The sequence below is a fragment of the Flavivirga spongiicola genome (genome assembly GCF_030540825.1).
Lineage (GTDB): Bacteria > Bacteroidota > Bacteroidia > Flavobacteriales > Flavobacteriaceae > Flavivirga > Flavivirga spongiicola.
Genome location: NZ_JAUOEO010000001.1, coordinates 900071 through 1015413, shown reverse-complemented (window position 1 = coordinate 1015413; position 115343 = coordinate 900071). Strand labels below are relative to the sequence as shown.

Genomic DNA, 115343 nt, shown 5'->3' with positions numbered 1-115343 from the left:
TCATTACTAGCTATCCAAGATGCTCCTACAGAACCAAAAGTTCCCCATTTATTATTTACGAAACGAGATGAGCCGTCACGACGCACAGAACCTGATAAGAAATAAGTATCCTTGTAATTATAATTCACTTGAGAAAAATATGATTCAATAGAGGCTCCTTCTATGAATCCTGTAGGAGAACCTTGAGGAACAACAAAATTGGTTAAGTCAAGTATTCCAGGAATTGCTGCCTCACGTTTTGACACCGTATTTCTTTCTCGTTCATAATCATTACTTTCATGAGCTACTAAGAAGTTAACATTGTGTTCACCAAAACTTCTAGTGTATCGTAATAATTGTAAAAAGTTTTTTGTAATATCTCGGTTGTCACGTTGGAATAATGTTCCACCAGAACTTGTTTCCGATCCATAAAAAGGATTGCTGTAACTCTTTTGTCGGTCTTGTGAATATTGAAGACCGAATTTAGTTTCGAAACTTAAACTTTCACTAAATATAATTTCTGCAGAGAAATTACCAATAATATCATGACGTTTACTTCCTAAGAAGTCATAAATCGCAGACCCTACTGGGTTTAATAAGTTTGCACTTGTTCGTGGTCTTCCTAAAGGCGAAGCAGAACCATAGTCATATTGGAAACCACCAAATATTGGTTCAGGAACAAGGTTCCCATTATCATCTCTCAAAAATACTGGGAATATAGGTGGGTTTTTGTCAGCAAATTCGAAAAGGTTTTCAGAACCAACAGTTTGACCATTGTTTTGGCTTTCAGAGAATGAGTAACTCATATTTGATCCCACTTTTAACCATTTCTTTACTTCAGACGTTACATTTAAACGTGTATTTTGTCTTTTGAATCCTGTATTTAAAGCATAACCTTTATCATCCAAGTAACCAGCAGATGCGAAGTATTTAGTTTTTTCGTTTCCTCCACTCATACGTAGATTAGCTTCTGATCTAAAAGCTGCTTGAAAACTTAAATCTCTAAAACTTTGCGGTGAGTAGCGTCTTGCTACACCAGGTCTTACAGTACGGGTTGCGGGATCTATCAGTTCTCCTACATTAGCCACATCCCACATATTATAGGCTGCATTGATGTAACTTGATGTAAATAAGTTTGCATTTGCATAGGCAGCAGGGTCAGCTTCTCCCTCTCCTATACCTCTGTTGAATATACCTTCCCAAGCATATCCAATATACTCTTCCGGAGATGTAACGACATCATATCTAGGGATTAACTGTGTAGTAATACCAGTTTTAAAATCTACTTCTATTGATGACTCTCCTGATCTACCTTTCTTGGTAGTTATTAAAATCACCCCGTTGGCTCCACGAGAACCATAAATTGCAGTTGCCGCTGCATCTTTCAGAACAGTAGTACTCTCTATATCTTGTGGGTTAATAGAGTTTAACGGACTTATAGTGTTGTTAAAATCAGCTTCTAGGTTGTCATCATTTACAGCACTATTTCTTAAACGTGGTACCGTTAATGGTACACCATCTACTACATAAAGAGGCTCTCTGTTACCATTAACCGAACCATATCCACGAATACGAACTGTAGATACATTACCAGGTTGACCAGAAGTATTTACAACAGTAATACCTGCAGCTTCACCAGTAAGCATTTGTGATACATTAGGAAACGTTTTTGCTTCTAGATTTTCAGAGCTAATAGTTGCTGCAGTTCCTGTAAATGACTTCTTTGTAGAAGTACCATAACCAACTACCACAACTTCTTCTAAAGCTTCTGCATCTTCTTGTAAAGTGACATTAATTGTATTGGAAGCTCCTACTGGGACCTCTATAGTTGTATACCCTACGAAACTAAAAACAATTGTTGCTCCTTGATTTGCTCTAATTGAATATTTACCATCGAAATCTGAAGATGTACCAGAACTAGTACCTTTAACTAAGACGGTCGCTCCAGGTAATGGTAAGCCAGAATCATCTGAAACTGTACCTGAAATTGTCTTTTCTTGTGCAAACGTAAGCTGCACTGCAAACGCTAGCAATAGCGTTAGCATTCCACTAAACTTTGTTTTCATTTTATAATTATTTGAATTAGTCAATGCCAAAAATCATAATAAAAAGTTAATAAAACAATAAATAATGGTTAAAATTTGCCTTTTAGCGAGAAATTTTAAGAAAAAGGATAGAAAAATAATAAGCTTTGATATGGGGTTTTTGATTTATTTTAAAAGTAAAATGTACTTTTTTGAATATAAAAGCGGTTGTTTAAGAGGTGTTTAGGTGATTTTTTATTTTTAAGATTTTTTTATTTTTCATAAAAGGATTTATATTCTAGTTATTTGGAACTTAAAAACATAATATGGGTTTGTTTTATTGGACTAAACTCACTTTTTTAAGATTATGGCTCATTATAACAATTCTTATTTTGGTTTCTACTTTATTAATACTTCCTCATAATAAAGTGTTTGAAGTTCAAAAAATCATTATAATTGGTGGTAAACAATTTCATTGACCTTGACGACCACTTAATAACTCTTTCTCCAAAATAATAACTAATAATACCAAACAAAAAAGGCTGCCCTAAAGGACAGCCAAAAATTAATTAAATCCCTTAACCATCTGTATCGGCTATATAAGAAGATACATACCTTAAAATTTATCCCAGAATAATTTTGTTTCTGCTAAATCTCCTCCAATTGCTGAAGCTGCTGCATTATAATTTGTCGCATTAATAGTTTGTTCTACAATAGGATACGTGTATCTGTTTGGAAACCCCGAAACAGCTTCTGTAGGAGTTGCTAAGATTGGAAAGTCAAAAACTCTGATTGAAGTCCAGGCTTCTGGGCCTCTATTAAATAAAGAAATCCATTTTTGTGTTCCTATAACCTGTCTCCAGGGTTGAGTTCCGATTAACGTAGCGTAATCAACAGATGGTTGTGCTAAATAAGTGGCAGCATCTGCTGCACTTCCTCCCCATTCATCAATAGAAGCAGTAATTGCGGCATTATAATGATTAGCGGCAGTATCACCTGTTGCATACCCTCTTTCAGCGCCTTCAGCTAATAAAAATTGCATTTCAGAATAAGAAAATATGACACCTGGGGCCGTAGCAGCGACAACCTGTTCAGACATAGGTGAATGGCTAGAGTAAGTTGATGGTGAGCCAATTTCACCACCTATATAGTCACCGCCCACAGTTTGAAACCATAAAGGTCTTCTAGGGTCATTTAACGTATTCATTAAATCAATAAGTGTGGCACCAGCAACAAAATCATCACGACCACTTAATATTGCTTCTGTATGAACTGGGTGCGTGTTAGGAGCCGATGATCCATATTGCATATTTGTATTTTCTGCGCTACTTGTTATAATACCTCCGGCAATAGCAGATTCAACGGTAGTTTTTGCATAGGTATCATCTGCGTCAGCTAATAACATGCCCATTCTTAATTTTAAAGAATTTGCAAATTTTATCCAGCTAGCGACATCTCCTTTATAAATATTGTCATTAGACCCAAAGCTATCTTTGCTATCATCTAAATTACTGATAGCAGTCGTTAATCTGGAAATTAAATCTTTATAAATGGTTATGCCATCATCATATTTTGGACTTAAAATTTCAATATTTAGAGACTCACTATAGGGTACATCACCAAAAGTTTCAGCCAAGTGACTGTATGCATAAACTTTTAAAATCTCAATAATATTTAACTTATTAGGTTTTAATGCATTTATTTCATCCGTTAAATACGTTGTTTCAGTAATAATTTTCCCTGCTTCATCTAAGTCCTTTAAAGCATCTCTATACATGGCACTCCAAAGGTTTTCAGGAATGGTTCTGGTAACTTGATCGTAATTACTTTCGTCAGTGTATGTCGTTTCTTGTAAAAACTGAGACCATAACTTCGTATTGTTCTCATTAACATTAATGTGGACAACTTGATCAACTAAAGCTTTTTGAGCTCCTGTAAATAAGGATTCTCCAGATACAGCAGCAGGATCCTTGGTGTTTCTATTCAAGTCTTCTAAATTACTTGAACATGATGCAATACAGATTGCAGTCATTATTAAAAATATTTTTTTCATAGTCAAAATTTTAAAATTGTAATTTAACATTAAAGCCAAAATCTCTTGTAGAAGGTAATGAGCCTACTGAATAACCTTGAATATTACCTGCGCCTAATCCAGATTCCGGATCGGCATGGGGAAGGTTTTTGTCCATCCATAAGTTAGAGCCTATAGCGCTGAAAGAAGCTCCGGTAAGGAACGTGCTCTCAAGAAGCTTTTCTGGTACATTGTAAGTAAGTGCTACTTCTCTTAATTTAATATAACCGGCGTCATAAGAAAATGCTTTATCAGGTAAACCTCTTCTGTATCCGAAAGCACCAAATCTATCAGCTCTAATGCGCGTTGTATTTGTAGATCCATCTGGATTAACACCTACATTGATAAATCCACCACCATCGGCAATAGTGTTTCTTACAGGGTTTCCTAAGTCATTTAAAAAGACTGTTTCAGCAGGTAAACCTGTCGCAAGGCCATAATATTGATCTAATGACCAAATACTGCCGCCTTCTTGAATGTCTATTAAAAAACTAAAGGTGAAATCTTTATAGCTAAAATGGTTGCTGATACCCATCTGCCAATCAGGGTTGGAATCACCAATAATATTATCTGATGTCGATGTTTTCATATACTCACCAGAGGTTGCATCAATTAACCTTGTCTCAGGTGTTGGATTTAATGGATCCAAGTATGTATAGTCTGATCCATAAATAACACCGTAAGGTGCTCCTACTTGAGCATTTATTGTTATACCACCTTGGAAACTACCTAACTGTAATGTTTGTAGTCCCTCCGGCAAAGACAATACTTTGTTTCTGTTTCTAGTCCAGTTTACATTGACATTCCAACTAAAATCATCAGTTTTTATTGGTGAACCAGATAAAGAAAGTTCCACGCCTTTATTTTCAATTTCACCTGCGTTTACACGTTTATATAAATAACCAGTTGCTTCAGATACTCTTACGCCAACAATTTGATCTATAGAGTTTGATTGGTAATATGCAACTTCTATACCTAAACGATTCTTTAAGAATTTCGTCTCAAGACCAAACTCGTAACTTTTTGTTCTTTCTGGCTTTAAATTTGGATTGTTTTTTGTGTTTCCAACCGAGGTGCTAGCTGATCCAAATGGTGTGTTAACATCATAAAAATCTTCCAATTGATTCGCTCCTGCAGCACCATTGCCTACTTCTGCATAGTTAACACTAAACTTACCAAAAGATAACCAATCTATATCAACCGATTTACTAAAGATGAAACTACCTGAAATACCGGGGTAGTAAAATGTACTGTTGTCTTTAGGAAGTGTAGAAACATGATCTCTACGAAGTGTAGCATCTAAATAAAAAGTATCATTATAGCCTAAGGAAAGACTGCCATAAATACCATCTGTTCCATTTTTCCATACAGTTTCAACTGGTAAAGCTAATGGGTCTCTACTATTTTTTAATGTATAAAGCCCAGGAACACTAATACCTCCTTGCGTAGCCGAGGTTAATCTGCTAAACTCCCTTCTATTAATGTTTACCCCAAGAATGGCTTTTAAGTTAAGAGACTCACTTAAATCTTTATCTACATTAAACATTAAATCGTAATTCGTTTCAGTAGCTGTAATATCTCTTCTCATATAACCAGAATCAACAGTGTTTCTATTAATACTTCCGTCTGCGCCAGTCCCGATTCCAAAATCAGTAGGGACACTTCCAACTTGTCTTCGTTCTTCTTGTAATTCGTTATAAGTATCAGTAGCTACTCTACCAGTCACAGTTAACCAATTCTTTAAATCGTAAGTTAAAGAGACATTACCAATAAATCTGTTTCTCTCATCCGTTTGATAGTTTTCATAACGGGTCCAATATGGATTATCCCAATATATAGGAGTTAAATCACCTGTAAGATAACCTGACCCTGGGTTCCAAGTGACATTTCTTCTGGTTTTGAAATAAATATCTTTTTGTTGTTGAATGTCAACATTAGTTTGCCACCATTGTTTAAACCCTGCAACAATATTATCGCCATACCCAGTAGTGTTTCTTCCAAGTCCATTGGTTTTAAGGTAGTTGGCAAATCCGGAAGCGTGAAGTTTTTCATTAAGATCGAATCTTCCACTCATTGAAAAATTATGCTTTCTTATGGAACTGTTAGGCATTAATCCACTTTGATCAAAATTTGTATAGTTAATTCTGAAAGAGCCATCATCAAAACCTTTATCCAAAGATACAGAGTTTGTCAATGTTACTGGTGTTTCAAAAAATGTTATGGGGCCATTTTTAGCATTAACCCATGGCGTTGGCGATCCAAAATTGGGATTATCTGGGTCTAAGGAATCCCATTGATATACTAATAGGTTAGGATCAAATCTAGCACCATAGGATGCGTCTTCCCCATAAGGTACGGAGATGTCAGGTGATCCATCTCCATTAATATCAATATGATTATTTAAGTATAAACATTCGCAATCACCATAATAAGGGCCGTAACCTCCTCCATATTCTTTTTGATACTTAATAAAAGTGCTTTTGTCAATAGAACCAAAAGTAACGCCTGAATTTACAGTAACACCAAATCCTTTAGATTTTTTGCCTTTTTTTGTAGTAATCATAATAACACCATTGGCAGCTCTGGATCCGTAAAGAGCAGATGCGGCTGCACCTTTTAAAATATTTACAGATTCGATGTCATCAGGATTTATATCAGAAGCGGCATTACCATAATCATAGTGACCACCATTAGCTTGCTCTTGACCTCTTGTATTTGTATTTCTATTACTAACTGGCACACCATCAATAACAAATAATGCTTGATTGTTTCCTGTAAGAGACGTATTACCTCTAATTAATACATTAGTAGAGCCTCCTAAGTTGGTCGTTTTAGTAATTTTAATACCAGATGCTTTACCAGAAAGAGCATTCACAAAATTGCCACTTTTTACAGCAGTAAGTTCGTCTCCCTGAACTTCTTGGGTTGCATACCCTAAAGATCTTTTGTCTCTGGAAATACCAAGTGCTGTAATAACCACCTCATCTAAAGCAGAAGTATCTTCTTGTAGTAATACATTTAAAGTGCTAGATGATCCAACGATAACTTCTTGAGTGGTGTATCCTATAAAAGTGAATACAAGGGTTTGTCCTTGAGAAACTTCAATAGAATATTTACCATCAAAATTAGATGAGGTACCGGAAGATGTACCTTTAATCAAGACAGATGTTCCGGGAAGTGGTAAGCCAGATTCGTCTGAAACCGTTCCTGAAATTGTCTTTTTTTGCGCAAATGCTAATTGCACAGCTAACGCCAATAATAGCGTCAGCATTACACTAAACTTTGTTTTCATTTTGTAATAATTTAGAATTAGTCGATGGTAAAAATCGGGGACAAAACTTACTCTAAAAGGATAATAACTTGTCTGTGAAGGATTTAGTTGAAGCTGGTTTGGAATAATAGTTTGAAAACCAGGTAAATTAATTTAAGGTAGCTCAAAAATGATATAAATAGGCTTAAGTAAATTAAGTTGAATTATTTTAGCTTAAAAAGAAAAATAGAGTTCAGTTTATGCTTGTTTAGAATTTCAACTTTAAAACATAATAACTATGCTGTTAGATTAGGTGAAAACTAGAAATTGGCTATCAGACTTAGGTGTATTTTAGAATTGGAGAGTTTGAATTTTTGGTTTTCATTTTTACCATTAGCATAGTTAAATCTAAATAGCCCGGCTTGTGTAAGAATACCAAAGCCAAAACCATACCCGAAAAGTTTTTCTTTAGCATTCAAGATTTTATTTTCAAAATAGGCAGCATCTATAATAGAGTGAATATAAATTGAATTGTTAAGTTGATATCTATACTCTGTATTAATTAAACCAAATAAAGAAGAAAACAAGCTGTTTTCTTCAAACCCTCTAATAGAGTTTATACCACCAAATCTTAGTAATTCATTTTCGAAATAAGTATTAGAATTTAAAGAAGCACCGTTTAATCTTAAAAAGACACTGTTTTTTCTGTTTAAGTTAAATATTTTAAATGCATCAATAGAAACATGAGATTGTCTTTCTTGGGCATTTAGTGCTTTTCTTTTTCCAAAATTTGTTTCTAGATATAGTTTAGAATTTGTTGGAAAAAGTAAATTGTATGATTGTGGTTTTGTGAACTCGTATGCCAACGTGTAATATTGTGTTTTGTAATCTGAAATTGTTAGTGATGTATTTTCTGTTAATAAATTATTTGACTCAGTAGAAAGTAGACCGGCATAAATTTTATGCTTCGAATTTATTTGATAATGCAATTTTAATGCTTGGTTTACAGTTGTGAATGATGAATCCTTTTTGAAAATTCGTAAGCGTAAATCAATCCCTATTGGAGATTTAAACAGGTAGGGTAGTGTTAAATCCGCTTGAAACGTTTTTTGATCGTTTTCATCACTTTTGTATAGTAGTTTAAACGATTCACCAAAGTTTAAGTTATTGGTTAAATTTAAATTTAGATAACCATCAAATTCTAATTTATTTGTTTCTTCATTGGTTCCAAAACCTAAAAAACCATCAAAAGAATTGCTTTTTGATTTTTCAAGATATAAGTATAACGCTGTAGAGTCTTTAGAAAATAAAACCTCAGGAGGTTTTATCTCATTAGCAAACTTTAAATTGTTTAGTTGATTGGTTTTGTTTTTAATTCTGTTTAAATCAAAAACTTGGGACTGTTTAATTTTCAAGTAGTGTTTTAGATAGGAGCGCGGAAATTTTTCATAGCCTTTAATTATTATGTTGTTAATAATTCTTTCTCTTGCTTGGGATTCAATTATCAAATTTGCTGATAAATTAGATGTGTCTTTAATCTTAATATTAGACAAATGTAATTTTGAAAAAGGTAATCCTTCCTCTGCAATTTTAGAGTTAATAAAATTTAAAACGTTTTCAACTTTGCTAAATTCTAATTCAAAATAGTCATCAAAAACATTTTTTGAAATAGCCTCTAAAAGTGAGTGTTTAATTTTTGTTTTGTCATAATATATATATATGGTGTTAAATTTCTTTTTTAAATGAATTTGAGTTTTGAATGACGAATCGTTTGATTTAATGATTTCTTTTAATTTGTTTTCAATATATCCAATTTTAAAAAGTTTTTTTTGGACTTCGTCTACTTCATGTTTTATTGAAGCGTAATCTTTGTGAATTTTTAAGTAGTTTAAAGAATCGATTATATTGGTTTGATTTTCAGTATTGCCATCAATTTTAAGGTGTAAATTTTGGCAAAACAGTTCCGAAGAAAAAAGTGTATATATAATAAGGAGTAAAAAAGAAGTTTTTTTCACTTTATAATTAGCTGTTTTGATTGTGTAAATCTAACGGAAAACGTAGACTTATAATATAGGTCATTAGATAATTTTTAAATTCTATCGAAATCGTTTTGGGTTTTTAATAAAAAAATGATGCTTAATTATGGCAGTTTTAAAGGTAGAATTAAACAAATGGATAGCGAAATAAGGACTTTCCCCATCAGATGAAAAACAAAAAATCATTATGATGTGAAAATTAATGATTTAGGATTTGAATTATTCATTTTAATTTCTACCTTTGCAGCCCTCTTAGAAGAGGATTTTAAAATTTATATATAATATATATGCCAACAATTTCACAATTAGTAAGAACAGGAAGAGCCAAAATAACCAAGAAGAGTAAATCGGCTGCTTTAGATTCTTGTCCGCAAAGACGTGGTGTGTGTACTCGTGTTTACACGACAACTCCTAAAAAACCAAACTCAGCAATGCGTAAGGTGGCAAGGGTTCGTTTAACAAACGGTAACGAGGTTAATGCATACATTGGTGGAGAAGGACACAATCTACAAGAGCACTCGATAGTATTGGTTAGAGGTGGAAGGGTAAAAGATTTGCCAGGAGTTAGATATCACATTGTACGTGGTGCTTTAGACACAGCAGGTGTTTCAGGTAGAACGCAACGTAGATCTAAGTATGGTGCTAAACGCCCTAAAAAGTAATTTAAAACTTTAAGAAGAAGACATGAGAAAAAGAGCAGCAAAAAAGAGACCGCTTTTACCAGATCCACGTTTTAACGATCAGTTAGTAACTCGTTTCGTTAATATGATGATGTGGGATGGAAAGAAGTCTGTCGCTTTTAAAGTATTCTATGATGCGATTGACATTGTAGATTCGAAAAAAACTGACGAAGAAAAAACAGCTTTAGAAACTTGGAAAGATGCTTTGTCTAATGTGATGCCTCACGTAGAAGTGCGTAGTCGTCGTGTTGGTGGTGCAACATTCCAAATTCCAATGCAAATTCGTCCAGATCGTAAGGTTTCTACAGCAATGAAATGGCTAATTAGCTATGCACGAAAAAGAAACGAAAAATCTATGGCTAATCGTTTGGCTTCTGAAATTTTAGCAGCAGCTAAAGAAGAAGGCGCGGCAGTTAAGAAAAGGGTTGATACTCACAAAATGGCAGAAGCTAACAAAGCATTCTCTCACTTTAGATTTTAATACGATATGGCAAGAGATTTAAAATTCACTAGAAATATAGGTATTGCTGCACATATTGATGCAGGAAAAACTACTACTACAGAGCGTATTCTTTATTATACAGGTGTCTCTCACAAAATTGGAGAAGTACATGATGGTGCTGCTACAATGGACTGGATGGAGCAAGAGCAAGAAAGAGGTATTACAATTACTTCTGCTGCAACAACATGTGAATGGCAATTTCCAATTGAGAATGGGAACCCAACGCCAGATACAAAAGGATACCACTTTAATATCATTGATACACCAGGTCACGTTGATTTTACGGTTGAAGTAAATCGTTCTTTACGTGTACTTGATGGTTTAGTGTTCTTATTTAGTGCAGTTGATGGTGTTGAGCCTCAATCTGAAACTAACTGGAGGCTAGCAGATAACTATAAAGTGCCTAGAATTGGTTTCGTTAATAAAATGGACCGTCAAGGATCTAACTTTTTAGGTGTTTGTCAACAAGTAAAAGATATGTTGAAATCTAATGCGGTGCCAATTGTTTTAAACATTGGTGACGAAATAGATTTTAAAGGTATTATAGATTTAGTTAAAAATAGAGCTATTGTTTGGCACGATGAAACTCAAGGGGCAACTTTTGATGTTGTTGAGATTCCTGAGGAGTTAAAAGCTGAAGCAAGAAAATATAGAGCTTTATTGATTGAAGAAGTAGCGAGTTACGATGAGAACTTATTAGAGAAGTTCATGGAAGATGAAGATTCAATTACAGAAGAAGAAGTGCATGCTGCACTTAGAGCTGCTGTGATGGATATGGCTATCATTCCGATGATTTGTGGTTCTGCATTTAAAAATAAAGGCGTTCAATTCTTATTAGATGCAGTATGTCGTTATTTACCTTCTCCAACTGATAAAGAAGGTATTGTAGGAACTGATCCAAATTCTGGAGAAGAGATTTTACGTAAACCAGATGTAAAGGAGCCGTTTGCTGCTTTAGCATTTAAAATTGCTACCGATCCTTTTGTAGGGCGTCTGGCATTCTTTAGAGCATATTCTGGTCGTTTAGATGCTGGTTCTTATGTGTTAAATAATCGTTCAGGTAAAAAAGAACGTATTTCTCGTATCTATCAAATGCATGCTAATAAGCAAAATGCCATTGATTTTATAGAAGCTGGTGATATTGGTGCTGCTGTTGGATTTAAATCTATCAAAACAGGAGATACACTTTCAGCAGAAAAACACCCTATAGTTTTAGAATCTATGGACTTCCCTGATCCAGTAATTGGTATTGCGGTTGAGCCAAAAACAAAAGCAGACGTTGATAAATTAGGAATGGGCTTAGCTAAGTTAGCTGAAGAAGATCCTACGTTTACAGTACGTTCTGATGAGGCTTCAGGACAGACTATTATTTCTGGAATGGGTGAGCTTCACTTAGATGTTATTGTTGATCGTTTAAAACGTGAATTCAAAGTTGAGGTTAACCAAGGTCAACCACAGGTAGAGTACAAAGAAGCTATTACACAAGCTGCTGATCATAGAGAGGTTTATAAGAAACAATCTGGTGGTCGTGGTAAATTTGCTGATATCGTATTTACGGTTGAGCCGGCTGAAGAAGGTAAAACAGGTCTTGAATTTATTTCAACAATTAAAGGTGGTAATGTTCCTAAAGAATTTATCCCTTCAATTGAAAAAGGATTCAAAATGGCAATGGTTAATGGACCGTTGGCAGGATATGAGATTGATGCGATGAAAGTAACGTTGAAAGATGGATCTTACCATGACGTGGATTCAGATCAACTATCTTTCGAATTGGCTGCTAAACTTGGATTTAAAAATGCTGCAAAAGCTGCAAAAGCGGTTGTTATGGAGCCTATAATGAAACTTGAAGTTATTACTCCTGAAGAAAATATGGGTGATATTGTTGGTGATTTAAATAGAAGAAGAGGACAAGTGAGTGATATGGGTGATAGAGCTGGTGCAAAAACTGTAAAAGCTACTGTACCATTATCTGAAATGTTTGGGTATGTAACAACATTAAGAACATTGTCTTCAGGTCGTGCAACGTCAACAATGGAATTTTCACATTACGCTGAAACACCTTCAAATATATCTGAAGAAGTGATTAAAGCTGCTAAAGGGGAACAATCTTAAAAGTTAAGAAAATGAGTCAAAAAATCAGAATAAAATTAAAGTCTTACGATCATAACTTAGTAGATAAGTCTGCTGATAAGATTGTAAAAACAGTAAAAAGTACTGGTGCAGTTGTAACGGGACCAATTCCTTTGCCAACTCACAAGAAAATTTTCACTGTATTACGTTCTCCACACGTAAACAAGAAATCAAGAGAACAATTTCAATTAAGCTCTTATAAGAGGTTATTAGATATATACTCTTCGTCATCAAAAACAATTGATGCGTTAATGAAGCTTGAATTACCAAGTGGTGTAGAAGTAGAGATTAAAGTATAATTTGTTATTCCTGCGAAAGCAGGAATCTCATAAATTGAAACTAGAAGTTTCAAGACATGTCTGGAGCTGCGAGCGAAGGAAAAACGGTAAAATACATTTCAGGGACGAAACGTATTTTGTCCCTGAATTTTTTTAAATAGTTAATGTTGAAGCTTATTTCAACGAAATAGTAATAATTAATAAATAATAAATATGTCTGGGTTAATTGGAAAAAAAATCGGTATGACCAGCATCTTTGATGACAATGGAAAGAATATTCCTTGTACAGTTATCGAAGCTGGACCATGTATCGTTACCCAAGTCAGAACCGAAGAAGTTGATGGTTATAAAGCTGTTCAACTTGGTTTCGATGACGCGACAGAAAAAAGCGCTACTAAAGCTGACTTAGGTCACGCTAAAAAAGCAGGAACTTCTGTAAAACGCAAAATCGTAGAATTCAAAGGTTTTGATGAGGAGTACAAATTAGGAGATGCCATCACTGTTGAACATTTCACTGAAGGTGAATTTGTTGATGTAGCAGGAACATCTAAAGGTAAAGGATTTCAAGGTGTAGTAAAACGTCATGGTTTTGGTGGTGTAGGTCAAGCTACTCACGGTCAACATAACCGTTTAAGAGCGCCAGGATCAATTGGAGCTGCATCTTACCCTGCAAGAGTTTTTAAAGGCATGAAAATGGCCGGAAGAATGGGTGGAGAGACAATAAAAGTTCAAAATTTAAGAGTTTTAAAAGTAGTTGCTGAAAAGAATCTACTAGTTGTTAAAGGTTGTGTGCCTGGACATAAAAACGCTTATGTAATTATTAGAAAATAATGAAAGTAGCAGTTTTAGATATAAACGGAAAAGACACAGGAAGAAAGGCAGACCTTTCTAAAGATGTGTTCGCTATTGAGCCTAATAATCACGCTGTATATTTGGATGTTAAACAATATTTAGCAAACCAAAGACAAGGAACTCACAAGTCTAAAGAAAGAGGTGAGATTACTGGAAGTACACGTAAGATTAAAAAGCAAAAAGGAACTGGTACAGCGAGAGCAGGTAGTATTAAGTCTGGTATATTTAAAGGTGGTGGTCGTATGTTCGGTCCAAGACCAAGAAATTATAACTTCAAACTTAATAAAAATGTTAAACGTTTAGCACGTAAATCTGCATTAAGTATCAAAGCAGGTGAGAAGTCAATTGTTGTGTTAGAAGACTTTAACTTTGACACTGTAAAAACTAAAAACTTTACAGCTGTTTTAAAGGCTTTAGACCTAGAAAACAAAAAGTCTCTCTTTGTGTTGGGTGGCACGAATAATAATGTATATTTGTCATCGCGCAATTTAAAAAGCTCAGAAGTTATAACTAACTCGGAATTAAGCACTTACAAGATTTTAAATGCAAATCAAGTAATACTTTTAGAGGGAGCTTTAGCAGGAATTGAAACAAATTTAAGTAAATAGAAACCATGAGTATCTTAATTAAACCTATAATCACGGAAAAAGCGACTGCAGATAGCGAGTTAAGAAACTGCTATACTTTCGCGGTGAATACAAAGGCGAACAAGGTAGAAATCAAAAAAGCGGTGGAAGCTGCTTATGGTGTTTCTGTTGAAAAAGTTCGTACTATAAATGTCCGTCCAGATAGAAGAACACGTCATACAAAGACTGGGATTCAAAATGGTAAAACAAATGCTGTTAAAAAAGCAATTGTACAACTGGCGGAAGGTGAAATGATTGATTTATACAGTAACATGTAATTAGACAACAATGTCAGTAAGAAAATTAAAACCGATCACACCAGGACAGCGATTTAGAGTAGTAAATGGTTATGACGCCATAACTACTGATAAGCCGGAAAAGAGTTTACTCGTTCCGAATAAAAGGTCTGGTGGTAGAAACAGTCAAGGAAAAATGACCATGCGCTATATAGGTGGAGGTCATAAAAAGAAGTATCGTATTATCGATTTTAAACGTAACAAAACTGGAGTTCCAGCAGAAGTTAAGTCTATCGAATACGATCCAAACAGAACCGCTTTTATCGCATTATTGAATTATCAAGATGGCGAAAAAAGATATATTATTGCTCAAAATGGTTTACAGGTTGGGCAAAAAGTGGTGTCTGGTTTAGAAGGAGTTGCTCCAGAAATTGGAAATGCCATGCCATTAAGTGAAATTCCATTAGGAACTATTATTTCTTGTGTAGAATTACGCCCAGGACAAGGAGCTGTTATGGCTCGTAGTGCTGGTGCTTTTGCACAATTAATGGCGAGAGATGGGAAGTTTGCTACTATTAAATTGCCTTCAGGAGAAACAAGATTAGTTCTTGTTAACTGTATGGCAACTATAGGTGTAGTGTCTAACTCAGATCACCAGTTATTAGTTGGTGGTAAGGCAGGTAGAACTAGATGGTTAGGAAGACGTCCTCGTACTAGACCAGTAGTTATGAATCCAGTCGATCACCCAATGGGTGGTGGTGAAGGTAAATCTTCTGGTGGACATCCACGTTCTAGAAACGGTATTCCAGCTAAAGGTTACAGAACCCGTTCTAAGACTAAAGCAAGTAATAAATATATTGTAGAACGTAGAAAGAAATAAGACATGGCAAGATCATTAAAAAAAGGACCTTACGTTCATTATAAGTTAGAAAAGAAAGTAGCTGTTAATGTTGAATCTAACAAGAAAACAGTAATCAAAACTTGGTCAAGAGCTAGTATGATTACTCCAGATTTTGTTGGGCAAACAATTGCAGTACATAATGGCCGTCAATTTGTACCAGTTTATGTAACAGAAAACATGGTAGGTCATAAGTTAGGAGAATTTTCACCAACACGTTCATTCCGTGGACATGCAGGTGCTAAAAACAAAGGTAAAAAGTAGTAAGCTATGGGAAGTCGTAAAAAACAAATGGCAGACGCTATTAAGGAAGGGAAAAAGCAAGTTGCTTTTGCTAAACTTAATAATTGTCCTACATCACCAAGAAAAATGCGTTTAGTAGCCGATTTAGTAAGAGGTGAAAAAGTAGAACATGCACTTAATATCTTAAAATTCAACCAAAAAGAAGCATCTGGTCGTTTAGAGAAATTGTTATTGTCAGCCATTGCAAACTGGCAGTCTAAAAACGAGGAAGCTAACATTGAAGAGGCTGAATTAGTTGTAAAAGAGATTAGAGTTGACAGCGGATCTATGTTAAAGAGATTACGTCCGGCACCTCAAGGTCGTGCACACAGAATTAGAAAACGTTCTAACCACGTTACATTAGTAGTTGGAGCTAACAATAACACACAAAGCTAAGATAGAAGTATGGGACAAAAAACAAATCCAATCGGAAATCGCTTAGGTATTATCAGAGGATGGGAATCTAACTGGTACGGAGGTAATGATTATGGAGATAAGCTTGCCGAAGACGATAAAATTAGAAAATACGTTCACGCACGTTTATCTAAAGCTAGTGTAAGTAGAGTAATTATTGAAAGAACTTTAAAACTTGTAACCGTTACTATCACTACTGCTAGACCTGGTATTATTATCGGAAAAGGTGGTCAAGAGGTAGACAAGTTAAAAGAAGAGCTTAAAAAAATTACAGGAAAAGAAGTTCAGATTAACATCTTTGAAATAAAAAGACCTGAACTTGATGCATTTTTAGTAGGATCTAGTATTGCTCGTCAAATTGAAAACAGAATTTCATACAGACGTGCAATAAAGATGGCTATCGCTGCTACAATGCGTATGAATGCAGAAGGAATTAAAATCCAAATTAGTGGTCGTTTAAATGGTGCAGAAATGGCACGTTCAGAACACTACAAAGAAGGACGTATTCCTTTATCAACCTTTAGAGCCGATATTGATTATGCTTTAGTTGAGGCACACACTACTTATGGTAGATTGGGTGTTAAAGTATGGATCATGAAAGGTGAAGTATATGGTAAAAGAGAACTTTCTCCGCTTGTTGGTTTATCTAAGAAGCAAGGAAAAGGTGGAGCCGGAGGACGTGGTGGAAACAGAGATAACAAACCTCGTCGTAGAAAGTAATTTTTTATAAAGTAAAGAAAAAATGTTACAGCCTAAAAGAACAAAATTTCGTAAGCAACAAAAAGGACGTATGAAAGGTCTCTCTGGAAGAGGACATCAACTTTCAAGCGGTACTTTTGGAATAAAAGCATTAGACGCAACTTTTATAACATCACGTCAAATTGAAGCAGCTCGTATTGCCGCTACACGTTACATGAAAAGAGAAGGGCAACTTTGGATTAAAATATTTCCAGACAAGCCTATTACAAAAAAGCCTCTTGAAGTACGTATGGGTAAAGGTAAAGGTGCCGTTGAATATTGGGTAGCTGTTTGTAGACCAGGTCGTGTTTTATTTGAAATTGGTGGCGTGCCGTTAGATATTGCTAAAGAAGCATTACGTTTAGCAGCGCAAAAGTTACCAGTAAAAACTAAGTTTTTAATTGCTCGGGATTACGAAGCATAATTTATTTGATATTATGAAACAATCAGAAATTAAAGAATTATCTACAGCTGAGTTACAAGAAAAACTTGGTGAGACTAAAAAAAGTTATTCAGACCTAAAAATGGCTCATGCAATATCTCCTTTAGAAAATCCAATTCAGTTACGTGGTATTAGACGTACTGTAGCTAGAATTGCGACAGAATTAACTAAAAGAGAATTACAATAATTCTGCTGAAAGATGGAAACAAGAAATTTAAGAAAAGAACGTATAGGAGTTGTTACTAGTAACAAAATGCAAAAATCAATAGTTGTTGCAGAGGTTAAAAAAGTGAAACACCCTATGTATGGTAAGTTCGTGTTAAAAACAAAAAAATATGTTGCACACGACGAAACAAACGATTGTAACATTGGTGATACTGTAAAGATCATGGAAACAAGACCTTTAAGTAAATCTAAATGTTGGAGATTAGTTGAAATCATAGAAAGAGCTAAATAATTATGGTACAGCAAGAATCAAGATTAAAGGTAGCAGATAACACTGGAGCAAAAGAAGTATTAACAATACGTGTTCTAGGTGGTACTAAAAGAAGATACGCTTCTGTAGGAGACAAAATAGTTGTTTCTGTTAAAGATGCAACACCTAATGGAAACATTAAAAAAGGTGCTGTTTCTACTGCAGTTGTTGTTCGTACTAAAAAAGAAGTAAGAAGACCTGATGGATCTTATATTAGATTTGACGATAATGCATGTGTTTTATTAAACCCAACAGGTGAGATGAGAGGAACACGTGTATTTGGTCCTGTTGCTAGAGAACTTCGTGATAAACAATTCATGAAAATTGTATCATTAGCACCAGAGGTGCTTTAATACATTAATTTAAGATGACAAAGCTTAAAATAAAAACTGGAGATACTGTAAAAGTAATTGCTGGAGATCATAAAGGGTCTGAAGGTAAAGTACAAAAGGTATTAATAGAAAAGAACAAAGCGATTGTTGAGGGTGTAAATATGGTGAAGAAACACACTAAGCCAAGTGCACAAAACCCTCAAGGCGGAATCGTAGAGAAAGAAGCTGCTATTCATATTTCTAACTTATCATTGTTAACTTCAAAAGGAGAAACAACTAGAGTTGGATATAAAGTAGAAGGCGATAAGAAAGTAAGATTTTCAGTAAAATCTAATGAAGTAATATAGTTATGGCATATTCACCTAGACTTAAAGAAGAGTATAAAAGCAAAGTAATTGCTGCTCTTACAGACGAATTTGGTTATAAAAATGTAATGCAAGTACCTAAGCTTACTAAGATCGTTGTATCTAAAGGAGTTGGTGCTGCTGTAGCAGATAAAAAACTTATTGACTATGCAGTTGAGGAGTTAGCTACTATAACTGGACAAAAAGCTATAGCAACTTTATCTAAAAAAGATGTTGCATCTTTCAAATTACGTAAAGGAATGCCAATTGGGGCTAAAGTTACTTTACGTGGAGAAAAAATGTATGAGTTTTTAGATCGTTTAGTTACTTCTGCCTTACCACGCGTAAGAGATTTTAATGGGATAAAAGCAACTGGATTTGACGGACGTGGTAACTACAATTTAGGAGTTACTGAACAAATTATATTCCCGGAGATTAATATCGATAAGGTAAATAAAATTTCAGGTATGGATATTACATTTGTAACAACAGCAGATACAGATAAAGAAGCAAAATCATTATTAACTGAATTAGGATTACCTTTTCAAAAGAACTAAGATATGGCTAAAGAATCAATGAAAGCCCGTGAGGTAAAAAGAGCTAAAACAGTAGCTAAGTATGCCGAAAAACGTAAAGCTTTAAAAGAAGCTGGCGATTACGATGCATTACAAAAGTTACCAAAAAATGCATCTCCTATACGTCAGCATAATAGATGTAAATTAACGGGAAGACCAAAAGGATATATGAGAACTTTTGGTATTTCTCGTGTAACATTCAGAGAGATGGCCAATCAAGGTCTTATCCCTGGAGTTAGAAAAGCTAGTTGGTAATATTATTTAAATAATCAGATTTAAGGTTCAACATAAGTTGAAAACCAAGATCACAAAATCAATTCATTATGTACACAGATCCAATTGCGGATTATTTGACAAGAATTAGAAATGCAGTGCGTGCTAACCACAGAGTGGTTGAGGTTCCTGCTTCTAATTTGAAAAAAGACATCACTAAAATATTATTCGAACAAGGATATATTTTGAGTTACAAGTTTGATGACTCTTCAGTACAAGGAACAATTAAAATTGCCCTTAAGTACAATAAAGAAACTAAAGAACCTGTAATTAAGAAGTTGCAAAGAATTAGTAAGCCAGGTTTACGTAAGTATGCTGGTTCTAACGAACTACCTAGAATCCTTAATGGTCTTGGTATTGCCATTGTTTCTACTTCTCACGGAGTAATGACAGGTAAACAAGCCAAAAGAGATAATGTAGGTGGTGAAGTATTATGTTACGTTTACTAATCTAAAAAGAAGAAAGAAATGTCAAGAATAGGTAATAACCCAGTAGCAATTCCAGAAGGAGTTACGGTTGATATAAACGACGGAATAGTTACAGTGAAAGGAAAATTGGGTGAGTTAACTCAAAATTTCGATTCTGTAGATATTAAAGTTGAAGATGGAAATGTTTTAGTAACACGTTCTTCTGATTCTAAAGATCAAAAAGCAAAACATGGTTTATACAGATCATTGATGAATAATATGATCGAAGGTGTGTCTAAAGGATGGACTAAAGAATTAGAATTAGTTGGTGTAGGATATAGAGCATCTAACCAAGGACAAAAATTGGATTTAGCTTTAGGTTTTTCTCATAATATTGTTTTAAATATTGCTCCAGAAGTAAAAGTTGAAACAGTATCAGAAAAAGGAAAAAATCCAATAGTAAAGTTAACATCATTCGATAAACAACTTGTTGGTCAAGTAGCTGCGAAAATTCGTGGATTTAGAAGACCAGAGCCTTACAAAGGAAAAGGGATTAAGTTTGTTGGTGAAGTAATAAGAAGAAAAGCAGGTAAATCAGCTTAATAATTAAGTTATGGCATTAACAAAGAACGAAAGAAGACTAAGAATAAAAAACAGAATCCGTAAGGTTGTTTCTGGTACAGAAGCTAGACCAAGATTGGCTGTTTTTAGAAGTAATAAAGAAATTTACGCTCAAATTGTAGATGACGTAACTGGTAATACTATCAGTGCTGCATCTTCAAGAGATAAAGATATTAGTGCTGCGAAAGCAACTAAATCAGAAGTAGCTAAATTAGTAGGTAAGGCACTTGCTGAAAAAGCTTTAAAAGCTGGTATTGAAACTATCGCTTTTGATAGAGGAGGTTATTTATATCATGGTAGAGTAAAATCATTAGCTGAAGGAGCTAGAGAAGCAGGACTTAAATTCTAAGAAATTATGTTTCAAAAATATAAAAGTGCAGAGTTAGTAAAACCAGGTGGATTAGATCTTAAAGATCGTTTAGTTGGTGTACAAAGAGTTACAAAAGTAACTAAAGGTGGTAGAGCATTTGGTTTTTCGGCAATTGTAGTGGTTGGTGACGAAGCAGGTGTTGTAGGACAAGGTTTAGGTAAATCTAAAGACGTGGCCAGCGCCATAGCGAAAGCAGTTGAAGATGCTAAGAAAAACCTGGTTAGAATTCCTATTATAAAAGGAACTTTACCACATGAGCAAAAAGGTAAATACGGTGGAGCAAGAGTAAATATTATTCCTGCTGCTCCTGGTACAGGAGTTATTGCCGGAGGTGCTGTAAGAACAGTTCTTGAGGCTGTTGGTATACACGATGTATTATCAAAATCTCAGGGATCTTCTAACCCTCATAATGTAGTAAAAGCGACTTTTGATGCTTTATTACAATTAAGAGACGCCAATGCAATTGCTAGAGATAGAGGTATTTCACTTGAACAAGTTTTTAACGCTTAATAACATCAGAGATGGCAAAAATTAAAGTAAAAAAAGTTAAAAGCGCAATCAATCGTACGCAAAGACAAAAAAGAACTTTAGAAGCTCTTGGTCTTAAAAAGATTGGTCAGGTAAAAGAGCACGAAGCTACACCTAATATTTTGGGTATGGTTGCTAAAGTTTCACATTTGGTTTCTGTTGAAGAAACAAAATAATATAAAACTGAAAATGGATTTAAGTAATTTAAAACCTGCAGAAGGTTCAGTAAAAAATCAAGGTAAAAGAATAGGTAGAGGACAAGGTTCTGGAAAAGGTGGTACTGCTACACGTGGTCACAAAGGAGCTAAATCTCGTTCAGGTTATTCTAAAAAACTAGGATTTGAAGGAGGGCAAATGCCGCTTCAAAGACGTGTGCCTAAATTTGGCTTTACTAACATTAACCGTGTTGAATATCAAGGTATCAATTTAGATACGTTACAACAATTGGTTGATGATAAGAAAATAAAAGATACAGTAGATTTTGAAACTTTATTCTCAAATCGTTTAGCTGGAAAGAATGATCTGGTTAAGATTTTGGGTAGAGGAGAATTAAAAGCAAAATTAAAAGTATCTGCACATAAATTTACAGCTTCAGCAAAAGCAGCTATCGAAGCAGCTGGCGGAGAAGCAATAACATTATAAGACCATATTATAAGTATGAAGTTTATAGAATCGTTAAAAAATGTTTGGAAAATTGAGGAGCTAAGAAACAGAATCATAGTGACACTAGGTCTGTTATTAGTATACCGTTTTGGTACTCAGGTTACGTTGCCAGGTGTTGATGCCGCGCAATTAGCAGCCTTAGGAGACAAGACTAGTACAGGTTTATTAGGACTACTTAGCCAGTTTACTGGAGGAGCGTTTTCTAGAGCATCTGTATTTGCCTTAGGTATTATGCCTTACATTTCTGCTTCTATTGTAGTACAGTTAATGGGTATAGCTATTCCTTATTTGCAGAAATTGCAAAAAGAAGGCGCTAGTGGTCAAAAGAAAGTCAATCAAATTACACGTTGGCTAACCATTGCTATTTGTTTATTACAAGCACCAGGTTATTTAGCAAGTTTACCAAGTTTAGGTGTTCCACCAAGTGCCTTTTTATTAGGTACCGGTCCTTTATTTTATTTCTCATCTGTAAGTATTTTGGTTACAGGCTGTATTTTTGCCATGTGGTTAGGTGAAAAAATTACGGATAAGGGAATAGGAAATGGAATTTCATTATTGATCATGGTTGGTATTATTGCAACATTGCCTCAGTCTTTTATTCAAAATGCTGCAACTAGATTAGAAGGTAACAATGTGATGCTTATTCTTTTTGAATTGGTTATATGGTTTGTTATTATTTTGGTTACGATCATGCTTGTTATGGCGGTTAGGAAAATAGCAGTGCAATATGCAAGAAGAACTGCTTCTGGTGGTTATGAGAAAAGTGCTATGGCTGGTTCAAGACAATATATTCCATTAAAACTAAACGCTTCTGGTGTAATGCCTATAATATTTGCTCAAGCTATTATGTTTGTGCCTGGTATGATAGGAGGTACGGATTTATTAAAAGATTCATCTGTAGGTGCATGGTTAGTTACTAACCTTGGTCCAGCAAGTATGTTTGGTTTTTGGTATAACGTCGTATTCGCTTTATTAATAATCGTATTTACGTATTTTTATACAGCGATTACCGTACCAACGAATAAAATGGCAGACGATTTAAAACGTAGTGGTGGTTTTATTCCTGGTATTCGTCCAGGTTCTGAAACTTCAGAATATCTTGATAAAATAATGTCTCAAATAACCTTACCAGGATCTATATTTTTAGCACTTATAGCTGTGTTCCCAGCATTTATTGTTAAGCTTATGGATGTGCAACAAGGATGGGCATTGTTTTTTGGAGGAACCTCATTATTAATTATGGTTGGAGTTGCAATTGACACTATGCAACAAGTAAATTCATACTTGTTAAATAGACATTATGATGGCTTGATGAAAACCGGTAAAAATAGAAAAGCTAGCGCTTAATATATATACTATGGCAAAACAGGCAGCAATAGAACAAGACGGAACCATTATAGAAGCATTATCAAATGCTATGTTTCGTGTTGAATTAGAAAATGGTCACATTGTGACTGCACACATTTCTGGTAAAATGCGTATGCATTATATTAAATTATTACCAGGAGACAAAGTGAAATTAGAAATGAGTCCTTACGATTTAACAAAGGCTCGAATAACTTATAGATACTAATACGATGAAAGTAAGAGCATCACTTAAAAAGAGAAGTGCGGATTGTAAAATCGTACGAAGAAAAGGCAGACTTTACGTTATAAACAAAAAGAATCCTAGATTTAAACAAAGACAAGGGTAATTATGGCAAGAATTGCAGGTGTAGACATACCAAAAAACAAAAGAGGAGTAATCTCTTTAACTTATATCTATGGAATAGGTAGAAGTAGAGCAAAAGAAATTTTAGCAACGGCTAAGGTTGACGAAAGTACTAAAGTTCAAGATTGGAGCGATGACCAAATTAGTGGTATTCGTGAAGCTGTTGGATCTTTTACAATCGAAGGTGAATTACGTTCTGAAACACAATTAAACATTAAGCGATTAATGGATATTGGATGTTACAGAGGTATTCGTCACAGATCTGGTCTTCCATTAAGAGGACAACGTACTAAAAACAACTCCAGAACTAGAAAAGGTAGAAGAAAAACAGTTGCTAATAAGAAAAAAGCAACTAAATAATTAAAAGTCATTAGTATTTAGTCGTTGGATGGAATCTGTTTGAAATGTAAAAGTTTAGGATTCTAATACTAACAACTAACAACTAGAAACTAAAAAAATATGGCAAAAACAAGCACTAAAAAACGTAAAGTTATTGTTGACTCTGTTGGAGAAGCTCACGTTACAGCTTCTTTCAATAACATTATTATTTCGCTTACCAACAAAAAAGGAGATGTTATTTCATGGTCTTCTGCTGGTAAAATGGGATTTAGAGGTTCTAAGAAAAATACACCTTATGCTGCTCAATTGGCTGCCGAAGATGCTGCTGCTGTAGCTCAAGAAGCTGGTTTAAAGAAAGTAAAGGTTTATGTTAAAGGACCCGGAAATGGTAGAGAATCTGCTATTCGTTCTATTCATAATGCAGGAATTGAAGTAACAGAAATTATCGATGTTACTCCATTACCACATAATGGATGCCGTCCTCCAAAACGTAGAAGAGTTTAACAAATTACGATCTTAGATTTACGATTTTTAGATTGTTTTAAATCATAAATTGTGAATCAAGAATCGTCAATAAAATTAATATCATCTGATTACCAGATGGTATTAATTTTTTGCATAAATTTGCAAACTGAAAAATAATAACAAGTATCAACGAGAGATAAAAAAGATTATCGAAGGATAAGATTAAGACCTTAATTCATAATCACTCTCAAAAACAAATTTAAAATGGCAAGATATACTGGTCCTAAAACTAAAATCGCTCGTAAATTTGGCGAAGCAATATTTGGAGATGATAAGTCTTTTGAAAAAAGAAACTACCCTCCAGGTCAACACGGAAACAATAGAAGACGTGGAAAAAAATCTGAATACGCAATCCAATTAATGGAAAAGCAAAAAGCTAAATATACTTATGGTATTTTAGAGCGTCAATTTAGAGGTTTATTTAAGAAAGCAAGAGCAGCACAAGGTATTACTGGTGAAGTTTTATTACAATTATGTGAGTCTAGATTAGATAACGTAGTGTTTAGAATGGGAATCTCTCCTTCTAGAAGTGGTGCAAGACAATTAGTATCTCACAGACATATTACTGTAAATGGGGAATTAGTAAATATTCCTTCTTATCAATTAAAAGCTGGAGATGTTGTTGCTGTAAGAGAAAAATCAAAGTCGCTAGAGGCTATTGAAAGATCTTTATCAAACTCAAGTCACGTTTACGAATGGATTACTTGGAATGATGATACAAAGCAAGGAACTTATGTTTCTGTTCCTGCTAGAATTCAAATTCCAGAAAACATTAACGAACAATTCATCGTCGAATTATATTCTAAATAATAAATTAATCATATTGGTATTTAGCCAAAGGATTTATTAGTCTTCTTCAAACTTTTAGATCGCGCAACTAAATAACAATTAAAACGAAGAAAAGTATGGCAGTATTTAATTTTCAAAAACCAGATAAAGTAATCATGATTGATTCTACTGATTTCGAAGGTAAATTCGAATTCAGACCACTAGAACCTGGTTACGGATTAACAGTAGGTAACGCACTAAGAAGAGTTTTGCTTTCTTCATTAGAAGGGTTTGCAATTACATCGGTTAGAATTGAAGGTGTAGATCATGAGTTTTCTGCAATTGCTGGAGTCGTTGAAGATGTTACAGAAATCATTTTGAATTTAAAACAAGCACGATTTAAAAGACAAATTGATGATATTGATAATGAATCCATTTCAATTTCAATTTCTGGTCAAGATAGAATCACAGCTGGTGATTTTCAAAAATTCATTTCAGGATTTCAAGTATTAAATACAGAATTAGTTATCTGTAACTTAGATCCTAAAGTTAATTTTAACTTGGAAATTACTATTGAAAAGGGTAGAGGTTATGTTCCTGCAGAAGAAAATAAGAAAGCTGCTGCACCAATAGGAACTATCTTTACAGATTCAATTTACACACCAATAAAAAACGTTAAGTATAGTATTGAAAACTATCGTGTAGAACAAAAAACTGATTATGAAAAATTAGTTTTTGAAATTATTACTGATGGTTCAATTACACCACAAGATGCTTTAACTGAAGCTGCTAAAACATTGATTCACCACTTCATGTTATTCTCTGATGAGCGTATTACTTTAGAAGCGGATGAAATAGCACAAACTGAAACATATGATGAAGAATCATTACATATGAGACAGTTGCTTAAAACGAAGTTGATCGATATGGATTTATCTGTACGTGCACTTAACTGTTTAAAAGCTGCAGAAGTAGATACTTTAGGAGATTTAGTATCATTCAATAAGAACGATTTAATGAAATTCAGAAACTTCGGTAAGAAGTCTTTAACAGAGCTTGAAGAGCTTGTAAATGTTAAAGGATTAAATTTTGGAATGGATTTAAGTAAATATAAATTAGATAAAGACTAGAGAATTTTAGATTAACGATTGATGATTTTTGATTTCAGTCGTAAATACTTGAAAACGCTATTCTAAAAATTAAATTAATTAATCATATTTTGCTCCTCTATTAAATGAGTTTGGTAGCAAGATGATAAACAAAAGTCATGAGACACGGAAAAAAATTCAATCATTTAGGTAGAAAAACTGCTCACAGAAAATCAATGTTGGCAAATATGGCTTGTTCTTTAATAGAACACAAACGTATTAATACAACAGTTGCTAAAGCAAAAGCTTTAAAACAATTTGTTGAGCCAATGATTACAAAATCTAAGGAAGATACCACACACAACAGACGTATTGTGATGGCTCGTCTTAGACAAAAAGAGGCAGTTGCTGAATTGTTTAGGGATGTTGCAGCTAAAGTTGCTGATCGCCCTGGAGGTTATACAAGAATTATTAAGCTTGGTAATCGTTTAGGAGATAATGCAGATATGGCTATGATAGAACTTGTAGATTACAACGAAATTTACAATGCAGATAAGAAGCCTAAGAAAACAACAAGAAGAAGTAGAAGAGGTGGTTCTAAACCTGCCGCTGCTCCGGTTGTTGAAACTAAAGCAACAAACGAAGAAGAATAAATGTTAATAAGCATTTAAAATATTAAGGATAAACTATTTTAGTTTATCCTTTTTTTTATGCAATTTTGTAAAACCCAAAGTTCCCACGCAGGTGGGAATCTCATCAATTGAATATGAAACTTTATGTATTGAGCTTTTTTATAAATTGAAAGTTTAAGTTGAGATTACGCATAAAGTTATGAAACATGTAAAAGAGTAAAATGAAATATCAAAAACGACAAAAAGCGATCATTCTTCTAGCAGATGGTACTATTTTTTACGGTAAAGCAGTGGGAAACAAGCAAGGAACATCTTTTGGTGAAGTATGTTTTAACACGGGTATGACCGGTTATCAAGAGATTTTTACGGACCCATCTTACTTTGGTCAATTAATGGTGACTACCAATGCGCATATTGGTAACTACGGAACGAATACAGATGAAGTAGAATCCGATTCTATTAAAATTGCAGGGTTAATTTGTAAAAACTTCAGTTATGTTTATTCTAGAGTTGATTCTGAAGGTTCTTTAGAAGAATTTTTAGATAAAAACAATTTGTTAGCCATTTCTGATGTTGATACCCGGGCTTTAGTGAGCTATATTAGAGATCATGGAGCAATGAATGCTGTTATTTCTACAGAGGTTGATAATATTGAAGGTTTGAAGAAACAATTGGCAGAAGTTCCAAACATGGAAGGTTTAGAATTAGCATCAAAAGTGTCTACTAAAGAACCTTATTATTTTGGAGATGAGAATGCAACTTATAAAGTGGCGGCTTTGGATATAGGAATAAAGAAGAATATCTTACGAAATATAGCAAGTAGAGACGCTTACATAAAAGTGTTCCCATATAATGCTAAGTTTGAAGATCTAGAAGCTTTTAAACCAGATGGATACTTTCTATCAAATGGTCCAGGAGACCCTGAGCCATTAATTGAAGCACAGAATTTGGCAAAGGAAATTATAAAAAGAGATTTGCCTTTGTTTGGTATTTGTTTAGGACATCAGGTTATCGCTAGAGCCAATGGTATATCTACCTATAAAATGCACAACGGTCATAGGGGGATCAATCACCCTGTAAAGAACCTAGTGACTGGAAAAGGGGAGATCACTTCTCAAAATCATGGATTTGCGGTAAATAGAGAAGAGTCTGAAGCAAATTCAGATTTACAGGTAACACATGTCCATTTAAACGATCATACCGTTGCAGGATTAGCTATGAAAAACAAAAATTGTTTTTCGGTACAATATCACCCTGAAGCAAGTCCTGGACCACATGATTCGTCATATCTTTTTGACCAGTTCATTGAAAATATCAAAAAATAAATCACGTAAAAAGCCTCAAAAAATATTTTTTGAGGCTTTATTTTAGAAAAAAACCTAGATGGTTTACATTGAGGTTTCAGTTGAAATTACCATTCTCGCGTTTGTGCTGAACTTGTTTCAGTAAAATCAGAGATTCATAAATTCATTATTGTAAAATGTAAAACATTGAATAACGTGGGAATCTAAAAATTAAAGAACTTTTCGAAATGATTTAGATGACTTTAAAGTTGATAAAAAGTAATACCGAATAGCTCTTTTGTTTTACTAAAACGTTATAGATGTCCTTTTGAGTATTTCTTCAAAAACATCTTAAAACAAACAAGATTTAACCGTAAATTTGAAGTATTAAAAGTTTAAAAATAACTAATTATGAGTATAATAATTAATATCCACGCAAGACAAATTCTAGATTCAAGAGGTAACCCTACCGTTGAAGTAGATGTAGTAACTGAAAATGATGTATTGGGAAGAGCTGCCGTACCATCTGGCGCATCGACTGGAGAACATGAAGCTGTAGAATTACGTGATGGAGGTAGTGCCTATATGGGAAAAGGTGTTACTAAAGCAGTAGAGAACGTAAATTCTATTATTGCTGAAGAATTATTAGGAGTTTCTGTATTCGAACAAAATTTAATCGATCAAATAATGATTGATTTGGATGGTACACCAAATAAATCAAAATTAGGAGCTAATGCTATTTTAGGAGTTTCTTTAGCTGTGGCAAAAGCTGCTGCAGGAGAGTTAGGTTTACCGTTATATCGCTATGTAGGTGGTGTTTCTGCCAATACATTGCCATTACCGATGATGAATATCATTAACGGAGGATCTCACAGTGATGCACCTATTGCATTTCAAGAGTTTATGATTATGCCTGTAAAAGCTAAAAATTTCACACATGCCATGCAAATGGGAACTGAAATTTTCCATAACCTTAAAAAGGTTTTACATGATAGAAATTTAAGTACTGCAGTCGGAGATGAAGGTGGGTTTGCACCAAATTTAGCAGGAGGAACAGAGGATGCCCTGGAAACTATTGCAAAAGCAGTTGAAAATGCTGGATATAAATTTGGTGATGAAGTTAAAATCGCTTTAGATTGCGCTTCTGCTGAATTCTATGAAAATGGACAATACGATTACAAAAAATTTGAAGGAGATACAGGTGTCGTAAGAACAAGTAAAGAGCAAGCCGATTACTTAGCAGAATTAGTAGCTAAGTATCCAATTATCTCTATTGAAGATGGTATGGATGAAAACGATTGGGATGGTTGGAAATACTTAACAGAATTAGTCGGTGATAAAGTGCAGTTAGTAGGAGATGATTTATTTGTAACTAATGTAGAACGTTTATCGCGTGGTATTGATGAAAGCATCGCAAATTCGATCCTTATTAAAGTAAATCAAATTGGAACATTAACAGAAACGATTGCTGCTGTTAACATGGCACATAATGCAGGTTATACGTCTGTAATGTCTCACCGTTCTGGAGAAACTGAAGATAACACGATTGCAGATCTAGCAGTTGCTTTAAATACTGGGCAAATTAAAACAGGTTCTGCGTCTCGTAGTGATCGTATGGCTAAATACAATCAGTTACTTCGTATTGAAGAAGAGTTAGGATCAGTTGCTTATTTTCCTCAAGAAAAAGCATTTAAAATAAAATAAAGAAGCGATTATATTTTATTCAAAAAGCGATTGTTATTTTCAACAATCGCTTTTTTATTTAGCATCAATTTTAATAATATTCAAATTGATTAATTCGTTCGTGATAAGCTTTAAAAATAGGTCGATATTTCGTAATTTAGCGTTCCGCATAACAAATATAAATTCACTTAAAAATATGGCAAATACTGCTTTCATAGAAATTAACGGTCAAAAAAATGAATTCCCTTTAGTAGAAGGAACAGAAAACGAGGTAGCTATAGATATTACAAAACTTAGAGGGACTACCGGAGGAGTAATAACTATAGATCCTGGGTATAAAAATACAGGTTCTTGTGAAAGCGCCATTACATTTTTAGATGGTGAAAAAGGTATTTTAAGGTACAGAGGTTATTCTATTGAAGAACTAGCAGAAAAAGCTGATTTTTTGGAAGTAGCTTATCTTTTAATTTTTGGAGAATTGCCTACTAAAGAGCAAAATGATAAATTTCATAATGATATCAAAGCAGAATCGATTGTTGATGAGGATGTAAAAAAGATTTTAGATGCTTTTCCTAAAGCGGCACATCCTATGGGAGTTATATCATCTTTAACAAGTGCCTTAACAGCATTTAACCCTTCTTCGGTAAATGTAGATTCTGAGGAGGATATGTATAAATCTGTTGTAAGGATTTTAGGAAAGTTTCCAGTATTAGTTGCTTGGACACTTCGCAAAAAACAGGGGTTACCACTTGATTATGGAGATGATTCTTTAGGATACGTAGAAAACATTTTGAAAATGATGTTTAGAAAACCTCATGGAGAATATACACAAAACCAAATTTTAGTAGACGCTTTAGATAAGTTGTTAATATTACATGCAGATCATGAACAAAATTGTTCTACATCTACAGTAAGAATTGTAGGTTCATCTCATGCAGGGTTATTTGCTTCACTTTCTGCGGGTATTTCTGCACTTTGGGGGCCACTTCACGGTGGTGCTAATCAAGCTGTATTAGAAATGTTAGAAGCTATTAGACAAGATGACGGTGATACTAAAAAGTATATGGCCAAAGCGAAAGATAAAAGCGATCCTTTCCGTTTAATGGGCTTTGGGCACCGTGTATATAAAAATTTCGATCCTCGTGCTAGAATTATTAAAAAAGCAGCAGATGAAGTTTTGGGAGATTTAGGAATTGAAGACCCCATTTTAGATATTGCAAAAGGGCTTGAAAAAGAAGCATTGGAAGATCCTTACTTTGTAGATAGAAAATTATACCCGAATGTAGATTTTTATTCAGGTATAATATATAGAGGTATGGGAATACCAACAGATATGTTTACGGTGATGTTTGCTCTAGGACGTTTGCCTGGTTGGATAGCACAATGGAGAGAGATGCGTTTACGTAAAGAACCAATTGGAAGACCTAGACAGGTTTATATTGGTGAAACAGAAAGAAAGTTTATACCTATTAACAAAAGATAAACTTTAATACTTTTTGTATTATTATTAAGCTTCATAAAAAAATTATGAAGCTTTTCTTTTTTTTGAGTAATATTTTTAGAATAATTCAAAAAGTGTTTAATTATTATTAGTTTTGCCTCCTTAATAATAAAATATCTTTTTAGGGTTATAGTATGTTAGAATTAAATATTAAAAATGAAACATCAAGATTAAGAGCCGTTGTTTTAGGTACAGCCCAAAGTAATGGACCAATTCCAAAAGTTGAAGATTGCTACGACCCTAAAAGTATCGAGCATGTTATAGCCGGGACTTACCCAAAAGAAGAAGATATGGTTTTAGAAATGGAAGCTGTTGCTGCTGTTTTTAAAAAATATGATGTCAAGGTATACCGGCCAGAAGTTATAAAAGACTGCAATCAGATATTTTCACGGGATATTGCTTTTGTAATTGAAGATAAGATTATTCGAGCTAATATTTTACCTAATAGGGAAGAAGAGGTAAAAGCTATAAAGCATGTTTGGGATCAAGTTGAAAAAGAAAAGAGAATTATATTACCAGAAGCGTGTCATGTAGAAGGAGGAGACGTGATGCCGTGGAACGATTATATTTTTATAGGAACCTATTCAGGTAAAGATTATCCAGATATTATTACAGCTCGTACAAATACAGACGCGGTTATAGCCATTCAAGAACTATTTCCTAATAAGATTGTAAAATCGTTTGAGCTTAGAAAGTCTAACACCATTGCAAAAGATAATGCGTTACATTTAGATTGTTGTTTTCAGCCAATTGGTACAAATAAAGCCATTATACATAAAAATGGTTTTTTAGTTGAAAAAGAATATGAATGGCTTGTTGACTTTTTTGGAAAGGAAAATATATTCGAAATCACGAAGGATGAAATGTATAATATGAATAGTAACGTGTTTTCCATTTCTGAAGACGTTATAATTTCAGAAAAAACCTTTACACGACTAAATACTTGGCTGCGCGAAAAAGGATTTACTGTTGAAGAAGTACCTTATGCTGAAATAGCTAAACAAGAAGGGTTGTTGCGTTGCTCTACACTACCTTTGATTCGGGATTAAATACTGAATATATAAGAAAGAATCTTAAAATTTTGAACTTTTATGTTCATAGGAATCAGTGCTAAGCACTGAATAACTGGACTTTTTTGATGCTTTTATTTATCACATACGTAGAGTTAACAATTCCTAACTTTAATTTGGTGAAACTATAAATAGAAGTTCTGATTGTATTATTTACACGAAATTATTGATAAACTTTTACAAAGTCTATAATCATTTGAACCGGTAGATTATCGGGGTTCACTTTACCAACCCAAGCCCCTCCAAGTTGTTGGTCTATTAAAACATAAAAGGGTTGATCATACGGCCATTGGGACGAATCTACCCCTTTTACTCTTGGATATATAAAAGTTTCTTCATCATTTAAAGTAAATACTAATTTATCTGGATACCATTCCAGACCATAAGTATTAAAACGGGAAGTATCTACTTTTGTGGTTCCATGGTGCGGTGGTGTTTCTTTTTGTTTTAATTCTAATGTGTAATAGGAGTGTGTTGTTTGGTAGATGATATCGTCAAAATTAAGGTGTTCCATAATATCAATTTCTCCATTTCTTGGATAAGCACCATATTTCTTTTGTTCGGCTAACATCCATATGGCGGGCCAAGCACCTTGAGCACTCTCAAGTTTTGCACGAATCTCAATCTTACCGTATTGAAATGCAAATTTACCTTTGCTATATATACCTCCTGTTAAAAAAGGTCTCGGATCGTTCAAAGTATCTTGGTTGATAATCCCTTTTAAAAATAAGTTTCCATTTGAAATAGAATAACATTGTTGATTACTAGTCATATGTTTGCCCCAATCTGCATTATTAGGTGGAATTCGAGTCCATTTGGTTGTGTCTAGCTTAGCGTTATCAAAATGGTCTTCCCAAATAATGCGCCAATCCATCCTGTCTCTACCATTTTTTTGTAAATAAATATATGAATCAACGATATCAGAAGGGACTTCTTTACAATTGACTAAAAAAATCGTTAATATTGATATTAACCAGTAGTACTTTTTCATTTCTTTTTCAAGTTAATTAAAAATAATGTTCTTTAACTATTTGTATTATTAGTCCACGTTTATTTCGTGGCAGGAAAATCCTGTTTTGAAAAGTTGCGTCAAAACAGTTAGTTGAACCACGCCTTTGTCGTGGCAGACTAATCTCGCTTCATGTGCTGAACTTGCTTTGGTATCTAGCAGGATCTCAGGTTTAATACCTCGACCCTTGGGTCGATTTTCTGGGGCCAGGGCTTAATACCTCTTATTTTTATCAAACGTAAAAAACGAAATCATCTGTTCTTCTACGCAAAGTTAAGTTTTACATTTATTAAAAACGTATTTAATAATTCAAATAGTTATACTTTTGCATCATAATATTTTTAATAAAATGCAACAGACTACAAATACCATTTTAATGATTCGCCCTATAGGTTTTAGGATGAATGAACAAACTGCAGTAAATAACTATTATCAAAAAGTAATTGATAATTTATTGCCAGAAACGGTTAATGCCAAAGCGCAGCAAGAATTTGATACGTATGTTGAAAAACTAAGAGGAATAGGAGTGAATGTTGTAGTTGTTAATGATACAGATGTAGCAGACACGCCAGATTCTATTTTTCCAAATAACTGGGTGTCGTTTCATGAAAATGGTGATGTAGGTTTATATCCAATGTTTGCAGAAAACAGACGTTTAGAGCGTCGTGAAGATATTTTGAATACCTTGGAAGAAAATGGGTTCCTAATAAATAATATTGTTGATTATACTAGTGCCGAGGAAGAAAGTGTATTTCTTGAAGGTACCGGAAGTTTGTTGTTAGATCGTGAAAACAGAAAAGCATATTGCGCATTGTCTCCAAGAGCAGATGAAGATTTGTTTATTGAATTTTGTGAAGATTTTGAATATACACCGATAATATTTACTTCAAATCAAACAGTAAATGGCGTGCGCAAAGCTATTTACCATACTAATGTTATGATGTGTTTAGGAGAAACTTTTGCCGTTATATGTTTAAGTAGTATTGATGACAAAAAAGAACGCAAAAATGTGATCGGTCATTTAAAAGAAAATAATAAAGAGATTATTGATATCACCGAAGCACAGGTGAATAATTTTGCAGGCAATATGCTGCAAGTAAAAGGGGCTAACGATGCCCGTTATTTAATTATGAGTCAAGCAGCTTATAATTCTTTAACAGCATCACAAATCGAAAGCTTAGAAAGACATACCAAAATATTATCAAGTTCTTTAAATACTATTGAAGCTTGTGGTGGTGGTAGCGCACGTTGTATGATGGCAGAAGTATTTTTACCTAAAGCTTAATCTTAATCTTCATTAGGTCTAGACTTAGGCAATTGCACATAGAATGTACTACCTACCCCTTGTGTGCTTTCAACCCAAATTTTACCATTATTCAATTCTATGAGTTCTTTACAAATAGAGAGTCCTAAACCAGTACCTTTTTCATTGTTGGTACCAACGGTGGTGAAAGAACTGTTTTTGAATAGTTTTTCTAAGTTTTGTTTAGAAATACCAATGCCTGTATCCGCGATACTTATAATACAGCTCCCATTGCTGATATGGTTCGAAATAGTAATCGTATCTCCACTTTTACAGAATTTTAAAGCATTTGCAAGTAAGTTCTGAACAACAATTTCAAACATACTTCTGTCTGCATAAGCAAAGTCACGTAAAGAATGGTCGGTTAAAGTAATACCTTTATTCTCCATACGCTGTTCAATAAGATTGACCTTATCTTCAAAAACTTCTTGTATATCAAATAAACTAGGCTTTGGCTCTAAGGACTGCATTTGAGATTTAGACCAGTTTAATAAATTAAACAATAATAATGATGCATTGTTTGCGTTTTCACTTAATTCTGGAATTAAATTATCAAACTCTTCTCTAGACAACGAACCGTCTTTAAGTAAATCGATAAAACCATTAATGGAAGACAAAGAGTCTTTTAGATCATGAGAAACAATAGAAAATAGTTTGTCTTTTACATTATTAACATTTTCAAGGTGCTTGGTTTGCTCTTGAAATGCCACGTTTTGTAATTCAATTTTAATGTTTTTTTCTTCTAATTCTTGAGTGTACTTTATATTGTTATTACGCTTCAGGTAAATTAGAACTAAAAAAGTAGACATAATAGCGAGTGCTGCTAATAAAGCGTAAAAAATTAGCTTAAATCTATCAAACTCTTTTTTTGTTTTAGCTGTTTCTATTTTCGTTACAGGATCAACTACGTGTTTATTGATAACTGGTTTGTCAAAACCGGGATCTAGCTCAAGTTCTAGAGGTTCATCCGTTTTTGAATCTATTTTTACTTCATTTTTATTAAGCTTATTTTTTAAATCGTAATATTGACGTTGCCAAACAAAAGCTCTGTCAAATCGTTTTTTTATAGAATCTAACGATTTCATCAATTTGTAATGCTTAAGCAGTTCCGTTTTATTATCTATATTTTTTGCAATGGCGCCAGCTTCAAGTAATTGCTTTTCAGCTGTGAGTAATTGACCTTGTTGTAAATTTAAATCACCAAGGTTATTTAAAGCAGTTAATAATCCCTCTTTATAACGACCACGTCTATTAAGCCTTAAACCTTTTACTAAATAATCAGCCGCATTATCATAATCGTTAAACTTTAAATATTCACCCCCTAATTTAGAGTAAATACTTCCGCGTACAGAGTCATTACTTGTCTCTTTGTTGGCTAATACTTTTTCGTAATACTCTATCGCTTTTCTGTGTTCCTTTTTAAAAGAATATAATTCAGCTAATTGACTGTTTGATTGATTGATTCCCTTAACATCATTTAACTGTTCCTGAACATTTAAGGCTTTTAAATAAAATTCTATCGCTTTATCGTAAGCATTAATGTTATAATATGCATCTGCTAAGTTGCTATAGGCTAATCGTAGGTCATGTACTAAATGTCTTTTTTCTAACTCTTTAATAGCAGCAAGGGAGAACTGTAACCCTTTGTTGTAATTCCCTCGTTTAATTTCAATTAAACCAATACTGTTATTTACTTTAGCAACTCCAAGCGTGTCCTTTAATTGATTAAATAAAGCTTTAGATTTTTCATAACCACTAACTGCGTTTATATAATCGTCTTTTTTTGCATAAATTAATGCTTTGTAATAAGTGATCTCTGCAATACCTTTATTATAATTTATATTATTGGAAAGTTTCTCACTTTCAATAATATATTTTAAAGCTTTATCATAGTCATTTATATCGTAAAGCGACTTAATAAGTTTTAATGATGTTTGTATTTTTAAGGTATCTTGACTTTGGAAAGCTAATTCTATTGCAAGGCTATCTACATCATTGGTTTGGGAATAACCAATTAACGTGGATAAAAATATAATTAAAGTAATTATTTTCCTCATACAACATTCAAATTACAACTATAAACAAGCAATAATCAATATGTGTCTTAAACTTGAGGGAAAGTAAGATCGCTTTATTAAGTTGTAACGTATTTGTTAGTGTTAAAATTTCCAAAAAATGGATTTATTAATAGCATTACGAAACAAAAATTGGAAAAAGCACTATCAAAATCTAATTTCTGCGTCTTAATACCAATAAATTAGATAAAAGGACATAGGGAATTTAACAAAAAAATCGACGAATAGACGAACGGTAAGAATCATAGAAAAAGAGCGTTTTTATCGACGAAATGCATTTTTTTTTTTGGTGTTTTACTGGTTTTTTTGTAAGACCTTGTAAATGAAGTTTTTATTTGTTTTTTCTTTCAAATAATATTTGAGGTTTTATTTTAGGAATTGGCATTTTTATTAAGGTTAATTTTGAGGTTAATACTTTAATAAAAGTTTTATCTTTGCTCACTTAAAAATCCACTATAAAATGAGCCTTCAAGAGACTTTATCTAATCAAGTAAAGCAAGCTGTAAAATTTAGTTTTAATGTAGAATTGGAAACGGTAGAATTTCAAGCAACCAGAAAAGAGTTTGCCGGTGATATTACTGTTGTTGTTTTCCCAATGTTACGTTTTGTAAAAGGCAACCCTGCGCAAATTGGAGAAACTATAGGTAACTATTTAGTGGAAAATGTAGCAGATGTTAAGGCTTTTAATGTGGTGAAAGGTTTTTTGAATATTGAAATTAGCGATTCGTATTATATCAATTTTTTTAATAGTATAAAAAATAATGAAACCTATGGTTTTGTTTCACCAACGGCGGAAGAAAAAGCGGTGATGGTTGAGTATTCTTCACCAAACACAAACAAACCATTACATTTAGGACATGTACGAAATAATCTTTTAGGTTATAGCGTTGCTGAAATTTTAAAAGCTGCTGGAACAAAAGTTTACAAAACTCAAATTATAAACGATAGAGGGATTCATATTTGTAAAAGTATGTTAGCCTGGAAACGTTTTGGAAATGAAGAAACTCCAGAAAATACGGGTTTAAAAGGAGATAAACTAGTAGGGAATTATTATGTAAGGTTTGATCAGGAGTATAAAAAGGAAATCCAGAGTTTAGTAGCCTCGGGTGAAACAGAGGAAGCAGCCAAAATAAAGGCTCCCATTTTATTAGAAGCTCAAGATATGCTTTTAAAATGGGAAGCAGGCGATGAAGAAACAGTGGCACTTTGGAAGAAAATGAATGGTTGGGTATATGATGGGTTTGATATAACCTATAAAAATTTAGGAGTAGATTTTGATACCTTATATTATGAAAGTAATACCTATTTATTAGGTAAAGAGTTTGTTGCAGAGGGATTAAGATCTGGTGTTTTTAATAAGGAAGAAGACGGCTCTGTTTGGTGTGATTTAACCGAAGATGGATTAGATAAAAAAATTGTATTGCGTGCTGATGGTACAGCAGTTTATATGACTCAGGATATTGGTACGGCGATACAACGTATTAAAGATTATCCAGATGTTGGTGGTTTGGTTTATACGGTTGGGAACGAGCAAGATTATCACTTTCAGGTATTGTTTTTAATTCTTAAGAAACTTGGTTTTGAATGGGCTAAAAATTTATACCATTTAAGTTATGGGATGGTAGATTTGCCAAGCGGAAAGATGAAGAGTAGAGAAGGTACTGTGGTTGATGCCGATGATTTAATTGATGATATGGCTAGTACCGCTGGTGAGATTTCAGAAGAATTAGGGAAACTTGATGGCTATTCTGATGATGAAAAGCAGGCTTTATATAAAACCATTGGTTTAGGAGCTCTAAAATATTATGTCTTAAAAGTAGATCCTAAAAAACGTATTTTATTTGACCCTAAGGAATCAATCGATTTTCAAGGGAATACAGGGCCTTTTATACAGTATACTTATGCTAGAATTCAATCTATTCTAAGAAAAGCAAATGTAAGCGACACTGCAATAGACACCATGGCATTGCATTCAAAAGAAAAAGAACTTTTAAAACAAATTCAATTGTTTCCAGAGGTTGTGCAAAATGCAGCCGCACAACATAGCCCGGCATTAATTGCTAATTATACTTACGATTTGGTTAAGGAATTCAATTCTTTTTATCAAAATGTATCCATCTTAGGAGCAGATAGCGATAGCGAAAAAACATTTAGAGTACAGCTTTCAAATACGGTGGCCAATACGATTAAAAATGGATTTGGGTTATTAGGAATTCATGTACCAGAACGAATGTAGTTTTTTATACTCGTTTAACAGTTAGAAAAGCATAAGGGGATTTTAAACTACATAGCTTTTAAAATCACCTTGTTTTATAAATCCGAGTTTAGAATAGACTCTTTCTCCGGCAATCGATGCCCCCAGTACAGCTTGTTGGCTTGCGTTTTCATAGGCTTCAAATAATAACTTATTGGTCATTATTTTTCCTAGTCCAAAACCTCTGTATTTAGGTAAAGTGCCAATCATGTGCAAACCAGAGATCCCTCTTTTGTCTAATAATAACATGCCGCAACTGGCATATTCATCATGATGTTTTCCTATAAATAATTTCAGTTCTTGACACTCTACCAAAGGTTTTATAGTAGAAGGAAGAATCTTGTAATTAAAAGCTTTTGAAGCTATTCTGGCAAATTCTGTAGCGGTTGTATTATTATCTACTTGATATATCGTAGAAAAATCATTGACAGGTTTAGTTGCTTTATCTAAATCCAGATACATGCCTATTATAGAAGAACTCAGTTTAAAGTCATGATTCAATAACTGCGTTTCAATGGTTTCGTTCTGGAGTAGGAATACTTTATTAGATATTTCATTAGCTTTTATCTTATCGTACAGATTTTGGTAATTTACTTGTTCCTCGTTTAAATCAAAAACAATGTTCGGCCAAGACAAATTGCCGGCTTTTACATAACAATATTGCTGCGTACAATTAAGAAACTGACTACTAGTGCCAACAAGCTTATAGAATTCGAATAGGTTATTAACGATTAAGTTTTCCATATGAAAATTGTTGATTAATAAAATTAAGCATAAGTAATGACATGGTTCCGATAAAACAATACGCTATAACTATAGGAGAAGTCGTATTATTATAAAAACTACCAATAAAAATTGACATCGGAACGGATATAATGGTGGATATGGCACCTACAACAGAAGCACCTAGTCCTGCGATATGCCCTAAAGGTTGCATTGCTAATGCATTTAAGTTGCCAACTAATAACCCATAACTGAAAAGTTGTACGAACATAAATACTATAAATAACCATAAAGAAGGCTGGATAAAATAACTGATACTAAAAAAAAGGATCGCTGTAAAAAGACTACTAAGAATCGCAATTTCCGTTAATAATTTCATACCCAGACTTAATACTAATTTTCCATTGATAAATAAAGCCAAGCCAATGCTACAAGCTAAAAAGGCAAAATAATATGGGTATTGATTTCCTAATTGGTACTGAAATTCAAAAATAGCTTGTGATAGGTTGAGGTATGTGATAAATACTCCTGAGTATAACCCAAGAATAAGGATATATGTAAATGAATATTTGTTGCTAAGGATTTCCTGAGTCGCTTTGAAAAGATGCTTTAACGAAAAGCTTTTTTGTTTGTCTGGAGCTAGTGTTTCTGGCATTCTATATTTGAATAATAGAAATACCAAAATTCCCAAACCGATATATATAATAAATAAAATTCGCCAATTACTAATCATTATTATAGACTTTCCTAAGATAGGGGAGACAATCGGCATGAGTACATATATCACCATGATAAAAGACATGGCTCTAGCCATTCTTCGTCCTTCAAATTTATCTCTGACAATTGCTACGCTTATCACTCTTGGAGCTCCTAAACCGATACCTTGAAGTACCTGTCCTATAAGTAAAATGCTTAAATTGTTGGATACATAAGAAATGATACACCCTAAAAGAAAAAGAATTAAGCCATGATAGATACTCGGTTTTCGTCCAATAGTATCTGATAAGGTTCCGTAAAATAATTGGCTAAACCCCAAGCCTAAATACAGCAAAGAAACAGTTAGCTGAATTTTGTTTTTATCTTTTAATTGAAAGTCGTTTAGAATATCTTGAAAGGCAGGTAATAACATATTGATGGTGACCGATACCAATGCCATGAGGAGTGCTACTAATATAATAAATTCAATAAAACCTAGTTCTCGATTTTTCATAAGGCAAAAGTCGAAACTCCTTGAATCAAAAACCTTAATCTAGATTAAGAAATTATTTTTTTGCTAAAAAATGTCTGACTTTACTTAAATGTTCGGGGCTAATATTAAGGTAAGAAGCAATCATATACTGAGGAACACGGGATTCTATATGATTATATTTCCTTTTGAATTCTAAATAACGTTCCTCTGCCGATTTATTCAATTGATGGAGGGTTCGTTCTTGAAGAGAAATATAAGCTCGTTGGACTTTTAGTCCAAAAAAACGCTCCATGATAGGCACTTGTAAAAATAAAGTTTCTAAATCGGTTTTATGAATTTGTAAAATGGTGGTATCTTCAAGAATATCTATGTGGTATAGGCTAGGAGTTTGGGTTAAAAAACTATGAATGTCACCTATCCACATGTTTTCGATTCCAATTTGTATGGTTATTTCTTTTGCTTGTTTATCAATAAAGTACACCCGTAGAAGTCCGCTGTCAATAAACTTAAAATATTTAGAGATCTTTCCAAAGGATGTCATTTTCTCATTTTTCCTAAACGATTTTGGTTGAAATTTAGAGAGAATGTTTTCTAAATCAGAATCACCAAGATCAATTGTTTTCTTTAAATCTTCTTTTAGGTTTTTCATTTAAATATTTTACAGCTATTTGAGTTTGCAATATAAAAAAGGTTTAAGGTGTTAGGATTTTATGTTTCTGAAAAGGATGTGGTTTTGATTGTGTCACAATGATTCTGTTCTGTAAAGCCTGTGACTTATCAGATCGTGATTTTCATAGAACACGGTGTTGTAGCCAGTTTTTATTTCCGATTTATTATTTGTTCAGCGTATCTTTTGTGATTTTCAAATCCGTTATTTTTTGGATTCTCTAAATCTATAAATTCATTTAAACTTGTGTCATAAACTTGCCATTTATATTTTTTGGCTAACTCAATCAGTTCAAAAAGTCCATTTTCTCCATAAAGATTCAGCATTTTTGTTCCAGTAGGTTCGTCATCAATGAAAAAGTTAATCGAAAAATCAGGACCTTTTATTTCTCTATGATTTTCGTCCGATTTAATTTCTGAAAATGACCTTTCCAGAATATCACTAAATAAAATCGGTTTGAGAATATTTTCTTCGAAATCCAAGTCAGATGGAATCCTTTCGTTTGAGTTAAATAAAACTATTGACCAACTCATAATTTTATGTAATAAATAATAATTGCAATTAAGATTATAAAAAAGTAAAACAAAACTCCAGCAATTCGTGCAGTATCTGCTTGTTCCATTTTCTTTTCAAATCCAAATCTTTCAAAGCGTTCGTATTCAATTTGGTTTGCACTTTTTGAATTCAAACGTGAGTTAGGATTAACAGGAATAATAAAGAAAGTGAACCATTCTTTAGTTGTTAATAGTTCAATTTTCCGTTTTTCTGTATTTTTTAATTCTTGGTTCAAATGCTTTTTTCAAATTGGCTACAACGTATGGATATGTGCATTGGTGTATATATAATTGGGTGTATATACACCCAAATATACATAAATACTCACGAGTCTAAAGGCGTTTTTATAAAACTTAATTTGAAAACCTGTATCTAAGCCATCTATAATAACAGCTTCGACTTTCTTTTAATATTCTACTCATATTTTCAATAAGGTGTAAATATTTAGCTGAAAATAAACTAAATCAAGTTGTTTTTTGATAAAATCAAAAAACCTCTTTAATATCCTCACTTTCAGTATCATCATCTTTTTTTTCAACAAGCTCAATAGTATATTTAGGAAGGTTATCTTTTTTATAAAAAGTTATAGGTACAGGTAATACAGATGCCAAAGCGATCATGAGTATTAAAGCGAAAAGCCTTAATGCCTTTTTTAAAGTCTTCATTATGGGTAATAGTAAATGTAGCATCGAAACGATGTTACAGATTAAAAATTAAATTGAAATATTGCCAGAGTGTTGACAACAGGTAGTAGAATGATTTACTCTATGAAGACGCTTTTAGAATTACGTGTATGTGTTTGAGCAATAAGATTTTGCTCTAGAAGATTGTTGTAATTCTCAAACTGTAAAATAGTTTCTTTTTGAGATTTTAAAGTAATATTAAAGTTAAAAGTATGGATGTTTAGTAAGGACTTAAAACTAAAAACAAGATACTGGTTGTATGCTACTTTTTTAAACTTTTTAAACTTTTTAGTAAAAGGGTTATGTTGTTTTACTGTAGATTGACTACTTCTATATTTGCTAACAGGAAGTTCGATCTGTGGTTTTTCGTAATTAGAAGAAATACTTGTAAACCCCGAAAACGATACTAAAGTAATTAGTAAAACGAGATAGCTAAATATATTTTGTATTCTTTTTAAGGACAACATATTACAAAAATAAGCATTTAAAAATAGATTCTTAAACTTATATTAGGTGTGATACCCAAAGACTCATTTTCAACAGTATTAATCTCATTATTTTCATCTAAAGTATAATACGTATTTATAATATTTTTTTTATTTAAAACATTCCAAACGGATGCACCAAGAGTTGCTCGTGCAGTATCAGAAATATTAAAAGCATAAGTAGCTGAACAATCTGCCCGTAAATAATCATCTAAATTACTGCTGTTAGGAGCAGTGTAAGTAATAACTCGATCATCTGGATTATCATTTGTATCTGGAAGTGTAGTAGGTTTTCCAGAATGCCAATTGAGTCCCAATGCTAATTTAATAGCCTTTTGTGTATAGGTTCCGGCAAAAGAAAATGTATGCCTGATATCTACATTATTAGGAAACTTTTTACCATCGTTTAGAGATGGGAATATATAATTGTTACTACTATAAGAATAAGAAAACCAGCTGCTTATAATATTTCCAAACTGTTTGTTTAATAAGAAATCTAATCCTTGAATTTCATAACTACCTATACTGTTTATAAATTGAAATTGGTTTTGGAACCCTTGACTTCTTGTGATAATACCATCTACTTTTTTTATATAACCTTCGGCACTAATTAATAATTTGTTTTTGTTATAATGAACACCAGCCGATAGTTGTTTGCTTTTTACCACTGGAACAGGGTAGATCGTTTTATCATTAATAACGATGTTATCACTATTATTATTTGATAATACCCATCGACGATTTTCAATGCCTAAAAAGTCATTTTGCAAATCGATAATTTGAGAAGTCGTTTGATGTTTAAATTCACCTAATACTTCGAATTTGAAATTATTTAAAAAACGTTGACTAAATCTTAGTCTAGGTTCTGCTAAAAATAATTTGAACTTGTTTATATAATTTAAACGACCCCCTATTTTTAGATTGGTTTTGGCATTATTCGATAAAAGCGATGTTTCTGCATAAATAGCATGACTTCTAATAACATTTTTAATATAGCTTCTAAAAGCAGGGTTGTTAACGTCTTCTAAATTACTAATACCAACTTCAGAGAATTGGTAGCCGCCATTTATTTTTAATTGGCGATTGTGCTTGTAATTAATATCAAATTTTGAAGAACCGTCATATACTTCGTTTTCCTGAATGAGCCGCTGGTCATTAAAAACGTCAAAATTTGTAGCATCCAAATCATAATTAGAAACATAGACTTGATACGTTGTTGTAAGTTTATTAGTCCAGTCTCTTGTATAGGTTAATCCAATGGCCGAATTTCGTTGTGATAGTTCACTGTCTAAAGCTTCATTTCTATCATTATTACTTAATAATTCTTCGTAATTTAAGTTGTTATTCACGTTAAAAAAATGAAATCTAATTTTGTCTTTTTTAGAAATGTCATATAAGAACTTTGCTGTAATATCATAAAAATAAAACGTCTCATTTTGAGAGATGGTATTGTTACTAGATTGGCTAAAATCTGAATCTTCAAAAACACGTTTAAGGTATTGGTCATATGTAGGTGTTACAATCAGGTCAGTCACAGAACGGCGTGTTGATAGTTGCAGTTCTGTTTTTTTTGATAATGGAATTTTAGCATAAGCATCGGCATTAATCAAATTAAAACCTATCCCACCTTTAAACTCGTTATCAATATCATCTGGTAATTCTATATCTATAATACTCGAAATACCATCGCCATATTTAGCACTAGTACCATTTTTGTACACATTAACGCGTTTAGTTGTGTGTGGGTTGAAGGCAGAAATGAGTCCAAAAAAATGTCCAGATTGATACATTTTTATGCCGTCCCATAATAATAAATTTTGATCGTGCGTACCTCCTCTAACATTTATATTAGATATCTTTTCATCTGCACTTAAAACACCGGGAAGGGCTTGAATAGTTTGTAAAACATCGGGTTCTATCAAGCCAGGAAGAATGCCAAAAGATTCAGGTTTAATAGTAATAGAACCATCATTTAGTTTGGTAATACCATTAGTTAAGTAATTAGTAACAACAACCTCTTTAAGTTTTTGTACCCTGAAGTCGCCCTTTTCTTTTTCCAAGTGTTTAATGGCTATGAAGCGACTATCTAATAATTCAAAATCGAGTTCGATTTTCTTTTTTAGAAATTCTAAGAGAGCAACTAAAGTTAAGTCTTCACTAGGTAAGGCAACTTCTTTATCTTTAATTGTTTCGTCTGCGTAAGAAAAACTGATGTCGTAACGTGCTTCAAGAGTATTTAAAATAACCAAAAGTGATTGCTTTTCTTTTTGAATGCTTTGAGCTTTAAGGCTAGTAACATTCAAAAAAAATAATATAGAAAAAAGAGAAAGAATACCTTTTCTATTCACGTTTTAATATTATAGTATTGTTTGTTTTACTATAAGTTACATGTAAAGGTAAGGTAATTGCTTTTATAGCCACATCTATATTATCATGAGCAAAACTACCTGTAAACAGTTGCTCTGAATCAATATTCATTAAAGTAATATCAACGCCATATTGTCTTTCAAATTCAGCGATAACTGTTTTATAAGGCGAACTTTTAAAGGTACTTTCGTTACTTAACCACGAAGGCTGTGAGCGGTTTTCTTTTTCTTTAGCAATTATTTTCCCATCGATAATTAAAAAACTGTCACCAGGATTTAACTTTCTTTCTTGAGAATTGTAAGTAACGCCAACTAAACCTTCGTAGCAAATAACCTCAAAATAATGGTTCCATTGTTTCACATTAAATTGAGTTCCGTAAACAGTAATAAGCCCTGTTTTTGTTTTTACTTTAAATGATGACCCTTTAGCAACTTTAAAAAAGGCTTCACCATTAAGTTCTACTTCTCTATGATGTTTCCAATCTTTTTTATTGAATATTAATAATGATTTTGCATTTAAGGAGACACTAGAAGCATCTGGTAATTCTATGGTTGTTTTTTGAGCAAACTCCGTAGTTATAGTAGTATCTAAAGTAGTCGTGTAATAATATAGGCCAAAACAAATAGCAAGTATGGCTGCAACACGCATTAATGGCTTAAACCAATAAGTTGATTGCTTTTTACTGCTTTTAATAGTGTTTAAAACAGTATCTAGTTCTTTAGAAGTGTTATAATCATCTACTTTAAAAGCTTGTAAGCCTTCGTTTAACTTCACTAAATCATCATAATCTTCAAGCATTTTAAACGCTTCAAGTTCCTGATCATTTAGATCGTTATTTAGCCATTTCGATATTAAAATTTCTCTGTTCATGATTTCTTATACAACTATATAACAGTTAACTTTTATTTTTTCCTACCCTGATTTTAATTTTTTTTTCAAAAAGCTTAAATTTCAGTGTTCAGTGTTCAGTTTTACTTAGCGGCTTTGCGTCTTTGCGAGAAAATAAAAGATACAAAAACTAAAAACCAAATTCCAAAAATTTAATTTCCCAACAACCAACAACCAACAACCAACAACCAACAACCAACAACCAACAATTAACAACCACGTTACAACTCTTTAATGTCCTTCCGTAATTTATCTAAAGCACCATAAATACGTTTTTCAACTGCTTTAGTAGAAATGTCTAAAAGTTCTGCAATTTCCTTAAAACGTTTTCCTTCAACTCTATTCATCATAAAAGCAACACGCTGTGCTTCGGTTAAATTAGCCAGTGCTTTTTGTAGCTTATCGTTATATTCATTCTCCTGCATTATAAATTCAGGACTCTCATTGGTAGACATTTTAGGTTTGATTTGCCGATGCTTTAAAACAACTTTTTGGTGTGCTGTTTCATTTAGCATTAAATTATTGGCAGTAGTAAACACAAAACTTTTTGCCTTCTCTGGAGAAATCTTTGCACAGTTTTCCCAAAGTTTAACAAAAGCTTCCTGCACTTTGTCTTTCGGGTTTAGCAGTTCGCCAAACTTATAGTATAGAAAGTTATGTAAATCTTTAGAATGTTTATTAAAAATGGAGGAAAATATACGCTCTTCGCAAATGTTTTCATGTAGTTGTTTCGTCATGTATTATTGGTGGTTAGTGCAGCTAAATTAAAAAAAAAGAAAACACAGGGTAGGAATTTTTAAAGTTATCCTGTTTTATATTCAAAAAGCTATGTTTAACCCAAAATTAAATATCATGAAATCTAAAATGAGAACATTATTACTAATACCTTTTTTTGCCTTTTTATTATTCACTTCATGTCAAGACGAAGTAATAGATATTACACCGCCTGCTGAAAGTGAAGCTCTTGTTGCTAATTCTACGCTAACAAGTTTTATTAGCGCCACGTCTGCTAAGGACGGATCTGCGGATAACATTATTGATAAAGCAAGTTGTTTGTCTGTTGAATTACCAGTAACCGTTATTGTTAATGGTCTTGAAATTATTATTGATTCTAAAGAAGATTATAAAGTCATTGAGGCGATCTTTAATAAGTTTGAAGATGATGATGACAAACTAGAGATTGTTTTCCCTATTACTATTGTTCTGGCCGATCACTCAGAGATTGTTCTTAATAATCGTGAAGACCTAGAAAATTTAATCGAAGAATGCAGAGGTGAAAATGAAGCGGATGATGATATTGAATGTATTGATTTTCAATACCCAATATCTTTTTCAGTTTATGATACATCATTTCAAGTTATAGATGTTATCACCATTGAAAATGATAGAGAATTACACCGTTTCATCAAGCGTATAAAAGAAGGCGATGTTTTCGCGAGTCTTAATTTTCCTGTGACTATGATTTATGCAGATGGTTCTACTACTGTTGTAAATAATAATGAAGAATTAGAAAGCACTATTAGAGAAGCAAAAGATACTTGCGATGAAGATGATGATAATGATTATGGTGATGACGATTTTACTAAAGAGCGTTTAGATGAGTATTTAAAAATATGCCCTTGGGTTGTTCATGAGTTTAAAAGAAATAATCAGGATAATACTGCAGAGTATAAAGAGTATGCTTTAAACTTTAAAGAAGATAATGTTGTTGTAATGCGTGCAAGAGGTGGAGATGTTTTAACAGGAACATGGAGTACTCGTGTAACAGATAGAGGAGCACTTTTAAAGTTAGAATTTGATACACTGGCAGATTTTACTTTAGAGTGGGTTGTGTATGATATTGAATATGGTAAAATTAAACTTTATGAAGTTGGAGGTAACAGAATCATCATGAAGAAAAACTGTGATGTTGTTATAGATCATACTAAGGAAAGAGTTGAAAACTATTTACAAGAATGTTTATGGAGAGTGGCACGATTAAGTGTTGATGGTGCGGATAATGAAAAAGATTATATAGGGACTCCTTTAAAGTTTTTACCAGAAAATGTTGTTAAAATTAGAGTTAACGGTGAGTTAGTTGAAGGAACTTATGAAGTATTAGTAAGAAATGCTGGAATAGGTTTAAGCATTACCCTTGAAGGAAGGCCAGATTTAAAATTAGAATGGCTAATTACATTCTTAGAGCCAGGTTTAATTAAACTTGAAAATGCTAATAATAAAATGATCTTAGAGAGACATTGTCCTAACACTGATGAAGATTTAAATTATATTGATGATGTACTTATTACTGGTGAATGGGAAGTAGCTTTATATGAAGATGGAGATGTAAATAAAACAGAAGAATTCTTTATGTACACTTTAGACTTTATTGAAACGGGTAGAGTAAAAGTAACCGATCCTAATGAGAGTGTTTTTAGCGGGTCTTGGTTATCATATAGAAAAGATGGTTTAAATCTTGGATTGTTTTTCGGAAATAATGCCCCATTTGATGACTTAAACCACAGGTGGAGAATTAAAGAAATCTCTCCTAATAGAATTGAATTAAAAGATTACAATGCCAGTGGTGCAATAGAACGCATATTGGTTCTTGAAAAGAAAGAATAATTATGTTTTTGATTAAAAAAAGGAAAAACTTATCTTTCGGTTAGTTAGGTTAATTAGCTATATTTCCTTTATAAGGCTGTCAAATTATACAATTTGATAGCCTTTTTTTATTCCATTTTTTATAATAAGCCACTTTATTAATACGCTTCAAATCATTAACTTTGCCATTCTTAAAATTAAAAGTAAATTATGTTTAATAATTTAAGCGATAAATTAGATAAAGCCTTACACGTTTTAAAAGGACATGGAAGCATCACAGAGGTTAATGTAGCTGAAACTTTAAAGGAAGTTCGTCGTGCCTTGCTTGATGCCGATGTTAATTTTAAAATAGCCAAAGAATTTACCAAAAGAGTTAAAGAAAAAGCGCTTGGTCAAAATGTTTTAACAACATTACAACCAGGTCAGTTAATGGTTAAAATCGTAAAAGATGAGTTAACTGAACTTATGGGAGGTGATGCAGAAGGTATTAACCTTTCTGGTACGCCAAGTGTTATTTTAATGTCCGGTTTACAAGGTTCTGGTAAGACTACTTTTTCTGGTAAACTCGCTAATTATCTTAAAAATAAGAAAACTAAAAAACCATTATTAGTGGCCTGTGATGTGTATCGTCCAGCTGCGATCGATCAATTGCATGTTGTTGGAGATCAAATAGGCGTAGAGGTTTTTAGTGATAGAGGAAATAATGATCCTGTTGCAATTTCTAAAGCAGGTATTGCCCATGCAAAAGCTAATGGATATAATGTAGTCATTATTGATACTGCAGGTCGTTTAGCTGTTGATGAGGTTATGATGACCGAAATATCAAACATTCACAAGGCTATTCAACCACAAGAAACATTGTTTGTTGTAGATTCTATGACAGGGCAAGATGCGGTTAACACTGCAAAATCCTTTAATGATGTATTGAATTTTGATGGTGTTATACTAACAAAATTAGATGGCGATACTCGTGGTGGTGCGGCAATCTCTATAAAATCTGTAGTAAACAAACCCATTAAGTTTATTGGTACAGGAGAAAAAATGGAAGCCATTGATGTGTTTTATCCATCGCGTATGGCAGATCGTATTCTTGGGATGGGTGATGTTGTTTCTTTAGTTGAAAGAGCCCAAGAACAATTTGATGAAGAAGAAGCACGTAAACTTCAAAAGAAAATAGCTAAAAACCAATTTGGCTTTGATGATTTCCTGAAGCAAATTCAGCAGATTAAGAAAATGGGGAATATGAAAGACCTTATGGGTATGATTCCTGGTGCTGGAAAAATGATGAAGGATATTGATATTGATGATGATGCTTTTAAAGGTATTGAAGCTATTATTCATTCTATGACACCTAAAGAAAGAAGCAATCCGTCGATTATAAATTCAAGTAGAAAAATACGTATAGGAAAAGGTTCGGGAACTTCTGTTCAAGAAATCAATCAGTTATTAAAGCAATTTAACCAAATGAGTAAGATGATGAAGATGATGCAAGGAGGCGGAGGCAAAAAAATGATGCAAATGATGAAGGGGATGCGTTAGGTTTTTTAAGGACAAAAGACAGAAGACAGAAGACAGAAGAGATTGGAGTTATTTTTAAAACTTCATTAACAACCAATAACAAAGCACCAACAACCAAACACTAAACAATGACAATTTTAGACGGAAAAAAAGTAAGTAATGATATTAAAAATGAAATTGCAGCTGAAGTTCAGAAAATAAAAGACAAAGGGGAAAAAGTGCCTCATCTAGCAGCGATCATCGTTGGTAATGATGGAGCAAGTTTAACCTATGTTGGTAGTAAAGTGAAGGCTTGTGAACGCGTTGGTTTCGAATCTACTTTGGTGCAAATGTCTAATACGACGAGTGAAATAGAGTTATTAGAAAAAATAAAAGAACTTAATGAAAACCCTGAGATTGATGGTTTTATAGTTCAGTTGCCATTACCTCCACAAATTAATGAGCAAAAAATATTATTGGCTGTTAATCCAGATAAAGATGTAGATGGTTTCCATCCTACAAATTTTGGTAAAATGGCTTTAGATATGTCTACTTTTATTCCGGCAACACCATTTGGTATTTTGGAATTGCTAGACCGTTATGGTGTAGAAACCAAAGGAAAACATACCGTTGTTATTGGGCGTTCCCATATTGTAGGTAGACCTATGAGTATCTTAATGGGTCGCAAAGGATTCCCTGGAAACTCTACAGTAACTTTAACACATAGCCATACTAAAAATATCACTCAAATCACATCACAAGCAGATATTATTATTTCAGCATTAGGAGTTCCTAATTTCTTAAAGGCAGAAATGGTTAAAGATGATGCCGTTATCGTAGATGTTGGGATTACAAGAGTTATAGATGAAACCAGACCAAGAGGATATAGAATAGTTGGAGATGTCGATTTTGCTAATGTTAGTCAAAAAGCGAGCTACATTACACCTGTTCCAGGAGGCGTAGGACCAATGACAATTGCTATGTTGCTTAAAAATACATTACTTGCTCGAGAGAGACATAATATATAATATCTTGTCATTCAGAACGTAGTGAAGAATCTTATATTATTTATTGTAAAATCAACCATTATATTATAAGAGACTCTTCACAGCTTCAAAACTACTTAAGAATATTATTTATTATTAGTTACTACAATCTTTTTGTTAAACACCTGATTATTGTCTAAGTTTACTTGTACAATATACACACCGTCACTAAGTGATTTAGTAGAGTAATTGTATGTCTTTTTTGAATCAAGAACTCTTTTGTTCAGGACTTCCTTACCAGCAACATCAAATAAGCTAAAAGCTTTTATGTTTAAAGCATTTGGGTTTGAAATTTTTAATTGAGCAATAGCGTTGTTTTGGAATACCCTTAAGTCCTCCAGATTGACCTCAGTAGTGTTCAGGCTGTTTTCCCCAAAAACAATCTTAAACCGATCTGTGTAATTACCGGTATCAAGATTGATATTAAAATCCTGAGATTTTAAATCTACAAATGTGTTGTTTTCTGTATCATGAAGATAAATAGGCTGATCATTTTCAAAATTCTGAATGTCCGCAATTCTAATTCTAATAAGGGTTTCTTTATTTACTTTAATAGTCAAAGGAATTCTTAGCGAAGGGTCAAAAGGCAATGCTTCGGCCACATAAGGTATGCCATCGATAAACCAAAGCGCATCCGAAGCCAAAGTTTCATCCTCGTTTACCTTAGATTCCAATCCGTAATCAAAACCATCGGTAGCCGAACCATGAAAAGTTTCGACCAGCTGTCTTGTATAGGTATCATTAAAGTCAACATTTAACCTAAAACGCTTGTAATCGCTGGGGACCTTTGAAAAACCATCGGTGGTTTTTTTTGCTTTGTTTTTAGTATTCGAATTTTTAAAAAACTCACTATCAGCATGTGTTTCCTTTATATATATTCTATGGCTGTTTTTTGCTCTAACCACACCTAAAGCTGTGCCTTCGACCATAAACCCTTGTCCGATGGGTATATAGCGTCTAGGGGTTTTACTACCGGTTCCGGTTCCAGCAACATTAATACTGCCATCACCATTATAAGTATTAAAAACAGCAGATATAGAAGTTTCTACAGTACCCGTCGCATTGATAGTATAGGTGGCATACCCTCCATTATAGTCTTTGAGGTGGTGAGAGTTCACACTAGGGTCTTGCTCCCAATATTGTAAAGTACCTGTAATTACGGCAGCGTTTTGCGGATCATGTATATAAGCCAGGGCATCCAAGGCAGAGGGGTATGGATTGCCGACCAATGAAAGCTGGTTGTTATCAACACTCACACTGATGGTACCATTATTGGGTTTTCCTCTAAAGTCGTATCGTTGTGCATCACCAGATCCGACAGTTCCTTTCATGGTAAAGCCTTCCCCAGGGTTTATGGTGGTATTACCCCGTATATGTATCCATTCAGAATATTCATCAGAAGCAATAAACTTCCAGATCCAGTAATCTTCAATGACCAACGGGCTGGAGGTACCGTTATATCCAGGTAAATGGACAACAGTTGCAGGTGTTGAGGTTATAAGGCCGGTCACATCATTAAAAAGCGTAACACCAAAAGGATTATTTACATTATTACTGGTTTTACTACCAATAGGAGAGCACCAATAATTGTATTCGTATTCGCCTACATTACCTTCCTGATAAACACTTAGTTCACCAACACCGGAGTTTCCGGTCACACCGGTACCTTGAATCACTTGCGCTTCACTGCGCAGATACATGCTACTGTTTGTTTCATTTAGATTAATATCATCTTCAACAAAGACAACTTCATCATTTATAAAAACATAAGCATCATTTCTTACTGATAATTGTGAAAAGGATAAATTATTAACAGTAATTAATAGTAATAAAGAGTATAAACGTTTCATAAGATTTGGGATTAGAAAGATTTATAATAAGCATCATTTATGTAGTCATGATACATTCAAATGTAGCGTTTGATTTTTGTGTTTTACAGTTCAAAAACCACGAAATGGAATATATGTCTTCTGAAGAACCTTTTTTGAGGCTTGAATAAATGTAGGTATTGAATAAGTAGTCTTAAATTTACTTTATGCCTCAAAAGCATACGTTTAATGCTTTTACAATGAGAGCTCATCTTGACTTTTTTAGGAAATAGGAAAAGTCAAGATGAGCTCTGAATATAAAAAAATTTAAATCTATGGTAAAAGTAGTTGTGATAGAAGATGAAAGTGTTTCTAGCAATTATATAGTTTCTTTATTAAGTAAATATTGTTCACAAGGATTTAGGGTAGAAAAAGAAATAGATAATATAATTGATGCAGTTTCATGGTTTATTAATAATGATAGTCCAGACTTAATATTTATGGACATCCACTTAAGTGATGGTTTATGCTTTGAAATTTTTAATAAAGTCGACATTAATTGTCCCATAATATTTACAACAGCATATGACGAATATGCCATTAAAGCATTTAAAACAAATGGCATAGACTATTTATTAAAGCCAATTACAGAAAAAGATTTTTATCAGGCTATCATGAAATTTCTGAAAATAAGAAGAGATAAACGATCTCAATTAATAGAAAATGAAAAGGTAAGTCTTTTGAATTTGGATAAGGAAAAACTGTATAAGAAACGGTTTTTAGTAAAGTTAGGTAATAAATATACGCCTCTTAAGGTAGAAGACATTGCTTATTTTTATAAAGATGATATTGTATTTATAAGATCTTTTGATGGTAATAATTATCCAATCAATAACTCATTATCTAGTATTGAAAACTCTATAGACTCCAATATGTTTTATAGAGTCAATAGAAAAATATTAGTAAATATTAATGCCATAGAATACCTTTCTCAATATAAACCTGGCCAATTAGTCCTTAAAGTAAAACCAAAATTTGAGGAACTCATCATTCTGAGTCAGGAAAAATCAAGTCATTTAAAATCTTTATTAAATTAGATTACAAAATCTACTTTTCCCATAAATAAATTGCTTATTTCTTAAAGGGCTATTTGATATAACGAATAAACGAAAGTAAGAAAAACCTTAAAAAACCCAGTAATATCAAGCGATTTCACTTTAAACGTAAAAAAATGCATTTCATGGACTAAATATTTGTGTTCAACACATATGAACCTCAGTATTTTCTCTACTGTGTCTATATTTCGGTATATAACCCCAAAACTTTACAGTTATGAAAACAACCTACATAACAATTTTTAGTCTTTTATTTTCTTTATTAACTTATTGTCAAGTCGGTATAGGTACTACCTCTCCCGATCCTTCATCGGTTTTAGACATAACAAGTACAGACTCAGGGCTGTTAATCCCTAGAGTGTCATTAGCGTCACAAAATGATACATCAACAATTACTGGTACAGAAGCTATAGGGCTTTTAGTTTACAATACGGCTACAATATCTGATGTTACATCTGGTTTTTATTTTTGGAATGGCTCTAGTTGGGATCGTCTTTTTTCTGGTGTTACTTCAGGAACAGGATGGGGCTTATTAGGAAATTCTGGAACTGCAAGTGGAACAAATTTTTTAGGAACTACAGATGGTCAAGATTTAGATTTTAGAACTAATAATGTAATTAGAGCAAGAATTACTACTAAAGGTCAAATAGAAACAGTAAATACGGGAGAATCTGTGTTTCTTGGTTATCAATCTGGTGAAAATGATGATCTAGCTAATAGGCAAAATATATTTGTCGGCTCTAATGCTGGATATTCAAATACTACAGGAACAAGCAATATTGCAATAGGATATTTAGCAATGTATGATAATGTGGGAAATGGTACTGATAGTGATACCGATGATATTGGAGATCGTAATATTGGAATTGGTTCTAGAGCTTTGTTAAATAATTTAGGATCCAGAAACGTAGCACTTGGATATGACTCTATGAGGTATAATACTACAGGTGTAGATAATGTAGCTTTAGGTTATGCTACTTTAGAAGGGTTTGGTAGCACAATGACGGGGTCTAGTAATGTTGCAGTTGGTAGGGGGGTATTATTTTATAACCAATCAGGTAGTGAAAATGTAGGTGTAGGACAGAGGTCTCTTTTAGATAATACCATAGGTAACGGTAATAGTGCTTTGGGATTTAACGCATTGTATAACAATGAAGAGGGAGATAATAATTTAGCTTTAGGCTATCGTGCCATGTTTAGTAACACTGATGGTAGTAATAATGTGGCCGTAGGTTTAAATGCTCTTGTTGCCAACACACTTGGTAGTAGTAATATAGCAGTTGGTGTAGAATCCTTAACAAGTAATTTAACAGGAACAAATAATGTGGCGGTTGGTCAAGAAGCATTACATGATAATACAATAGGAACCAAGAATGTAGCTTTAGGGTTTCAAACTTTATTCGATAATGTAGATGGAACTCAAAATAATGCTATTGGAGATGAAGCTTTACATTATAATATAAGCGGAACTAGAAATAATGGTATTGGGTACCATGCTTTATATCTCAATGACTCTGGAACTGAAAATAATGCCATTGGTAGTCAGGCTTTAGCTAATAACAGTTTAGGCACTTACAATAATGCTATAGGCTCTAGTGCTGCATTAGGCAATGTTGATGGCCATTATAATATAGCCTCTGGATTTGAAGCTTTAAAAGATAACCAATCTGGAGATCATAATGTAGCTATAGGGTTTCAAGCTTTAGCTTCAGCAACGGTTGATAATAATTTAGCTATAGGGAATAATGCATTAGGTAAAACTACGATGGGGACTAACAATCTGGCTTTAGGGTTTGCAACGTTAAGAGAAAATACTTTAGGAGCCAATAATATCTCTATGGGTTTTGAGTCTGGTGTAAATAATACTTTAGGAGCTAATAATATTATCATTGGTTATCGTGCAAATTATAATAATCGAACAGGTGGGAATAGTGTTGTTATTGGTTATGAGGCTGGTTTTGGTTCAGGTCTTACTTCTGTTTTAGGAAACGTGTTTATAGGTCATCAAGCTGGTTATAACGATATTACTTCAAATAAATTATATATAGAAAACTCAAATACTACAGCACCATTAATTGGTGGGGATTTTGCTAATGATAGAGTGGCAATCAATACAGCAATATCAGGAACAACCCATACATTAACAGTAGGCGGAAGTGTAAAAATAAATACCTTATTAAATATTCAACCTGGTACAGCACCAGGAACACCAGTTGAAGGTGATGTGTATTATGATGCAGCTGCACATAAACTAAGAGTTTATAATGGTACTGTATGGCAAGATTTACATTAAAAGACATATCATCATTATATAATGATGCATAGTATATAAATATGAGAAGCTTAATGAAACAGAGGAAAATGATTAATAATGACGAGTCAAAGCTTCTTGGATTAAACCACCCCATTTCTAAATAAATAAATTATGAAGATCATTTACTTAACATTTTTTAGTTTTTTATGTAGCATATTTTCTTATGCTCAAATAGGTGTTGGAACAAATTCTCCTGACGCCTCTTCGGCATTAGATATTTCAAGCTCAGATTTAGGATTGTTAATTCCTAGAGTTGCTTTAACGTCTTTATCAGATTCGTCAACAATAACAGGAACAGAAGTAGAAGGACTTTTGGTATTTAATACGGCAACGGTAGCTGATGTTACTCCTGGGTTTTATTTTTGGGATAGTACAGCGTGGGTACGTATTCTTACGACGCAAACAACTAATATCGACTGGTATACTACAGGAAATATTAGTACGACTAGCGGAACACATTTTTTAGGAACCACAGATAATCAAGAATTAGATATTAGAACTAATAATGTTATAAAAGTAAGTATTACTACAAAAGGGCAAATAGAAGTAAAAAATACAGGTTCAGTATTTCTTGGTAATAATGCTGGTGAGAATACGAAGGTATTTCCTTTTAGACAAAATGTTTTTATAGGAGAATTGGCTGGAACTTCCAATACAAACGGTCAACATCATGTAGCTATAGGGCATAGTGCTTTATATTCAGTGACAACATCAAATCAAAGTGTTGCTATTGGTAATAATGCCTTATATTCAAGTACAGGGGCTACCACTGTGGCTATTGGGCACAACGCCCTAAGAAACTCAACGGTTAATGATAATGTAGCATTAGGCTATTCAGCCTTAGAGACTAATACGTCTGGACTTAGAAATGTTGCTATGGGATCAAGAGCTTTAATAACCAATGATGATGGTGATGAAAATGTAGCTGTAGGGCATGAAGCCTTATATTCAAATGATGGAGGTATAGGTAATACAGCTTTAGGGTTTCATACACTATACAACAATACTAGTGGTGTTAATAACCTAGCATTAGGGCATAATGCTTTAATAAATAATGAAACAGGAAATAGGAATATAGCTTTAGGGAAAAATGCACTCGCCAGTAGCGCAACATTAGGTAGTAATTCAGGAACTGAGAATATAGCTTTAGGTACAAATACATTAGCATCTAATGTAGGTGGAACAACCAATGTTGCAGTAGGAGTTGAGGCATTAAAGAGTAATGTTGGTGGAGAGAAAAATGTGGCCATTGGGTATCAAACCTTAAACAGTAATATTTTGGGGTTACAAAACGTCGCTATTGGAGACCAAGCCATGTACCTTAATGTTGGAACTATATCAACAGGGCGTGACAATCAAGCTTTGGGATACCAAGCGTTGTACTCTAATACGCATGGTAATTTTAATGTAGCATTCGGTAGTCAGTCTTTGTATAGCAATACTACAGGAAATTATAATAACGCTGTAGGAGAAGGAGCTCTATATAATAATACTGATGGAGAATACAATATAGCTATGGGTACAAGAGCATTGTATAGTAATGCATCTGGGAGTTATAATGTAAGTATTGGATATCATGCATTATATAGCAACACATCAAGTCATAATATAGGGCTAGGGCGTCAAGCTATGTACAGTAATACGTCTGGATCCTATAATATAGGGATAGGGTATGATGCCCTATATGGGAATGATTCTGGAGGTTATAATATAGGAATGGGGTATCAAGTAGGGTATCTTAATGCATCTAGTAGTAATAATGTATTATTAGGTAATGAAGCAAATTATAGTAATGTGTCTGGGGCTAATAATGTAATGTTAGGACACCAAGCTGGGCGTAATACTGGTATAGCAGCATCTAAAAATATATTTATAGGTTATCAAGCAGGATTTTCAGAAACTAACTCAGAGAGGTTATATATAGAAAATAGTAACTCTACAACGCCATTAATAGGCGGTGATTTTGCTAGTGATATGTTAGGTATAAACTCTACTATACCAAGTTTAACTCATACATTAAATGTAGGTGGAGACGTTAAAGTAGATACTTCTTTAAACATGCAACCAGCAGTATCAGCACCAGTTGCCCCTTCAGAAGGAGATATATATTATGATGTTACTACACATAAACTAAGAGTTTATAATGGTATGGTATGGCAAGATTTAAACTAATAAATAAAAATAATTATATAAAAAGTATAAAAAATGAAGCTTAACGAGGCAGATAAAAAAATAATAAGATTAAAGAATTTTGAAAGCTCTTTATTGCAACTAAGACACACCATTAGAAGTATAAAGTATGATTACAAAAGAAATATAAAACATGCTTTACTTGATGACAAATTAAAAAAAACTTATAGACAGAAATTAGAAGAGTATACGATCAAAGAATTGAATTATTTAAGAAATATGATTGATAATAGTTTTTAAATAAAATAGACTCGTTTATTATTCCATTGTTTTGTCAGGTAAGATTTTTTGTGTTAAACTTAAATAACTCAGGAAAATGAAAACCAAAAATAAACTCCAAATAAATTTTACATATTCTAGATATAATCTAAGAATTAAAAACCCATTAGATTTATATAATGAGATCGTTTTTTATAAAAGAAGAAATAAAGAAATAGAGAAAAACCTGCAAATCCTAAAAAAGAGGAAAGCAACATTCGAATTACTATTTTCAGTTTTAATATGGATTTCTCTTATTGGTGTCTTAACGTCTACTAAAGTTCATGCTCAATTTAAGCCAAAGGATGTTAGTGATTTAGTCTTTTTCGTTGAAAGTGCTAATATTAGTGAAAGTCATCATGTAGCAACATGCGAATCCGATTTTTGTTTGAATCACCCAAATTCAGAAAGCGCCATAATTACAGAACAGTATTGCGATGTATCAAATAGCTGTGGCGAAGGATGTGTAAGGAGATGGTTAGACCAATCCGATTATATGCCAAGTGGAGGTTTTAACCCACCAGAATATACTAGTGGTAGAAATTTTGGGCAAGATGATAAAGAGAAGCCATGTTATATTAGTAACTGTATAAACGGAAAACCATGTATGAGGGGAGGCCCTGCCTATGGAGACGATGGGATGGGTAATTATAAATTTAAGCAAGATAAATATCTTGAGATAGAAGGCGCAGATGCTATTAGTTTAACGGGCGCATTTTCTGTTTTTCTTTTGGCAAAACCTGCCGACCAAACAACAACAGGGGATTGGTCGTATTTTGGTTTAGGAGCTCATTATGTTACACATAAAGTGTCTAATAATACGATTAAACTTAGAGTTGGAAATACAGTGCCCCCTAGTCCGGTAGTTACTATAACAACACCAAATGCGGTGTTATTAAATCAATGGCAACTGATTGAAATACATAGAGATGTCTCTGGAAATATAACATCATTTATAAATGGAGTCGATACGTCGGTTGCAGGCGCCAATTCGGGGATAGGTACTTTTAAAATAGGATACTTACTATCTAATTTTAAAACCGAGGCTTCACATGGTATTGTTAGTATGCATGGAGACGTAGCTTCTTTTTTAATTTATAATAAAAAGACTTCAGATAGTGAAAACATCAACCTAAGAGCATATTTTGATGTTAATTATTTAGGTAATGTATTAAATACAAAAAGGATATCTTCCATTAATATGCAAATTTTTCCTAATCCAGTTCAGGATTATTTAGAGCTTAAAATTAAAAAGTCAAAGAACTTCTTAGATACATCTAGTGAAGCTTATCCTGTGATCTATAATGTTTTGGGAGAAGAGGTAAGTACGAGTATAGAAAAGACAGAAAAAGGTGACTTGATAAGTTTTTATATTCAATTTAATGATAACATAAATAGCGGTTTTTATTTCGTTAATTTTGGAGGAGACATTGTTAAATTAATTAAAACCTAACACTTATGATTTCTGGAGCAGATGATCTTAACTTATATGTTGATGATTTCTTTAAAACTATTTTTAATACGGCTACAGAATCATGGATTTTAACTGATAAATATGGTGTGGTAAGGATGATTAATCCTACTACAACAGAAATGTTTGGATATGAGCAATCAGAATTAATAGGGCAAAAAATTGAAATTCTTATACCAGCTAAAGAAAGAAAAGAGCACGTAGGATTAAGAGATAATTATATAAAGCACCCTAGAAAAAGGCCTCATGGCATTGGCGTTGAGGTTTTTGCATTACATAAAAATAAAACAGAATTCCCTGTAGAAATTAGCTTAAATCATCATAAGTTTAATAACGAAACATACGCTTTAGCTGTTGTAATTGACATTACTAAAAGAAAAGAAAAAGAACAAAAACTTCAAGAAGCCATATTAGAAAAGGAAAAGTTTAAACAAGACAAAATCAAGTCAGAATTAGAAGTCCTAAAAAATCAGGTTAACCCCCATTACTTCTTTAATAGTTTAAGCGTTTTAGCACCATTAATAAATATTGACCAAAGAAAATCACAAGAGTTTACAGAAAAACTAGCTAGTACCTATCGCTATATTTTAGAAATTAGAGACAAGTTAACCGTTACCGTAAAAGAAGAATTATGCTTTATTAAAGACTATGAGTTCTTACAAGCGGTTCGTTTTAATAATAAGTTTGTTATTAATTACAATGTAGCTAAAAAGGATCTGAAAAAAAATATTGTTCCCTTTGCTTTACAGATTTTAATAGAGAATGTATTTAAACATAATGCACTTTATTTAAATAAAAAATTAATTATATCTATTGCATCTAAAGACGAAGGTATTTTGGTTACAAATAATATTAACAAAAGAATAGATTCCAAGTATAAATCTTTTGGGATAGGGTTAAAAAATATAAATGAACAGTATGACCGCTTATCAGATCTAAAACCTGTTTTTGATGAAAAGAAGGATTTCTATGAAGCGTGGGTCCCTTTTCTAGACTCTAAAGTTGTAGAGTAGATTGCCTAATTAACATTTTAAGAACAATTTAGTAATGATTTTAGAGAACAGGACCTCTCCTGGCTTAAAACAATAATCTCTTCAAATTTAGGACTAACTTTAATCGTTAATTGCCCGGGTTTATATTGAGCAAGGTATTCTATGGCATTAATATTGATTATAATTTTCCGGTTGGCCCTAAAAAAAGTACTGGTGCTTATTGAATTTTCAATGGTACTTAAAGAACTGTTTATTGGGTAGCTATTGCCATTAAAAGATCTAACAAATACAATATCATCTTTGTAGAAATAGGCAATATCTTCAGTTTTTAATGGTGTGTATTTATTACCCAATTTTACTAAAAACCGTTCTTTATTTGTTTTGACACTATTTATTTTTAATGAACCAACTTTTTCATGATATCGTCTTAATTTTAAAAACTTTGATATTGCTTGATCACAAATTTCTTGTGTAATAGGCTTTAGTAAATAGTCAATACTGTTTGTTTTAAATGCTTTAATAGCATATTCATCGTAAGCTGTTGTAAATATTATGGGGCAATTAATGTCTACTTTATTAAAAATTTCAAAGCTGTGACCATCACTTAAATGTATGTCCATAAATACTAAATCGGGCTCGTCATTATTCATAAACCATTTTATGGCACCTAAAACACTTTCTATTTCTGCTTCTATTATAAATGTTTCAGCACAATAATTGTTTAACAAATCAACGATGTGATTACTGGATATAGTTTCATCTTCTATAATTAATGTTCTAATCATAGTTGTTAGTTTTAGAGAGTCATTTTTATGGCTATTAAATATGAAGGTAGTTAGTACTTAATAAGATTATATGTAAATTTATCAGATGGGACTTATATGAGGATTAAAGGGCGTTTCCAGCCTTTATAAGTAGTTTAAAACTTACTTTTTATATAAGAGAAGGTTATTTGTGATTTAATAAAATAAATTTTTATGACATTTTTAGCAGCAATGAGAAATTTTAAATGGGTTTATTTATTATCGATTTTATTTTTAATTTCCTGCGGAAATAGCAGCGATAGTAAATTAAATTCTGTACAAGAAGATATTGACAATGATCATTATCAAGTTTTAATAACAGGTGATACGCTGCAAACAAATATCCCTATTAAGTTAGAAGGGAAAAAAACGTTGTTGAATCAATCAGGGGTAACCAAAACAAAACTTAAAAAACCACCGAAAATTGTAAAATCAAAAAATACTCCTAAAAAAATAAAAAATATAGAAACCATTTTAGTGTCTCTTAATCAGAAATTAATAAAACATGGAGAAAATGACGTATCTCTACCAAAAGATACGATACTAGAAGGAAATAAAAGTACCGTGTTTTTTCCGAAGCCAGTCAAATCAGAGAAACCATTATATAGAGACAATGCTATTTTAGACATTCAATGGATGGATGTAGACCAAGGTTTGAACTCATCATATGTTGTTTATTCTTTTGAAGATTCTAGAAATAATATATGGATGGGGTATTATGGAGGAGGTGTTAGCAAATTTGACGGCGTAGAGTTTTTACACTTTACAGAAAAAGAAGGCTTATTTAATAACTATGTCTGGACGATATTCGAAGACAGCAAGCAAAATTTATGGTTTGGTCATTATTCCGGAGGGGTAACTAAATATGATGGTAAGACCTTTACTCACTATTCAGATGAAAATGGATTTCCAGATAGGACTATTTGGAGTATTATAGAAGATAGCGCTGGCAATATATGGTTTGGAACCGCAAACGGCGTGGTAAAATATAATGGTGAAATCTTTACACATTATACAAAAAGTACTGGGCTAATTGGTAACGACGTCGTATCCATGGTAGAAGATCAAAATAAAAATATATGGTTTGCTACAAAGAACTCTGGTATTAGTATATATAATGGAGAATCCTTTTATTCTTTAACAAAAGAAAATGGATTACCAGATAATAGGATTTTATCTGTTTATGAAGCTTCAAATAAGGAGATTTGGATAGGGACTTACGGTGGGGCATGTAGGTATAATGGGCATTCGCTTGAAAAAATTACAACTAAAGAAGGATTGACACATAATAAAGTAATCTCAATAGTTGAGGATCAAAATAATAATATTTGGTTTGGAACTCATGGAGGAGGCTTATCAAGATATGATGGAAAAACAATTTATAATATAACTAAAAAAGAAGGGCTCCCTCATGATGAAATTAGACATTTACTTATAGATAGTAAGAATAATATATGGGGAGGAACGGAAGGAGCTGGCCTTTTTAAGTTTAATCCCAATTCTTTTTTGCATTATACAAAAAATGAAGGATTGCCTACTGAACAGGTTTTCTCAATTTATGAAGACAAAAAAGGACATATTTGGTTTGGTACATATGGAGGTGGGTTATCTAAATATGATGGCTCTAACTTTATCCATTATGGAGAAGAGCAAGGATTGGTGGCTAAAAAAGTCATTTCTTTAACAGAAGATAGTAAAGGAAATATCTGGTTTGGTACTTTTAGCCAAGGATTATTTAAGTTTGATGGTGAAGTATTTACGCAATATGATAAGAGTTCTGGTTTATCAGAAAATATGGTATGGAGTGTTTTAGAGGATAGAGAAGGGAATATATGGATTGGTACTGAAATGGGAGGTTTGGATCGATTCGACGGTAAAGAATTTGTAAATTATAATTTTGAAGAAGGTTTTTCAAGTTATGTAATCTGGGATATTTTAGAAGATACAAAAGGAAATGTATGGATAGCTACTAACCGTGGAGGAGTTTGCAAATACAAAAATGAAGCGTTTACATTTTATGCACAAAAAGAAGGCCTACCAAGTGATATAGTTTGGACTATTTTAGAAGACAAGAAGGGAAATATATGGTTTGGTACTCACAAAGGTGTTTGTGTATATAATGGAAAGACTATAAAAAGTTTTGCTGAAGACGATGGTTTATCTAATAACATAGTTTGGTCTTTGTTACAAGATCAAAAAGAAAATATATGGATGGGAACAAGCAAAGGTTTGAATTGCGTGGTTTTAGATAAAGAATTGATTGCAAAAGTTGATGATGATGTAAAAATGAAATCTATTGATGGGTACATTACAAATTTTCAAAAAAATGACGGATTAAAGTCCACTATATTTTATGCAAATAGTAGTCTCTTTGATAAAAATCACGATATGTGGTTTGGTACTATTAGCGGTGTTATAAATTTTAACCTCAATAGTTTTAATTTGATAGATTCCGCTCCATCAATTCAGCTAAACACTATAGACATTAACCAAAAAAGTATTAATTATAGTTTGTTGAGTGATACCATTTATAATACATCGACACCTTTTTTAAATAAAATAAAGGGTTGTGCTGCTGAGGTTGAAAATTTTCACAATTATCCTAAACATTTAGAATTACCATTTAATTTTAATCATTTAACTTTTAAGTTTGCTGGTATAGATTGGAGTGCACCCCATAGTATTGAGTATGCCTATAAAATAGATGGTTTAGATGAAGCGTGGAGTATTCTAAGTAGTGAAAATAAAGCTGATTATAGGAATATACCACCAGGAACTTATACTTTTAATGTAAAAGCAATTAGCAAATCAGGTCAATGGAGTAAACCACTACAATATAAGTTTTCAATTTCTCCACCGTGGTGGCTTAGCCTTTGGGCAATTAATAGCTATATTATTTTAAGTATTTTATTAATTATAGGGAGCTTTAAATGGTATGGTTCCAGAATGAAAAAGAAGCAACTTGTATTAGAACATATTGTAGAAGAAAGAACTCGAACTATTGCACATCAAAAAGAAGAACTCTCGATAGCTTATGACGATTTAGAACAAGAGCGTAATAAAATGGAATTAAAAGCACTTTTAAATCAAATTAACCCACATTTTATCTTTAACGCTTTAAACTCTATTCAACAATTTGTTATTTCAAACAATGTTAAAACATCTTTAGATTACTTTAACAAGTTTGGAAAATTAATCCGCGCATCGCTGGAGCATTCAGAAATGAAATTTGTTTCTATAGATGATGAAATTCAGGTGATTCGTAATTATGTAGATTTAGAAAATCTTAGATTTCATAATCCCATTGTTTTAAATTTTGTGGTTCATGATATTGATATATATAATGTTAAAATCCCTCCAATGTTTATACAGCCCATTGTTGAAAATGCTATTATTCATGGGCTAAGTGAAAAGGAAACAGATAAAGAAATTAATATTCACTTTGAAGAATTTAAAGAACATATATTATGTAGTATACATGATAATGGACTAGGTAGAAAGAATAAAAAGAGTATGAAGAATAAAAATTCCGGAATGATTATAACCAAAAAAAGATTAAAATCTGTTTGGAACACTAACGATAAAAAGGATATAGAGGTTGTTGTTGAGGATTTAAAAGAACCAACAGGAACTATAGTAAAAATTAAACTTCCTAAAGATTTCTAATGATAAGAGCCATATTAGTTGATGATGAAAAAGGGGCCTTAGAAACCTTATCAGGCATGTTGAGTTTATTTTGTAAAGAAGTTCAGGTTTTAGGAAAAGCTGCTTCTGCAAATGAAGCCAGAGACTTAATTAAAAAGTATCATCCGGATTTAGTGTTTTTGGATATACGAATGCCTTTTGAAAATGGGTTCGACTTACTGGAATCAATAGATAGGCATACGTTTCATGTTATTTTTACAACTGCATATAATAACTATGCCCTAAAAGCAATTAAGTTTAGTGTTTTAGATTATTTGTTAAAACCTATAGATGTAGAAGAACTACAAAGAGCAGTATCTAAAGTTTCAAAAATAGCTGTAAATAAGGAGCAATACAGTGTTTTTAAAGCACATCAATTGAATCATGAACATGAGCAAATTTTATTACCCTATAAGAATGGGTTTCAAGTTGTAAATTATCATGAAATTTTAAGGTTTGAAGGAGAACGTAACTATACTTATGTTTATTTTTTAAATGGAAAACGACTTTTGGTAGCCAAAACATTAAAAGAGTATGAAGAACTTTTAAAGGATTATGGGTTTTTTAGAGTGCATCAGTCTAATATAGTAAATATGAAATGTGTAAAAGGATATATTAATGGAAGAGGAGGTAAGATTCAATTAATAGATAATACAGAGGTTGATTTGGCAAGAAGTAGGAAAAAAGAATTTTTAACTTTTTTTAAACCCTCCTAAAGAAGATGTTTCATTAAAGATATGAGGTTGTCCAAAAAGTGTCATTCTAAATATTACCGAGAAACAAAATATATTACTTTTTAGGCCTCTTGAATATCGTGTAAAGTGGTTTGTTTTGATGAAATTAGATTTATTAGCTCTAGAAACTTCAAAATAAGAATCCTTTAATACTTAAAAATCCTTTTTTAGACCTAAATTATTCACCTTCGCATTATTTTAATTTCTATAGATAATATTAGTAGTTAATTTTAGTTATAATATATTATAATTATCTGTAAATAAATGCTATGAATAAAATGACAGACTCTCCTGAAGAAAGTAAATCGATATTTGAAGAATTTGCCAGACTTAAAAAATTAAATGATCTTTTAGTCATGCTTCTTTTTTGTCTTTTCGTCCTTTTTTTAACGACTATATATTTCTTTAAATAAGAATGATTATTTAACAAACAGTTGCCCCATATCCTTAAAGGATTTAAACTCCAGAGCATTTCCTGAAGGGTCTTTAAAAAACATGGTTGCTTGCTCCCCAATTAAACCTTCAAAACGAATATAAGGAGCAATAATAAAATCAATGTTTTGTTTTTTTAAACGTTCCGAAAAAACATGAAAAACATCCCATGGTAGAACGACTCCAAAATGTGGTACGGGGACATCCTTTCCATCTACTAAATTGGTATGCATATTATCTTTTTCTTTTGGCTTGTAATGAATAACTAATTGATGACCGAAAAAGTTAAAGTCCACCCAACAATCACTACTTCTGCCTTCCTTACAGCCTAAAATATCTCTATAAAAATCTCTGCATTCCGAGAGGTTATGAACAGGTATAGCTAAATGAAAAGGAGATGTTAAGCTGTTCATAGTTAAGAATTTATTTTTTTATTCTTTTTGGAGATTCCTGATATTCTTTGGTAGAATTACTAATCAAATTATTTAACTCATCAAATTCTTCTTTTGTTAATTCTCTGTACTCGCCAATGGGCATGTCCATTTTAATATTCATGATTCTAACACGTTTAAGTGTTTCTACCTCGTAGTTTAGATATTCACACATACGACGAATTTGTCTATTCAAACCTTGGGTTAAGATAATTTTGAATTGGTAGGTGCTTAGTTTTTCAACTTTACATTTTTTAGTCACTCTGTTTAATTCAGCTAACGGAATACCACCAGACATACGCGTTATAAATGTTTGCGATATGGGTTTGTCTACTTTTACAATATATTCTTTTTCATGATTATTACTAGCACGCAAAATTTTATTTACAATATCACCATCATCGGTCAAAAGAATTAAACCTTCACTAGGTTTATCTAATCTCCCGATTGGAAAAATGCGTTTTGGGTAGTTTATAAAATCAATAATGTTGTCTTTTTCAATAGAAGTATCCGTAGTACAAACAATTCCAACAGGTTTATTAAACGCTATATAGACAAAGCCTTCTTTGGTGTTTTTTATTTCTTCACCATCAACATGCACAATATCTCCAGAAGCAATTTTTGCACCCATTTCAGGAACAACACCATTTATAGTAACACGCCCTGCTTCAATAAGTTTATCAGCTTCACGACGTGAACAATACCCAACCTCGCTTAAAAATTTATTAATACGTTTTAACTGTACTTCCATGCTTCAAAAGTACAACATTTTATGCGTTTAGGAAGTCAATAACATGATTGTGAACAGTTTCGTTTTTTAGGCCATGTCCAAAGCCCTTAGTACCAATAAATTCTACTTTTTCGTAGTTTTTTTTGAACTTTAGTCCATCTGTGTAAGGGATAATTCTATCTTTCTTGTCATGGACAGCCAATATTTTTGCTTCGATTTCTTTTATGAAATCAGGAGCAGAATAGTATGCTGGTAAATGATTAAGTTCTCTTAATACATACTGTGCCATAGCATGAGAAACTTTCTTATTATAACCCATCATAGTTTCATATCGTTCAAAGACACCAACAAAATCTGCTGGAGCCCCCAGCAAGACTATTTTTTCAATAGATGCTAACTGTTTTTTGTATTGTGAAAAAATAGTTGCTGTACCACCAACCGAGTGACCTACTATAGTATTTGCTTTAAATTTTTTAGCAACAGCATGTATGCATTCTGAATAAAGAATTGCATTAAATAATTTTCCACTAGAATTGCCATGTCCTGGAGCATCAAGAGCAATAATGGTATAGTTTAAAGGCTTTAGAATTTCGATAAAGCTTTTCCATCTATAGGCATTACTTTCCCAGCCATGTGCTAATAAAATAGTTTCTTTTTCACCCTTCCAACAGTAAGTTTTGATTGAAATGTTTTTATGAATGATTTCTTCTTGGATAGCAGAGTCGAGATACAGGTTTTCTTTTTCATTAAGCCTCCCTTTTTGAGGGGTTGAAAATAACTTAATAGCCAATTTTGCAGCATATATTGACGAAAAATGACTTATTAAATTTATATAAAACCCAATAATTTTTATAAAGTACGCATTCATTTAGTTTCTCGGTTTACTAAGTCTATAGAAAATGCGGGTATACAAATAGCTATATATTCACATATTTCAGTGAAAGGATTGGAATATTGAACTCTGGTATTTTTCTCAATCTTAATAGATTGGCCAGCTTCTAAAATAATGGTTTCGTCTTCAATAATGAATTGCTTTTTACCTTTTATTATAAAGGTGAATTCGTCAAATTCCGGTGTTTGAAAAGGTTCGCTCCATCCAGAAGGCGCCTTCATATGTGCGATACTAATTTGTGAATTACTGTTGGAAGCTATTCCAAAATGTTCTTTTATGATTTTTCCGTCTGTAGTTGGTACAACAAACGGATTGTTTTGTATCGTATATTTTTTTTCTTCCACGTAATATTTATTTTCATCTAACATCTAACATCTAACATCTAACATCTAACATCTAACATCTAACATCTAACATCTAACATCTAACATCTAACATCTAACATCTAACATCTAACATCTAACATCTAACATCTAACATCTAACATCTAACATCTAACATCTAACATCTAACATCTAACATCTAACATCTAACATCTAACATCTAACATCTAACATCTAACATCTAACATCTAACATCTAACATCTAACATCTAACTATTTCATGGGTTTTTTCTTAATCATACCGCCTTTTAAATCTTTAACAATTCCCATAATAATAAATGCTTTTCTATCAATTTTATCAATTTCAGTTTGTAATTTGGCTAGTTCTAAACGTGTTACAACCGTATAGATAATATCTTTATCGTAACCATTACCTTGTTTTCCAAAGCCACCTTTGCCAGCATATATGGTACAAGCACGTCTTAATTTTTCGATTAACATGACCCTTATAGCTTCGTGCTTGTCTGATATTATGGTAACCCCAACATATTCTTCTACACCATCAACTACAAAATCTACTGTTTTTGCTGCGACTAAATAGGTAAGAATAGCATAGAGAGCTGTTTCTATGGAGAGTATATAAGCGCCTACAGAAAATATTATGATGTTAATCAATAATAAAACATCCCCAATAGTTAATGATAGCTTTCTACTTAAAAATATAGCCAATACCTCAGTGCCGTCAATAACACTTCCACCACGCATGGACATGCCAATTCCCAATCCTAAAAAGAAACCACCAAAAACAGCAATCAATAACTTGTCATCTGTAACGGTAGGATAATCTATAAAGTGTACAACTACAGCTAAAAATGAAATGGCAGCAATACTTTTTAGTGCAAATTTGATACTAATAGTTTTAGAAGCAAGAATTAAAAAAGGTAGGTTCACTAAAAGTAATAATACCCCTAATTTTAATGGTGTCACATTTTCTAATAAAAGAGAAATACCTGTGGCTCCACCATCAATAAATTGATTTGGTAGTAAAAAACCTTTTAAACCAAATCCAGCAGAAAAAACACCAATTGTAATAAAAAGATATTCTTTAATCGCATGCGATAATTCAATTTGAAATTTTCTTACCAGAGGAACTATTTGTTTTTTACTTACAGGCTTGTTTACTTGTTTTTTTTCAAGTCTTTTGCGGGCAAGATCTATTAATAGTTTCGATAAGAATGGATTCATTTTGTTTATTAATGCATAGTCCAGTTTAAGAAAAAGTATTTTATTTTAGCGTTATCAGGAATATGTGTTGCTTCTATTTTAACATCCATATTAAACCTAAGATTGGCAGGAAGCTCTTTTTTGTCTATAACAAAACTTGCGTTTAATTCATTTACAATAATAAGAACAGAGTTTATGAGGCTATTTATTTTTGAAATTTTATAGGTACTCGAAATATCTTTAAAAGTACTTAGAGTAGTAATGTTCTTGCCTGTTTTATATCGAGGGTCAATAATTTGAATGCTTTCAATAACCGATGTGGAGTCTAAAGCTTGTTTAGGGGTGAGAACTAAAAGTTTTGCACCGCCTTTTTCAAATATCTCTATATTGTTTTTACTACCAGCAAATTCATCACCACTAGTAAATCTTACTAAAGAATCTTTAGCAAAAATACTTTTAAGATCTCTAACCTGTGTAGAATCTGTCAATAACCCAATATGTTGCTTTCCAATTTCAAAAGGGTTTTGCTCTTTTTTACAACTAGAAAATATGAGGCTAAGAATAATAAGACTAAAAAATGATTTATACATTATTTAAAAATGATTTAGGTATTGGTTAATATTGATTGTTGACTTATTTTTTTAATACTTTAGTTAAAATACCAAAAACGCTTCTTATAAAAGTAGCACTTGTGAGTACTTTAACAATAGGATTCATTCTAGTACTTTTTCTTCTGGAACTGGTAGTACGTTTTTTAGATTCTGCCTTTTTAAGAGCCTCTCTTTCTTGTCTTGCTTTTTCTTTTGCTTCCTCAGCTTCAGCGTGTTCTATTTTTTCATTAAGCATTTCATAAGCACTTTCTCTATCAATATCTTTATTGTATTTTTTTACCAATTTGGATTTTGAAAGTAAGGCGCTTAATTCTACATCGGTTAACACATCCATTCTACTCATTGGTGCTCGCATCATGGTAGCGGCTAAAGGGGTTGGTCTTCCCTTTTCATCTAAAGCAGATACTAGAGCTTCACCAATACCTAAAGATGTTAAGACTTCGGTGGTGTCGTAATACTCGGAATCTGGATAGTTTTGTGCCGTAAGTTTTATGGCTTTTCTATCTTTAGCAGTAAAAGCTCTAAGCGCATGTTGTACTTTTAAACCAAGTTGCCCTAGAACTGCTTCTGGAACATCCGTTGGATTTTGAGTTACAAAATACAAGCCTACACCTTTACTCCTTATTAATTTTACAATACTCTCTATTTGATTTAATAACGCTTTTGAAGCTTCATTAAAAATTAAATGAGCTTCGTCAATAAAGAGAATTAATTCGGGTCTGTCACTATCACCTTGCTCAGGAAATGTTGAGTAAATTTCTGCTAATAAACTTAGCATAAATGTTGAAAATAACTTGGGTCTATCTTGAATATCTGTTAATCTGATAATATTAATATAACCACGTCCATTCTCATCAATTCTTAGTAAATCCTGAGTGTCAAAAGAAGTTTCACCGAAAAACAAATCGGCACCTTGTTGCTCTAATTCAACAACTTTACGTAAAATAGCTCCAGTTGATGCTGTCGAAATTCGACCATAAGCTTTGGTGAATTCTGCTTTTCCTTCTTGAGTGGCATACTGTAATATTTTTTTGAAATCTTTTATATCCAGAATAGGCAGCTTATTGTCATCACAATATTGAAATATGACTGCTACAACTCCAGATTGTGTTTCAGATAAATCTAAAATTCTCGAAAGCAATACAGGTCCGAATTCGGTAACGGTCGCTCTTAAACGTACTCCATCTTGTTCAGAAAGTGTTAATATTTCAACAGGAAAAGGTTTAGCTTCAAATGGTAGCCCTATTTTTTCGTGACGTTCATCAATTTTTGGATGCCCGGGGCTTGGTTGTGCTAAACCGCTTAAATCACCCTTAATATCCATAAGCAATACAGGAATTCCTTTGTCGCTTAAATTTTCAGCCAGTACTTGTAAAGATTTTGTTTTTCCCGTACCAGTGGCACCAGCAATTAGACCATGACGGTTCATGGTCTTTAAAGGTATTTTTACATGGGCGCCCGTAACTGTTTCTCCATCTAACATGGCAGCACCTATCGGAATAAAATCACCTTTAGTCGTATTGCCTTCAGTTATATATTTAAAAAAAGTTTCCTTAGTCCCCATATGCTATAATTTTGCATAAAAATACAGGAAAAATAAAGAAGAAAAAAATAAGGTTTTATTGTGAAAAATGAGGCTAGTAAATTATAAAGCTTAATCTATTCACGCCATTTTACCCAAATGATTGCAGCTGGATCTATAACGCCGCTACCATTAGATCTGGCTCTTAACATGATATAGTCTCCAGCATTAAAATCTATGTTAAAAGTAGTTCTGGTGAAAGAGCCTCCAGAAAGATTAAACCTTCCATCTAGAGTAGGATCTGCATTATTTGGAACAGCAGTTCCGTTGATTTCAATTTCAAAACTTTTTGAAGCATTTCCTCCTGATGACTCAATTGTCATATAAACAATAGTCCCATCGAAAGGCATTTTAGCACCTGAAGCAGTATCTGTTGCTGAATTATTACCAACATCTCCACCAAACCAGATTACCTGATCATCTGCTGAATTTTCATAACCATATTGAAGCGCAGTTGTTTCTGTACTAAGCCATTTCACTCTGGTGGCATCATACATAAATAGTTTATCTCCTATAACGGCTAATTGTCCGGTTACGGAACCAGTTGGTGCAGATTGTGGGTTTAACTCTAAGGCAGGAATTCCAGTGTTAGTGGTTTCAATTTCTAATTCAGAAGATGGGGTAGTAGTACCAATTCCAACTTGCGAAAAGCTATAATAACTGCATAACAGCATTACAGAATAGGCGATTTTTTTCATTCTTGAGAGAGATTGAGAATCTATTTACTTTTAATTAATCCGAAAACGAAGGTATAAAATTCGAATTGGAAATCAAAATGTAATGAATAAGTAATGGAATATGTATCTTTGCAAACTATGAAAAAATCCGATGAAATGCATATTGATAAAGGTGAAATGCTGCCTTTAATGGAAGAGTTTTATACTATACAAGGAGAAGGGTACCATAAAGGTACTGCTGCCTATTTTATTCGTATAGGCGGATGCGATGTAGGATGCCATTGGTGTGATGTTAAAGAAAGTTGGAATGCGAATTTACATCCCCCTACTGAAACTGTTAAGATTGTTGAGAATGCTGAAAAGTATAGTGATACTATTGTTGTAACTGGAGGCGAACCATTAATGTGGGATATGACTATTTTAACAGACCAATTGAAAAAGAAAGGGCTTCAAACACATATAGAAACGTCTGGAGCTTATAAATTAACAGGCACCTGGGACTGGATTTGTTTGTCGCCAAAAAAAATGAAGTTACCTACTAAAGAAGTTTATGATAATGCAGATGAGCTTAAGGTCATTGTTTATAATAAGGATGATTTTCGCTTTGCAGAAGAACAAGCCGCTAAGGTTAATAAAGATTGTATCTTGTATTTGCAACCAGAATGGAGTAAGCGTGATAAGGTTGTACCTGAAATTGTAGATTATGTTATGGCAAACCCTAAATGGAAAGTGTCACTTCAAACACATAAATATTTGAATATACCTTAAATTAGGTGTTAGGTGTTAGGTGGAAGTATTCAATTTACAAAATAAAAATGTTCCAATAGTTTTATATTATTGGAACATTTTTATTTTGTCTAACCGTCTAACCGATTTTATTTAGTAAAAGGAACAGCAACTCTGGTCGTTCCCCATCCTAAATGCATATTTATGCTGCCATTAGCTTCATCAAAAGCAATAGAGAATGCTTCTACAGATTCTCCAGACGTTACCGGTACAGATAAACGAGCAACATCGTTTGCTTCTTTATAGAAATAAGAACCCCAAACGTTTAAGTCTTTACTAATAATAGCTGTCCATTCTTTGTCTCCAGGAATCGCATAAAAAGTATATGTTCCAGCTTTTACAGAAGTATTTCCTAATTTCATATCTGTAAAAAGCGTTAATTCTGCAGCTTCATTAGCTCCAAGCCTCCAAACCTTACCGTTTGGTGCTAACGCACTAAGAGCTCTTCCTTTAAGTTGAGGTCTGCTATAAACTATTTTAATAAGTTTATTAGCGTCTTTATAGCTAGCTGGAAATGCTGCTGCATCCATTGGGCTTTTGTCTAGTTTAGAGAATTTTTGAGCATCTACATTTGTAGATAATAGCATAATAAAAGCAAAAGCAATAGTTGTAAAAAATGTTGATTTTTTCATAATGATTTTTTTTTAGTGTTTAAGATTAGAATCGTTTAAAGATAAATGTAAATTGTGTTAAGGTTCTTATAAAAGTCGCTTGCGGATGTTAAAATTTACGTTTTTGGTATAGAACTCATTTAAACTTTTTGGATTAAAGCGAAAATCAGTCGTTTTGCAACCAATTGAAAAAGTTTAAATGAGTTCATAAAAAAAGCCGACACTATTATGTCGGCTTTCTAAGTTAAAACTTTGAAGGATATAAAAATTATTTTTTCATCACTTTTACATTCATTTCTTCAACTTTTTTATCTGATAATAAAGAAGGTGCCCCGAATAATAAATCTTCACTGGTTCCTGTTTTTGGAAACGCCATGACTTCACGAATAGATGCCTTTTTTTCTAATATCATCATCAACCTATCAACCCCCCAGGCAATACCTCCGTGTGGTGGCGCACCATAATGGAAAGATTTATACATTGTGCCAACGCTTTTAAGCATTTCTTCTTTATTATACCCCATATTTTTATAGGTAGCTTCCAGAATTTCAGGTTTGTGAGCACGAACAGAACCGCCTCCAATTTCGTAACCATTTAAGATGAGGTCGTATTGTTGAGCAATAATACTTCCGATTTCGTTCTCATTGCCATTCATATGCTTGTCAATATCATAAATAGCTGGCATAGAGAAAGGATTATGGGTAAATGTCCAACGGCCCTCATCTGTTTTTTCAAACATAGGAAAGTCTACAACCCAAGCAGGTCTTAATTCCTTCGGGTTTATTAAACGCAACATGCTACCTAGTTCTTGACGAACTGCGTCTAGTGCTTTATTTGCTGTCACATAGTCTGCGGCAGAGAAAAATACAATATCACCAACTTGAGCGTTGGTTGTTTTAATAATACCGGTTGCAATATCTTCACCTAAAAACTTAATAATTGGTGATTGCAAATCGTTTTCATTAACAATAATATATGCTAAACCCCCTAAGCCGTGCTGTTGGGCTATAGCAGTTAGCTTCTCTATTTGTCCTTTAGATAAACGCTTCTTTCCTTGTTCTTCAGCAGATACTTTAATACATTTTACAATACCGCCTTCTTCAATGGGTTTACTAAATACCTGAAAGGTGGTGTCTTTTACAATATCTGTAATATCTTGTAATTGTAAACCAAAACGTAAATCGGGTCTGTCGCAACCATATTTGTCCATCGCTTCTTTATAGGTGATCACCTCAAACGGATGTAGAATCCATTTTTTACCATATATTTTCTTAACGATGTTATTGAACATGTTGGTGTTCAAATCTATAATTTGCTGCATACTGGCATAAGCCATTTCTAAATCTAACTGCGTAAATTCCGGTTGACGATCACCGCGAGAATCTTCATCTCTAAAACAACGTGCAATTTGGAAATATTTTTCATAACCACTTACCATCAACATTTGTTTAAATTGTTGTGGAGCTTGTGGTAGGGTATAAAATGCGCCCGCTTGTTTACGAGTAGGAACTATAAATTCTCTGGCTCCTTCGTCTGTTCCTGCACTTAATATAGGTGTTTCAATTTCTAAGAAATTTTGTTCATCTAAAATATCACGCATCAATTTAATGACTTTGTGACGGTTAATAATAACCCTGCGAACATCGTTATTTCTGTGATCTAAATATTTATATTGAAAACGAGTGGTCTCGTTTGTTTTAGTTGCTCTCTTTATTTCAAAAGGCAGTGTTCTAGAAAGGTTTAAAATCTCTAAAGAAGCCGTTTCCATTTCTATTTTACCTGTTCGCAACGCAGCGTTATAATCATCTTCTTTACGTTGAACAATAGTACCCGTGACCGTTATCACCGATTCTGGTTTTAATTTTACCAGCTCATCTAAATTAGGGAACGACTCTCTACTTAAACGTACTTGAAACACTTCGTTACTGGAATCTCGTAAATCGATAAAAATAAGTTCACCATGATCACGAACACTTGACACCCATCCTGAAAAAGTAACGTCTTCAGAAATATTTTCTTCAGAAACATCTGAAATTAAATGCGTTCTGTATTCGTCTTTTATAACAATAGGGGTTTTAGGTAATATCTCTTCTTGTATTTTGGTTGTTGGTTGTTGGTTGTTGGTTGATTGTTGTTGGTTGTTGGTTGTTAGAGAATTCTGAACTTCTGGAGATGAACTTTGCAACTGACTAAGAATCCCTTCCCGAATTACTTTTCCAGAGGCGCCTTTTCCAATAATAGCGATTACCTTACCAACTAGAATACCTGCTTTTCCTTGGTTTCCTCCTTTAATATCATTTGCAACAGCATCATTTTCAGAAATCACTTTTTCAATAGCATCCTGAATTTGTGATTCTGAGATGGTATTATCTTTAAAATACTTATTATAATCAAAATCCCTGTCTTTTAGATACGATGTAATGGCATTTTGAACCAATACAGATGTTATCTTTTCATCTCTGAATAGTTTAAATATTTCAATAAGATGTTCTATTCTGTGTATGTCGGCATATTCATCAGCACCAATATTGTTCACTAATGTCTTTGCAACAAAAGAAGGGTCTTTAAGGGCATTATTTATGGCAATAAACGTTTCAGAACGTAACGAATCTGCTGTGAAAAATTTAGCATCTTGTGGTAATACGCCTCCTTTAATTAAAATAGATTCTACAGCGTATGGTAAGGTACTTGTATCAACCTTAATGGTATCGACGACTTCTTTAATCGAAACGAAAGGTAAGTCTGGTTCTGAGATAAAACGATAATCGGCTTCAAACTCCTTTTTACGCATCGTTTTAGTTTGCTTTAAATCGGCATCCCATAAAACGGTGGTTTGATCTGGTCGAAACTCTTTATGCTCTATATAATAGTTGAATTGTTTTTCAACTTCTTCTTTTAAAGCCTCTACCATAAACTTAAACGAGTTCAAGTTTTTTATTTCGGTACGTGGATTTAAATTATAACTATGTTTTTTACGAAGCGATACAGAAACATCCGATTTAAATTCTCCTTTTTCCAAGTTGGCTTCAGATATCTTTAAATTCTGAACAATACGTTGAATGTATTGTGCATAGGTTGAAGCATCTTCAATATGACGAATACATGGTTCGGTTACAATTTCAATAAGCGGTACCCCGGCCTTATTAAAATCGACTAACGACACCGTTTTTTCATGCATCAATTTAGCAGCGTCTTCCTCGATATGTACTTGGGTTAAATTAACTGTAAATTGAGATCCATCATTTCTAAAACAAGAGACTTGTCCGTCTGGTATGACGGGGTTGTGAAACTGTGTGATTTGAATGTTCTTTGGATTATCCGGGTATTCGTAATGTTTTCTGTCCCAGGAAATGACTTCGTTTTCAAAAGATGATTTTACAGCTTTTCCAAAATAAATGGCTTTGTTGATAGCTTCTTTATTAATAGCAGGTAAAACCCCCATTTGTCCTGTGCAAACAGAACATATATGTTCGTTTGGCGTTTCTATTTCTTGGTTTGGGCAAGAACAAAACAACTTGGTTTTGGTATTTAATCGTACGTGCGTTTCCAGTCCGATTACCAATTCTAATTCATGGGCTTTTAATGCCGTGTCTAATTGTTCCAAATCCATTATATCGTATCTTTTAAGAAGTTAGCAAACTTCAAAACGAGTTCGTCATTATTTTTTGCTGCTGTAACCTGTAAACCTGTTTCCGTACCTTGAGGAATGGTTAAGGTAGGTAGTTGTCCTAAGCTAAAACCTACCGTATAAGCATCAGATAAGTACATGGCTAAAGGATCTTTTAAACTATCTCCAATTTTAGGCGGTGTACTAGGCGTAACGGGGGATAAGATAATATCCACTTCTTTAAAATCTTTTTCGAAGTTTTCAGAAATTAAATCCCTTAAAGCGAGACTTTTTAAATAGATTTCATCAGAAAACCCTTGAGATAATACTTGATTCCCACCGACAATTCTTCGTTTGGTTTCTTCCGAAAATTTCTCGGATCGTGTCACAGCATAAGACTCCTTTAGATCCTTATTGTCAATACGGTCACCATAATTGGTACCGTCTAAACGTGATAGGTTTGATGCTGTTTCTGCCATAGCCAAGGTATAATAAGTAGAAACCAGAATATCAGATTTAAAGAAATCCAGTTCTTTTACTTTTATGCCATTTGCTTTTATTTTTTCGATCGATGCTAAAAAATCATCTTTAATTTGAGTATCGATGGCTTCGCTTTCAATAAAGTTTTTAAAATAACCAACCGTTTTAATGTCAGCTGCATTTAAAATATTTTCTTTTTCAATGCCTTCTGAATTATAAGTTGTTTGATCTTTTATATCTTTTCCGCTCATCACATTTAAGACAATGCGAATGTCTTCTACAGATTTTGCCAAAGGACCAACACAATCTGTTGATGATGCGTAGGCCATTAAACCATAGCGTGATATTCTTCCGTAAGTTGGTTTTAAACCATATACATTATTATAGCCAGCTGGTTGGCGAACCGAACCACCTGTATCTCCACCAATAGAAAAGACGGTATAATCTTTAGCCACATTAACGGCTGAGCCACCACTAGAACCACCACCCACTAATTCTGGATTTATAGCATTTTTAACGGCTCCAAAAATGGTGTTTTCACTAGAAGACCCATGACCAAAACTATCACAGTTTTCTTTTACAATAGGTATGGCACCTGCATCCAATAATTTTTGAATGGCTGTGGCGGTATATGCCGATTTATAATTTTTTAGTAAGTCTGAACTAGCTGTTGCATAAGTGCCTTGAAGCATATAAACATCTTTAATACCAAACGGAATCCCTTCAAGTAAACCAATAGTTTCTCCATTTGCAATTTTGGTATCTACCTTGGCTGCTCGTTCTAAAGCTAATTCGGTTAGTAAAGCGTTTACGGTGTTATGAGTATTTTTTTTAAGCAAGCTTAATTTTTCCTGAATCAAGTCGATACAAGAAATTTTCTTGTCCATCAATTGTTGGTGGATATGTTGTATTTGAGATTCCATAACCTATGCATCTATAACTTTAGAAACTACTAAATAGTCATCTTTCTCTTTCGGGAAATTGTCTTTAATGATTTGTTTCTCCAAAGCAGAGCTTTCAATCACTACATCATCTCTCAAATTATTTAAAGACACGCCATTATTATGATGATTATTAAAGGGGGTATCATTTGCTGTTTGTGCATTTTTAATCACGTCAAATAATTTGCTCACTGCCTCAGAAGGTTGAGCTCCTTTAATACTCGACAATATGTCGACTGTCATAATTTTACTCATGGTTTCATTTATTAGATTAATAAAAAAAGCCTTCCAAATTTGGAAGGCTTTATATATATTTAAACAATAACCTTCCGATCCTAAAAATTAGGATTATTGAAATTATTATTGTTGTTATTTATTGTCATAATACTTTATCTGTTGTCAAATATATATAGAATAAATTTACTAAACATCATTTTTCATGATCTAATATTTTTATTGTCAAATTAATAAAAAACTTAAAATTAATTTATTAGTTCTACAATAATTATTCATTTAAGTTTAATTCTTGACAGAATATTTTGTTGTTATAAATGGGAAAAGAAGTTTTTTATTTATTTGAATTTCTTTTCTAAGATTTATTTTTTAGTATAAATAGTTGTTAGAAATTAATATAGCTTGCCTTGAGCAAAGTTGAAACTTATCCTCTAAACGATTTTAATGTTTTCTAATTTTAACAATCATGTAAAAAATAGTTGAAATCCATTTTAAGGTGCTTTTTAGTCGATTTAAGGAGTTTTTTAGTAATTAACAATTGTTGATAATTATTGTATAAAGTCTCTAAAATGCTTTTTAAAGGTAGGTTGATTTCGTATATTTGTTAGTATCCAAAGAATGATGCATTAGCGTCATTTTTTTATGGAATAAAATCAAGTTTTAACTTATAGATAAATAATAATATGAGTCAAGAAAAGGAAGAGTTTAATAAGCACAATTATTCAGCTGATAGTATTCAGGCTTTAGAAGGTATGGAGCATGTGCGTATGCGTCCATCCATGTATATTGGAGATGTTGGAACAAGAGGTTTGCACCATTTAGTATATGAAGTAGTTGATAATTCTATTGATGAAGCATTAGCGGGTCACTGTAATAATATTACTGTGATTATTAATGAAGATAATTCTATTACTACTGAAGATGACGGTCGTGGTATCCCTGTGGACTTACATAAAAAAGAAGGTGTTTCAGCACTTGAGGTTGTCATGACTAAAATTGGTGCTGGTGGTAAGTTTGATAAAGATTCTTATAAAGTATCTGGTGGATTACACGGTGTGGGTGTAAGTTGTGTGAATGCCCTATCAGAACATCTAAAAGCAACTGTATATAGAGGAGGTAAAATCTACGAACAGGAATATGAACGTGGAAAAGCCATGTACCCTGTAAAATCTATTGGTGATACAGATAAAAGAGGAACCACGGTTACTTTTAAGCCAGACTCTACTATTTTTACTCAAACCTTAGAGTATAGCTATGATACTTTAGCAAGCCGTTTGCGAGAACTGGCTTATTTAAATAAAGGGATTACAGTTCATTTAGTTGATAAAAGATCTAAAAAAGAAGATGGCGAATTTGAAGGAGAGACGTTTCATTCTGAAGAAGGGTTAAAGGAATTTATCCAATATTTAGATGCCACCCGAGAACCTTTAATGAAAGATGTTATTGCGTTTGAAGGTGAAAAGAATGGTGTGCCAGTTGAGGTTGCTATGATTTATAATACATCTTATGCTGAAAATTTACACTCTTATGTAAATAATATCAATACCCATGAGGGAGGAACACACCTTTCTGGATTTAGACGTGGATTAACACATACTTTGAAAAAATTTGCGGATGGTTCTGGAATGTTGGATAAGTTAAAATTCGATATTGCAGGTGATGATTTCCGTGAAGGGTTAACAGCAATTATTTCTGTTAAGGTTCAAGAACCTCAATTTGAAGGACAAACAAAAACAAAGTTAGGAAATAGGGAAGTGTCGGCTTCTGTAAGTCAAGCGGTTTCTGAAATGCTTACGGATTATTTGGAAGAGCACCCAGATGATGCAAAAACCATTGTTCAGAAGGTGATTTTAGCAGCTCAGGCACGTCATGCTGCTCAGAAAGCACGTGAAATGGTTCAGCGTAAAACTGTTATGTCTATTGGAGGGCTACCTGGAAAATTATCTGATTGTTCTGAACAGGATCCTGCAAAATGTGAAGTTTTCCTTGTTGAGGGAGATTCGGCGGGAGGAACAGCCAAACAAGGTCGTGATAGAGCTTTTCAAGCCATACTTCCGCTTCGTGGAAAAATATTGAATGTTGAAAAAGCTATGCAACATAAGGTATTCGAAAATGAAGAGATTAAAAATATATTTACAGCACTGGGAGTTACCATAGGTACCGAAGAAGATAGTAAAGAATTAAACCTTTCTAAATTACGTTATCATAAAGTAGTTATTATGTGTGATGCCGATATTGATGGTAGTCACATTGCAACTTTAATTTTAACATTCTTTTTTAGATATATGAAAGAATTAATAGAGAATGGGCATATATATATAGCAACACCTCCCTTGTATTTAGTTAAAAGAGGTGCTAAAAAACAATATGCATGGAGTGATAAAGAGCGTGACGAAATTGTAGCTGAGTTTGGAGACGGAAGTAAAATACAGCGTTATAAAGGTCTTGGAGAGATGAATGCAGAACAGCTTTGGGATACTACTATGAATCCTGAGTTTAGAACGATGCGTTTAGTACAAATAGATAATGGCACAGAAGCCGATAGGATTTTCTCTATGCTAATGGGGGATGAAGTGCCACCTCGTAGAGATTTTATTGAAAAGAATGCTATTTATGCTAATATTGATGCCTAATTAAAAAGCAAAATAAGTTTAATTTTTTAATACCCCTGATATTTTATATTAGGGGTATTTGTTTTTAAGAACGTTTTTTTAAACGATTGTTTTTATCCTTTGTATCATATTCAACTGTTTTAATGTTTTGAAGACAATATGTTTATAAATAGTTAGCGTTGCTATTTTTCTTAATTATTCTGTCAATATGTAACTTTGGTTTTTTAGAAATTCTAGATCTATTTGTGTATTATTCTATCAACAGTACCTATTGATACATCATGTTTTTGCTATACCTTTAATTGTTTCCAAACTTAAAAATCATTTAACAAATAGTATACTTAATTGCAAAAACACAAAATGATTGTGCTATTATTTTATCTTAATAAATTTGCGCATTTCATATAAATTCATAATTTTACGTGTGCGCACACGATCCTGTGATTTAAAATAATTTATTTTTATAAAACTATGATACAATTAAAGCCAAAACTATTTTTTATAATGAGCCTTGTTCTTGTCAACTTTATAGGTGTCAAAGCTTATTCACAGGCACAGGAAGGTGAGTGGGTGACACTTTTTAATGGACAGAATTTTGATGGATGGAAACAGTTAAATGGAACCGCTAAATATATAATAGATAATAATGAAATTGTGGGGATAACGAAGACTAATATCCCAAACAGTTTTTTATGTACCGAAAAAAGCTACGGTGATTTTATTTTGGAATTTGAAATTCTGGCTGACCCTTCGATTAATACGGGTGTGCAATTTAGATCTAATAGCTTTAAAGATTATAACAATGGAAGGGTTCATGGGTATCAATTTGAAATAGATCCTAGCGCTCGTGCTTTTAGTGGAGGTATTTACGATGAATCCAGAAGAGCATGGATATATCCATTGTCGCTTAATCCAAAAGGAAGAAAAGCTTTTAAAAATGGTGTTTGGAATAAATGCAGGGTGGAGGCTGTAGGTAATTCCATTAGAACATGGATTAACGGAGTACAATGTTCTAATTTGGTTGATGATTTAACAGCATCTGGATTTATTGGTCTTCAAGTACATGGTATTGGGACAAATGAGGGACATGCTGGTAAGAAAATAAGATGGAGAAATATCAGAATAAAGACTGATAATTTGGAAAGGGAAAGTTGGGTGTCAGATCCACAAGTTCGTGAGATGAGTTATTTGATTAATAGAATTACAGATAACGAAAAAAGAAATGGATGGCGATTATTATGGGATGGAAAAACAACCAATGGATGGAAAGGCGCAAAAACAGTTCAATTTCCAAAATCAGGATGGGAAATAAACGATGGTGTTTTATCTGTTTTGGCTACGGATGGAGGAGAATCTACTGGGCCTGGTGATATTATTACAAAAGATGTTTTTAGTGATTTTGAATTAGAATTAGAGTTTAAAATAACAAAAGGAGCAAATAGCGGAATTAAATATTTTGTAGATCCGGAACTCAATAAAGGACCAGGTTCTGCAATTGGTTGTGAATTTCAAATTTTAGATGATAAAAACCACCCAGATGCAAAAGCAGGAACAGGTGGTAATAGAACGATGTCTTCATTATATGATTTAATAGCGGCAGAGAATCTTTCAATTCCAGGGAGAGGTAAGCAATTTAAAGGTATTGACCGTTGGAATAAAGCAAGAATAGTTGTAAAAGGAGGTAAAGTCGAGCACTGGCTAAATAATGAAAAGACTATTGAATATGATAGATCCTCCCAAATGTTTAGAGCCCTAGTAGCTTATAGTAAATATAATAAATGGCCAAAATTTGGTCAATGGGCAAGTGGTCACATTTTACTGCAAGATCACGGAGATACGGTACATTTTAGAAGTATAAAAATAAGAGAGTTTAATTAAAAAGTGCTTTACGCATGAGTTCAAACAGAAGAGATTTTATAAAAAAAGCGACAATAGGAGCAGTTGGGGTTGCATTTACAGGAAGCTTAACTGGTGTTTCAGCCCAAAGTTATTCGAGAATTCTTGGAGCAAATGATCATATAGGTTGTGCAGTTATTGGAGTACGTAGCAGGGCGAAAGCACATATTATAGCAATTCATCAAGATTTAAATGCTAAGATACTTTATAATTGTGATGTAGATGATATCATTTTAGAGGAACACAATGTTTGGTGCAAAGAAAATATTGGTTACATCCCTAAAGTAGAAAAAGATTTTCGAAAGATTTTAGAAGATAAAGCTGTAGATGCTGTTTTTATAGCAACGCCAGAACATTGGCATACACCTATGGCAATTTTAGCAATGCAAGCAGGGAAACATGTGTATGTAGAAAAACCTTGCAGCCATAACCCTTATGAAAATGATCTATTAGTTGCTGCTCAAAAGAAGTATGGTAAAAAAGTGCAAATGGGCAACCAGCAACGTTCTGCTCAAACATCTATGAATGCCATAAAAGATATTAGAGCAGGAATTATTGGCAATGTATACAAGGGGGAAGCTTATTATTCTAATAATAGAGAATCCATAGGAATAGGAAACAAAATAGATGTTCCTAAAACATTAGATTGGGAATTATGGCAAGGGCCAGCTCCTAGAAAAGATTATAAGGATAATATCCATCCTTATAACTGGCATTGGTTCCGTAATTGGGGAACAGGAGAAATTCATAATAATGGTACTCATGAAATTGATATTTGTCGATGGGCTTTAGGCGTTAATTTGCCAGAAAGTATTGCTTCGTTTGGAGGAAAGTATACTTATAAAGATGATTGGGAATTTGTAGATAATCAGCAAGTAACTTATAAATTTGAAAATGAAAAATTTATTACATGGACAGGGCATAGTAGAGGTATCATGAAGCCAGAAAGACCAGGAAGAGGTGTTACTATTTACGGAAGTGAAGGGTCTATACAATTAGACCGTAATTTTTATAAATTATTCGATTTACAAGGCAATCCTATTAAAGAAGAATTGGAGAAATCAGCCAGTGCTACAACGAATACAAGAGGTATAGGAGGGTTAGATGTTGACCATGTTGGTAATTTCTTTGATGCGATACGTAAAGATAAAAATTTGAATTCTGATATTCAAGATGCTAGTATTTCAACGATGTTATGCCATTTAGGTAATATGGCTCAGGATGTAGGAGAAACTTTAAAAATAGATTCTAAAACGGGTAAAGTTTTGAATAATGATAAAGCAATGACGCATTGGAAAAGAGACTATCAACAAGGTTGGGAACCTAAGTTATAAATAAAAAATGAAGCGAAGAGAATTTTTAACTAAAGGCGGTCTCGTATCTGCTGGAATTGTTGCTAGCGTACCTGTTTTACAAGCTATGTCCAAAAATATTGGTAGCAGTAACATGATTCATGTAGGCATTATAGGAACTGGAGATAGGGGAGGTGGACTTATACCTATACTAAATACTATTGAAGGAATTAACGTTTCTGCCGTTTGTGATGTACTGCCTTTTCGATTAGAAAATGGGCTTTCAAGAACCCAAAACAAAGCAAAAGCATATACTAATTATGAGGAACTGCTAAGCAATAAAGACATTGATGCCGTATTAATAGCCACACCTTTTAATACCCATGCAGCCATAGCCATAGATGCTATAGATGCAGGTAAGCATGTATATTGTGAAAAAACAATGGCTAAAGGCTTAGTCGGAATAGATGATTTGGTAAAAAAAACATCTAATACTAAAACAATTTTCCAAACAGGTCATCAATATCATAGTTCAAAGCTTTATAAACATGTTGTAGAGTTTATTAAAAAAGGTGAGTTGGGGCAAATAACATCTTTTGAATGCCAATGGAATAGAAATGGTAATTGGCGGAGACCAGTACCAGAGCTATCTTTAGAGCGCGCTATAAATTGGAGAATGTATAAAGAATATTCTGGTGGAATGGCAGCAGAATTATGTTCCCATCAAATAGATTTTGTGAATTGGGTTTTAGGCGAAAATCCTAAAAAAATTATGGGTACAGGAGGTATTGACTTTTGGAAAGATGGACGAGAGACTTTTGACAATATCCATTTATTATTTGAATACCCGAGCGGTGTGAAAGCAAAATTTACGTGTTTAACAAACAATGCATTAGGAGATTATCAAATAAAAGTCCATGGTAGTAAAGGAACAATTTTGCTAGATTATACTAAGGCGTGGATTTATTATGAAAATGGTTATAAGAAGGAATTTACCGATGTAGATGGTGTATCTGGTGCTACGGCAAATACTCATTTACAAGGGAAAGGAATTCCTATAAATATATCTCACATAGATCCAAGCAAACAAGCCTTAGTAGATTTTAGGAACTCTATTTTAGATAATAAAATGCCTGTTTCAAATATTTATACAGGAGCAAATACGGCTGTTGCAGTGCAGCTATCCTTAGATGCCATGCATAATGAAGAAATCCAATATTGGAAAGAGAGTTATTCTTATTAGTCCACGCTTATTGCGTGGCAGGAAAACTCTGTTTTGAAAAGTTGCGAAGCAATGCATTCAAAACAGCTAGTTGAACTAATCCCACTTCATGTGCTGAACTTGCTTCGGTATCTAGCGAGATTTCGGGTTTAATACCTTTTATTAAGATACATAAAACGTTTATGATTTATAATAACATTCGCCTTTTAATATTTTTGTCGTTTTTATCTGTGTTTACGGCTTGCAAAAAAGATGCTAAGAATACTATAGATATGTATTCAATAATACCATACCCTCAGAAGTTAGAGATAAAAGAGGGGCGATTTTTCTTGAATAAGAACACAAAATTTGTCATTCATAAAAACTTACAGGAATTAAAAACTAAGAGCTCAGTATTCATAGGCTTAATTCAAAAGCATTTAGGTTTTAGTTTAGAAATAAAAACAGAATTAGATTTAAAAACAAATTATATAGCAATAGATATTGATAACAATATGACTTCTGATGAAGCTTATAGTTTATCTATTACTGAAGAATCAATACGTATTATAGGAGGTTCTGGAAAAGGCGTTTTTAATGGCTTGCAATCTTTAAGGCAATTATTAGACATAGATAATTTAAAGGAAGGAACTACCAACGAAATTGATATTCCTAATGTTCAAATTGAAGATTCGCCTCGCTATGTATGGAGAGGTGTCATGGTAGATGAATCAAGACATTTTTTTGGCAAAGAAAAGATTAAGCAACTGTTGGAGTTGATGTCTTTGCAAAAATTAAATAAATTTCATTGGCATCTTACAGATGCACCTGGTTGGAGAATAGAAATTAAAAAATACCCTAAATTAACTAGTATTGGCGCCATAGGTAATTATAGTAACTCTAATACAGAAGCTCAGTTCTATACACAAGAAGATATTAAAGAAATTATTCACTTTGCTTCTCAAAGAAATATTGAAGTCATTCCAGAAATAGATGTACCAGGTCATGCGTCAGCAGTAATGAGAGCATATCCTGAATTTTCTGGAGGAGGTACCGAAAAGAACCCTCATTTTACTTTTCATCCAGCTAAAGAATCTACATATGCTTTTTTAACAGAAATCCTTAAAGAAGTTACTACTCTATTTCCTTCAAAATATATTCATATAGGGGGAGATGAAGTTAGTTTTGGTAATCAGCATTGGGTAAAAGACAAGGAAGTTATTGCTTTAATGAAAAAAGAGAAATTAAAGAAGATTAAAGAAGTAGAAACTTATTTTATTAATAGAATACGAGATACAATTCTTTCCTTAAATAAAAAAGTTATGGGGTGGGATGAAGTTGTAGAAAATAATATGAATAATGAGAGTACTGTTGCTATGTGGTGGAGACATGATAAACCACAGATTTTAGAAAAAGGCTTGAAAAATAATTATAAAATGATTTTATGCCCAAGAAAGCCTCTATATTTTGATTTTGTACAGGATGATAGTCATAGTATTGGACGAAGGTGGGATGGTTTTTGTCCGTTAGATGACGTGTATAATTTTCCTGACTCGTCAAATACTATTGATTTAGAAAATTCTGGAATTTTGGGAATTCAAGCAAACTTATGGACAGAACAAATTAATACAGAAAAAAGATTCGATTTTATGCTGTATCCAAGAATTTCTGCTTTAGCTGAGGCAGGGTGGACAAAGAAAAGTAACAAATCTTTTGAGAATTTTCAAAAACGATTAAAAACAATTCTAAAAATTTATAAGTCAAAAGAGATTTATTACTTTGATTACTTTTCCCCAGAAAACACAAAAGAACCAGGACGTATTTTGAAACCAAATTGGGTGGAGAATTTTAGCACTTATAAATAAAATAGAGCATAGATATATTAAAGATATTACCGGTAGCAGAAAACAATAATTATTGATGTGTCTACACCCTGATGATTCTCCAATATCAATTTTAGGGTTATCTAGAATTGTAAGTGCAAGTACCGAAGCAGATTATACCTATCGAAAAACTAATTCTGGTTATTTCCAAGGCACGAATATTTTAGACGTATTTTATGCGATTTGATTGCAGAAGATATAAAGAAAGGATTGGTGCCAAAAGGCATTCTTTTTTGGGAAAAATGACTCAGAACATTTGGTATAACAATGTTGTTAGTTATTTTAACCTTAATAATAATTAACCCTCTAAAACATTTTTAAAAAGATTAAAAATTTTTAGTTTAAACAAAATAATTATGTAGTAAATTTCTACATTATTTTAATGTTTCAACCAAATAAGTCGATTAAAAGTAATTTTTTTCGACTAAAAGTTGCTTTGTGTCGTTTTTTTTATACTTTTGTTTTAACCAAAATTGACAAAAGAATGAAAAAGTTAACCTTATTATGTTTACTATTATTAGTAACACACATATCTCGTTCACAAGAACTAGAAAGTATTTTACTTGCAGCCAGAGATGATGCAAACAAACTAACAAATAGCTATATTAATCCTGCGATGAAAGGGTTAATTTATGGAATGAACAGTGGGTGGTATCATACCGCTAAAGCTCATAAAAAACTGGGATTTGATATTACAATTGGCCTGAATGCCTCAATGATTCCATCAAAAGATGAATTCTTCGATATTGCCAATTTAGGGTTAACGAGTATAACAACACCGGGATCTTCTATAAACCCAACAGTAGCAGGTAAAGGAGATGGTGTTATGTTGGATGTAAATGCAACCGTTCAAGGACAGGCTGTAACGGCTTCTTTTGAAATGCCATCTGGTATAAGTGACGATTTACCTTTGGGAGCAGTACCAACTCCAGCCTTGCAATTAGGTGTAGGATTACCTTATAAATTTGATGTGATGTTACGTTTAGTTCCAGAAGTTGGGAGTGACGATGCAAAAGGGAAATTATTTGGAGTTGGGCTTAAAAAAGAAATAACAAGTATTTTTGGCCCAGTAGATAAATTACCATTACACGTTTCTGTATTAGCAGCATATACGTCTATGGATGTAAATTATAGTATCGACGGTAACGCTATATCTGGTCAGAATCAAAATGCAGAATTTAAATTAAATGCATTTACAGTACAAGCCATAGGATCGTTAAACTTTCCAATTATCAATGTTTATGGAGGCTTAGGATACAGTGGAGGTAGTTCAACGCTAAAAATGTTAGGATCATACAATTTGCAATATACCCCTGTAGTATCAGGACCAACCATTACAGAAACAGTTACAGATCCTTTAAACTTAGATTTTGATGCTAGTGGTTTTAGAACAACGCTTGGAATAAGATTAAGTCTTGGTTTCTTTAAACTTTTTGCAGACTATACATTACAAGAGTATAATACATTATCTGCAGGAATGGCATTTAGTTTTAGATAAAAATTCAAAAATAAAGACGTTTAATTTTAATTAGTTTATATTTTGTTATAGTTTAAAAAGTACAGGATTTAATCTTGTACTTTTTTTTATTTAGAGTATATAAATTTGTAATTTTGCATGACTAAAATCATATAATTTAGGCTTTTATATTGTGAGATTTGTGTCAAGAAAATTTCATTAAAAAAGAAATAATTTAGGAGTTACCAATAACAATAAAAAATTATAAATACATGAAAGTAACAGTTGTAGGAGCAGGAGCAGTAGGCGCAAGTTGTGCGGAGTATATTGCTATTAAAGATTTTGCTTCAGAAGTCGTTTTATTAGACATTAAAGAAGGTTATGCAGAAGGAAAAGCTATGGATTTAATGCAATGTGCATCATTAAATGGTTTTGATACTAAAATAACCGGTATTACAAACGATTATAGTAAAACTGCAAATAGTGATATTTGTGTAATTACTTCTGGAATTCCTCGTAAACCAGGAATGACACGTGAAGAATTAATAGGCATTAATGCTGGTATTGTGAAATCAGTATCATCAAGTTTAATTGAGCATTCTCCAAATACTATTCTTATAGTAGTTAGTAATCCAATGGACACGATGACTTATCTAGCACATAAATCAACCAACTTACCTAAGAATAGAATTATTGGTATGGGTGGTGCTTTAGATTCTGCTCGATTTAAATATAGATTAGCTGAAGCTTTAGGAGCTCCTATTAGTGATGTTGACGGTATGGTAATAGGTGGGCATAGTGATACGGGTATGGTGCCATTAACAAGTCAGGCAACCAGGAACAGTATCAAGGTGTCTGAGTTTTTAAGTGAAGACAGATTAAATCAAGTAAAAGAAGATACTAAAGTTGGCGGTGCTACACTTACTAAATTATTAGGAACTTCTGCTTGGTATGCACCGGGAGCGGCGGTAAGCGGGTTAGTACAAGCCATTGCTTGCGACCAGAAAAAAATGTTCCCTTGTTCTACATTCTTAGAAGGAGAATATGGTCTAAATGATATTTGTATCGGTGTACCTGTTATTTTAGGTAGAAACGGTATTGAAAGTATTGTTGATGTTCCACTTAGCGATGCTGAAAAAGCGCATATGCAAACTAGTGCTGAAGGTGTTAGAAAAACAAATGCATTATTAGAAGTGGAAGTATAACAATTTATTGCATAAAATAGATATTTATATAAAGACTGTAGAAATACAGTCTTTATTTCTTTATATTTGAGGCTTGAAAACATATCTATATTTGGTAAAAAGATTATATGGATGTTACATGACCATTAAAAACAATAGATAAACACGCATGAAAGCGAAATGGTACTTTAGTACTTTAGTTATTGCCCTCACTTTATTAGGTGTTTGCCAGAAACAAATTTCTGTACCGAATCAGGAAATTGTCATGGAGTTTATCTATGATGAAGTTACATCAGACGAAGTTCAAGATGCCATTGCTGTTGTAAAAAAGCAATTGCTAACTTTAGGAATAGATAATATTCAAGTAGGAAAGAAAGAAGATGGAAGACTTAAAATCACGTATTACAGTGATGTCGATGTAGCCAGCATAAAAAAAATATTTTCTTCTGAAGAAAAAAAACTAGAACTTGATTACGCTTTTTCTAATAAGGATGAAGAACACTCCAAGTTTCCTTCTAACGAAAACAAAAATGGTTATAACCTAGATGTATATGAAATCCAAAATGGTACAGATGCTGAATCTGACTTAAATGGAACATACATTGCAGAGTTAAAACACGAATACGATCGATTTTCCAATCCTAATTTATATATAGGTAAACTAAATACTAGCGAAGAAGATAGAATTGTTAAAATAGCTTATAAAGTACGTAGACATATTGCAATTACAATAGATAATATGTCACATAATGTTCCTGATGTTAGAGCTGGACCAGCTGCTTACGGGAATTCTTAACCTTAAATAATGCTTTTTACTTTTCATATAAAGGTATGTCTTAATGCCTTTGGAAAAGAAACATAGAATTTTAAAAAGCATTTTCCAAAAATCAAAAAAATATAATAAGATGGGCTTTCATCATGTATTTTAAAAAGCTAAAAAACGTCTTATTTGTACCATAAAAAATAATTGTCAAATCATAAGGTAAACCATGAATTTGCTCGTTTTAAAAAATTTGACAAAAAAATAATAGAAGAATGCAAAATAAAGGATTAGTAAAACTATTTGCAGTTTTGTTCGGATTGGTAAGTATTTACCAATTATCGTTTACATTTAAAGCAAATCGAATAGAAAGTAATGCGGAGGAGATCGCAATCAATAAAATTCCAGAAACGGAAGCTGATTATCGCGCGAAAAGAAGTCAGGAGGAAGTTAATTATTTAGAGTCTATTGCGACAGATACCGTTTTTAACCTTGGTATTTCTAAATTCACTTATAATGAAGTGAAAGAAAAAGCGATGCCACTGGGTTTAGACCTTAAAGGAGGAGTTAGTGTGACTTTGCAAATATCTGTAAGAGATATTTTAGAAGGATTGGCAAATAAAAGTAAAGACCCGGCATTTAATAAAGCTTTAGATGATGCAGAAGAGCTTCAAAAAGATGCGCAAGAATCTTATTTGGAATCTTTTTTCAGAGCTTTTGATGCTGTTAAAGGAGATACAAAATTAGCATCACCAGATATTTTTTACACAAAGGATTTAGATGGTGAAATTAATAGTAATATGTCTGATGATGAGGCTAAACAAGTTATAGAGAGAAAAGTAGATGAATCTATTGTTTCAGCTTTTGAAGTATTGCGTAAGCGTATTGATGAATTTGGTGTCACACAACCTACTATTCAACGTCTTGGTAATTCAGGTCGTATTTTAGTTGAACTACCAGGGGTTAAAGATAAAGAGCGTGCTTTAAAATTATTACAAAACACAGCTCAGCTGGAATTTTGGGATGCTTATAAAGGTGAGCAATTCTTTAACTTTTTAGCACAAGCAAACGAACTTTTAAAAGAATCTGTTAAACCTGAAGTAACCGAAGAGGAGCAAGAACCTCAAGATGGAGAAAGTACTGAAGATGATACTATTGATGATCTTTTAGGAGATGCAACAACAGATTCTACGGCGGTTGAGACTGAAAATAACCCTATTTTCGACTTATTTAGAGGGCAAGGTTACCAAGGTGGTCCTGTCATTGGAAGATTTGAGCTTAAAGATAAAGCAATACTTCTTGATTATTTAAACAGACCAGAAGTAAGAGAGTTATTACCAGCCGAACAACGTTATGCCAAATTTGTTTTTGGGAAACCGGAAAAAGATGGAGAGATAATAGATTTATATGCTTTAGTAGGAAATAGAGATAATACACCTCCGTTAAGTGGTTCAGTTATTGTTGATGCTCGTAATCAGTTTGACGCTGCTAATAGATCTGAAGTTTCTATGCAGATGAATGCAAAAGGCGCTAAGATTTGGGAAGACATGACCGGTAAAGCATATGCTCAGCAAAGTCAAATAGCTATTGTCTTAGATGATATCGTATATTCTGCACCAGGTGTTACAACTGGGCCTATTGCAGGAGGAAATTCTTCAATTTCTGGAAATTTCACATTAAATGAAGCGGTCGATTTAGCAAACGTATTACGTGCAGGGAAATTACCGGCATCGGCTGATATTATTCAAAGTGAAGTCGTTGGGCCATCACTTGGACAAGAAGCCATTGATAGTGGTACCATGTCATTCTTAATAGCATTAGCATTAGTGTTAGTGTGGATGGTGTTTTATTATGGTAAAGTAGGTGGTTTTGCTGATGCTGCCATGTTGTTAAACATTTTATTAATCTTTGGTGTTTTATCAGGATTAGGAGCCGTATTAACATTGCCAGGTATTGCTGGTATCGTATTAACAATAGGTATGTCGGTGGATGCGAACGTACTTATATTTGAACGTATTCGAGAAGAATTAACTAAAGGAAAAGGGCAAAAAGAAGCTATTAAAGATGGTTTTAGTAATGCTTTATCTTCTATTTTAGATGCAAATATTACGACTGGTTTAACGGCCTTAATTTTATTTATATTCGGTACTGGACCAATTAAAGGGTTTGCCACTACTTTATTAATAGGTATAGGAACCTCTTTATTTACAGCTATATTTATTACTAGATTGTTAGTTGATTGGTATGCCAATAAAGGTGGTAAATTAGATTTTTCTACTGCTATTACAAAAAACCTTTTCAGAAATATAAATATTGAGTTTTTACAGAAACGTAAAATCGCTTATATGATTTCTGGTGCTTTTATTTTGTTGAGTTTAGGATCTTTGTTTACTAACAGTTTAGATCAAGGTGTGGATTTTGTAGGAGGTAGAACATATCAAGTGCGTTTTGCTCAAGATGTTAGTGCTTCGGAAATTACAAGCGTATTATCAAAACCGGAGGTTTTCAATAGTGCAGATGCTAAAACTTTTGGTGATGCAAATCAGTTAAAAATTACAACGAAGTATAAAGTAAATGAGACTGGTGCCGAAGTTGATGAAGCTATTAGAAAATCATTATTTGATGCATTACAACCGTATTTAGAAGGGATGTCTTATGAAGATTTTATTAGTGATTCAGATACTAAAACAATTGGTTTAATGAAATACTACAAAGTGAGCCCAACTATTGCTGATGATATCAAACAAGCATCATTCTGGGCGATTTTAGGGTCTTTAATAGTAGTGTTCCTTTATATTTTAATTCGTTTTAAAAGATGGCAATTCTCTTTAGGAGCAGTTGCGGCAGTATTCCATGATGTATTAATTGTATTAGGAATCTTCTCTTTAACATATAAATTTATGCCATTTAATATGGAAATAGACCAAGCGTTTATTGCGGCTATTTTAACAGTTATTGGTTATTCATTAAATGATACAGTGGTCGTGTTTGATAGAATCCGTGAATTCTTTAATGACCATGGTAATTGGGAATTTAATCGCGTTGTAAATGTATCGCTTAGTAGTACATTAAGTAGAACATTAAATACCTCACTAACCACTTTAGTGGTGTTATTAGCCATCTTTATTTTTGGTGGAGATTCAATTAGAGGTTTTATGTTTGCCTTAATAGTAGGAGTTATAGTAGGGACGTATTCATCTCTGTTTATTGCAACGCCGATCATGTACGACTCAGTTCAAAAACTAGAAGAAAAGAAGAAGAAATAAGTTAACTCAAACTATTTTATTTTTCTTCATTAAGAAAACCCATCAACAATATGTTGATGGGTTTTTTGTTTTGTCATTCCTGCGATTTATGCTGAACTTGTTTCAGTAAGGCAGGAATCCGTTTAGGGAAAATAATAAGTTTTATGTATGAGGTTTTCGCCTTCTGATATTCTTTATTTTCTATATAAAAAATAATTATTTACTAAGTCTATGTACATGCGTTTAGCCTCATCCTCACTAATATTCTTAGCTTGAAATAGCGCATTGGTTTTAAAGGCATTAATTATGGGTTTTTTGCTTTTTGGTCTACCATAGTCATTGGTAGCTTTTTTGTAGTATGCATAAAGCTTTAAAAGCGTATCTGCAGGAAAAGGCTCGGTATACGCATTTACTCTGTTAACAGCATTTTGAAACTCTATGTCTAAATCTTTATCGGTCATTAAACTTCGGCAATAACACTTTCTCCACCACGAACTTTTTGATTAAGCTGTACTTTTACTTTTGTATCTAAAGGCAAATACAAATCAACTCTAGAGCCAAATTTAATAAAGCCAGAGTCTGCACCTTGTATAGCCTTATCATTTAGCTTAGCATAGTTTACAATACGTTTTGCTAAAGCTCCAGCAATTTGCCTATATAGAACTTTACCATAAGTCTCATTTTCTACAACAACTGTGGAGCGTTCATTTTCTTCACTTGCTTTAGGATGCCAAGCTACTAAGTATTTACCTGGATGATATTTGCTAAAAATAACACTACCTCCAATTGGATAACGCGTAACATGTACATTTATTGGAGACATAAATACACTTACTTGCAAACGTTTTTCTTTAAAATATTCTTTTTCGAACACTTCTTCTATCACAACAACCTTTCCATCAACAGGGGAAACCACTTGTTTGTCATTGGGTAAAGTATTGCGTTTAGGGTTTCTAAAAAACTGAAGGATGAGTATTAAAAATACTAACAAAGCAATAAGAATAAGCGCCCTTAACCATTCAATTTCAATAAAATTGTCAACCAATAAAAAGGATGCAATAATAAATATAAAAGTTATAAGTATAATTTTATGGCCTTCTTTATGAAACATATTGTAAAATTCTTAAAAATAAATATATAAACGGGGCTGCAAAAATAATGCTGTCTAATCGATCTAATAATCCACCATGACCAGGCATAATTACACCGCTATCTTTAACATTAGCTTGTCTTTTAAATTTAGACTCAATTAAGTCCCCTAAAGTTCCAAATACACTAATAATAATACTTAGAATTAGCCAACTTGTAAATCCTAAAAGTTCTGTAAAGGTAGCAATAAAATAACTTGCTACACACGAAAAGAATAAACCGCCAAGAAAACCTTCTACAGTTTTTTTAGGTGAGATCTTTTCAAAAAGCTTTTGCTTTCCAAAATTTTTACCAACTAAATAAGCAAATGAGTCATTCACCCAAACTAAAATAAAAGACCCTAATAATATGCTTGGATCATAGTTTTTATGGTAATTAACTATCAAAATTAAGAATACAAAAGCGCTTGATAAATAAAATGTTGTGAGAATAAATCGCTTCGAAGCAAAAAGTGGAATTGTTTTTTCTGAAAACAAATCTTTTATTAAAAATAACTCAACAAAAATAGTAAGTACCATAAGTATTTGAGTAGCTTCATCTAATCCTGTATCGGTATTTAGTACTGATTGCCAATACCCAAAAACGGCATAAAGTATAATAAAAATCAGATAAGGGATATAGCTTTTAAGCTGAATGAGTTTTTTAAACTCACCCATACAGACCAAGCCAAAAACAAAAAAAAGAGCTATTAATAGTTGCTCGTAATTCAGGCATATAATTAATAGCGAGACATAAAGTAGCCCAGAAAGTGATCGAATAAGAATTTCTTTCATTCTATAAATCTTCTAAGAGTAGTAGGTATAGATTTTTTGCACTACTTCCATAGCTAAGAAAATCTTTTTCGTCACCAGATTTAAAATGTTTTATGGTTGTTATATTAGTTGGGATTTTTTGTCTGTTTTTAGATTTTATACCACGTAAACCTTCTCCAATATTTTCAACAATTTGACTCGTAGTTGCAAATACAATAAAATTTACGGGCAATTCAGGAAGTTTCTTTTCGAAAATTTGCTTTGAAGATATCAGTAATGACCCATCATTAGCAATGAGATTTTCGCAGGTTGTTAAAAAAAAAGTTGCTTCACTTATTTTATTTGTAGACTTTAAATTAGAGTTTATAAATTTATCTTTTAAATTCTCATCAAATAACAAGGTCTTTTTTTTCTTCCAATTATTTTCTTCAATAATATGTTCTAAATTGAAGAATATTTCGTTTAAATTTTCACAATACAAAAACTTGCCACCATTAGCTTTAAAGTTTATGGTAAACCTTTCGTCTATTGGTAGTTTTATTTCTGGCATATATTTGCCTCTATCGTCAGATTTTAGTTCTTCTCCTGAACGTTCAGATTTGGAACCAAAAATTTTTCTAAAAAGACTCATTTAAGTGGTTGCTATTAACAGAATTCTTTTTGAGGTTTATCAAATATAAAAAATCTTAAATTAACCATACGATTAATTTAAGATTTTTACTAAAAGCTTAACAAAATTATGCGCTTATCAGGCTATTTGTCTAAGTTTTCACGCTCTTCTTTTTCAAAAGCACGTTTTCCAAATATTTTTTCAAGATTATCTTTGAAGATGACCTCTTTTTCAAGAAGCACTTCAGCAAGATCTGTTAACTTGTCTTTATTGTCTTCAAGTAATTTGATTGCTCGCTGATATTGTTTTTCAATAATATCGGAAATTTCTTTGTCAATCAATTCTGCCGTTTGTTCGCTATAAGGTTTTGTAAAGCCATACTCGCTTTGTCCAGAATCGTAATAAGTTAAGTTTCCAATTTTGTCACTTAACCCATATATGGTAACCATGGCTCTAGCTTGCTTAGTTACTTTTTCTAAATCACTAAGTGCTCCAGTAGATATTTTATCAAAAATTACTTTTTCAGCAGCACGACCACCAAGAGCAGCACACATTTCATCTAGCATTTGTTCTGGTCGAACAATTAAACGTTCCTCTGGTAAATACCATGCAGCACCTAACGAGCGGCCACGAGGAACAATAGTTACTTTTACCAAAGGCGCAGCATGTTCAAGCATCCAACTTACGGTGGCATGACCAGCTTCGTGATAGGCAACCGCTTTTTTCTCACTTGGCGTTATTATTTTATTCTTCTTTTCTAATCCACCAATAATCCTATCTACAGCATCAAGAAAATCTTGTTTATCAACTGCTTTTTTACCATTTCTAGCAGCAATTAAAGCAGCTTCATTGCAAACATTAGCAATATCTGCTCCAGAGAATCCAGGTGTTTGTTTTGAAAGGAAATCAGTGTCTAAATCTTTGGCTTTTTTTAAAGGCCTTAAATGCACTTCAAAAATTTCTTTACGTTCACGGATATCTGGTAAATCAACAAAAATTTGTCTATCAAAACGTCCGGCACGCATTAAAGCTTTATCTAAAATGTCAGCTCTGTTGGTAGCAGCAATTACAATAACATTTGTATTTGTACCAAAACCGTCCATCTCTGTTAATAGTTGATTGAGTGTGTTTTCACGTTCATCGTTACTTCCAGACATGGCATTTTTACCCCTAGCACGGCCAATAGCATCTATTTCATCTATAAAAATTATTGAGGGTGATTTTTCTTTGGCTTGCTTAAACAAGTCTCGTACACGAGAGGCACCAACACCAACAAACATTTCAACAAAATCCGAACCTGATAACGAGAAGAAAGGTACTTTAGCTTCGCCGGCGACAGCTCTGGCTAATAATGTCTTTCCTGTTCCTGGAGGTCCTACAAGTAAAGCGCCTTTTGGAATTTTACCACCAAGCGTCGTATATTTTTCTGGAAATTTAAGGAAGTCAACAATTTCTTGAACTTCTTCTTTGGCTCCTTCTAAACCAGCAACATCTTTAAACGTTGTTTTAACTTCGGTATTCTGATCGAAAAGTTTTGCCTTAGATTTTCCGATATTAAAAATCTGACCGCCGCCACCTCCGCCAGCACCACCAGACATACGTCGCATGATAAAAATCCAAACCCCAATAAGTAAAATAAAGGGAAGTATACCCATTAAAAGATTTCCCCAATCGTTGGTTTCAGTGTCAAACGTTACAATAGGTTTTACTGTTAAATCTTTTGTAAGGTCATTTAAGCGATTCTCAAAATTTTGAAGATCACCAAATTCAAATTTATAGTTTGGTAATTTTGTTGCAGAAGGTATAAGTGTAGTTGGCTTAGAGTTTTTATGAACTTCTTTGGTTTCGGCATCTTTAGTTAAATAAACTTTGGCTACACGTGTGTTTTTTACAATATCTACTTTTTCAACATCACCATCTTCTAAAAACCTAAAAAAGTCTGAAGGTGTGGTCATGTTACCGTCTTGATAGCTTCCATTACTAAATAACTGAAAGCCTAAGAAAACGGCTATTAATATACCATAAATCCAGTACGGGCTAAATTTTGGTTTTTTATCTTTTATATTTTTTTTGTCGTTTGCCATCTGATTTTTTTAGTAACTAGTTTCTATAACTGTTGTTTTTGCATCGCCCCAAAGACTTTCAATATCATAATACTCTCTTATATGTTTTTGAAACACATGCACTACAACATTTACGTAATCTATTAATACCCATTCTGCATTATCGACCCCTTCGGTATGCCAAGGGTTGTCTTTAAGTTCTTTGCTTACTTTTTTTTGTATTGAATTAACTATGGCGTTTACTTGTGTGTTTGAAGTTCCTTCACAAATTATAAAGTAATCACAAACCGTATTTTCAATCTCTCTTAAATCTAGAATATTTATTTCTTTGCCTTTAACATCTTCAATGCCATTTATTATTACAGATATTAGTTGGTCTGCGCTTATATTTTCTTTCGCCATTAATTTTCTTTAATTTGTGCAAAGTTATTATTTTTTTAGTTCTTTATACTTTAAAATAATCATAAGATTTCAAAGTGTCACAATAACTTCAATATGCTTATAGTCAAACTTAATGCCATCGATTCCACAAATAGCTATTTAAGGAAGCTTAGTGCAGAAGAAACAGTGGATGATTATACGACTGTTATTGCGAAAAAACAAACACAAGGGCGAGGACAAATGGGCACTGTTTGGAGCTCGCAAGCATCGAAAAACCTTACGTTTAGCGTATTTAAAGATGTATCTCAACTTCATTTGGAACACCCTTTTTATATTAGTATTATTACCTCTCTAGCTTTACTGAAGACACTCCAATTTTTTTCAATTTCTCGATTAAGTGTAAAATGGCCAAACGACATTTTGTCAGAAGACAAGAAGATTTGTGGTATTTTAATAGAAAATGTCATAAAGCAAAATAAAATTAATGCTTCCGTTATTGGTATTGGTTTAAATGTAAATCAAACTAAATTTGAAAATTTACCCAAAGCCTCGTCGTTAAAAATGATATCTGGAAAAATTTTTGATCTGGATGAAATAGTTCACGTCATTCTAAAAAATTTAAAATATTATTTCCTTCTTTTAAAAAAAGGACAATATGATGTTTTAAAGGAAGATTATGAAGCTTACTTATTTAGAAAAAATAAACCTTCAACATTTAAAGATAAAGAAGGTACCGTATTTTCTGGTTTTATAGAAGGGATTTCTGAGTCTGGAAATCTTCAAGTTTTGTTAGAAGATGATATTATAAAAGAGTTCGATTTAAAAGCAATTACCCTTTTATATTAAATAGCATTTGGAATACTGGTAGCAAGCGTTTCAATGAATTTACTGATTGGTCCTTTTATCATCATCGCCATCATTGGATTAAAATCTCCTGAAAATTCTAATTGTACTTCACTAGAAGTCTCGTCAACTTCAACAATATTTCCAATTAGTGAAAAATCTAATTTCCCGCCAGCTGCTCCTAAAATTATTTTATTTGGAGCTATTGCTTCTTTCTTTTTAAGAATAATTTCGGGCATACCTTTTAAAGCAAATAAGAATTTGTCATTTTCTAAAACTTCAAACTTGCTAATGTTTTCGGGCATTAAAGATTCAAAATTTTTAACATCAGATAAAAAATCAAATACTTCTTGTGATGATTTATTAACGTTGATTTTTGGAGATTCTAAATTCATTTTTTACTGTTTTTCGTTTGTTGTTGATTTGTTAAGTTATGTTTTTGTCATTTTACCTAAACGGCTCCACAACTAAACAACATACATGTGTCATATCAATTAGCGTTCCATTCTGCTGGATTGCTATTCCATTCGGATAATGTTTTTAACTCTGCTTCAGAAATGTATTTGGTGTCTAAAGCTTGTTCCAATAAACTTTCATAGTTACTTAAAGTCTGAAGATGAATATTTTCTTTTTCAAAATTTTTCGTTGCAACTTCAAAACCATAAGTGAAAATAGCAACCATGCCTTTTACATTTAGATTTGCCTCTTTTAAAGCTTTTACGGCATTTAAACTACTTTTTCCTGTACTAATTAAGTCTTCAACAACGACAATATTTTGCCCGCTTTCAATAAAACCTTCTATTTGGTTTTTTCTGCCATGTCCTTTTGCATCGGGCCTTACATAAATAAAAGGTAATCCCAGATAATCTGCAACTAGCATGCCTATACCAATAGCGCCAGTAGCAACACCAGCAATAACATCGGGTTTGCCATATTGTTTTTCAATTTGCTTACCCATTGTTTCACTAATGTAATTACGAATTAGTGGAAATGATAATGCAATACGGTTGTCGCAATAAATTGGGGATTTCCATCCAGATGCCCAAGTGAATGGTTCTTTTGGGCTAAGTTTTATTGCATTAATTTGTAATAAAACTTCGGCAGTTTTTTTTGCTGTGTCTTTGTTAAAAATCATGCTGGCAAAATTACATATAAATTTAGTTTTACCTAATTGTTGCTTTACGAATAAAAAATATTTTTTTCAACAATGAGTAGATTATAACTAAAAATGATACTTTTACCAGACTGTAATTGTTAGTTGTAACGTATGTATAAAGTTTTTGTTGGGGACAAACCTATTATATTAACAACTAAAGTTGAACAAGAAATCAACTTTAAAAATTATTTGCTAGATACTGTAAATATTGGGAAAGTTATAAAGGAACTTGATACGACTTCTTTAAAAGAAGTTCGTCTTATTCATAAAAATGAAGATAAGCTTCTGAAAAAATTCTTGAAAAAATTACCTAATGTTATTGCTGGTGGAGGCAAAGTATATAATGAGAACAATGCTGTTTTATTTATATACAGAAATGATAAATGGGACTTACCTAAAGGAAAGGTAGAAGGTAATGAAACTATAGAAAAAACAGCGATTCGTGAAGTGTCAGAAGAAACCGGGGTCGGTGGGTTAGAAATAACAAAACCTTTAGAAACTACCTATCATATTTTTAAACGTAACGGACGGCATAAAATAAAAATCACCTATTGGTTTGAAATGAAAACTAACTTCAATGGTAATTTGTATGCCCAAGAAGAAGAGGGGATAACTAAAGTTGAATGGTTAAATAAAAATCAAGCTAAACGTGCTCTTGAAAACTCCTATGCTAATATTAAGCTCTTGGTTTGACAGAAAAGAATTTCTCGAAACTCAGCTTTAAACCCGTAAGCTTATCTATAAGAAGTTTAGACCGGTTTTGTTTTCAAATTCTTGCGAGACAAAATTAACCTCCAAAAAAACTTATGTGAGTATACATTTAGTTATGTCATAATTGGTGTTTTATAGCAACGCCAGTTATATGAAGATACTAAAAACCACCAATCTTTGTTTTACAACTGTTTGCGGTTGTTTTCATAATAGAACTGGTATTGTCAGCCTAAACTTTTTATAACAAAGGTTTCTCTATTGAGGTATTTTATGTTTTTTACGTAGCAAAATAGTATCAAGGATGGTGGAAAATTTGGTAGTTATTGTTGGCATAAATAAATAAATTGTGGACAATAAAGAACCCTTCTAATTAATGATTTATACTGGAACTGATTTTAAGGAAAATTAAATTAATATAATTCTCTCTAAGGAATAGAAACTCAAGAGTAGTGTTAGATAATCTATCAAAAAAAACAGCCAATTGGTAGAATAAACAGGGAAGCTGAAGAAATAGGGGTTAGTATTGTATTAGTATTTACAAGTACAGATTTTCCTATCGATGGAGGCCTCATAGAGTTTAATAGATAAAAACAAATTTGACAACAATAAAAAATAAATATGATAACTATTAATAGTAAAGGAGTTTTTAAACTTACAAGTACATTGATATTGAGTTTGCTACTATTAAATTCATGTGAGCAGAAAAAGTTAGAACTTCAAATAGGAAAAACGCACATTATTCCACAACCAATAAGTCAAATTGAAGCAGATGGATACTTTGAAGTTAAAGCCTCTTCAATAATAACTGTAGAAAATGAAAAACAAAAAACTATAGCAAATCAATTTTTTAATCAGTTTGAAAAAGTAGCTGGTTGGACGCCACAAATAAATATAGGAGGTCAAGGAGATATTAGGATTAGTACAGACAAAACAATAAAAGGTGAAGGCTATAATTTAAAAGTAACTACTAGTAATATAACAATAAAAGCAGCTTCAAAAGAAGGTTTTTTCTATGCTTTACAAAGTTTGAAACAGTTACTTCCTGTAGCTTTTTATAAAAATACATTACAAAATATTCGATGGGGTATACCAACGGTAGATATTAAAGATTATCCAACATTTGGTTGGCGTGGTTATATGCTGGACGTATCCCGGCATTTCTTTACAAAAGAACAAGTAAAGCGAGTCATTGATTTTATGAGTGAACTTAAGTTAAATAGGTTTCACTGGCATTTGGCAGACGACCAGGGGTGGCGATTAGAAATAAAGAGCTATCCAAAACTTACTGAAATTGGAGCCTGGAGGGTAGACCATAATATTACCGACGAAACTAAGTCTAATTGGTGGGGCAGGCCAGAGCAAAAACTAGAAGAAAAAGCAACTTATGGCGGATTTTATACCCAAGAAGATGTCAAAGAAATTATCGCTTATGCCAAAGAACGTTGTGTAGAAATTATCCCAGAAATAGATATGCCAGGACACGCTCAAGCTACTATTGCAGCTTATCCAGAAATAGGTTGTGTAAATGCTGCACCTTATGTAGCTACTGGCGGTGTCCACAAGAATAATACATATAATCCCGGAAAAGAAGAAACCTTTCAGTTTGCAGAAAGAATGCTTAATGAAGTCATGGATTTATTCCCATACAAGTATGTGCATATAGGTGGTGATGAATGCAATAAAGAACAATGGAAAGTAGATCCTTTTGCACAACAAAGAATGAAAGATGAAAAATTAAAAGATGAGCTTGAGTTACAAAGTTATTTTATTAAACGTGTAGAAACTATAATCAATAAGCGCAATCGTATTATGATAGGCTGGGACGAAATACTGGAAGGTGGTTTAGCTCCCAATGCTACGGTCATGAGTTGGAGAGGAGAAAAAGGAGGCATCACTTCAACGAAAGCAGGGCATGAAGTTATTATGACTCCTAGTAATTATTGTTATATAGATTTAAAACAAGGGCATGATGACTTAGAACCTAATTTAGGATATTCTCGCTTGTTGCTTTCTACGTCATATAATTATAAAGTAATTCCCGATGCACTGACCCAGGAAGAAGGCAAATTGATTAAAGGTATTCAAGCTAATATGTGGACAGAGTCTATTGGTGATTGGGGCAAACTAACGTATATGACTTTTCCCAGAACTTATGCTATTGCCGAAAGTGCATGGACACCACATAAAAAGAAAAATTGGAATCATTTTGTTAATCGACTTTATACTCAATTTAGCAGATTGGATGCACAAGAAGTTCGTTATGCAGTAAGTGCTTTTAGCCCTTGGATAGACCATGTCGGAAATGGAAAAGAAATTGAAATACAAATGAAAACCGAAGCTAACGAATTAAATATTCATTATACTTTAGATGGCACAAAACCTACGCTTCAATCTCCTAAATACGGTAAACCATTTACTATTTCAAAAACATCTCAGCTACAAGCCAGAGCATTTAATAATGATAAAGCTGTAGGATATCTTTCATCTAAAAAATTCTCAATTCATAAAGCAAAGAATGCTAAGGTTTTTGATAGACAAGGAAAGAAAATTGAAAAATTAACAGATTTGAGCTATGGATCACTTTCTAAAGGAGACAGGTCTTGGTATTCTTTTTCTAACAAAGTAGAAGTAAATGTTCTTTTTGATAAAGTAACTGAAGTAAAAGAAATAGAATTTGATGCTTTACGATTTACTAATTCAGGTATTTATCCTCCAACAGATATTGAAGTATTTGGGTCAGTCGATGGAAAAACATTTAAGTTACTAGTCCAAAAAGAGCAGTTAGAAATAGCAACCGAACAAGGAAGAAATAAGGTAAATACGCGTATACCTTTTGGTGCTGTTAAAACAAAAATATTAAAAATAAAAGCAAAAGGTTTTAATACTATTCCGGATGGTCATCGTAGAAGTGGAGCACCATCACGTATATGGATAGATGAAATTATAGTAAATTAAATATGGATAAAGCGTTTAAAAAACAAACATTTTTTAGAAACCCTATTGAGGCTTTAGTGGCTATTATTATAAACGTATAAAATAAGGAAGTAGATGTGGAACCTTAAAAAACAGCCCTTATTATAAATAAGAGTTTAAAGATACTAAATGGGGGGATTGGGTTTCCTTTTAAGAAAATCGAGTTAATTTAAAATCAGCAAAATGAAAAAACAGAATTTATTATTATTGGTAGTTTTTTTAGTCTCGATACTGTCATGTATGGAAAAAAAGAAAACAGAAAGACGACCAGCAATAAAAAATACTTCTAAGGAGCTTGTTTTGAGCGAACTAATCCAGTCTGTGCCTTTTCATTCGGTACTTAAAGATCCTAATAATTATATATGGGGAGCTTCAATGGTAGAAGGAGAAGATCAAAAATACCATCTTTATTATTCAACATGGCCTAAGTCTGAAGGATTCGCAGGGTGGTTGGATCATTCAGTGATTGCTTATGCGGTTGCCGATTCACCGGGAGGTCCATATAAGCATAAAGAAGTAATATTAGAAGGATTTGGTAAAGGGCATTGGAATGAGCAATCTGCACATAATCCTCACATTAAAAAGTTTGGTAACAAATATTATTTGTACTTTATTTCCCATGTAAATGATGATTTTGGGAGAGAATCTGAAAAAGAAAACCACCGCTGGGGACAAAGAATAGGTGTTGCTGTAGCAGATACCCCTAATGGCCCATGGGTCGTTAGTAAATCTCCACTAATTGAATACCAAGAGGAAAAAGGAGCTGAAGGGTATATGGTAAACCCTAGTGTTTGTCAAAAACCAGATGGTTCCTACCTTATGATTTTCAAAACGCGTTCAAATAATCCAGAACTTAAAAATAGAATGATTCAGTGTACGGCAACATCGTTAAACCCTGACGGGCCATTTATTATTGCAGAGACCCCCATCCTTACAGATAAAGAGGCTGAAGATCCCTTTTTGTGGTTTCAAGACGGGAATTATTATGCCATACTGGATGATCAAAGAGGGCTCTATACGGGAAAACATGGTTTGGCGCTCTTTATTTCGAAAGATGGTAAGGATTGGAGGTCTGCGGAAAACCCAAATGTTATGATACCGGAAATTACCTGGGAAGATGGCAGTGTAAGTGATTTAAAATATTTGGAAAGACCTCAGATATGGTTTAACAAAAATGGTAAACCGGCCATACTTTTTTGCGCTGTTCAACTAAAAAATAGCACAGACAGTATAAACCTTCCTTTTAATGTACATATTCCAATTAAAACCAATTAAAACCAATTAAAATAATAAATAGCTTATTGGATTTGTCCTACTAGTAAAGATTTATGAATTAACTATTTTCACTTAAATATAATTTTATGAAGTGGTTTAAATTTGAAAAACAAAAAATGAAAACATCAATTTTATTTATCACCATTGCAGGTTTTATAATGTTTAATTCCTATGCACAAAAGAAAGCTCAAAATCCAAATATTATTATTATTTATACTGATGATATGGGCTATGGCGACTTAAGTAGTTATGGCAACCCTACAATTTACACACCTCATTTGGATAAAATGGCCGCTGAAGGCATGAAACTTTCTCAGTTCTATGTAGCAGCGCCAGTATGCACCCCTTCTAGAGCTGCCCTCATGACTGGAGCTTACCCAAAACGGGTAGGTCTTGAAAAAGGTGTATTGTTCCCACAATCTACAACAGGGCTCAATCCAGAAGAACAGACCATAGCAGAAATTCTAAAAGAAAAGAATTATTCTACAGCTTGCATTGGCAAATGGCACTTGGGGCATCAGGAAAAATTCCTGCCTCATAATCAAGGTTTTGATATATTTTTCGGTATACCCTTTAGCAACGATATGAGCCAAAAAGAACAGGGGTATATGGGAAATAATGGTTATAAGTGGCGCTTACCTCTATTATCGCAATCTGATACTTTGGAATTAGATCCGAATCAGACTACACTTACCAAAAGGCTAACAGAAAAAGCGGTGAACTTTATTAAAAAAAGTGAAAAAAAACCATTCTTCTTGTATTTAGCACACCCCATGCCACATATCCCTATTTATGCTTCCGCTAAGTTTCAAAATACGAGTGTGAGAGGACCTTATGGTGATACCATAGAAGAGATTGATTGGAGCGTAGGACAAATTCTGGAAACATTAATAGCACAAGGCATTGACAAGAATACGCTGGTCATATTCACTTCAGACAATGGCCCCTGGAAAGTATTCAAGACCGAGGGAGGTTCTTCGGGGCCTTTAAGAGGAGCCAAAGGAACTACCTGGGAAGGAGGTCAGCGTGTGCCTTGTATTGTTAGATGGTCAAGTAAAGTTCCCGCAGGAACAATGCAGCGTCAGGTTATTACCAACATGGATATATTACCTACCATTGCCAGTTTGTGTGATGCGAAACTTCCTAAAAAGAAAATCGACGGACAAGATGTTTCTGGAGCACTTTTAGAAGTCAACCAAAAAATAGATACTAAGCCCTTTTTATATTATTCTTCTAAAGGAAAACTCGAAGGTATTAGGGAGGGGAAGTATAAACTTTTACTACTTGATGAAGGTACTTTTCTTTTTGATATCGAAAGCGATATATCAGAAGCATACAATTTAGCTAAAAAAATTCCTGAGAAAGTCGGTATGCTCAAAGAGAAAATGAAAAGATTAGATTCGATAATGACTTCAGAAAAAAGAACCATAGGAAACTTGTAATATTTAAATACAATGAAACACATGAATGTTTACAGTCTGTACCAAGTGCAGTTGAAGTAGCACTTTTCAAAAAAGAATTAATATAAATACATGAAACTTTTAAAATTAAAGGAACCCGAAAGTCAAAAGAATAAAAAAACAATAAAATATACCATGAGAATGTCTTTGTTGTTTTTGTTGGTTATGCAATCTTCTTGTGCAGATAAGAAGGCATCAGAAACGTCCAAATTAGATAACAGACCTAATGTAATTATTGTGATAACTGATGATCAGGGCTATGGTGATTTAGGACATACAGGCAATTCGATCATTAAAACGCCGCATATAGACAAATTTTCGACTGAGAGTGTCAACCTAACAAATTATCATGTGGGTACTACCTGTGCACCTACCAGAGCAGGACTTTTAACCGGGAGAAACTGTAACAGAAATGGAGTTTGGCATACCATTATGGGAGCCTCTATACTTAATGAAGGAGAGACGACCTTGGCAGACGTTTTTAAAGCTAATGGATATTCGACTGGGATGTTTGGTAAATGGCATCTTGGGGACAATCATCCTTTTTTACCTTATGACAGAGGTTTTCAAGAAACCTTTTACCACGGAGGTGGCGGGGTTGGACAAACCCCGGATTATTGGAATAATGACTATTTTGATGACACCTACTTTAGGAATGGAGTTCCAGAAAAGAAAACAGGTTACTGCACTGATATTTGGTTTGATGAGGCGATAAAATTTATTGAAGATAAAAAAGATAATCCTTTTTTATGTTATCTAAGTTTGAATGCACCTCATAGTCCTTATAATGTACCTCAGGAGTATTATAATTTATACAAGGATGAGGAGCAACTTTCTGAAAATCAAAAACGGTTTTATGGGATGATTACCAATATTGATGACAATTTTTCAAAGCTGATCAACCGTATGGAAAGCCTTGGTATTGTAGAAAATACAATCATGATCTTTACAACGGATAATGGTACCGCTTCAAGGGGGTATAATGCTGGTATGCGAGGAACTAAGGGCAGTGAATATGATGGCGGACACCGTGTTCCTTTTATTATAAGATGGCCCAAAGGAAATCTTATTGGAGGTGAAAAGTTGAATGAATTAACAGCGCACGTAGATGTGTTACCCACGCTTACCTCGCTTACAGGGCAGAGCTTCAAAGCAACAAAAACCATGGACGGTAAAGATGTTAGTTCTTATCTTTTGAACAAAGAGGAGATTGGCAATAGATATTTGGTTACTGATACTCAAAGAGTACCCTGGCCAATCAAAGGAAAACAAAGTTGTGTTATGAACGGAGACTGGCGTTTGATTCATGGAACAGAACTTTACAATATTTCTGAAGATCCGGGTCAAAAGACAAACGTAGCTGAGCAATACCCAAAAAGAGTCATGGAAATGAATACTTTTTATCAAAATTGGTGGAGTCAGGTAATTAAGGAAACCAAACATTCAATAATCAATCTGGGAACAACGGATGCTGTTGATGTTATTACTTGTCATGATGCCCATACCACAGATCAATATCCGCCTTGGAATCAAACTCAAATTCGAAAGGGAAAGACCATGAAGCCAGCACCCTTTTTAGTGAATTTTGTGAAATCCGGGACCTATCGTTTTCATTTGAGGAGATGGCCTGTTGAAAGTAAACTTGCTTTGGGAGCCGAAGTGAAGGATTCTATCCCTTCGACTTCTTTTGCAAATGCCAGAATAAATGGAAAGGCTATGAAATTTGTAAAAGCCCATTTAGAGGTAGCGAATCAAAAAAAGACAATTAAAGTGGATAATAATTCTGAATCGGCAATACTCGAAGTGGAAGTTCCACAAGGAAAAACAAAGCTATTTGCCTATTTCGATATGGAAAACGGAGAGCAAAGTAATGCTTTCTATATTAATGTTGAAAAAGTAAATCATTGATGAGTCTCAAATGTTTAATTCGGGTTTATGAATTTTATTTTCAAGCAAAAGGTTAAAATCCTGCAATTTCATTGTTGTTACTTTAGTTTCTATAAAATTTCCATCTCAATTTTGTCATTCCTCGCTTGATGTGGAATCCATTTTATATGTGGATTCCTGTTGTAGTTTATCTTAAGCCTTTCGACTCCGCTCAAGACAGGCTAGGACGAAAGGCAGGAATGACAAGTAGCGATTATAGCTTTATTCTGTAAAAAAGAATTTCTTTTTTTGTTAAAAACTATGGGTTTTAAATCTATAGTGGCTTATTTCACTCTGTATATAGGATACTGCATATGGGCATCTTCGTAATATTCACTTTGCTTGTGGATCCAATCTAATTGCTCGTACCAATTATTATTGAATGTTGTTGAGTTTTTTTTGCGATGTTCAAATGCTTTTTTTAGCTTCGGGTTATTGTTTAATAACTCTAAAGCTTTGTCTTCCCAAACATAAGGAGAGAATCCTTCTTTTTGCTGTAAAACGGTGTCAAAGAAGTTCCAATTGAAAAAGGAATCAGGTGCATGTGGCTCTAAAGTTTCTAATAAATATCTAAAGGCATCCTGATGTGTATAAATAATATAATCACCTTTTATAAAGTTAACTTCTTCTTCAGTATTAATAATCTTAGTATTATAATGTTGATAATGGCCTTCGTAAGGTGTTTTTCGGGTGTCATAACTACTAATTTTATAAGATTCTACCTTGATTATTGAATCCTTTTTTAATGACGTCATCTCCACTCGATTCAATTTTAATAATTCAATGATGTTATGCCAGCTTTGTGGGATTATATAGGCATTAGGTACTTTAATTTCTACATTGGGTTTAAAATGATTTCGATAGTTGACTTTTTTTGTAAAAGGCTTTTTCCTATCATATTTCAAACGCTTAGTTCCAGTTATTTCACTTGTAATTAATTCGCCTTCAAAACCTTTAAAATTTAAAACAGTGGTTTTTGTTGTATCAATTTCCCAGCTAAGAACATAGTCTTTTGTATAATTATGAAGACTTTCTTTTGAATGCATTCTTTTTTGCTGTATTGTCATATGATCTTCTTCGATTATTTCAATCATACTTTTCATAAGTTCGTAAGTGGCTTCGACACGTTGTTTATAAGGTTTTAGCATGTGTGTTTCCACCATCATGCCAAGTGTATTAAACAAAGCCGTGTAACCTGTTGAATACCTTGGGTAATCCATAAATTGTGAGAATCCTTTATCAGGGACTTCATTAAAAACATTCACGTAAGGCGTAATATCCCAATTTTTCAAAGCTAGTTTTTCTTCTAATTTTGGTGTCATATCATTATGAAGATATTTACCTAAGTCACCACCTAATTTATTGTGCTGTGTGAATAAATGGGTGAGCGTATATTGATAGTCTGCACCATTGCTTACGTGATTATCAATAAAAACATCTGGTTTTACCAAATGAAAAATTTGAGTAAAAGTCTTTGCATTTTTAGTGTCACATTTTATAAAATCACGATTTAAATCGTAGTTTCTTGCATTCCCTCTAAAACCATAGTCTTTTGGTCCATTTTGGTTAGTACGTGAGGTAGAGTTTCTGTTAAAACTACCACCAACATTATAAATAGGAATGGTTACTAATACTGTTTCTTTTGGAGTTTCGATTTTGCCTTGAGCAATATCCCTGAAAAGCATCATAGTAGCATCAATACCATCACTTTCCCCAGGGTGAATACCATTATTTATGAGTAAAATGCTTTTTTTATTTTTACGAACTTTCGAAAAATCAAACTCCCTATTAGGGTTAAGGGTTACTATATGTAGAGGTTTACCCGAGTCTGTTTCTCCAATAGTTTGTATAGAAATTCCCGAATAAATTTCAGCTAAATGTGTATAAAACTGAATGGTTTGTTGATACGTCGCAGTCTCTAACCCTTTCGATTTTTCGAAATGAGTTTCAAAATTATACGTTGGTTTTTTATTTGAATTGGTACAGGAAATGCAAAAAAATAAGAAGATAAGTGCTAGTCTCATGATTAATAAATCTGGAATTATTTTGTAAAGATATTTTTAAAAAGCCTAAAATTAGAAAAAAATAACTAACTTGTTCTTGTAAGTGATATCTTTCATTGTAAATAATGAAGAATGGTTTTTTGAAGTTGTTTGTGATTTTATTAATCTCTCAAAAAAGATTTTTTATGAAAAACTATAGACTGTCGTTCGGTACAATTAATATAATTAATAATAAACTGGCTGAGGTGATTGTTGATGAAGGTGTTGAAATGGATGAAGCAATGGTTGATGAATATCATGATTTTTTGTTGGATAATTTAGAAGCGCCATTCTCATTATTAGTAAATAAAAAACATGCTTATAGTTATACTTTTCAGGCTCAAAGAAAAATTGTTAGTTTAGAAGAAATTAAAAATATTGCTATTATTATTGGTTCTAGTGGTGCACTAATGTCCATCAAGACATTGTTAGCTATTAATGGGAATACTTATAAAAACATTGAAATGTTTCAAAAAAGAGAAGAAGCTTTAGTGTGGTTGGGTGTAGGGTGAATGTTTTACTTTCAAAATATTAATCAATCGTTTTAGTGCTATTCCTAATCAAAATAAAGATTACTTGTTGCTTCTCTGTATTTTAAGTGTAAATTTGCACCTTCAAAAAACAAACCATGACTGAATTTATTAGAAAGCGTGCAGCAAATGCCAAGAATGATATTTTAAGTGGAATAACAGTAGCATTGGCTTTAGTGCCTGAAGCTGTAGCTTTTGCTTTTGTTGCAGGTGTAGATCCTTTAGTGGGGTTATACGCTGCTTTTATGATTGGTTTAATTACGGCTATCTTTGGTGGTCGTCCAGGTATGATTAGTGGTGCAACTGGTGCTTTAGCTGTTGTTATGGTAAGTTTAGTTGCAGAAGGAAATGCTTTTGGAGCAGAAGGAGAAAACCTTGGTCTTTATTATTTATTTGCCACGGTTATTTTAATGGGAGTTATACAAATGCTCGCGGGTATTTTAAAACTTGGAAAATTTGTAAGATTGATTCCGCATCCGGTTATGATGGGGTTTGTAAATGGTTTGGCTATTGTGATCTTTTTGGCACAATTAAAAATGTTTAAGGATGTTAATGGCGATTGGTTTAGCGGATCCCAAATGTGGATTATGTTAGGCCTTGTAGTTTTAACTATGGCAATTATGTTTGGTTTACCTAAACTAACTAAAAAATTACCAGAAGCTTTAATTGCTATTTTAGTGGTTTCCGCTATCGCTATTTTTGGTGATTTGGATGTGGCAACAGTTAAATCTTTTATTGTAGACGGAAGTGGAGGTGAATCTCAAGGTTTAAAAGGAGGCCTGCCACAATTTCAAACAGATATATTCAGTAAAGTACCATTTAATTGGCAAACTATAAAGTTTATTGGTCCTTATGCTTTGATATTAGCAGCCATTGGATTAATTGAATCTTTAATGACATTAAATCTTGTTGACGAACTTACAGACACTAGAGGAAACACTAATAGAGAATGTATGGCACAAGGTGGAGCTAATATTGTTACCGGACTATTTGGTGGTATGGGAGGTTGTGCTATGATCGGGCAATCGCTTATTAATATTAAAGGCGGTGGACGTGGTAGATT

At 33.0% G+C, this 115343-nt stretch carries 108 protein-coding genes (2 of these 108 running past the window's edge); 69 read left to right on the top strand and 39 right to left on the bottom strand.

The window, feature by feature from the left end:
- The 4 genes from Q4Q47_RS03830 to Q4Q47_RS03815 form a co-directional block, all read right to left on the bottom strand.
- Positions 1-2045, bottom strand: the 5' portion of a protein-coding gene (locus Q4Q47_RS03830) for a SusC/RagA family TonB-linked outer membrane protein (RefSeq protein ID WP_303305322.1). 1252 nt of this gene lie to the left of the window's left edge; the window shows 2045 of its 3297 coding nt (coding positions 1-2045); its start codon is at positions 2043-2045; the stop codon falls past the left edge of the window.
- Positions 2046-2619: 574 nt separating this feature from the next.
- Positions 2620-4056 (bottom strand): SusD/RagB family nutrient-binding outer membrane lipoprotein, encoded by a 1437-nt coding sequence (locus tag Q4Q47_RS03825; protein ID WP_303305321.1) that lies wholly within the window; start codon positions 4054-4056, stop codon positions 2620-2622.
- 10 nt (positions 4057-4066) lie between these two features.
- Positions 4067-7366: a SusC/RagA family TonB-linked outer membrane protein gene (locus Q4Q47_RS03820; protein ID WP_303305320.1), complete on the bottom strand. Its 3300-nt coding sequence runs from the start codon at positions 7364-7366 to the stop codon at positions 4067-4069.
- A 278-nt stretch (positions 7367-7644) separates the two neighbouring features.
- On the bottom strand, positions 7645-9339 hold the full coding sequence (locus Q4Q47_RS03815; RefSeq protein ID WP_303305319.1) for a POTRA domain-containing protein: 1695 nt from the start codon (positions 9337-9339) through the stop codon (positions 7645-7647).
- A gap of 308 nt (positions 9340-9647) precedes the next feature.
- Here Q4Q47_RS03815 and rpsL point away from each other — a divergent pair, with 308 nt between their 5' ends.
- The 36 genes from rpsL (at position 9648) to Q4Q47_RS03635 (ending at position 32605) form a co-directional block, all read left to right on the top strand.
- Positions 9648-10022: a 30S ribosomal protein S12 gene (gene rpsL, locus Q4Q47_RS03810; protein ID WP_102756994.1), complete on the top strand. Its 375-nt coding sequence runs from the start codon at positions 9648-9650 to the stop codon at positions 10020-10022.
- A gap of 22 nt (positions 10023-10044) precedes the next feature.
- A complete protein-coding gene (gene rpsG / locus Q4Q47_RS03805; RefSeq protein ID WP_135877589.1) occupies positions 10045-10521 on the top strand; it encodes a 30S ribosomal protein S7 in 477 nt (158 codons plus the stop codon).
- Positions 10522-10527: 6 nt separating this feature from the next.
- Positions 10528-12654, top strand: a complete 2127-nt coding sequence (fusA, locus tag Q4Q47_RS03800) for an elongation factor G (protein WP_303305318.1) — start codon at positions 10528-10530, stop codon at positions 12652-12654.
- 11 nt (positions 12655-12665) lie between these two features.
- A complete protein-coding gene (gene rpsJ, locus Q4Q47_RS03795) occupies positions 12666-12971 on the top strand; it encodes a 30S ribosomal protein S10 (protein WP_007650482.1) in 306 nt (101 codons plus the stop codon).
- Positions 12972-13163: 192 nt separating this feature from the next.
- Positions 13164-13781, top strand: a complete 618-nt coding sequence (gene rplC, locus Q4Q47_RS03790; protein ID WP_303305317.1) for a 50S ribosomal protein L3 — start codon at positions 13164-13166, stop codon at positions 13779-13781.
- Positions 13781-14410 (top strand): 50S ribosomal protein L4, encoded by a 630-nt coding sequence (gene rplD / locus Q4Q47_RS03785; protein ID WP_303305316.1) that lies wholly within the window; start codon positions 13781-13783, stop codon positions 14408-14410. Before rplC ends, rplD begins: the two co-directional genes overlap by 1 nt.
- A gap of 5 nt (positions 14411-14415) precedes the next feature.
- Positions 14416-14706 carry a 50S ribosomal protein L23 gene (rplW, locus tag Q4Q47_RS03780; RefSeq protein WP_303305315.1) on the top strand — a complete coding sequence of 97 codons (291 nt, stop codon included), beginning with the start codon at positions 14416-14418 and terminating at the stop codon, positions 14704-14706.
- A 10-nt stretch (positions 14707-14716) separates the two neighbouring features.
- Complete coding sequence (rplB, locus tag Q4Q47_RS03775) at positions 14717-15544, top strand: 50S ribosomal protein L2 (protein ID WP_303305314.1); 828 nt, start codon at positions 14717-14719, stop codon at positions 15542-15544.
- A gap of 3 nt (positions 15545-15547) precedes the next feature.
- Complete coding sequence (gene rpsS / locus Q4Q47_RS03770; protein ID WP_042499126.1) at positions 15548-15826, top strand: 30S ribosomal protein S19; 279 nt, start codon at positions 15548-15550, stop codon at positions 15824-15826.
- Positions 15827-15832: 6 nt separating this feature from the next.
- Complete coding sequence (rplV, locus tag Q4Q47_RS03765) at positions 15833-16240, top strand: 50S ribosomal protein L22 (RefSeq protein ID WP_303305313.1); 408 nt, start codon at positions 15833-15835, stop codon at positions 16238-16240.
- Positions 16241-16249: 9 nt separating this feature from the next.
- The gene (gene rpsC / locus Q4Q47_RS03760) at positions 16250-16978 is read left to right on the top strand and encodes a 30S ribosomal protein S3 (protein ID WP_067147346.1); all 729 of its coding nucleotides are present in this window, start codon (positions 16250-16252) and stop codon (positions 16976-16978) included.
- Between the two features lie 22 nt (positions 16979-17000).
- Positions 17001-17420 carry a 50S ribosomal protein L16 gene (gene rplP, locus Q4Q47_RS03755; protein WP_303305312.1) on the top strand — a complete coding sequence of 140 codons (420 nt, stop codon included), beginning with the start codon at positions 17001-17003 and terminating at the stop codon, positions 17418-17420.
- 13 nt (positions 17421-17433) lie between these two features.
- Entirely contained in the window at positions 17434-17625 is a 192-nt protein-coding gene (rpmC, locus tag Q4Q47_RS03750; RefSeq protein WP_135877598.1) for a 50S ribosomal protein L29, read from the top strand.
- A gap of 12 nt (positions 17626-17637) precedes the next feature.
- On the top strand, positions 17638-17895 hold the full coding sequence (gene rpsQ / locus Q4Q47_RS03745) for a 30S ribosomal protein S17 (protein WP_072399584.1): 258 nt from the start codon (positions 17638-17640) through the stop codon (positions 17893-17895).
- Positions 17896-17897: 2 nt separating this feature from the next.
- Entirely contained in the window at positions 17898-18266 is a 369-nt protein-coding gene (gene rplN / locus Q4Q47_RS03740) for a 50S ribosomal protein L14 (RefSeq protein WP_019386277.1), read from the top strand.
- A 14-nt stretch (positions 18267-18280) separates the two neighbouring features.
- Positions 18281-18592, top strand: coding sequence for a 50S ribosomal protein L24 (gene rplX / locus Q4Q47_RS03735; protein ID WP_303305311.1), 312 nt, complete (start codon positions 18281-18283; stop codon positions 18590-18592).
- Between the two features lie 2 nt (positions 18593-18594).
- The gene (gene rplE, locus Q4Q47_RS03730) at positions 18595-19146 is read left to right on the top strand and encodes a 50S ribosomal protein L5 (protein WP_303305310.1); all 552 of its coding nucleotides are present in this window, start codon (positions 18595-18597) and stop codon (positions 19144-19146) included.
- Positions 19147-19149: 3 nt separating this feature from the next.
- Positions 19150-19419: a 30S ribosomal protein S14 gene (gene rpsN / locus Q4Q47_RS03725; RefSeq protein ID WP_274184818.1), complete on the top strand. Its 270-nt coding sequence runs from the start codon at positions 19150-19152 to the stop codon at positions 19417-19419.
- Positions 19420-19487: 68 nt separating this feature from the next.
- Positions 19488-19886 carry a 30S ribosomal protein S8 gene (rpsH, locus tag Q4Q47_RS03720; RefSeq protein WP_303305309.1) on the top strand — a complete coding sequence of 133 codons (399 nt, stop codon included), beginning with the start codon at positions 19488-19490 and terminating at the stop codon, positions 19884-19886.
- An 18-nt stretch (positions 19887-19904) separates the two neighbouring features.
- On the top strand, positions 19905-20447 hold the full coding sequence (rplF, locus tag Q4Q47_RS03715; protein WP_303305308.1) for a 50S ribosomal protein L6: 543 nt from the start codon (positions 19905-19907) through the stop codon (positions 20445-20447).
- 10 nt (positions 20448-20457) lie between these two features.
- On the top strand, positions 20458-20814 hold the full coding sequence (gene rplR, locus Q4Q47_RS03710) for a 50S ribosomal protein L18 (protein WP_303305307.1): 357 nt from the start codon (positions 20458-20460) through the stop codon (positions 20812-20814).
- Positions 20815-20820: 6 nt separating this feature from the next.
- Complete coding sequence (gene rpsE, locus Q4Q47_RS03705) at positions 20821-21345, top strand: 30S ribosomal protein S5 (protein ID WP_303300397.1); 525 nt, start codon at positions 20821-20823, stop codon at positions 21343-21345.
- A gap of 11 nt (positions 21346-21356) precedes the next feature.
- Positions 21357-21539: a 50S ribosomal protein L30 gene (rpmD, locus tag Q4Q47_RS03700; RefSeq protein WP_303305306.1), complete on the top strand. Its 183-nt coding sequence runs from the start codon at positions 21357-21359 to the stop codon at positions 21537-21539.
- Between the two features lie 13 nt (positions 21540-21552).
- Positions 21553-22005 (top strand): 50S ribosomal protein L15, encoded by a 453-nt coding sequence (rplO, locus tag Q4Q47_RS03695; RefSeq protein WP_303305305.1) that lies wholly within the window; start codon positions 21553-21555, stop codon positions 22003-22005.
- 15 nt (positions 22006-22020) lie between these two features.
- Positions 22021-23373, top strand: a complete 1353-nt coding sequence (gene secY / locus Q4Q47_RS03690; protein ID WP_303305304.1) for a preprotein translocase subunit SecY — start codon at positions 22021-22023, stop codon at positions 23371-23373.
- 10 nt (positions 23374-23383) lie between these two features.
- On the top strand, positions 23384-23599 hold the full coding sequence (infA, locus tag Q4Q47_RS03685) for a translation initiation factor IF-1 (RefSeq protein ID WP_007094967.1): 216 nt from the start codon (positions 23384-23386) through the stop codon (positions 23597-23599).
- A 4-nt stretch (positions 23600-23603) separates the two neighbouring features.
- Positions 23604-23720: a type B 50S ribosomal protein L36 gene (gene ykgO / locus Q4Q47_RS03680; protein ID WP_010181906.1), complete on the top strand. Its 117-nt coding sequence runs from the start codon at positions 23604-23606 to the stop codon at positions 23718-23720.
- Between the two features lie 2 nt (positions 23721-23722).
- A complete protein-coding gene (rpsM, locus tag Q4Q47_RS03675) occupies positions 23723-24097 on the top strand; it encodes a 30S ribosomal protein S13 (protein WP_303305303.1) in 375 nt (124 codons plus the stop codon).
- A gap of 99 nt (positions 24098-24196) precedes the next feature.
- Positions 24197-24580 carry a 30S ribosomal protein S11 gene (rpsK, locus tag Q4Q47_RS03670; RefSeq protein ID WP_135877609.1) on the top strand — a complete coding sequence of 128 codons (384 nt, stop codon included), beginning with the start codon at positions 24197-24199 and terminating at the stop codon, positions 24578-24580.
- A gap of 225 nt (positions 24581-24805) precedes the next feature.
- The gene (gene rpsD / locus Q4Q47_RS03665; RefSeq protein WP_135877610.1) at positions 24806-25411 is read left to right on the top strand and encodes a 30S ribosomal protein S4; all 606 of its coding nucleotides are present in this window, start codon (positions 24806-24808) and stop codon (positions 25409-25411) included.
- Between the two features lie 95 nt (positions 25412-25506).
- Positions 25507-26499, top strand: a complete 993-nt coding sequence (locus Q4Q47_RS03660) for a DNA-directed RNA polymerase subunit alpha (RefSeq protein ID WP_135877611.1) — start codon at positions 25507-25509, stop codon at positions 26497-26499.
- A 137-nt stretch (positions 26500-26636) separates the two neighbouring features.
- Positions 26637-27110: a 50S ribosomal protein L17 gene (gene rplQ / locus Q4Q47_RS03655; RefSeq protein ID WP_303305302.1), complete on the top strand. Its 474-nt coding sequence runs from the start codon at positions 26637-26639 to the stop codon at positions 27108-27110.
- A 200-nt stretch (positions 27111-27310) separates the two neighbouring features.
- Positions 27311-28414: a glutamine-hydrolyzing carbamoyl-phosphate synthase small subunit gene (gene carA / locus Q4Q47_RS03650; RefSeq protein WP_303305301.1), complete on the top strand. Its 1104-nt coding sequence runs from the start codon at positions 27311-27313 to the stop codon at positions 28412-28414.
- A 369-nt stretch (positions 28415-28783) separates the two neighbouring features.
- Positions 28784-30076 carry a phosphopyruvate hydratase gene (gene eno, locus Q4Q47_RS03645; RefSeq protein ID WP_303305300.1) on the top strand — a complete coding sequence of 431 codons (1293 nt, stop codon included), beginning with the start codon at positions 28784-28786 and terminating at the stop codon, positions 30074-30076.
- Between the two features lie 175 nt (positions 30077-30251).
- Entirely contained in the window at positions 30252-31538 is a 1287-nt protein-coding gene (locus Q4Q47_RS03640) for a citrate synthase (protein ID WP_303305299.1), read from the top strand.
- A 152-nt stretch (positions 31539-31690) separates the two neighbouring features.
- Positions 31691-32605 carry a dimethylarginine dimethylaminohydrolase family protein gene (locus Q4Q47_RS03635; RefSeq protein ID WP_303305298.1) on the top strand — a complete coding sequence of 305 codons (915 nt, stop codon included), beginning with the start codon at positions 31691-31693 and terminating at the stop codon, positions 32603-32605.
- Positions 32606-32789: 184 nt separating this feature from the next.
- Here the strand turns inward: Q4Q47_RS03635 and Q4Q47_RS03630 are convergent, their stop codons facing one another.
- On the bottom strand, positions 32790-33617 hold the full coding sequence (locus Q4Q47_RS03630) for a glycoside hydrolase family 16 protein (protein ID WP_303305297.1): 828 nt from the start codon (positions 33615-33617) through the stop codon (positions 32790-32792).
- A 367-nt stretch (positions 33618-33984) separates the two neighbouring features.
- Between Q4Q47_RS03630 and ctlX the strand changes: the two genes are divergently transcribed.
- The gene (gene ctlX, locus Q4Q47_RS03625; RefSeq protein ID WP_303305296.1) at positions 33985-34920 is read left to right on the top strand and encodes a citrulline utilization hydrolase CtlX; all 936 of its coding nucleotides are present in this window, start codon (positions 33985-33987) and stop codon (positions 34918-34920) included.
- Positions 34921-34922: 2 nt separating this feature from the next.
- On the opposite strand, the gene Q4Q47_RS03620 is transcribed toward ctlX, so the two are convergent.
- On the bottom strand, positions 34923-36995 hold the full coding sequence (locus Q4Q47_RS03620; RefSeq protein ID WP_303305295.1) for a tetratricopeptide repeat-containing sensor histidine kinase: 2073 nt from the start codon (positions 36993-36995) through the stop codon (positions 34923-34925).
- Positions 36996-37473: 478 nt separating this feature from the next.
- Between Q4Q47_RS03620 and argS the strand changes: the two genes are divergently transcribed.
- The gene (argS, locus tag Q4Q47_RS03615) at positions 37474-39249 is read left to right on the top strand and encodes an arginine--tRNA ligase (RefSeq protein ID WP_303305294.1); all 1776 of its coding nucleotides are present in this window, start codon (positions 37474-37476) and stop codon (positions 39247-39249) included.
- 42 nt (positions 39250-39291) lie between these two features.
- Here argS and Q4Q47_RS03610 read toward each other — a convergent pair whose 3' ends face one another.
- From Q4Q47_RS03610 to Q4Q47_RS03565, 10 genes are all read right to left on the bottom strand, one after another.
- The gene (locus Q4Q47_RS03610) at positions 39292-40011 is read right to left on the bottom strand and encodes a GNAT family N-acetyltransferase (protein WP_303305293.1); all 720 of its coding nucleotides are present in this window, start codon (positions 40009-40011) and stop codon (positions 39292-39294) included.
- Positions 39992-41200 carry a multidrug effflux MFS transporter gene (locus Q4Q47_RS03605; protein ID WP_303305292.1) on the bottom strand — a complete coding sequence of 403 codons (1209 nt, stop codon included), beginning with the start codon at positions 41198-41200 and terminating at the stop codon, positions 39992-39994. Before Q4Q47_RS03605 ends, Q4Q47_RS03610 begins: the two co-directional genes overlap by 20 nt.
- A gap of 52 nt (positions 41201-41252) precedes the next feature.
- A complete protein-coding gene (locus tag Q4Q47_RS03600; RefSeq protein ID WP_303305291.1) occupies positions 41253-41828 on the bottom strand; it encodes a Crp/Fnr family transcriptional regulator in 576 nt (191 codons plus the stop codon).
- A 170-nt stretch (positions 41829-41998) separates the two neighbouring features.
- Positions 41999-42379 (bottom strand): hypothetical protein, encoded by a 381-nt coding sequence (locus Q4Q47_RS03595; RefSeq protein ID WP_303305290.1) that lies wholly within the window; start codon positions 42377-42379, stop codon positions 41999-42001.
- Positions 42376-42636 carry a hypothetical protein gene (locus tag Q4Q47_RS03590; RefSeq protein WP_303305289.1) on the bottom strand — a complete coding sequence of 87 codons (261 nt, stop codon included), beginning with the start codon at positions 42634-42636 and terminating at the stop codon, positions 42376-42378. The genes Q4Q47_RS03595 and Q4Q47_RS03590 overlap by 4 nt, the downstream gene beginning before the upstream one ends.
- Positions 42637-42886: 250 nt before the next feature.
- Positions 42887-43090, bottom strand: a complete 204-nt coding sequence (locus tag Q4Q47_RS03585) for a hypothetical protein (protein ID WP_303305288.1) — start codon at positions 43088-43090, stop codon at positions 42887-42889.
- A 71-nt stretch (positions 43091-43161) separates the two neighbouring features.
- Positions 43162-43551: a hypothetical protein gene (locus tag Q4Q47_RS03580; RefSeq protein WP_303305287.1), complete on the bottom strand. Its 390-nt coding sequence runs from the start codon at positions 43549-43551 to the stop codon at positions 43162-43164.
- 17 nt (positions 43552-43568) lie between these two features.
- Complete coding sequence (locus Q4Q47_RS03575) at positions 43569-45917, bottom strand: TonB-dependent receptor plug domain-containing protein (RefSeq protein WP_303305286.1); 2349 nt, start codon at positions 45915-45917, stop codon at positions 43569-43571.
- Positions 45910-46806, bottom strand: a complete 897-nt coding sequence (locus tag Q4Q47_RS03570; protein WP_303305285.1) for a FecR family protein — start codon at positions 46804-46806, stop codon at positions 45910-45912. The genes Q4Q47_RS03575 and Q4Q47_RS03570 overlap by 8 nt, the downstream gene beginning before the upstream one ends.
- 239 nt (positions 46807-47045) lie before the next feature.
- The gene (locus tag Q4Q47_RS03565; RefSeq protein WP_303305284.1) at positions 47046-47561 is read right to left on the bottom strand and encodes an RNA polymerase sigma factor; all 516 of its coding nucleotides are present in this window, start codon (positions 47559-47561) and stop codon (positions 47046-47048) included.
- A gap of 115 nt (positions 47562-47676) precedes the next feature.
- On the opposite strand from Q4Q47_RS03565, the gene Q4Q47_RS03560 reads away from it, so the two are divergent.
- From Q4Q47_RS03560 to Q4Q47_RS03550, 3 genes are all read left to right on the top strand, one after another.
- Positions 47677-49428 carry a hypothetical protein gene (locus tag Q4Q47_RS03560; protein WP_303305283.1) on the top strand — a complete coding sequence of 584 codons (1752 nt, stop codon included), beginning with the start codon at positions 47677-47679 and terminating at the stop codon, positions 49426-49428.
- Positions 49429-49617: 189 nt separating this feature from the next.
- Positions 49618-50946: a signal recognition particle protein gene (gene ffh, locus Q4Q47_RS03555; RefSeq protein WP_303305282.1), complete on the top strand. Its 1329-nt coding sequence runs from the start codon at positions 49618-49620 to the stop codon at positions 50944-50946.
- A 107-nt stretch (positions 50947-51053) separates the two neighbouring features.
- On the top strand, positions 51054-51932 hold the full coding sequence (locus tag Q4Q47_RS03550; RefSeq protein WP_303305281.1) for a bifunctional 5,10-methylenetetrahydrofolate dehydrogenase/5,10-methenyltetrahydrofolate cyclohydrolase: 879 nt from the start codon (positions 51054-51056) through the stop codon (positions 51930-51932).
- Between the two features lie 104 nt (positions 51933-52036).
- Here Q4Q47_RS03550 and Q4Q47_RS03545 read toward each other — a convergent pair whose 3' ends face one another.
- Complete coding sequence (locus Q4Q47_RS03545; protein WP_303305280.1) at positions 52037-53800, bottom strand: T9SS type A sorting domain-containing protein; 1764 nt, start codon at positions 53798-53800, stop codon at positions 52037-52039.
- A gap of 293 nt (positions 53801-54093) precedes the next feature.
- Here Q4Q47_RS03545 and Q4Q47_RS03540 point away from each other — a divergent pair, with 293 nt between their 5' ends.
- The 6 genes from Q4Q47_RS03540 (at position 54094) to Q4Q47_RS03515 (ending at position 62119) form a co-directional block, all read left to right on the top strand.
- Positions 54094-54855, top strand: coding sequence for a LytR/AlgR family response regulator transcription factor (locus Q4Q47_RS03540; RefSeq protein WP_303305279.1), 762 nt, complete (start codon positions 54094-54096; stop codon positions 54853-54855).
- 235 nt (positions 54856-55090) lie between these two features.
- Positions 55091-57166 carry a beta strand repeat-containing protein gene (locus Q4Q47_RS03535; protein ID WP_303305278.1) on the top strand — a complete coding sequence of 692 codons (2076 nt, stop codon included), beginning with the start codon at positions 55091-55093 and terminating at the stop codon, positions 57164-57166.
- Positions 57167-57298: 132 nt separating this feature from the next.
- Entirely contained in the window at positions 57299-59359 is a 2061-nt protein-coding gene (locus Q4Q47_RS03530; RefSeq protein WP_303305277.1) for an autotransporter outer membrane beta-barrel domain-containing protein, read from the top strand.
- Between the two features lie 33 nt (positions 59360-59392).
- Complete coding sequence (locus tag Q4Q47_RS03525; protein WP_303305276.1) at positions 59393-59617, top strand: hypothetical protein; 225 nt, start codon at positions 59393-59395, stop codon at positions 59615-59617.
- A gap of 76 nt (positions 59618-59693) precedes the next feature.
- Positions 59694-61088: a T9SS type A sorting domain-containing protein gene (locus Q4Q47_RS03520; RefSeq protein WP_303305275.1), complete on the top strand. Its 1395-nt coding sequence runs from the start codon at positions 59694-59696 to the stop codon at positions 61086-61088.
- Positions 61089-61093: 5 nt separating this feature from the next.
- Positions 61094-62119 (top strand): PAS domain S-box protein, encoded by a 1026-nt coding sequence (locus Q4Q47_RS03515; RefSeq protein ID WP_303305274.1) that lies wholly within the window; start codon positions 61094-61096, stop codon positions 62117-62119.
- Between the two features lie 17 nt (positions 62120-62136).
- Here the strand turns inward: Q4Q47_RS03515 and Q4Q47_RS03510 are convergent, their stop codons facing one another.
- The gene (locus Q4Q47_RS03510) at positions 62137-62883 is read right to left on the bottom strand and encodes a LytR/AlgR family response regulator transcription factor (protein ID WP_303305273.1); all 747 of its coding nucleotides are present in this window, start codon (positions 62881-62883) and stop codon (positions 62137-62139) included.
- Positions 62884-63075: 192 nt separating this feature from the next.
- On the opposite strand from Q4Q47_RS03510, the gene Q4Q47_RS03505 reads away from it, so the two are divergent.
- Both Q4Q47_RS03505 and Q4Q47_RS03500 read left to right on the top strand, forming a co-directional pair.
- Complete coding sequence (locus Q4Q47_RS03505) at positions 63076-66567, top strand: ligand-binding sensor domain-containing protein (RefSeq protein ID WP_303305272.1); 3492 nt, start codon at positions 63076-63078, stop codon at positions 66565-66567.
- Complete coding sequence (locus tag Q4Q47_RS03500) at positions 66567-67301, top strand: LytR/AlgR family response regulator transcription factor (protein WP_303305271.1); 735 nt, start codon at positions 66567-66569, stop codon at positions 67299-67301. The genes Q4Q47_RS03505 and Q4Q47_RS03500 overlap by 1 nt, the downstream gene beginning before the upstream one ends.
- A 437-nt stretch (positions 67302-67738) precedes the next feature.
- Here Q4Q47_RS03500 and Q4Q47_RS03495 read toward each other — a convergent pair whose 3' ends face one another.
- From Q4Q47_RS03495 to Q4Q47_RS03460, 8 genes are all read right to left on the bottom strand, one after another.
- Positions 67739-68164: a VOC family protein gene (locus Q4Q47_RS03495; RefSeq protein ID WP_303305270.1), complete on the bottom strand. Its 426-nt coding sequence runs from the start codon at positions 68162-68164 to the stop codon at positions 67739-67741.
- A gap of 10 nt (positions 68165-68174) precedes the next feature.
- On the bottom strand, positions 68175-68933 hold the full coding sequence (rluF, locus tag Q4Q47_RS03490; protein WP_303305269.1) for a 23S rRNA pseudouridine(2604) synthase RluF: 759 nt from the start codon (positions 68931-68933) through the stop codon (positions 68175-68177).
- Positions 68934-68952: 19 nt separating this feature from the next.
- Positions 68953-69780 (bottom strand): alpha/beta hydrolase, encoded by an 828-nt coding sequence (locus Q4Q47_RS03485; RefSeq protein ID WP_303305268.1) that lies wholly within the window; start codon positions 69778-69780, stop codon positions 68953-68955.
- Positions 69777-70172 carry a cupin domain-containing protein gene (locus Q4Q47_RS03480; RefSeq protein ID WP_303305267.1) on the bottom strand — a complete coding sequence of 132 codons (396 nt, stop codon included), beginning with the start codon at positions 70170-70172 and terminating at the stop codon, positions 69777-69779. Before Q4Q47_RS03480 ends, Q4Q47_RS03485 begins: the two co-directional genes overlap by 4 nt.
- Positions 70173-70400: 228 nt before the next feature.
- A complete protein-coding gene (locus tag Q4Q47_RS03475; protein WP_303305266.1) occupies positions 70401-71372 on the bottom strand; it encodes a YitT family protein in 972 nt (323 codons plus the stop codon).
- An 8-nt stretch (positions 71373-71380) separates the two neighbouring features.
- Positions 71381-71941, bottom strand: a complete 561-nt coding sequence (locus tag Q4Q47_RS03470; RefSeq protein ID WP_303305265.1) for a hypothetical protein — start codon at positions 71939-71941, stop codon at positions 71381-71383.
- A 43-nt stretch (positions 71942-71984) separates the two neighbouring features.
- Complete coding sequence (locus Q4Q47_RS03465) at positions 71985-73526, bottom strand: helicase HerA-like domain-containing protein (protein ID WP_303305264.1); 1542 nt, start codon at positions 73524-73526, stop codon at positions 71985-71987.
- Between the two features lie 95 nt (positions 73527-73621).
- Positions 73622-74242 carry a hypothetical protein gene (locus Q4Q47_RS03460; protein ID WP_303305263.1) on the bottom strand — a complete coding sequence of 207 codons (621 nt, stop codon included), beginning with the start codon at positions 74240-74242 and terminating at the stop codon, positions 73622-73624.
- Between the two features lie 117 nt (positions 74243-74359).
- Between Q4Q47_RS03460 and Q4Q47_RS03455 the strand changes: the two genes are divergently transcribed.
- The gene (locus tag Q4Q47_RS03455; RefSeq protein ID WP_303305262.1) at positions 74360-74989 is read left to right on the top strand and encodes a 7-carboxy-7-deazaguanine synthase QueE; all 630 of its coding nucleotides are present in this window, start codon (positions 74360-74362) and stop codon (positions 74987-74989) included.
- 107 nt (positions 74990-75096) lie between these two features.
- Here Q4Q47_RS03455 and Q4Q47_RS03450 read toward each other — a convergent pair whose 3' ends face one another.
- The 4 genes from Q4Q47_RS03450 to Q4Q47_RS03435 form a co-directional block, all read right to left on the bottom strand.
- The gene (locus Q4Q47_RS03450; RefSeq protein WP_303305261.1) at positions 75097-75639 is read right to left on the bottom strand and encodes a DUF2911 domain-containing protein; all 543 of its coding nucleotides are present in this window, start codon (positions 75637-75639) and stop codon (positions 75097-75099) included.
- A gap of 247 nt (positions 75640-75886) precedes the next feature.
- A complete protein-coding gene (gene gatB/aspS / locus Q4Q47_RS03445) occupies positions 75887-79228 on the bottom strand; it encodes a bifunctional amidotransferase subunit GatB/aspartate--tRNA ligase AspS (protein WP_303305260.1) in 3342 nt (1113 codons plus the stop codon).
- Entirely contained in the window at positions 79228-80628 is a 1401-nt protein-coding gene (locus Q4Q47_RS03440; protein WP_303305259.1) for an amidase family protein, read from the bottom strand. Before Q4Q47_RS03440 ends, gatB/aspS begins: the two co-directional genes overlap by 1 nt.
- Before the next feature lie 3 nt (positions 80629-80631).
- Complete coding sequence (locus Q4Q47_RS03435; RefSeq protein WP_303305258.1) at positions 80632-80901, bottom strand: hypothetical protein; 270 nt, start codon at positions 80899-80901, stop codon at positions 80632-80634.
- A gap of 662 nt (positions 80902-81563) precedes the next feature.
- Between Q4Q47_RS03435 and gyrB the strand changes: the two genes are divergently transcribed.
- From gyrB to secDF, 11 genes are all read left to right on the top strand, one after another.
- Positions 81564-83513 (top strand): DNA topoisomerase (ATP-hydrolyzing) subunit B, encoded by a 1950-nt coding sequence (gene gyrB / locus Q4Q47_RS03430; RefSeq protein ID WP_303305257.1) that lies wholly within the window; start codon positions 81564-81566, stop codon positions 83511-83513.
- 450 nt (positions 83514-83963) lie between these two features.
- Positions 83964-85370, top strand: a complete 1407-nt coding sequence (locus Q4Q47_RS03425; RefSeq protein ID WP_303305256.1) for a 3-keto-disaccharide hydrolase — start codon at positions 83964-83966, stop codon at positions 85368-85370.
- 14 nt (positions 85371-85384) lie between these two features.
- A complete protein-coding gene (locus tag Q4Q47_RS03420) occupies positions 85385-86722 on the top strand; it encodes a Gfo/Idh/MocA family oxidoreductase (RefSeq protein WP_303305255.1) in 1338 nt (445 codons plus the stop codon).
- 7 nt (positions 86723-86729) lie between these two features.
- Positions 86730-87923, top strand: coding sequence for a Gfo/Idh/MocA family protein (locus tag Q4Q47_RS03415; protein ID WP_303305254.1), 1194 nt, complete (start codon positions 86730-86732; stop codon positions 87921-87923).
- 161 nt (positions 87924-88084) lie between these two features.
- Positions 88085-89746, top strand: coding sequence for a beta-N-acetylhexosaminidase (locus Q4Q47_RS03410; RefSeq protein ID WP_303305253.1), 1662 nt, complete (start codon positions 88085-88087; stop codon positions 89744-89746).
- 55 nt (positions 89747-89801) lie between these two features.
- Positions 89802-89951: a hypothetical protein gene (locus tag Q4Q47_RS03405; RefSeq protein ID WP_303305252.1), complete on the top strand. Its 150-nt coding sequence runs from the start codon at positions 89802-89804 to the stop codon at positions 89949-89951.
- Positions 89936-90010: a hypothetical protein gene (locus Q4Q47_RS23780; protein WP_408612150.1), complete on the top strand. Its 75-nt coding sequence runs from the start codon at positions 89936-89938 to the stop codon at positions 90008-90010. Before Q4Q47_RS03405 ends, Q4Q47_RS23780 begins: the two co-directional genes overlap by 16 nt.
- Before the next feature lie 238 nt (positions 90011-90248).
- The gene (locus Q4Q47_RS03400) at positions 90249-91262 is read left to right on the top strand and encodes a DUF6588 family protein (RefSeq protein ID WP_303305251.1); all 1014 of its coding nucleotides are present in this window, start codon (positions 90249-90251) and stop codon (positions 91260-91262) included.
- A 230-nt stretch (positions 91263-91492) separates the two neighbouring features.
- On the top strand, positions 91493-92425 hold the full coding sequence (gene mdh, locus Q4Q47_RS03395; protein ID WP_303305250.1) for a malate dehydrogenase: 933 nt from the start codon (positions 91493-91495) through the stop codon (positions 92423-92425).
- 148 nt (positions 92426-92573) lie between these two features.
- Positions 92574-93200 carry a hypothetical protein gene (locus Q4Q47_RS03390; protein WP_303305249.1) on the top strand — a complete coding sequence of 209 codons (627 nt, stop codon included), beginning with the start codon at positions 92574-92576 and terminating at the stop codon, positions 93198-93200.
- Positions 93201-93439: 239 nt separating this feature from the next.
- The gene (gene secDF / locus Q4Q47_RS03385) at positions 93440-96430 is read left to right on the top strand and encodes a protein translocase subunit SecDF (protein WP_303305248.1); all 2991 of its coding nucleotides are present in this window, start codon (positions 93440-93442) and stop codon (positions 96428-96430) included.
- A gap of 173 nt (positions 96431-96603) precedes the next feature.
- On the opposite strand, the gene Q4Q47_RS03380 is transcribed toward secDF, so the two are convergent.
- From Q4Q47_RS03380 to rsfS, 6 genes are all read right to left on the bottom strand, one after another.
- Positions 96604-96870 (bottom strand): acyl-CoA-binding protein, encoded by a 267-nt coding sequence (locus tag Q4Q47_RS03380; RefSeq protein ID WP_303305247.1) that lies wholly within the window; start codon positions 96868-96870, stop codon positions 96604-96606.
- Positions 96870-97520: a phosphatidylserine decarboxylase family protein gene (locus Q4Q47_RS03375; RefSeq protein WP_303305246.1), complete on the bottom strand. Its 651-nt coding sequence runs from the start codon at positions 97518-97520 to the stop codon at positions 96870-96872. The genes Q4Q47_RS03380 and Q4Q47_RS03375 overlap by 1 nt, the downstream gene beginning before the upstream one ends.
- Complete coding sequence (locus Q4Q47_RS03370; RefSeq protein ID WP_303305245.1) at positions 97510-98331, bottom strand: phosphatidate cytidylyltransferase; 822 nt, start codon at positions 98329-98331, stop codon at positions 97510-97512. Before Q4Q47_RS03370 ends, Q4Q47_RS03375 begins: the two co-directional genes overlap by 11 nt.
- Position 98332: 1 nt before the next feature.
- Complete coding sequence (locus Q4Q47_RS03365) at positions 98333-98941, bottom strand: LUD domain-containing protein (RefSeq protein ID WP_303305244.1); 609 nt, start codon at positions 98939-98941, stop codon at positions 98333-98335.
- A 122-nt stretch (positions 98942-99063) separates the two neighbouring features.
- Entirely contained in the window at positions 99064-101004 is a 1941-nt protein-coding gene (ftsH, locus tag Q4Q47_RS03360) for an ATP-dependent zinc metalloprotease FtsH (RefSeq protein WP_303305243.1), read from the bottom strand.
- Positions 101005-101013: 9 nt separating this feature from the next.
- The gene (gene rsfS / locus Q4Q47_RS03355; protein ID WP_303305242.1) at positions 101014-101385 is read right to left on the bottom strand and encodes a ribosome silencing factor; all 372 of its coding nucleotides are present in this window, start codon (positions 101383-101385) and stop codon (positions 101014-101016) included.
- Between the two features lie 93 nt (positions 101386-101478).
- Between rsfS and Q4Q47_RS03350 the strand changes: the two genes are divergently transcribed.
- On the top strand, positions 101479-102210 hold the full coding sequence (locus Q4Q47_RS03350) for a biotin--[acetyl-CoA-carboxylase] ligase (RefSeq protein ID WP_303305241.1): 732 nt from the start codon (positions 101479-101481) through the stop codon (positions 102208-102210).
- On the opposite strand, the gene Q4Q47_RS03345 is transcribed toward Q4Q47_RS03350, so the two are convergent.
- Both Q4Q47_RS03345 and pyrE read right to left on the bottom strand, forming a co-directional pair.
- Entirely contained in the window at positions 102207-102602 is a 396-nt protein-coding gene (locus Q4Q47_RS03345; protein WP_303305240.1) for an SRPBCC family protein, read from the bottom strand. The two genes, Q4Q47_RS03350 and Q4Q47_RS03345, sit on opposite strands and share 4 nt — an antisense overlap.
- A 95-nt stretch (positions 102603-102697) precedes the next feature.
- Positions 102698-103342 (bottom strand): orotate phosphoribosyltransferase, encoded by a 645-nt coding sequence (pyrE, locus tag Q4Q47_RS03340; protein ID WP_303305239.1) that lies wholly within the window; start codon positions 103340-103342, stop codon positions 102698-102700.
- 132 nt (positions 103343-103474) lie between these two features.
- On the opposite strand from pyrE, the gene Q4Q47_RS03335 reads away from it, so the two are divergent.
- From Q4Q47_RS03335 to Q4Q47_RS03315, 5 genes are all read left to right on the top strand, one after another.
- Positions 103475-104056 (top strand): NUDIX hydrolase, encoded by a 582-nt coding sequence (locus Q4Q47_RS03335; RefSeq protein WP_303305238.1) that lies wholly within the window; start codon positions 103475-103477, stop codon positions 104054-104056.
- Positions 104057-104692: 636 nt separating this feature from the next.
- Positions 104693-107029, top strand: a complete 2337-nt coding sequence (locus tag Q4Q47_RS03330) for a beta-N-acetylhexosaminidase (RefSeq protein ID WP_303305237.1) — start codon at positions 104693-104695, stop codon at positions 107027-107029.
- Positions 107030-107230: 201 nt separating this feature from the next.
- Complete coding sequence (locus Q4Q47_RS03325; RefSeq protein WP_303305236.1) at positions 107231-108322, top strand: glycoside hydrolase family protein; 1092 nt, start codon at positions 107231-107233, stop codon at positions 108320-108322.
- A 116-nt stretch (positions 108323-108438) separates the two neighbouring features.
- A complete protein-coding gene (locus tag Q4Q47_RS03320) occupies positions 108439-109764 on the top strand; it encodes a sulfatase family protein (RefSeq protein WP_303305235.1) in 1326 nt (441 codons plus the stop codon).
- Positions 109765-109854: 90 nt separating this feature from the next.
- Entirely contained in the window at positions 109855-111690 is a 1836-nt protein-coding gene (locus tag Q4Q47_RS03315) for an arylsulfatase (protein ID WP_303305234.1), read from the top strand.
- 302 nt (positions 111691-111992) lie between these two features.
- On the opposite strand, the gene Q4Q47_RS03310 is transcribed toward Q4Q47_RS03315, so the two are convergent.
- Positions 111993-113732 (bottom strand): M14 family metallopeptidase, encoded by a 1740-nt coding sequence (locus tag Q4Q47_RS03310; RefSeq protein WP_303305233.1) that lies wholly within the window; start codon positions 113730-113732, stop codon positions 111993-111995.
- A gap of 164 nt (positions 113733-113896) precedes the next feature.
- Between Q4Q47_RS03310 and Q4Q47_RS03305 the strand changes: the two genes are divergently transcribed.
- On the top strand, positions 113897-114262 hold the full coding sequence (locus Q4Q47_RS03305) for a hypothetical protein (protein ID WP_303305232.1): 366 nt from the start codon (positions 113897-113899) through the stop codon (positions 114260-114262).
- A 116-nt stretch (positions 114263-114378) separates the two neighbouring features.
- Positions 114379-115343 carry the 5' portion of a SulP family inorganic anion transporter gene (locus Q4Q47_RS03300; RefSeq protein WP_303305231.1) on the top strand. It continues 658 nt past the right edge of the window, so the window shows 965 of its 1623 coding nt (coding positions 1-965); its start codon is at positions 114379-114381; its stop codon lies beyond the right edge, outside the window.

Coding starts and splice junctions, on each gene's coding strand:
- Q4Q47_RS03825 (WP_303305321.1), bottom strand. CDS start 4,056: ATGAAAAAAATATTTTTAATAATGACTGCAATCTGTATTGCATCATGT.
- Q4Q47_RS03820 (WP_303305320.1), bottom strand. CDS start 7,366: ATGAAAACAAAGTTTAGTGTAATGCTGACGCTATTATTGGCGTTAGCT.
- rpsL (WP_102756994.1), top strand. CDS start 9,648: ATGCCAACAATTTCACAATTAGTAAGAACAGGAAGAGCCAAAATAACC.
- rpsG (WP_135877589.1), top strand. CDS start 10,045: ATGAGAAAAAGAGCAGCAAAAAAGAGACCGCTTTTACCAGATCCACGT.
- fusA (WP_303305318.1), top strand. CDS start 10,528: ATGGCAAGAGATTTAAAATTCACTAGAAATATAGGTATTGCTGCACAT.
- rpsJ (WP_007650482.1), top strand. CDS start 12,666: ATGAGTCAAAAAATCAGAATAAAATTAAAGTCTTACGATCATAACTTA.
- rplC (WP_303305317.1), top strand. CDS start 13,164: ATGTCTGGGTTAATTGGAAAAAAAATCGGTATGACCAGCATCTTTGAT.
- rplD (WP_303305316.1), top strand. CDS start 13,781: ATGAAAGTAGCAGTTTTAGATATAAACGGAAAAGACACAGGAAGAAAG.
- rplW (WP_303305315.1), top strand. CDS start 14,416: ATGAGTATCTTAATTAAACCTATAATCACGGAAAAAGCGACTGCAGAT.
- rplB (WP_303305314.1), top strand. CDS start 14,717: ATGTCAGTAAGAAAATTAAAACCGATCACACCAGGACAGCGATTTAGA.
- rpsS (WP_042499126.1), top strand. CDS start 15,548: ATGGCAAGATCATTAAAAAAAGGACCTTACGTTCATTATAAGTTAGAA.
- rplV (WP_303305313.1), top strand. CDS start 15,833: ATGGGAAGTCGTAAAAAACAAATGGCAGACGCTATTAAGGAAGGGAAA.
- rpsC (WP_067147346.1), top strand. CDS start 16,250: ATGGGACAAAAAACAAATCCAATCGGAAATCGCTTAGGTATTATCAGA.
- rplP (WP_303305312.1), top strand. CDS start 17,001: ATGTTACAGCCTAAAAGAACAAAATTTCGTAAGCAACAAAAAGGACGT.
- rpmC (WP_135877598.1), top strand. CDS start 17,434: ATGAAACAATCAGAAATTAAAGAATTATCTACAGCTGAGTTACAAGAA.
- rpsQ (WP_072399584.1), top strand. CDS start 17,638: ATGGAAACAAGAAATTTAAGAAAAGAACGTATAGGAGTTGTTACTAGT.
- rplN (WP_019386277.1), top strand. CDS start 17,898: ATGGTACAGCAAGAATCAAGATTAAAGGTAGCAGATAACACTGGAGCA.
- rplX (WP_303305311.1), top strand. CDS start 18,281: ATGACAAAGCTTAAAATAAAAACTGGAGATACTGTAAAAGTAATTGCT.
- rplE (WP_303305310.1), top strand. CDS start 18,595: ATGGCATATTCACCTAGACTTAAAGAAGAGTATAAAAGCAAAGTAATT.
- rpsN (WP_274184818.1), top strand. CDS start 19,150: ATGGCTAAAGAATCAATGAAAGCCCGTGAGGTAAAAAGAGCTAAAACA.
- rpsH (WP_303305309.1), top strand. CDS start 19,488: ATGTACACAGATCCAATTGCGGATTATTTGACAAGAATTAGAAATGCA.
- rplF (WP_303305308.1), top strand. CDS start 19,905: ATGTCAAGAATAGGTAATAACCCAGTAGCAATTCCAGAAGGAGTTACG.
- rplR (WP_303305307.1), top strand. CDS start 20,458: ATGGCATTAACAAAGAACGAAAGAAGACTAAGAATAAAAAACAGAATC.
- rpsE (WP_303300397.1), top strand. CDS start 20,821: ATGTTTCAAAAATATAAAAGTGCAGAGTTAGTAAAACCAGGTGGATTA.
- rpmD (WP_303305306.1), top strand. CDS start 21,357: ATGGCAAAAATTAAAGTAAAAAAAGTTAAAAGCGCAATCAATCGTACG.
- rplO (WP_303305305.1), top strand. CDS start 21,553: ATGGATTTAAGTAATTTAAAACCTGCAGAAGGTTCAGTAAAAAATCAA.
- secY (WP_303305304.1), top strand. CDS start 22,021: ATGAAGTTTATAGAATCGTTAAAAAATGTTTGGAAAATTGAGGAGCTA.
- infA (WP_007094967.1), top strand. CDS start 23,384: ATGGCAAAACAGGCAGCAATAGAACAAGACGGAACCATTATAGAAGCA.
- ykgO (WP_010181906.1), top strand. CDS start 23,604: ATGAAAGTAAGAGCATCACTTAAAAAGAGAAGTGCGGATTGTAAAATC.
- rpsM (WP_303305303.1), top strand. CDS start 23,723: ATGGCAAGAATTGCAGGTGTAGACATACCAAAAAACAAAAGAGGAGTA.
- rpsK (WP_135877609.1), top strand. CDS start 24,197: ATGGCAAAAACAAGCACTAAAAAACGTAAAGTTATTGTTGACTCTGTT.
- rpsD (WP_135877610.1), top strand. CDS start 24,806: ATGGCAAGATATACTGGTCCTAAAACTAAAATCGCTCGTAAATTTGGC.
- Q4Q47_RS03660 (WP_135877611.1), top strand. CDS start 25,507: ATGGCAGTATTTAATTTTCAAAAACCAGATAAAGTAATCATGATTGAT.
- rplQ (WP_303305302.1), top strand. CDS start 26,637: ATGAGACACGGAAAAAAATTCAATCATTTAGGTAGAAAAACTGCTCAC.
- carA (WP_303305301.1), top strand. CDS start 27,311: ATGAAATATCAAAAACGACAAAAAGCGATCATTCTTCTAGCAGATGGT.
- eno (WP_303305300.1), top strand. CDS start 28,784: ATGAGTATAATAATTAATATCCACGCAAGACAAATTCTAGATTCAAGA.
- Q4Q47_RS03640 (WP_303305299.1), top strand. CDS start 30,252: ATGGCAAATACTGCTTTCATAGAAATTAACGGTCAAAAAAATGAATTC.
- Q4Q47_RS03635 (WP_303305298.1), top strand. CDS start 31,691: ATGTTAGAATTAAATATTAAAAATGAAACATCAAGATTAAGAGCCGTT.
- Q4Q47_RS03630 (WP_303305297.1), bottom strand. CDS start 33,617: ATGAAAAAGTACTACTGGTTAATATCAATATTAACGATTTTTTTAGTC.
- ctlX (WP_303305296.1), top strand. CDS start 33,985: ATGCAACAGACTACAAATACCATTTTAATGATTCGCCCTATAGGTTTT.
- Q4Q47_RS03620 (WP_303305295.1), bottom strand. CDS start 36,995: ATGAGGAAAATAATTACTTTAATTATATTTTTATCCACGTTAATTGGT.
- argS (WP_303305294.1), top strand. CDS start 37,474: ATGAGCCTTCAAGAGACTTTATCTAATCAAGTAAAGCAAGCTGTAAAA.
- Q4Q47_RS03610 (WP_303305293.1), bottom strand. CDS start 40,011: ATGGAAAACTTAATCGTTAATAACCTATTCGAATTCTATAAGCTTGTT.
- Q4Q47_RS03605 (WP_303305292.1), bottom strand. CDS start 41,200: ATGAAAAATCGAGAACTAGGTTTTATTGAATTTATTATATTAGTAGCA.
- Q4Q47_RS03600 (WP_303305291.1), bottom strand. CDS start 41,828: ATGAAAAACCTAAAAGAAGATTTAAAGAAAACAATTGATCTTGGTGAT.
- Q4Q47_RS03595 (WP_303305290.1), bottom strand. CDS start 42,379: ATGAGTTGGTCAATAGTTTTATTTAACTCAAACGAAAGGATTCCATCT.
- Q4Q47_RS03585 (WP_303305288.1), bottom strand. CDS start 43,090: ATGCTACATTTACTATTACCCATAATGAAGACTTTAAAAAAGGCATTA.
- Q4Q47_RS03580 (WP_303305287.1), bottom strand. CDS start 43,551: ATGTTGTCCTTAAAAAGAATACAAAATATATTTAGCTATCTCGTTTTA.
- Q4Q47_RS03570 (WP_303305285.1), bottom strand. CDS start 46,806: ATGAACAGAGAAATTTTAATATCGAAATGGCTAAATAACGATCTAAAT.
- Q4Q47_RS03565 (WP_303305284.1), bottom strand. CDS start 47,561: ATGACGAAACAACTACATGAAAACATTTGCGAAGAGCGTATATTTTCC.
- Q4Q47_RS03560 (WP_303305283.1), top strand. CDS start 47,677: ATGAAATCTAAAATGAGAACATTATTACTAATACCTTTTTTTGCCTTT.
- ffh (WP_303305282.1), top strand. CDS start 49,618: ATGTTTAATAATTTAAGCGATAAATTAGATAAAGCCTTACACGTTTTA.
- Q4Q47_RS03550 (WP_303305281.1), top strand. CDS start 51,054: ATGACAATTTTAGACGGAAAAAAAGTAAGTAATGATATTAAAAATGAA.
- Q4Q47_RS03545 (WP_303305280.1), bottom strand. CDS start 53,800: ATGAAACGTTTATACTCTTTATTACTATTAATTACTGTTAATAATTTA.
- Q4Q47_RS03540 (WP_303305279.1), top strand. CDS start 54,094: ATGGTAAAAGTAGTTGTGATAGAAGATGAAAGTGTTTCTAGCAATTAT.
- Q4Q47_RS03535 (WP_303305278.1), top strand. CDS start 55,091: ATGAAAACAACCTACATAACAATTTTTAGTCTTTTATTTTCTTTATTA.
- Q4Q47_RS03530 (WP_303305277.1), top strand. CDS start 57,299: ATGAAGATCATTTACTTAACATTTTTTAGTTTTTTATGTAGCATATTT.
- Q4Q47_RS03525 (WP_303305276.1), top strand. CDS start 59,393: ATGAAGCTTAACGAGGCAGATAAAAAAATAATAAGATTAAAGAATTTT.
- Q4Q47_RS03520 (WP_303305275.1), top strand. CDS start 59,694: ATGAAAACCAAAAATAAACTCCAAATAAATTTTACATATTCTAGATAT.
- Q4Q47_RS03515 (WP_303305274.1), top strand. CDS start 61,094: ATGATTTCTGGAGCAGATGATCTTAACTTATATGTTGATGATTTCTTT.
- Q4Q47_RS03510 (WP_303305273.1), bottom strand. CDS start 62,883: ATGATTAGAACATTAATTATAGAAGATGAAACTATATCCAGTAATCAC.
- Q4Q47_RS03505 (WP_303305272.1), top strand. CDS start 63,076: ATGACATTTTTAGCAGCAATGAGAAATTTTAAATGGGTTTATTTATTA.
- Q4Q47_RS03500 (WP_303305271.1), top strand. CDS start 66,567: ATGATAAGAGCCATATTAGTTGATGATGAAAAAGGGGCCTTAGAAACC.
- Q4Q47_RS03495 (WP_303305270.1), bottom strand. CDS start 68,164: ATGAACAGCTTAACATCTCCTTTTCATTTAGCTATACCTGTTCATAAC.
- rluF (WP_303305269.1), bottom strand. CDS start 68,933: ATGGAAGTACAGTTAAAACGTATTAATAAATTTTTAAGCGAGGTTGGG.
- Q4Q47_RS03485 (WP_303305268.1), bottom strand. CDS start 69,780: ATGAATGCGTACTTTATAAAAATTATTGGGTTTTATATAAATTTAATA.
- Q4Q47_RS03480 (WP_303305267.1), bottom strand. CDS start 70,172: ATGTTAGATGAAAATAAATATTACGTGGAAGAAAAAAAATATACGATA.
- Q4Q47_RS03475 (WP_303305266.1), bottom strand. CDS start 71,372: ATGAATCCATTCTTATCGAAACTATTAATAGATCTTGCCCGCAAAAGA.
- Q4Q47_RS03470 (WP_303305265.1), bottom strand. CDS start 71,941: ATGTATAAATCATTTTTTAGTCTTATTATTCTTAGCCTCATATTTTCT.
- Q4Q47_RS03465 (WP_303305264.1), bottom strand. CDS start 73,526: ATGGGGACTAAGGAAACTTTTTTTAAATATATAACTGAAGGCAATACG.
- Q4Q47_RS03460 (WP_303305263.1), bottom strand. CDS start 74,242: ATGAAAAAAATCGCCTATTCTGTAATGCTGTTATGCAGTTATTATAGC.
- Q4Q47_RS03455 (WP_303305262.1), top strand. CDS start 74,360: ATGAAAAAATCCGATGAAATGCATATTGATAAAGGTGAAATGCTGCCT.
- Q4Q47_RS03450 (WP_303305261.1), bottom strand. CDS start 75,639: ATGAAAAAATCAACATTTTTTACAACTATTGCTTTTGCTTTTATTATG.
- gatB/aspS (WP_303305260.1), bottom strand. CDS start 79,228: ATGGATTTGGAACAATTAGACACGGCATTAAAAGCCCATGAATTAGAA.
- Q4Q47_RS03440 (WP_303305259.1), bottom strand. CDS start 80,628: ATGGAATCTCAAATACAACATATCCACCAACAATTGATGGACAAGAAA.
- Q4Q47_RS03435 (WP_303305258.1), bottom strand. CDS start 80,901: ATGAGTAAAATTATGACAGTCGACATATTGTCGAGTATTAAAGGAGCT.
- gyrB (WP_303305257.1), top strand. CDS start 81,564: ATGAGTCAAGAAAAGGAAGAGTTTAATAAGCACAATTATTCAGCTGAT.
- Q4Q47_RS03425 (WP_303305256.1), top strand. CDS start 83,964: ATGATACAATTAAAGCCAAAACTATTTTTTATAATGAGCCTTGTTCTT.
- Q4Q47_RS03420 (WP_303305255.1), top strand. CDS start 85,385: ATGAGTTCAAACAGAAGAGATTTTATAAAAAAAGCGACAATAGGAGCA.
- Q4Q47_RS03415 (WP_303305254.1), top strand. CDS start 86,730: ATGAAGCGAAGAGAATTTTTAACTAAAGGCGGTCTCGTATCTGCTGGA.
- Q4Q47_RS03410 (WP_303305253.1), top strand. CDS start 88,085: ATGATTTATAATAACATTCGCCTTTTAATATTTTTGTCGTTTTTATCT.
- Q4Q47_RS03405 (WP_303305252.1), top strand. CDS start 89,802: ATGTGTCTACACCCTGATGATTCTCCAATATCAATTTTAGGGTTATCT.
- Q4Q47_RS03400 (WP_303305251.1), top strand. CDS start 90,249: ATGAAAAAGTTAACCTTATTATGTTTACTATTATTAGTAACACACATA.
- mdh (WP_303305250.1), top strand. CDS start 91,493: ATGAAAGTAACAGTTGTAGGAGCAGGAGCAGTAGGCGCAAGTTGTGCG.
- Q4Q47_RS03390 (WP_303305249.1), top strand. CDS start 92,574: ATGAAAGCGAAATGGTACTTTAGTACTTTAGTTATTGCCCTCACTTTA.
- secDF (WP_303305248.1), top strand. CDS start 93,440: ATGCAAAATAAAGGATTAGTAAAACTATTTGCAGTTTTGTTCGGATTG.
- Q4Q47_RS03380 (WP_303305247.1), bottom strand. CDS start 96,870: ATGACCGATAAAGATTTAGACATAGAGTTTCAAAATGCTGTTAACAGA.
- Q4Q47_RS03375 (WP_303305246.1), bottom strand. CDS start 97,520: ATGTTTCATAAAGAAGGCCATAAAATTATACTTATAACTTTTATATTT.
- Q4Q47_RS03370 (WP_303305245.1), bottom strand. CDS start 98,331: ATGAAAGAAATTCTTATTCGATCACTTTCTGGGCTACTTTATGTCTCG.
- Q4Q47_RS03365 (WP_303305244.1), bottom strand. CDS start 98,941: ATGAGTCTTTTTAGAAAAATTTTTGGTTCCAAATCTGAACGTTCAGGA.
- ftsH (WP_303305243.1), bottom strand. CDS start 101,004: ATGGCAAACGACAAAAAAAATATAAAAGATAAAAAACCAAAATTTAGC.
- rsfS (WP_303305242.1), bottom strand. CDS start 101,385: ATGGCGAAAGAAAATATAAGCGCAGACCAACTAATATCTGTAATAATA.
- Q4Q47_RS03350 (WP_303305241.1), top strand. CDS start 101,479: ATGCTTATAGTCAAACTTAATGCCATCGATTCCACAAATAGCTATTTA.
- Q4Q47_RS03345 (WP_303305240.1), bottom strand. CDS start 102,602: ATGAATTTAGAATCTCCAAAAATCAACGTTAATAAATCATCACAAGAA.
- pyrE (WP_303305239.1), bottom strand. CDS start 103,342: ATGATTTTTAACAAAGACACAGCAAAAAAAACTGCCGAAGTTTTATTA.
- Q4Q47_RS03335 (WP_303305238.1), top strand. CDS start 103,475: ATGTATAAAGTTTTTGTTGGGGACAAACCTATTATATTAACAACTAAA.
- Q4Q47_RS03330 (WP_303305237.1), top strand. CDS start 104,693: ATGATAACTATTAATAGTAAAGGAGTTTTTAAACTTACAAGTACATTG.
- Q4Q47_RS03325 (WP_303305236.1), top strand. CDS start 107,231: ATGAAAAAACAGAATTTATTATTATTGGTAGTTTTTTTAGTCTCGATA.
- Q4Q47_RS03320 (WP_303305235.1), top strand. CDS start 108,439: ATGAAAACATCAATTTTATTTATCACCATTGCAGGTTTTATAATGTTT.
- Q4Q47_RS03315 (WP_303305234.1), top strand. CDS start 109,855: ATGAAACTTTTAAAATTAAAGGAACCCGAAAGTCAAAAGAATAAAAAA.
- Q4Q47_RS03310 (WP_303305233.1), bottom strand. CDS start 113,732: ATGAGACTAGCACTTATCTTCTTATTTTTTTGCATTTCCTGTACCAAT.
- Q4Q47_RS03305 (WP_303305232.1), top strand. CDS start 113,897: ATGAAAAACTATAGACTGTCGTTCGGTACAATTAATATAATTAATAAT.